This window comes from Jejuia sp. G7-7 (assembly GCF_055808955.1).
Genome location: NZ_JBVVSZ010000001.1, coordinates 1,153,430 through 1,268,772 on the forward strand (window position 1 = coordinate 1,153,430; position 115,343 = coordinate 1,268,772).

117 protein-coding genes, 2 tRNA genes and 10 pseudogenes (2 of these 129 running past the window's edge) are annotated in these 115,343 nt (G+C 32.5%); 95 read left to right on the forward strand and 34 right to left on the reverse strand.

Annotated features, from left to right (window positions below; all coding sequences use genetic code 11):
- Positions 1–1,934: the beginning of a translocation/assembly module TamB domain-containing protein gene (locus AC0L5U_RS05580; protein ID WP_473415124.1), read on the reverse strand. 2,557 nt of this gene lie to the left of the window's left edge; the window shows 1,934 of its 4,491 coding nt (coding positions 1–1,934); its start codon is at positions 1,932–1,934; its stop codon lies beyond the left edge, outside the window.
- Between the two features lie 110 nt (positions 1,935–2,044).
- Here AC0L5U_RS05580 and tsaD point away from each other — a divergent pair, with 110 nt between their 5' ends.
- The 9 genes from tsaD (at position 2,045) to AC0L5U_RS05625 (ending at position 8,655) form a co-directional block, all read left to right on the forward strand.
- The gene (tsaD, locus tag AC0L5U_RS05585; RefSeq protein ID WP_473415125.1) at positions 2,045–3,067 is read left to right on the forward strand and encodes a tRNA (adenosine(37)-N6)-threonylcarbamoyltransferase complex transferase subunit TsaD; all 1,023 of its coding nucleotides are present in this window, start codon (positions 2,045–2,047) and stop codon (positions 3,065–3,067) included.
- 223 nt (positions 3,068–3,290) lie between these two features.
- Positions 3,291–3,929 carry a peptidylprolyl isomerase gene (locus tag AC0L5U_RS05590; protein ID WP_473415126.1) on the forward strand — a complete coding sequence of 213 codons (639 nt, stop codon included), beginning with the start codon at positions 3,291–3,293 and terminating at the stop codon, positions 3,927–3,929.
- The gene (locus tag AC0L5U_RS05595; RefSeq protein ID WP_473415127.1) at positions 3,929–4,633 is read left to right on the forward strand and encodes a 16S rRNA (uracil(1498)-N(3))-methyltransferase; all 705 of its coding nucleotides are present in this window, start codon (positions 3,929–3,931) and stop codon (positions 4,631–4,633) included. The genes AC0L5U_RS05590 and AC0L5U_RS05595 overlap by 1 nt, the downstream gene beginning before the upstream one ends.
- Positions 4,634–5,278, forward strand: coding sequence for a DUF4159 domain-containing protein (locus AC0L5U_RS05600; RefSeq protein WP_473415128.1), 645 nt, complete (start codon positions 4,634–4,636; stop codon positions 5,276–5,278).
- Positions 5,279–5,500: 222 nt separating this feature from the next.
- A complete protein-coding gene (locus AC0L5U_RS05605) occupies positions 5,501–5,719 on the forward strand; it encodes a TrmH family RNA methyltransferase (protein WP_473415129.1) in 219 nt (72 codons plus the stop codon).
- A 17-nt stretch (positions 5,720–5,736) separates the two neighbouring features.
- Positions 5,737–6,000 (forward strand): TrmH family RNA methyltransferase, encoded by a 264-nt coding sequence (locus AC0L5U_RS05610; protein ID WP_473416175.1) that lies wholly within the window; start codon positions 5,737–5,739, stop codon positions 5,998–6,000.
- Positions 6,001–6,021: 21 nt separating this feature from the next.
- The gene (locus tag AC0L5U_RS05615; protein ID WP_473415131.1) at positions 6,022–7,110 is read left to right on the forward strand and encodes an AI-2E family transporter; all 1,089 of its coding nucleotides are present in this window, start codon (positions 6,022–6,024) and stop codon (positions 7,108–7,110) included.
- 595 nt (positions 7,111–7,705) lie between these two features.
- Positions 7,706–8,302, forward strand: a complete 597-nt coding sequence (locus AC0L5U_RS05620; RefSeq protein ID WP_473416176.1) for a THUMP-like domain-containing protein — start codon at positions 7,706–7,708, stop codon at positions 8,300–8,302.
- The gene (locus AC0L5U_RS05625) at positions 8,299–8,655 is read left to right on the forward strand and encodes a hypothetical protein (RefSeq protein ID WP_473415133.1); all 357 of its coding nucleotides are present in this window, start codon (positions 8,299–8,301) and stop codon (positions 8,653–8,655) included. Before AC0L5U_RS05620 ends, AC0L5U_RS05625 begins: the two co-directional genes overlap by 4 nt.
- On the opposite strand, the gene budA is transcribed toward AC0L5U_RS05625, so the two are convergent.
- Positions 8,656–9,477 carry an acetolactate decarboxylase gene (gene budA, locus AC0L5U_RS05630; protein ID WP_473415135.1) on the reverse strand — a complete coding sequence of 274 codons (822 nt, stop codon included), beginning with the start codon at positions 9,475–9,477 and terminating at the stop codon, positions 8,656–8,658. It lies immediately after the preceding gene.
- A 194-nt stretch (positions 9,478–9,671) separates the two neighbouring features.
- Here budA and AC0L5U_RS05635 point away from each other — a divergent pair, with 194 nt between their 5' ends.
- From AC0L5U_RS05635 to AC0L5U_RS05680, 10 genes are all read left to right on the forward strand, one after another.
- The gene (locus AC0L5U_RS05635) at positions 9,672–11,321 is read left to right on the forward strand and encodes a sulfatase-like hydrolase/transferase (RefSeq protein ID WP_473415137.1); all 1,650 of its coding nucleotides are present in this window, start codon (positions 9,672–9,674) and stop codon (positions 11,319–11,321) included.
- Positions 11,322–11,365: 44 nt separating this feature from the next.
- The gene (locus AC0L5U_RS05640) at positions 11,366–13,171 is read left to right on the forward strand and encodes a sulfatase-like hydrolase/transferase (RefSeq protein ID WP_473415138.1); all 1,806 of its coding nucleotides are present in this window, start codon (positions 11,366–11,368) and stop codon (positions 13,169–13,171) included.
- Positions 13,172–13,283: 112 nt separating this feature from the next.
- Positions 13,284–14,840, forward strand: coding sequence for an arylsulfatase (locus tag AC0L5U_RS05645; protein ID WP_473415140.1), 1,557 nt, complete (start codon positions 13,284–13,286; stop codon positions 14,838–14,840).
- Complete coding sequence (locus tag AC0L5U_RS05650; protein ID WP_473415142.1) at positions 14,786–15,079, forward strand: hypothetical protein; 294 nt, start codon at positions 14,786–14,788, stop codon at positions 15,077–15,079. Before AC0L5U_RS05645 ends, AC0L5U_RS05650 begins: the two co-directional genes overlap by 55 nt.
- 47 nt (positions 15,080–15,126) lie before the next feature.
- Positions 15,127–17,619 (forward strand): glycoside hydrolase family 2 TIM barrel-domain containing protein, encoded by a 2,493-nt coding sequence (locus AC0L5U_RS05655; protein ID WP_473415144.1) that lies wholly within the window; start codon positions 15,127–15,129, stop codon positions 17,617–17,619.
- Between the two features lie 7 nt (positions 17,620–17,626).
- Positions 17,627–18,895, forward strand: coding sequence for a glycoside hydrolase family 117 protein (locus AC0L5U_RS05660; RefSeq protein WP_473415147.1), 1,269 nt, complete (start codon positions 17,627–17,629; stop codon positions 18,893–18,895).
- A 4-nt stretch (positions 18,896–18,899) separates the two neighbouring features.
- Entirely contained in the window at positions 18,900–21,446 is a 2,547-nt protein-coding gene (locus AC0L5U_RS05665; protein ID WP_473415149.1) for a right-handed parallel beta-helix repeat-containing protein, read from the forward strand.
- Entirely contained in the window at positions 21,412–21,774 is a 363-nt protein-coding gene (locus AC0L5U_RS05670) for a T9SS type A sorting domain-containing protein (RefSeq protein ID WP_473415152.1), read from the forward strand. Before AC0L5U_RS05665 ends, AC0L5U_RS05670 begins: the two co-directional genes overlap by 35 nt.
- A gap of 4 nt (positions 21,775–21,778) precedes the next feature.
- The gene (locus AC0L5U_RS05675; RefSeq protein WP_473415153.1) at positions 21,779–22,264 is read left to right on the forward strand and encodes a hypothetical protein; all 486 of its coding nucleotides are present in this window, start codon (positions 21,779–21,781) and stop codon (positions 22,262–22,264) included.
- A 756-nt stretch (positions 22,265–23,020) separates the two neighbouring features.
- Positions 23,021–23,416, forward strand: a complete 396-nt coding sequence (locus AC0L5U_RS05680) for a M23 family metallopeptidase (protein ID WP_473416177.1) — start codon at positions 23,021–23,023, stop codon at positions 23,414–23,416.
- A 300-nt stretch (positions 23,417–23,716) separates the two neighbouring features.
- Here the strand turns inward: AC0L5U_RS05680 and AC0L5U_RS05685 are convergent.
- The 4 genes and pseudogenes from AC0L5U_RS05685 to AC0L5U_RS05700 form a co-directional block, all read right to left on the reverse strand.
- Positions 23,717–23,786 (reverse strand) — tRNA-Phe (locus tag AC0L5U_RS05685).
- Positions 23,785–24,045 carry a GIY-YIG nuclease family protein gene (locus AC0L5U_RS05690; RefSeq protein ID WP_473415154.1) on the reverse strand — a complete coding sequence of 87 codons (261 nt, stop codon included), beginning with the start codon at positions 24,043–24,045 and terminating at the stop codon, positions 23,785–23,787. The genes AC0L5U_RS05685 and AC0L5U_RS05690 overlap by 2 nt, the downstream gene beginning before the upstream one ends.
- Positions 24,046–24,066: 21 nt before the next feature.
- A tRNA-Arg gene (locus AC0L5U_RS05695) sits at positions 24,067–24,140 on the reverse strand.
- A gap of 101 nt (positions 24,141–24,241) precedes the next feature.
- A pseudogene (locus AC0L5U_RS05700) lies at positions 24,242–25,330 on the reverse strand (M42 family metallopeptidase).
- Positions 25,331–25,436: 106 nt separating this feature from the next.
- On the opposite strand from AC0L5U_RS05700, the pseudogene AC0L5U_RS05705 reads away from it, so the two are divergent.
- The 3 genes and pseudogenes from AC0L5U_RS05705 (at position 25,437) to AC0L5U_RS05715 (ending at position 27,236) form a co-directional block, all read left to right on the forward strand.
- A pseudogene (locus tag AC0L5U_RS05705) lies at positions 25,437–26,115 on the forward strand (DUF4294 domain-containing protein).
- A 3-nt stretch (positions 26,116–26,118) separates the two neighbouring features.
- Positions 26,119–26,745, forward strand: a complete 627-nt coding sequence (gene trhA / locus AC0L5U_RS05710) for a PAQR family membrane homeostasis protein TrhA (RefSeq protein ID WP_473415155.1) — start codon at positions 26,119–26,121, stop codon at positions 26,743–26,745.
- On the forward strand, positions 26,742–27,236 hold the full coding sequence (locus AC0L5U_RS05715; protein WP_473415156.1) for a GNAT family N-acetyltransferase: 495 nt from the start codon (positions 26,742–26,744) through the stop codon (positions 27,234–27,236). Before trhA ends, AC0L5U_RS05715 begins: the two co-directional genes overlap by 4 nt.
- Positions 27,237–27,327: 91 nt before the next feature.
- Here AC0L5U_RS05715 and AC0L5U_RS05720 read toward each other — a convergent pair whose 3' ends face one another.
- Positions 27,328–27,714 carry a group III truncated hemoglobin gene (locus AC0L5U_RS05720; RefSeq protein WP_473415159.1) on the reverse strand — a complete coding sequence of 129 codons (387 nt, stop codon included), beginning with the start codon at positions 27,712–27,714 and terminating at the stop codon, positions 27,328–27,330.
- Positions 27,715–27,772: 58 nt separating this feature from the next.
- Between AC0L5U_RS05720 and AC0L5U_RS05725 the strand changes: the two genes are divergently transcribed.
- From AC0L5U_RS05725 to AC0L5U_RS05765, 9 genes and pseudogenes are all read left to right on the forward strand, one after another.
- Entirely contained in the window at positions 27,773–28,531 is a 759-nt protein-coding gene (locus AC0L5U_RS05725; RefSeq protein ID WP_473416179.1) for a Rossmann-like and DUF2520 domain-containing protein, read from the forward strand.
- Positions 28,521–29,052 (forward strand): annotated as a pseudogene (locus AC0L5U_RS05730) (KdsC family phosphatase). The gene AC0L5U_RS05725 and the pseudogene AC0L5U_RS05730 overlap by 11 nt, the downstream one beginning before the upstream one ends.
- A complete protein-coding gene (locus AC0L5U_RS05735; protein WP_473415160.1) occupies positions 29,045–29,380 on the forward strand; it encodes a hypothetical protein in 336 nt (111 codons plus the stop codon). Before AC0L5U_RS05730 ends, AC0L5U_RS05735 begins: the two are co-directional and overlap by 8 nt.
- A 41-nt stretch (positions 29,381–29,421) precedes the next feature.
- Positions 29,422–29,910 carry a UbiA family prenyltransferase gene (locus AC0L5U_RS05740; protein WP_473415162.1) on the forward strand — a complete coding sequence of 163 codons (489 nt, stop codon included), beginning with the start codon at positions 29,422–29,424 and terminating at the stop codon, positions 29,908–29,910.
- Positions 29,911–30,290: 380 nt separating this feature from the next.
- Positions 30,291–30,886, forward strand: a pseudogene (locus AC0L5U_RS05745) (Maf-like protein).
- A 9-nt stretch (positions 30,887–30,895) separates the two neighbouring features.
- Positions 30,896–31,162: a hypothetical protein gene (locus tag AC0L5U_RS05750; protein ID WP_473415164.1), complete on the forward strand. Its 267-nt coding sequence runs from the start codon at positions 30,896–30,898 to the stop codon at positions 31,160–31,162.
- Positions 31,155–31,688, forward strand: coding sequence for an NHL repeat-containing protein (locus AC0L5U_RS05755; RefSeq protein WP_473415165.1), 534 nt, complete (start codon positions 31,155–31,157; stop codon positions 31,686–31,688). Before AC0L5U_RS05750 ends, AC0L5U_RS05755 begins: the two co-directional genes overlap by 8 nt.
- Entirely contained in the window at positions 31,657–31,938 is a 282-nt protein-coding gene (locus AC0L5U_RS05760; protein WP_473415166.1) for a hypothetical protein, read from the forward strand. Before AC0L5U_RS05755 ends, AC0L5U_RS05760 begins: the two co-directional genes overlap by 32 nt.
- Positions 31,939–32,004: 66 nt before the next feature.
- Positions 32,005–32,928: a septum formation inhibitor Maf gene (locus AC0L5U_RS05765; RefSeq protein ID WP_473415167.1), complete on the forward strand. Its 924-nt coding sequence runs from the start codon at positions 32,005–32,007 to the stop codon at positions 32,926–32,928.
- A gap of 131 nt (positions 32,929–33,059) precedes the next feature.
- Here the strand turns inward: AC0L5U_RS05765 and AC0L5U_RS05770 are convergent, their stop codons facing one another.
- The gene (locus AC0L5U_RS05770) at positions 33,060–33,368 is read right to left on the reverse strand and encodes a hypothetical protein (RefSeq protein WP_473416252.1); all 309 of its coding nucleotides are present in this window, start codon (positions 33,366–33,368) and stop codon (positions 33,060–33,062) included.
- Between AC0L5U_RS05770 and AC0L5U_RS05775 the strand changes: the two genes are divergently transcribed.
- From AC0L5U_RS05775 to AC0L5U_RS05820, 10 genes and pseudogenes are all read left to right on the forward strand, one after another.
- Entirely contained in the window at positions 33,295–33,495 is a 201-nt protein-coding gene (locus tag AC0L5U_RS05775; RefSeq protein ID WP_473416180.1) for a mechanosensitive ion channel domain-containing protein, read from the forward strand. The genes AC0L5U_RS05770 and AC0L5U_RS05775 overlap by 74 nt on opposite strands.
- Positions 33,446–33,580 (forward strand): hypothetical protein, encoded by a 135-nt coding sequence (locus AC0L5U_RS05780; protein ID WP_473416253.1) that lies wholly within the window; start codon positions 33,446–33,448, stop codon positions 33,578–33,580. Before AC0L5U_RS05775 ends, AC0L5U_RS05780 begins: the two co-directional genes overlap by 50 nt.
- Positions 33,581–33,664: 84 nt before the next feature.
- Positions 33,665–33,919, forward strand: coding sequence for a hypothetical protein (locus AC0L5U_RS05785; RefSeq protein WP_473415168.1), 255 nt, complete (start codon positions 33,665–33,667; stop codon positions 33,917–33,919).
- On the forward strand, positions 33,891–34,676 hold the full coding sequence (corA, locus tag AC0L5U_RS05790) for a magnesium/cobalt transporter CorA (protein ID WP_473415170.1): 786 nt from the start codon (positions 33,891–33,893) through the stop codon (positions 34,674–34,676). The genes AC0L5U_RS05785 and corA overlap by 29 nt, the downstream gene beginning before the upstream one ends.
- 487 nt (positions 34,677–35,163) lie before the next feature.
- Complete coding sequence (locus tag AC0L5U_RS05795) at positions 35,164–35,628, forward strand: hypothetical protein (RefSeq protein ID WP_473415173.1); 465 nt, start codon at positions 35,164–35,166, stop codon at positions 35,626–35,628.
- A gap of 89 nt (positions 35,629–35,717) precedes the next feature.
- Positions 35,718–36,014 (forward strand): putative quinol monooxygenase, encoded by a 297-nt coding sequence (locus AC0L5U_RS05800; protein WP_473415174.1) that lies wholly within the window; start codon positions 35,718–35,720, stop codon positions 36,012–36,014.
- 266 nt (positions 36,015–36,280) lie between these two features.
- Positions 36,281–38,802, forward strand: a pseudogene (locus tag AC0L5U_RS05805) (PIG-L family deacetylase).
- A 115-nt stretch (positions 38,803–38,917) separates the two neighbouring features.
- Positions 38,918–40,627, forward strand: a complete 1,710-nt coding sequence (locus AC0L5U_RS05810) for a sodium:solute symporter family protein (RefSeq protein WP_473415175.1) — start codon at positions 38,918–38,920, stop codon at positions 40,625–40,627.
- Entirely contained in the window at positions 40,605–41,063 is a 459-nt protein-coding gene (locus AC0L5U_RS05815; RefSeq protein ID WP_473415176.1) for a Gfo/Idh/MocA family protein, read from the forward strand. The genes AC0L5U_RS05810 and AC0L5U_RS05815 overlap by 23 nt, the downstream gene beginning before the upstream one ends.
- Positions 40,991–41,599, forward strand: coding sequence for a Gfo/Idh/MocA family protein (locus tag AC0L5U_RS05820; protein WP_473415178.1), 609 nt, complete (start codon positions 40,991–40,993; stop codon positions 41,597–41,599). Before AC0L5U_RS05815 ends, AC0L5U_RS05820 begins: the two co-directional genes overlap by 73 nt.
- 168 nt (positions 41,600–41,767) lie before the next feature.
- Here the strand turns inward: AC0L5U_RS05820 and AC0L5U_RS05825 are convergent, their stop codons facing one another.
- Positions 41,768–42,616, reverse strand: a complete 849-nt coding sequence (locus AC0L5U_RS05825) for a DUF2911 domain-containing protein (protein ID WP_473415179.1) — start codon at positions 42,614–42,616, stop codon at positions 41,768–41,770.
- A 233-nt stretch (positions 42,617–42,849) separates the two neighbouring features.
- Between AC0L5U_RS05825 and AC0L5U_RS05830 the strand changes: the two genes are divergently transcribed.
- The 30 genes and pseudogenes from AC0L5U_RS05830 to AC0L5U_RS05975 all read left to right on the forward strand — a co-directional run bounded on the left by AC0L5U_RS05830 (position 42,850) and on the right by AC0L5U_RS05975 (position 66,952).
- The gene (locus AC0L5U_RS05830) at positions 42,850–43,506 is read left to right on the forward strand and encodes an MIP/aquaporin family protein (RefSeq protein ID WP_473415180.1); all 657 of its coding nucleotides are present in this window, start codon (positions 42,850–42,852) and stop codon (positions 43,504–43,506) included.
- 98 nt (positions 43,507–43,604) lie between these two features.
- Positions 43,605–44,261, forward strand: a complete 657-nt coding sequence (locus AC0L5U_RS05835) for a TetR family transcriptional regulator C-terminal domain-containing protein (protein WP_473415182.1) — start codon at positions 43,605–43,607, stop codon at positions 44,259–44,261.
- Between the two features lie 5 nt (positions 44,262–44,266).
- The gene (locus AC0L5U_RS05840; RefSeq protein ID WP_473415184.1) at positions 44,267–45,580 is read left to right on the forward strand and encodes an ABC1 kinase family protein; all 1,314 of its coding nucleotides are present in this window, start codon (positions 44,267–44,269) and stop codon (positions 45,578–45,580) included.
- Position 45,581: 1 nt separating this feature from the next.
- A complete protein-coding gene (locus AC0L5U_RS05845) occupies positions 45,582–46,214 on the forward strand; it encodes a flavin reductase family protein (protein ID WP_473415186.1) in 633 nt (210 codons plus the stop codon).
- Complete coding sequence (locus AC0L5U_RS05850; RefSeq protein ID WP_473415187.1) at positions 46,211–47,680, forward strand: SDR family oxidoreductase; 1,470 nt, start codon at positions 46,211–46,213, stop codon at positions 47,678–47,680. Before AC0L5U_RS05845 ends, AC0L5U_RS05850 begins: the two co-directional genes overlap by 4 nt.
- The gene (locus AC0L5U_RS05855) at positions 47,631–47,777 is read left to right on the forward strand and encodes a DUF2256 domain-containing protein (RefSeq protein ID WP_473415189.1); all 147 of its coding nucleotides are present in this window, start codon (positions 47,631–47,633) and stop codon (positions 47,775–47,777) included. Before AC0L5U_RS05850 ends, AC0L5U_RS05855 begins: the two co-directional genes overlap by 50 nt.
- Positions 47,747–49,057 carry a DASH family cryptochrome gene (locus AC0L5U_RS05860; protein WP_473415191.1) on the forward strand — a complete coding sequence of 437 codons (1,311 nt, stop codon included), beginning with the start codon at positions 47,747–47,749 and terminating at the stop codon, positions 49,055–49,057. The genes AC0L5U_RS05855 and AC0L5U_RS05860 overlap by 31 nt, the downstream gene beginning before the upstream one ends.
- A complete protein-coding gene (locus tag AC0L5U_RS05865) occupies positions 49,058–50,590 on the forward strand; it encodes a cryptochrome/photolyase family protein (protein WP_473415192.1) in 1,533 nt (510 codons plus the stop codon).
- Positions 50,580–51,305, forward strand: coding sequence for a deoxyribodipyrimidine photo-lyase (locus AC0L5U_RS05870; RefSeq protein WP_473415193.1), 726 nt, complete (start codon positions 50,580–50,582; stop codon positions 51,303–51,305). Before AC0L5U_RS05865 ends, AC0L5U_RS05870 begins: the two co-directional genes overlap by 11 nt.
- Complete coding sequence (locus tag AC0L5U_RS05875; RefSeq protein ID WP_473415194.1) at positions 51,292–52,062, forward strand: FAD-binding domain-containing protein; 771 nt, start codon at positions 51,292–51,294, stop codon at positions 52,060–52,062. Before AC0L5U_RS05870 ends, AC0L5U_RS05875 begins: the two co-directional genes overlap by 14 nt.
- A 103-nt stretch (positions 52,063–52,165) precedes the next feature.
- Complete coding sequence (locus tag AC0L5U_RS05880) at positions 52,166–52,615, forward strand: hypothetical protein (RefSeq protein WP_473415195.1); 450 nt, start codon at positions 52,166–52,168, stop codon at positions 52,613–52,615.
- Complete coding sequence (locus tag AC0L5U_RS05885) at positions 52,612–52,884, forward strand: TIGR03643 family protein (protein ID WP_473415196.1); 273 nt, start codon at positions 52,612–52,614, stop codon at positions 52,882–52,884. Before AC0L5U_RS05880 ends, AC0L5U_RS05885 begins: the two co-directional genes overlap by 4 nt.
- Before the next feature lie 50 nt (positions 52,885–52,934).
- Positions 52,935–53,624, forward strand: a complete 690-nt coding sequence (folE, locus tag AC0L5U_RS05890; RefSeq protein ID WP_473415197.1) for a GTP cyclohydrolase I FolE — start codon at positions 52,935–52,937, stop codon at positions 53,622–53,624.
- A gap of 4 nt (positions 53,625–53,628) precedes the next feature.
- Complete coding sequence (locus AC0L5U_RS05895; protein WP_473415199.1) at positions 53,629–53,847, forward strand: hypothetical protein; 219 nt, start codon at positions 53,629–53,631, stop codon at positions 53,845–53,847.
- 155 nt (positions 53,848–54,002) lie between these two features.
- Positions 54,003–54,218, forward strand: a complete 216-nt coding sequence (locus AC0L5U_RS05900; protein ID WP_109353114.1) for a hypothetical protein — start codon at positions 54,003–54,005, stop codon at positions 54,216–54,218.
- A 21-nt stretch (positions 54,219–54,239) separates the two neighbouring features.
- Positions 54,240–54,923 carry an SDR family NAD(P)-dependent oxidoreductase gene (locus AC0L5U_RS05905; RefSeq protein ID WP_473415200.1) on the forward strand — a complete coding sequence of 228 codons (684 nt, stop codon included), beginning with the start codon at positions 54,240–54,242 and terminating at the stop codon, positions 54,921–54,923.
- A gap of 3 nt (positions 54,924–54,926) precedes the next feature.
- A complete protein-coding gene (locus AC0L5U_RS05910; RefSeq protein ID WP_473415202.1) occupies positions 54,927–55,466 on the forward strand; it encodes a glutathione peroxidase in 540 nt (179 codons plus the stop codon).
- Positions 55,467–55,470: 4 nt separating this feature from the next.
- Positions 55,471–55,647, forward strand: a complete 177-nt coding sequence (locus AC0L5U_RS05915; RefSeq protein ID WP_109353117.1) for a Lacal_2735 family protein — start codon at positions 55,471–55,473, stop codon at positions 55,645–55,647.
- A 58-nt stretch (positions 55,648–55,705) separates the two neighbouring features.
- Positions 55,706–56,094: pseudogene (locus tag AC0L5U_RS05920) on the forward strand (TspO/MBR family protein).
- Between the two features lie 2 nt (positions 56,095–56,096).
- Positions 56,097–56,567: an SRPBCC family protein gene (locus AC0L5U_RS05925; RefSeq protein ID WP_473415205.1), complete on the forward strand. Its 471-nt coding sequence runs from the start codon at positions 56,097–56,099 to the stop codon at positions 56,565–56,567.
- A 90-nt stretch (positions 56,568–56,657) separates the two neighbouring features.
- Positions 56,658–57,961 (forward strand): annotated as a pseudogene (locus tag AC0L5U_RS05930) (cryptochrome/photolyase family protein).
- Positions 57,962–58,194: 233 nt separating this feature from the next.
- Positions 58,195–58,989: a cation efflux transmembrane domain-containing protein gene (locus AC0L5U_RS05935; RefSeq protein WP_473415206.1), complete on the forward strand. Its 795-nt coding sequence runs from the start codon at positions 58,195–58,197 to the stop codon at positions 58,987–58,989.
- Positions 58,990–59,157: 168 nt separating this feature from the next.
- Positions 59,158–60,441: an alkaline phosphatase family protein gene (locus AC0L5U_RS05940; protein ID WP_473415207.1), complete on the forward strand. Its 1,284-nt coding sequence runs from the start codon at positions 59,158–59,160 to the stop codon at positions 60,439–60,441.
- A 191-nt stretch (positions 60,442–60,632) separates the two neighbouring features.
- Positions 60,633–61,196: a TetR/AcrR family transcriptional regulator gene (locus AC0L5U_RS05945; RefSeq protein ID WP_473415209.1), complete on the forward strand. Its 564-nt coding sequence runs from the start codon at positions 60,633–60,635 to the stop codon at positions 61,194–61,196.
- 60 nt (positions 61,197–61,256) lie between these two features.
- A complete protein-coding gene (locus tag AC0L5U_RS05950) occupies positions 61,257–62,003 on the forward strand; it encodes an SDR family NAD(P)-dependent oxidoreductase (protein ID WP_473415210.1) in 747 nt (248 codons plus the stop codon).
- A 208-nt stretch (positions 62,004–62,211) separates the two neighbouring features.
- Complete coding sequence (locus AC0L5U_RS05955; RefSeq protein WP_473415212.1) at positions 62,212–63,000, forward strand: hypothetical protein; 789 nt, start codon at positions 62,212–62,214, stop codon at positions 62,998–63,000.
- Positions 63,001–63,159: 159 nt separating this feature from the next.
- A pseudogene (locus AC0L5U_RS05960) lies at positions 63,160–63,535 on the forward strand (DUF2200 domain-containing protein).
- A gap of 677 nt (positions 63,536–64,212) precedes the next feature.
- Positions 64,213–65,880, forward strand: a complete 1,668-nt coding sequence (locus AC0L5U_RS05965) for a formate--tetrahydrofolate ligase (protein ID WP_473415214.1) — start codon at positions 64,213–64,215, stop codon at positions 65,878–65,880.
- Between the two features lie 182 nt (positions 65,881–66,062).
- Positions 66,063–66,425, forward strand: coding sequence for a SnoaL-like domain-containing protein (locus AC0L5U_RS05970; protein WP_473415215.1), 363 nt, complete (start codon positions 66,063–66,065; stop codon positions 66,423–66,425).
- A gap of 287 nt (positions 66,426–66,712) precedes the next feature.
- Positions 66,713–66,952: a hypothetical protein gene (locus AC0L5U_RS05975; RefSeq protein ID WP_473415217.1), complete on the forward strand. Its 240-nt coding sequence runs from the start codon at positions 66,713–66,715 to the stop codon at positions 66,950–66,952.
- A 40-nt stretch (positions 66,953–66,992) separates the two neighbouring features.
- On the opposite strand, the gene AC0L5U_RS05980 is transcribed toward AC0L5U_RS05975, so the two are convergent.
- The gene (locus AC0L5U_RS05980) at positions 66,993–67,940 is read right to left on the reverse strand and encodes an NAD(P)H-dependent flavin oxidoreductase (RefSeq protein ID WP_473415218.1); all 948 of its coding nucleotides are present in this window, start codon (positions 67,938–67,940) and stop codon (positions 66,993–66,995) included.
- A 176-nt stretch (positions 67,941–68,116) separates the two neighbouring features.
- On the opposite strand from AC0L5U_RS05980, the gene AC0L5U_RS05985 reads away from it, so the two are divergent.
- Positions 68,117–68,617 carry a nicotinate-nucleotide adenylyltransferase gene (locus AC0L5U_RS05985; RefSeq protein ID WP_473415221.1) on the forward strand — a complete coding sequence of 167 codons (501 nt, stop codon included), beginning with the start codon at positions 68,117–68,119 and terminating at the stop codon, positions 68,615–68,617.
- 43 nt (positions 68,618–68,660) lie between these two features.
- Here AC0L5U_RS05985 and AC0L5U_RS05990 read toward each other — a convergent pair whose 3' ends face one another.
- The gene (locus tag AC0L5U_RS05990) at positions 68,661–69,860 is read right to left on the reverse strand and encodes a class I SAM-dependent rRNA methyltransferase (protein ID WP_473415222.1); all 1,200 of its coding nucleotides are present in this window, start codon (positions 69,858–69,860) and stop codon (positions 68,661–68,663) included.
- 115 nt (positions 69,861–69,975) lie between these two features.
- Between AC0L5U_RS05990 and AC0L5U_RS05995 the strand changes: the two genes are divergently transcribed.
- Entirely contained in the window at positions 69,976–70,320 is a 345-nt protein-coding gene (locus tag AC0L5U_RS05995; RefSeq protein WP_473415223.1) for a DUF4377 domain-containing protein, read from the forward strand.
- A gap of 168 nt (positions 70,321–70,488) precedes the next feature.
- Here AC0L5U_RS05995 and dnaK read toward each other — a convergent pair whose 3' ends face one another.
- A complete protein-coding gene (gene dnaK / locus AC0L5U_RS06000) occupies positions 70,489–72,396 on the reverse strand; it encodes a molecular chaperone DnaK (RefSeq protein ID WP_473415226.1) in 1,908 nt (635 codons plus the stop codon).
- A 498-nt stretch (positions 72,397–72,894) separates the two neighbouring features.
- Here dnaK and AC0L5U_RS06005 point away from each other — a divergent pair, with 498 nt between their 5' ends.
- The 4 genes from AC0L5U_RS06005 to AC0L5U_RS06020 all read left to right on the forward strand — a co-directional run bounded on the left by AC0L5U_RS06005 (position 72,895) and on the right by AC0L5U_RS06020 (position 78,535).
- The gene (locus AC0L5U_RS06005; RefSeq protein ID WP_473415227.1) at positions 72,895–74,316 is read left to right on the forward strand and encodes an L-serine ammonia-lyase; all 1,422 of its coding nucleotides are present in this window, start codon (positions 72,895–72,897) and stop codon (positions 74,314–74,316) included.
- A 243-nt stretch (positions 74,317–74,559) separates the two neighbouring features.
- Entirely contained in the window at positions 74,560–76,368 is a 1,809-nt protein-coding gene (locus tag AC0L5U_RS06010) for a DUF1800 domain-containing protein (protein WP_473415229.1), read from the forward strand.
- A 110-nt stretch (positions 76,369–76,478) separates the two neighbouring features.
- A complete protein-coding gene (locus tag AC0L5U_RS06015) occupies positions 76,479–77,789 on the forward strand; it encodes a DUF1501 domain-containing protein (RefSeq protein ID WP_473415231.1) in 1,311 nt (436 codons plus the stop codon).
- Positions 77,786–78,535, forward strand: coding sequence for a T9SS type A sorting domain-containing protein (locus AC0L5U_RS06020; protein WP_473415233.1), 750 nt, complete (start codon positions 77,786–77,788; stop codon positions 78,533–78,535). The genes AC0L5U_RS06015 and AC0L5U_RS06020 overlap by 4 nt, the downstream gene beginning before the upstream one ends.
- Positions 78,536–78,844: 309 nt before the next feature.
- Here AC0L5U_RS06020 and AC0L5U_RS06025 read toward each other — a convergent pair whose 3' ends face one another.
- The 9 genes from AC0L5U_RS06025 to AC0L5U_RS06065 all read right to left on the reverse strand — a co-directional run bounded on the left by AC0L5U_RS06025 (position 78,845) and on the right by AC0L5U_RS06065 (position 86,282).
- Positions 78,845–79,234 (reverse strand): DoxX family protein, encoded by a 390-nt coding sequence (locus AC0L5U_RS06025; protein ID WP_473415234.1) that lies wholly within the window; start codon positions 79,232–79,234, stop codon positions 78,845–78,847.
- Positions 79,235–79,247: 13 nt separating this feature from the next.
- Positions 79,248–79,634: a hypothetical protein gene (locus AC0L5U_RS06030; RefSeq protein ID WP_473415236.1), complete on the reverse strand. Its 387-nt coding sequence runs from the start codon at positions 79,632–79,634 to the stop codon at positions 79,248–79,250.
- A 117-nt stretch (positions 79,635–79,751) separates the two neighbouring features.
- Complete coding sequence (locus tag AC0L5U_RS06035; protein WP_473415237.1) at positions 79,752–80,603, reverse strand: helix-turn-helix domain-containing protein; 852 nt, start codon at positions 80,601–80,603, stop codon at positions 79,752–79,754.
- Between the two features lie 328 nt (positions 80,604–80,931).
- Positions 80,932–81,819 carry an alpha/beta hydrolase fold domain-containing protein gene (locus AC0L5U_RS06040; protein WP_473415239.1) on the reverse strand — a complete coding sequence of 296 codons (888 nt, stop codon included), beginning with the start codon at positions 81,817–81,819 and terminating at the stop codon, positions 80,932–80,934.
- 22 nt (positions 81,820–81,841) lie between these two features.
- Positions 81,842–82,543, reverse strand: coding sequence for a hypothetical protein (locus tag AC0L5U_RS06045; RefSeq protein WP_473415241.1), 702 nt, complete (start codon positions 82,541–82,543; stop codon positions 81,842–81,844).
- A gap of 152 nt (positions 82,544–82,695) precedes the next feature.
- Positions 82,696–83,523: a mechanosensitive ion channel family protein gene (locus tag AC0L5U_RS06050; protein ID WP_473415243.1), complete on the reverse strand. Its 828-nt coding sequence runs from the start codon at positions 83,521–83,523 to the stop codon at positions 82,696–82,698.
- Positions 83,524–83,558: 35 nt separating this feature from the next.
- Positions 83,559–83,735: a hypothetical protein gene (locus AC0L5U_RS06055; RefSeq protein ID WP_473415244.1), complete on the reverse strand. Its 177-nt coding sequence runs from the start codon at positions 83,733–83,735 to the stop codon at positions 83,559–83,561.
- Positions 83,735–84,310, reverse strand: a complete 576-nt coding sequence (locus AC0L5U_RS06060; protein WP_473415246.1) for an RNA polymerase sigma factor — start codon at positions 84,308–84,310, stop codon at positions 83,735–83,737. Before AC0L5U_RS06060 ends, AC0L5U_RS06055 begins: the two co-directional genes overlap by 1 nt.
- Before the next feature lie 187 nt (positions 84,311–84,497).
- Complete coding sequence (locus AC0L5U_RS06065) at positions 84,498–86,282, reverse strand: tetratricopeptide repeat protein (RefSeq protein WP_473415249.1); 1,785 nt, start codon at positions 86,280–86,282, stop codon at positions 84,498–84,500.
- Positions 86,283–86,505: 223 nt separating this feature from the next.
- Here AC0L5U_RS06065 and AC0L5U_RS06070 point away from each other — a divergent pair, with 223 nt between their 5' ends.
- Positions 86,506–86,874, forward strand: coding sequence for a c-type cytochrome (locus tag AC0L5U_RS06070; RefSeq protein ID WP_473415251.1), 369 nt, complete (start codon positions 86,506–86,508; stop codon positions 86,872–86,874).
- A 40-nt stretch (positions 86,875–86,914) separates the two neighbouring features.
- Positions 86,915–88,234: an FG-GAP repeat domain-containing protein gene (locus tag AC0L5U_RS06075; protein ID WP_473415252.1), complete on the forward strand. Its 1,320-nt coding sequence runs from the start codon at positions 86,915–86,917 to the stop codon at positions 88,232–88,234.
- A gap of 25 nt (positions 88,235–88,259) precedes the next feature.
- Here the strand turns inward: AC0L5U_RS06075 and AC0L5U_RS06080 are convergent, their stop codons facing one another.
- The 6 genes from AC0L5U_RS06080 to AC0L5U_RS06105 all read right to left on the reverse strand — a co-directional run bounded on the left by AC0L5U_RS06080 (position 88,260) and on the right by AC0L5U_RS06105 (position 95,035).
- A complete protein-coding gene (locus AC0L5U_RS06080; protein ID WP_473415254.1) occupies positions 88,260–89,081 on the reverse strand; it encodes a DUF4249 domain-containing protein in 822 nt (273 codons plus the stop codon).
- 28 nt (positions 89,082–89,109) lie between these two features.
- Entirely contained in the window at positions 89,110–91,488 is a 2,379-nt protein-coding gene (locus tag AC0L5U_RS06085) for a TonB-dependent receptor (RefSeq protein ID WP_473415256.1), read from the reverse strand.
- Positions 91,489–91,677: 189 nt separating this feature from the next.
- On the reverse strand, positions 91,678–91,836 hold the full coding sequence (locus AC0L5U_RS06090) for a hypothetical protein (RefSeq protein ID WP_473415258.1): 159 nt from the start codon (positions 91,834–91,836) through the stop codon (positions 91,678–91,680).
- 124 nt (positions 91,837–91,960) lie between these two features.
- Positions 91,961–93,361, reverse strand: coding sequence for a dihydrolipoyl dehydrogenase (gene lpdA / locus AC0L5U_RS06095; RefSeq protein ID WP_473415260.1), 1,401 nt, complete (start codon positions 93,359–93,361; stop codon positions 91,961–91,963).
- A gap of 44 nt (positions 93,362–93,405) precedes the next feature.
- Positions 93,406–94,209, reverse strand: coding sequence for a S41 family peptidase (locus tag AC0L5U_RS06100; protein ID WP_473415262.1), 804 nt, complete (start codon positions 94,207–94,209; stop codon positions 93,406–93,408).
- A gap of 112 nt (positions 94,210–94,321) precedes the next feature.
- Entirely contained in the window at positions 94,322–95,035 is a 714-nt protein-coding gene (locus AC0L5U_RS06105) for a hypothetical protein (RefSeq protein ID WP_473415263.1), read from the reverse strand.
- A gap of 181 nt (positions 95,036–95,216) precedes the next feature.
- On the opposite strand from AC0L5U_RS06105, the gene smpB reads away from it, so the two are divergent.
- The 5 genes from smpB to AC0L5U_RS06130 all read left to right on the forward strand — a co-directional run bounded on the left by smpB (position 95,217) and on the right by AC0L5U_RS06130 (position 97,451).
- A complete protein-coding gene (gene smpB / locus AC0L5U_RS06110) occupies positions 95,217–95,675 on the forward strand; it encodes an SsrA-binding protein SmpB (protein WP_473415265.1) in 459 nt (152 codons plus the stop codon).
- A 164-nt stretch (positions 95,676–95,839) separates the two neighbouring features.
- Positions 95,840–96,298, forward strand: coding sequence for a hypothetical protein (locus tag AC0L5U_RS06115; protein WP_473415266.1), 459 nt, complete (start codon positions 95,840–95,842; stop codon positions 96,296–96,298).
- Positions 96,299–96,396: 98 nt separating this feature from the next.
- On the forward strand, positions 96,397–96,849 hold the full coding sequence (locus AC0L5U_RS06120; RefSeq protein WP_473416181.1) for a pyridoxamine 5'-phosphate oxidase family protein: 453 nt from the start codon (positions 96,397–96,399) through the stop codon (positions 96,847–96,849).
- The gene (locus AC0L5U_RS06125; protein WP_473415270.1) at positions 96,850–97,050 is read left to right on the forward strand and encodes a hypothetical protein; all 201 of its coding nucleotides are present in this window, start codon (positions 96,850–96,852) and stop codon (positions 97,048–97,050) included. It begins immediately after the preceding gene.
- A 65-nt stretch (positions 97,051–97,115) separates the two neighbouring features.
- Complete coding sequence (locus AC0L5U_RS06130) at positions 97,116–97,451, forward strand: class I SAM-dependent methyltransferase (protein WP_473416182.1); 336 nt, start codon at positions 97,116–97,118, stop codon at positions 97,449–97,451.
- 38 nt (positions 97,452–97,489) lie between these two features.
- Here the strand turns inward: AC0L5U_RS06130 and AC0L5U_RS06135 are convergent, their stop codons facing one another.
- Positions 97,490–98,134 (reverse strand): protein-L-isoaspartate(D-aspartate) O-methyltransferase, encoded by a 645-nt coding sequence (locus tag AC0L5U_RS06135; protein ID WP_473415272.1) that lies wholly within the window; start codon positions 98,132–98,134, stop codon positions 97,490–97,492.
- Between the two features lie 168 nt (positions 98,135–98,302).
- Between AC0L5U_RS06135 and AC0L5U_RS06140 the strand changes: the two genes are divergently transcribed.
- From AC0L5U_RS06140 to argE, 11 genes and pseudogenes are all read left to right on the forward strand, one after another.
- The gene (locus tag AC0L5U_RS06140; protein ID WP_473415274.1) at positions 98,303–99,262 is read left to right on the forward strand and encodes a Gfo/Idh/MocA family protein; all 960 of its coding nucleotides are present in this window, start codon (positions 98,303–98,305) and stop codon (positions 99,260–99,262) included.
- A gap of 75 nt (positions 99,263–99,337) precedes the next feature.
- Positions 99,338–100,228, forward strand: coding sequence for a 3-hydroxyacyl-CoA dehydrogenase family protein (locus AC0L5U_RS06145; RefSeq protein ID WP_473415275.1), 891 nt, complete (start codon positions 99,338–99,340; stop codon positions 100,226–100,228).
- A 34-nt stretch (positions 100,229–100,262) separates the two neighbouring features.
- Positions 100,263–100,859, forward strand: coding sequence for a M23 family metallopeptidase (locus AC0L5U_RS06150; RefSeq protein WP_473415276.1), 597 nt, complete (start codon positions 100,263–100,265; stop codon positions 100,857–100,859).
- An 82-nt stretch (positions 100,860–100,941) separates the two neighbouring features.
- Positions 100,942–101,613: a YggS family pyridoxal phosphate-dependent enzyme gene (locus tag AC0L5U_RS06155; protein WP_473415278.1), complete on the forward strand. Its 672-nt coding sequence runs from the start codon at positions 100,942–100,944 to the stop codon at positions 101,611–101,613.
- A 9-nt stretch (positions 101,614–101,622) separates the two neighbouring features.
- Positions 101,623–102,988: pseudogene (locus AC0L5U_RS06160) on the forward strand (exonuclease domain-containing protein).
- A complete protein-coding gene (locus AC0L5U_RS06165; protein WP_473415280.1) occupies positions 102,988–104,043 on the forward strand; it encodes a DUF3857 domain-containing protein in 1,056 nt (351 codons plus the stop codon). Before AC0L5U_RS06160 ends, AC0L5U_RS06165 begins: the two are co-directional and overlap by 1 nt.
- Positions 103,932–104,438, forward strand: a complete 507-nt coding sequence (locus AC0L5U_RS06170; RefSeq protein ID WP_473416183.1) for a hypothetical protein — start codon at positions 103,932–103,934, stop codon at positions 104,436–104,438. Before AC0L5U_RS06165 ends, AC0L5U_RS06170 begins: the two co-directional genes overlap by 112 nt.
- A gap of 47 nt (positions 104,439–104,485) precedes the next feature.
- Positions 104,486–104,944 (forward strand): hypothetical protein, encoded by a 459-nt coding sequence (locus AC0L5U_RS06175; RefSeq protein WP_473415281.1) that lies wholly within the window; start codon positions 104,486–104,488, stop codon positions 104,942–104,944.
- Positions 104,945–105,017: 73 nt separating this feature from the next.
- Positions 105,018–105,821: an ion transporter gene (locus AC0L5U_RS06180; protein WP_473416184.1), complete on the forward strand. Its 804-nt coding sequence runs from the start codon at positions 105,018–105,020 to the stop codon at positions 105,819–105,821.
- Between the two features lie 188 nt (positions 105,822–106,009).
- Positions 106,010–106,911, forward strand: a pseudogene (gene miaA, locus AC0L5U_RS06185) (tRNA (adenosine(37)-N6)-dimethylallyltransferase MiaA); the annotation flags it as partial.
- Positions 106,912–106,917: 6 nt separating this feature from the next.
- Positions 106,918–108,093, forward strand: a complete 1,176-nt coding sequence (gene argE, locus AC0L5U_RS06190) for an acetylornithine deacetylase (RefSeq protein ID WP_473416186.1) — start codon at positions 106,918–106,920, stop codon at positions 108,091–108,093.
- A 3-nt stretch (positions 108,094–108,096) separates the two neighbouring features.
- On the opposite strand, the gene AC0L5U_RS06195 is transcribed toward argE, so the two are convergent.
- The 6 genes from AC0L5U_RS06195 to AC0L5U_RS06220 form a co-directional block, all read right to left on the reverse strand.
- Complete coding sequence (locus AC0L5U_RS06195) at positions 108,097–108,828, reverse strand: endonuclease/exonuclease/phosphatase family protein (RefSeq protein WP_473415282.1); 732 nt, start codon at positions 108,826–108,828, stop codon at positions 108,097–108,099.
- Positions 108,829–109,085: 257 nt separating this feature from the next.
- Positions 109,086–111,755 (reverse strand): DNA gyrase/topoisomerase IV subunit A, encoded by a 2,670-nt coding sequence (locus AC0L5U_RS06200; RefSeq protein ID WP_473415284.1) that lies wholly within the window; start codon positions 111,753–111,755, stop codon positions 109,086–109,088.
- 157 nt (positions 111,756–111,912) lie between these two features.
- Positions 111,913–113,772: a DNA topoisomerase IV subunit B gene (locus tag AC0L5U_RS06205; protein WP_473415286.1), complete on the reverse strand. Its 1,860-nt coding sequence runs from the start codon at positions 113,770–113,772 to the stop codon at positions 111,913–111,915.
- A gap of 116 nt (positions 113,773–113,888) precedes the next feature.
- On the reverse strand, positions 113,889–114,134 hold the full coding sequence (locus tag AC0L5U_RS06210; protein WP_473415287.1) for an EamA family transporter: 246 nt from the start codon (positions 114,132–114,134) through the stop codon (positions 113,889–113,891).
- Positions 114,061–114,795, reverse strand: a complete 735-nt coding sequence (locus AC0L5U_RS06215; RefSeq protein ID WP_473415288.1) for a DMT family transporter — start codon at positions 114,793–114,795, stop codon at positions 114,061–114,063. Before AC0L5U_RS06215 ends, AC0L5U_RS06210 begins: the two co-directional genes overlap by 74 nt.
- Positions 114,796–114,905: 110 nt before the next feature.
- Positions 114,906–115,343, reverse strand: the 3' portion of a protein-coding gene (locus AC0L5U_RS06220) for an SRPBCC family protein (protein ID WP_473415290.1). 126 nt of this gene lie beyond the right edge of the window; the window shows 438 of its 564 coding nt (coding positions 127–564); its start codon lies off the right edge, out of view — the gene reads right to left on this strand; its stop codon occupies positions 114,906–114,908.

Sequence of the window (115,343 nt, forward strand, 5' to 3'; positions counted from 1 at the left end):
CCATCTGCAACTTCATAAGGAATGTAATTGGTATAAATATCTCCCAACGAATTTTCAACAAGCTTTATCAAATCATTAACTACAAACTCGCCACTAATACCACCTTCAATAATTTCAGGAGAATCAATTTCTATAAATCGTGTTTTACCTTCAAAACGAGATTCAACCTTAAATCGTTTAAAATTATAGGTGTCGTTTTCATTTTTATAGGATGTGTTTCTAAACGTTATTTTTCCATAAGCATCATCTAAACTACTGCTATTCATATTCATATTAACAGTACTTCTAAAAATTGAAATACTGTCTTTCTTCACAAAGTTTAATGCATTTAAATTGGCATAATCAACTTTAGCTTCAAAATCATACTTATTTATAGCACCTGAATAATCTAGTAAGCCATTAAAATTCAACCTTAAATTTCTATCGTTCACAACTAAAATACCATCAAAAATTCCATTCTTAATTTTTCCTGATACTTTTGTTTTTTGATAATTATAGTTGTTAAAAACCAATTGAAATACATCTCCTGTAACCTCTGTATCAATAGTTTCTGCAACAAAACCACGACCATTTACATCAATATTTGCAGTTACTGTGCCAACTTTAGGGTCTTCAAGAAAAGTTCCTAAATCAAATTCTTCAAGTATAATTTTACCTTCATATTTGGCATTATCGATATCATTTATTTTTGTGATGCCTAAATTAGAATCTATAAAACCTAAATCTGTATCGATAGTTATACCTGCTTTTACTTTAGAGGCAGTAACGTGAGAATTCCCTTTAATTTTGAATTGCCCTAATCTGTCAAAAGATGATGGAATTGAAGCTCCCAAAACATTTGGCAGTAAAGCTTTTAAATCTCGATAAGTAGATGTTAAGTTTCTAAACTCTCCATCCATAGAAAAATCATCAGTAGCTTTACTAAATAAGTTTTTAAAATCCAAATCGCCATAAACCTTTGTATTTCTACTAGTATTAAGTTCTAAATTTTCAGCATGTAAATCATTTAATGTTCCCGATACATTAACATTAAATTTGGCATATTGATTTCGTCCAAATTCGTTATAAAACGTGTTTAATTCATCCAAAAGCACATTAGAATCTTTGAATGAAGCCTCTACTTTAACTTTATCTACAAAATATTGCAAATCTTCTCTTTTGTAGAGAAACTTCAAATTTCCTTTTAAAACTGAATTCGTGGTATTGATTTGCAAGTTATCAAAAACCATGTTTGTTCTAGTGTACTTGAAATTTGTCATCATATTTTTTACAACAACACCACGGCTATCCACAAAAGCTAATTTGTTAATTCTAGCACTCACATCACTTCCACTAATTAAAAAGTTTGTAGCATTAATATTTAAATCATGAAAATTTAGAATTTTTGAAGTTTCCTTATTTTCATCTGACAACATGAATATGCCATCATAAATAGAAACATCGCTTGATGATAATAAAAAAGTACCGCTACCCTTGGTTGGATTATCGCCCTCTAGTTTTTCGACGAATATATCTAGGTTTGTGTCCTTATAACCTTTGTAGGTTTTAATATGAAATACCAAATCCATAATATCAATATCTCCAAAAACCAATTGTCCGTTAGCTAAATTTGGAAAACTTAATATTGAGGTGTTCAGTTCTTTGATACTAATAAGTGTGTCTTGCTTAAAATCTTCAATGTAAATATTTTTAAGCTCTACATCGCCGTTAAATTGTAAACCAACTTTTTCTATATTAATATTGGTTTTAAAATCTTCATTAAGACGTTTTGTAGCATATTTACCTAAACGAGTTTGTACAGCTGGAATAGATAGTGTTAGCACCAAAATAACAAACAGTAGCAAAATGATAGCCACAATTTTTAATAGTATTTTAAGTGCTTTTTTGATAGCGCGTTTGTATTGTAAAAAATGAATATTATAAACACAAACCATTCACAATTTAGAAACTAAATAATGCCTAGTTTTGTATTTACGAATTTTGTTAAGGAAACGGTTGTTTTCTTGTTTCCAAAATTAACAATTATTGTGCCTAATATTTAGTAATGAGAGAACAAAATATTTTTATCCTTGGAATTGAGTCGTCTTGTGATGACACCTCTGCTTCTTTAATACACAACGGCAAAGTTTTAAGCAATGTTGTAGCGAGTCAAAAAATACATGAGGAATATGGTGGTGTTGTGCCCGAATTAGCATCCAGAGCACACCAACAAAATATAGTTCCAGTAGTACATCAAGCTTTAGAAAAAGCAGGAATTAGCAAAAAACAATTGCACGCTGTGTCTTTTACCAGAGGTCCGGGTTTAATGGGGAGCTTGTTGGTAGGCACCTCTTTTGCGAAATCTTTGGCTTATGGTTTAAATATCCCGTTGATAGACGTGAACCATATGCAAGCCCATATTCTAGCACATTTCATTGAAGAAGAAGGGTTTAACAAACCACCCTTTCCCTTTTTGGCGATGACTATTTCTGGTGGACATACGCAAATTGTTAGGGTTGATAATTATTTTGAAATGAAAGTAATTGGCGAAACCATAGACGACGCCGTTGGAGAAGCCTTTGATAAAAGTGGAAAGATTTTAGGTTTAGGCTATCCCGCTGGCCCAGAAATTGATAAACGTGCAAATTTAGGGAACCCAAAAGCGTTTTCGTTTACAAAACCACGGGTTGATGGATTGAATTTCAGCTTTTCTGGTTTAAAAACAGCTATTCTTTATTTTATTCAAAAGGAAGTAAAAGCGAATCCTAATTTTATAGCTGAACATTTAAATGATATTTGTGCCTCTATTCAATACACCATTATTGGTATTTTAATAGATAAGTTGAAAAAAGCCGCAAAGGAAACTGGTATTAACCATATCGCTATTGGTGGTGGAGTTTCGGCAAATTCTGGAATTAGACAAGCATTAAAAGATGGCGAACAAAAATTTGGTTGGACAACCTACGTTCCAAAATTTGAATATACTACTGATAATGCTGCTATGATAGCTATTGTTGGATATTTAAAGTTTTTAGAAGGCGATTTTGCTGAGCAGGATGTGATGGCCTCGGCTAGATTGAAGATTTAAAATAAAGTCGTAGTTCACAGCCAAAATAAGTCGTAAACAAAATATTTATTTTTTTAACAAAACGACACACCCATTAATCCCCTCTTTCTAGAGGGGATTAAGGGAGATGTAAGGCAAAACTCAAAACAAAGTTGTAAACAACAAATTCTTAAAAACTTATTGCATTCTAAAATTTCTCAGTTGGTTAAAAAATTAAATTTGAAAAATCTTAATTTTAATCAACATGAAAAAACTCCTACTTATTTACATTTTATCATTATCTTCAATTGTATTAACCGCCCAAAACAATGCAGAAGACGTTTTAACTTCAATTGAAACCCAAGAACAAGCAAAACAATTTATTGAAGATAAATATGCGTTCAACAGCAAAATATTCACTTTTAATGAAGAAAAGCACAAAACGCAACTTGCTAAATCTTTATTTAAATTAGATAAAGGCAATGTAAAATCAGTTAAAACTGAATACGACAAAACACTCTACAAAATTTTAGAAAAGCATAGTAAATCGTATTACAGAGTCTCTTATATTTATTTAGACGGCTCTAAATACACCACAGAAAGCATTAATGAATTGCGAGATAATTTAACAAAAAAGTATAACAATGGTACACCTTTTAATGTTTTAGCAAATCAATACTCAATGGATAAAAACGCCAATAAAGGAGGGGATACAGGTTGGTTTGAAGCTGGAAATATGCAACCAGATTTTGAAAATGCAATCATTGATGCACAACATGCCATTGACGATATTTACACTATTGATATCCCTTCAAAAAATAGTTATTATTTAGTACTGCAAACTTTTGAGCCTAAAGAAATTTCAGAAATAAAAGTTTTAAAAATTGTTGAACCTATAGAGTAATGCAACTTTTTTACAGTCCAGATATTACCGAAACTTCAAATGATTTTTCTTTTTCAAGAGAAGAAAGCAAACATATTGTAAAAGTTTTACGTAAATCTATTGGAGACGCATTGTATATTACTAATGGTAAAGGCTGGTTATTTACTGCCGAAATTTCAGTCGCTGGAATCAACAAATGTGTTGCAAACATCATTTCAAAAAAATTACAACCAAAGCGAAACTATAACTTACATCTAGCAGTTGCTCCTACCAAAATGAACGACCGCTACGAATGGTTTTTAGAAAAAGCTACCGAAATAGGTGTTGACAGCATCACTCCTATTATTTGCGATCATAGCGAACGTAAAGTGATTAAACCCGAGCGTTTTGAGCGTATCTTACAGTCTGCCATGAAACAATCTTTATCATGCCATTTACCAAAATTAAATGAAGCTATTCGGTTTAAAGATTTTATAAATCAAGATATTAATGGCGATATATTTATCGCGCATTGCGAAGAGACTAATAGAACATCATTAAAAAATGTAATACAACCAAAAAACGATATAACAGTTTTAATTGGTCCTGAAGGCGATTTTAGTTTAAATGAAATTGAAATGGCTCTGGAAAATAAATTTATTCCCGTAACTTTGGGAAACACAAGATTACGCACCGAAACTGCGGCCATTGTTGCATGCCATTCGGTAGCGTTTACAAATGAATAGATGAAAAAAATAATTTCGTTTTTGATTTTTGCTGGTATTATTATCAACCTAAGTGCGCAAGAATTAGCCGTTTTAAAATACAAAGGCGGTGGCGATTGGTATGGCAACCCAACAGCTTTACCCAACTTGATAGAGTTTTGTAATAAAAATATCAAAACAAAAATAACACCCAAACCCCAAACTGTTGAAACAGGAAGTCTTGAACTATTTCAGTTTCCTTTTGTGCATATGACAGGACACGGCAATGTTTTTTTTAGTGAAGGAGATGCTGAAAACTTGAAAAACTATTTAATTTCTGGTGGTTTTTTACATATTGACGATAATTACGGAATGGCACCTTATTTGAAAAAGGAATTAAAAAAAGTATTTCCAAATAAAGAACTAACTGAGATACCAACAAGTCATGCTATTTTTAATATTGCCTATAAATTCCCAAATGGCCTACCAAAAATCCATGAACATGATGGAAAGCGTCCGCAAGCTTTTGGTATTTTCCACGAAAGTAGATTGGTTTTACTATTTACTTTTGAAAGCGATTTAGGTGATGGTTGGGAAGACCCAGAAGTGCATAATGACCCCGAAGATGTTAGAGAAAAAGCTCTTAAAATGGGTGCTAATATTGTGAAATATGCTTTTGAGAATTAATTTAAAAACTTAAAATTAACGTGAAAAAATTCTCAATAAAATTCAAAATTCTAGCATTAATTTTAACACTAGCATTTGTTTTTCAAACTATGACTGAAATCAATAATCATTCTTATACAACTGGAATTGATAGTTATCATTATACATGTGGTTGTTTAGGTTGTTGGCCAAATCATCTAGCTGTTAAATGTAATTCTAATAATTCAAAATGGCATCTATAAATTGCAACTTACCCACTACACAACAAACTTCAAAAAGCAAAAATTTCCAATCATATTAGTTTGTGACAATGTTACAAATGCGCCAAACATTGGTAGTTTATTTAGAATTGCAGATGCGTTTGGTATAGAAAAACTAATACTTTGTGGAAACAACATTACTATTGGTAGAAAGGTTGCCAAAACCTCTAGAGCAACTGAAAAAAAGTTGATTTTCAGATAGAACCTTCTGCTTTAGAAATTGTAAATCAATTTAAAACCAAAAACTACCAAATCATTTCATTGGAAATAACTGAGAATAGCCAACCTATTCATAAATTCAAATTTTCAAAAGAAAAACCAATAGTGTTAGTAATGGGCGATGAGAATTTTGGAGTATCGGAAGACATCTTAAAGCTATCAGATACTGTTATTCATATTGATATGTTTGGGCAAAATAGCAGTATGAATGTTGTACAAGCTACCAATATTGCACTTTACGAAATTACAAAGCAATTGTTGTAAAGTGTTTTATATATTTACAACATGAATTCCAACACAATCTCTAACGGTATTTTAAAAGCAGTCGGTATTATTTGCGGCGTTGCGCTTTTATTATACTTTTTATACCAAATACAATCTGTTATAGGTTACGTTGCTATTGCAGCAGTTATATCTTTAATAGGAAGACCAATTGTTTTATTTTTAGAACGCAAACTAAAATTCAAAAATACAATTGCTGTAGTTGTTACAATTGTAATTCTATTAGGCGTCTTTGCTGGATTAGTAGGCTTATTCATTCCCTTGATAATTAAACAAGGACAGAATCTATCACTTTTAAATATTGAAGAATTACAAGGGAATATTGAAAACTTGTATGCTGAAATCGTCACATATTTCGATTTACATCAAATAGATGTTGAGCAATCTTTAAAAGAATCTAATTTATTATCTAAAGTAGATTTTTCACTTATACCCGATTTCTTAAACTCTGTAGTTAGTGGATTAGGTAGTTTTAGTATTGGTTTATTTTCGGTGTTATTCATTTCTTTTTTCTTTTTAAAAGACAGTAAACTATTCGAAAATGGTATTCTAACTTTTATTCCAGACCAAAAAGAATCTAATTGGAAAACATCTTCTACAAAAATAAAAGACTTGTTATCGCGCTATTTTGTGGGCTTAATTTTTCAAATACTAATACTATTCATCATATATACCATAGGACTTTTAATTATTGGCGTTGAAAACCCAATTGTAATTGCTTTTCTGTGTGCGCTATTAAATTTAATCCCTTATGTTGGTCCTTTAATTGGTGCTGGATTAATGTTGATATTAACCATGACAAGTAATCTAGGCGAGAGTTTTAGTGACGTTATTTTACCAAAAACGCTTTGGGTGTTACTAGTTTTTGTTATCGGCCAATTGGTTGATAATTTTGGAAGTCAGCCTATTATTTTCTCAAAAAGCGTAAAGTCTCATCCGCTGGAAATATTCTTAGTAATATTAATTACAGGAATTTTATTTGGTGTGATAGGTCTAATAATTGCTGTGCCAGCTTACACAGCAATTAAGGTAATTTCTAAAGCCTTTTTATCCGAAAACAAGATTGTTAAAAAGCTGACTAAAGACTTATAGTTTTCATTTGAATAATTATATTTTAAATACTGAAATACAAGAATTTATAAATAATAATTTAAATTCAGATATTAATTCTATTATTCTGAAAGGAACTTCTTTTTCTAATGTTAAAACTTCTGAAATAATTGAACAGATTGAAGCTAAAAACAGGTGTAAAAAAAATTACCGACTTGGTTTCATTCTGAAAATATTTACTATCCAAATAAGCTAAATATTGAACAAACTTCTTCGGAGATTACAGCAAAATACAAAGCTGAACTAATTAGTGGAAAACGCATTATCGACCTTACTGGCGGTTTTGGAGTAGACTGTTTTTACTTTTCAAAACGATTTGATTCTGTAATTCATACTGAAATAAATGATACACTTTCTGAAATAGTAAATCATAATTTTAATCAACTCCAAATTTCTAATATTAAAACCGTAACTACTGATGGTATTGAGCATTTAAAAGGAAGGGGAGGCCTATGATTGGATTTATGTTGATCCTTCCAGACGCCATGACACTAAAGGTAAAGTGTTTTTTCTAAAAGATTGCTTACCCAATGTTCCCGAAAATATAGGTGTATTATTCAAGTACTCCAAAAATGTGATGCTAAAAACATCGCCTTTATTGGATATTTCCTCAGGTATTAATGAATTAAAAAACGTTAAAGCCATTCATGTAGTTGCCGTAAACAATGAAGTTAAAGAATTATTATGGATTCTAGAAAACGGTTGTAATGATTCCATTTCTATTAAAACAGTTAATTTAAAATCTACTGAAAATGAAAATTTCAACTTCTATTTAAATGATGAAAAAGATACTTTAGTCAATTATAGCGTACCACTCACCTATTTATACGAACCAAATGCTGCAATATTAAAATCTGGAGCTTTTAATACAATTTCAAAACAATTAAATGTTTCCAAACTACACCAACATTCGCATTTATATACTTCGGAAACGTTAGTAGATTTCCCTGGAAGAACTTTCAAAATTGTAAATACCATTAATTATAATAAAAAGGAAATCAATAGATTAAGAATTAAAAAAGCTAATATAACAACTAGAAATTTCCCAGAATCTGTTCAAAACATTCGTAAGAAATTCAAAATTAAAGATGGTGGAGACATCTATCTCTTTTTTACCACAGGTGTAAACCATCAAAAAATAGTGTTGATCACTAACAAAATCATAAAACCATGACGGTTAAAGAACTCACAGGACAATATTCTGTTATTGGAAGTAATCAAGATGAACTGTCAAATACATACAAGGGCACACTTCATTTAACTTTGGATGAAAATAATAGAATAAACGCAAAGTGGTTAATTAATAATACTCAAAATCAATTTGGCTCTGGTTTTTTTAAAGACAATATTTTAGTTATCAACTTTAATTACAAAGATGAAAACACAACGTTTAAAGGCGTTGTAGTTTACAAATGTATTTCTAAAGATATTCTAGAAGGTTTTTGGTCAGAAAAACATGGAAACCCCAAATATCTTGGAGAAGAACGTTGCTTTAGAAATGACAAATTAAAAGAGATTATCAACTAATTACTTCTTCTTATACTGAAATTCCTTTTCAAAATTACCTTTTAAGTAAGCATCGGTCTTTGGTAATGCAAAAGTATATTCGTAAATATAATCTACTTCAACTTTTAAATCGGTAGCTTCAAACTCCATAACATGTCCCGCAAATTGTTTGTCATCAGATACAAAGTGCAAATGATAAGCTGCTACATTAATATTACCAATGTATTCAGGGCAGAAAAAACCAACCATGGTTCCAGAAAAGTTCTCACGTTCAAAAACAGGACGATTAGGAATTAAAACATCCAATCCTGTTTCAAATGGCGACTCTTGTTTGTGCAATCCTCCACATTTCATTGTCTTGAAGTTACCATGAATTTTAAAAGCGTAAAAAATATTTTTGGTAGGCATATGCTGGTTAATGCTATCTCGAAGTGTCTTGTAATTTGGGATATTTTTTAACCCAAAAGTATCTTCAGCATCAAAAAAAGTAGTGTTTGCGTAAGCTATTTTTATGTTATCATCTGGTGTTTGCACCTTACCATCTTCCGTTGCTTGATATAAAACCCCATCTAACATAATCAACTCACCGTCCAAAGCATTATAAGATCCTAAACCAATATCGCCTTTAGTTTTTAGAGTTTTAGCTGTTATATCTCCTTCAAAAACTCTGTTTACAAAAGCATACCAAATGGAATAATGGTAAAATCCATCAGATTTAATTTCAGATTGTTTGTTTTGGTCTTTTAGCTTTTCAGAAGAAATATCAGTATGAGTTTCTGTTTCTTTAGTTTTACAGGAAAAAACTAATACCGCTGCAACGATTAGTATGTTGATTTTTTTCATTTTAAAGTTAATCTCTAGTTAATTTTAGACATCAATATAAATAGAAAATACTAATTAATTTAATATGTGAACATTTGTTGTTAATTACTAAACATGTGATTGTCAAAAAAACAAAAATATCCATTTAATTTGTTTAGATTAGTAATACCCTAGACTCTAACACATAGTTTGTGTATAATTCTGAAAGGTTAAAAATGATAAGACTTACCATAATTTTACTCTTAATATTAATTCAAAGTTGCAATTCTTCTGCTAAACTTTCTAAAGAAGTTAAAACTCAAGAAAAAACAAAAAAACCAAATATCATTTTACTCTACGCTGATGATATTAGCGCTCGGGAGTTACCCATTTACGGTTCTACTGTATGGAGTTTACCAAAAGGCGGTGGTTTGGAAGGTGGAGATACTTCAGATGATAAATATAGAGCAAAAACTCCTGTTTTAAATAAATTAGCAGAAGAAGGATGCTACATTAAAACTGCTTGGGCTGCTACCGTTTGTGGACCTAGCAGAGCTATGATGATGACAGGCAGGTATGCACATTTACATAAGTGGTGGCATAATAAAGATAAGGGTAAAGCCCCAAACGGAAAGAGTACTTGGGATTTATACGATAGCTCCCCGCATACAATTGCCCATATTGCTAAAGCAGGTGGATATGCCACATATTGGGCAGGTAAAACTCAAATGAATATTAGTGGATTTAATTTTGATGAAGGTTGTTTTACACCCGGAGAAGGCTCATATAACAAAGCTATCCACACTACTGATTTTAGACTGGAATCAAGAAAAATGAATGGCAAAAAGAAAATATATAATGCAGATACAAACAAAGCATTAACACAGAAAAGCTATGTGCAATCTGGCTGGTATTGGAAACCTCATGTACAATTGTTAAATCATCCAAACGCAAAAAATAATTTAGAATGGTGGCCTAATACTGAGGAATCAAAAAAGGAATTTGGCTTAAATACTTTTGGTCCAGACGTAGAATTGAATTTTGTTTTTGAATTCATGGAAAGAAAACAAAAAAACGATGAACCCTTTTTTATATATCACACCAGTCATCTAGGGCATGATGCTTTTGATTTTTTACATCCTGAATCTGGAAACAAGTGGCCAGGGACTCCAAAGATTAATTGGAATGGTTCAAAATACTCAAAAGTAAAACCAAACATAACAGGAGACAACGGTGTTTACAATACAAATAAAACCATTACAGAAGATGGTATTCATTATCATGTTAATTATTTGGATTACCAAGTTTGGCAATACATGAACAAATTAAAAGAACTCGGTATTGAAAATAACTCCATTTTTATTTTTTGTGCAGACAATGGTACTAGTGGTTATGGAAAATCTAGTCCTGTATCACAAAAAGGAACTCATATACCCTTAATCATTTATGCACCAGGAATGAATATGACAAAAAAAGGATTGCAAGATGTATTGGTAAATATGTCTGATATGCTTCCTACAATAGCAGATATAGCTGATGTGAAAATTCCAGATAGTTATGAAGTGAATGGAGAAAGTTTAATTCCGTTTTTAAAAACAAAGAAGGAAACGCACAGATCTTGGATATATGCTTATCACAAAGACACCCAAATTGTAAGGGGTAATATGGTTTTAAAAGATGGAAATAATGTTTGGTATGATGTTAGCAAAACACCTTCGGACTTAATAAGTTTTCCTAAAATAAAAGATTGGAGTTTGGTTTCTGAGGCACACAGAAAAGAAAGAGACGAGCTAAAAAGAACAATTATAAAGTATGATTTACATACTAAAGAACACGATGCGCCCAAAACAATAATAAGCAAAGTAGCTCCCCTAGAAAAATACTAATATTATATACATAAGAATATGAAAAATAAACCAATATTTTTTTAGTGCTATTAGTTTTTTTCGGGTGTAAATTTATAGTCGCTCAAAACTCAAAACAACCAAATATTTTATTTATACTAACGGATGATCAAAGGTACGATTCGGTAAAAACCTTTAATAAAGAAATTGATGGTCAAGAAATGAGTAAGTTGGGGTATATAGAATCTCCCGAAGTTGATAAACTTGCAGAACAAGGTACTACGTTTATAAACACCTATTGCCAAGCAACGGGTTGTGCTCCATCACGGGCGGTAATGCATCAAGGGCGTTACACCTTCAGGTCTGGTATTTATGAATTTGAGTGGCATAACAATAAAGCGGAACACATGAAACCTTCTCTTCCAGAACAGTTAGTTCCATTAGGATATCAAACCTTTCATGTTGGTAAATTAGGTTATAGACTTAAAGGATTAGATGATAAGGGAAATTCAAAAAAACATAATGTATATCAAATTGATATGGATTTTAGAAGTTTAGGATTTGAGGGATTAGCAGATCACACCTATGGAAGCATCAAGGAAATAGACGGAAAATTATTGGACAAACCAGTAAACAGGGCTGAATTATTTATTAATGCAGAAGGAGATTTTGAATACGTGTGTGACGAATTAATAAAGCAAGATGAAAAGTATAGAGTTGTAGCGGAAAAAGTTACAAAAAAGTATGACCTAATACGACATTACAAAAAAGGTGAAAAAGAATCTATATCAAAAGGCATGATTATTTCTGGAGTAAGTCCGCAACCAGCAGGAAAAACTCGGGATGGTTATTACGCACATTTTCTTAATGAATACTTAGTTAATGAAAACAAGCTGTTTAATGCTGGAAAGTTAAAATTTAAAGGGGTTGATCCATCAAAACCTCTGTTTGCTCATATAGGTTTCGATTTTCCACATACTCCTGTTTTACCTCCAGCCGATTATCGCGAGCGTTTCCAAAAGCATACCTACAAAATTCCTAAAGTAACAGAAAAGGAATTAGAAGCAATCGCCACACAGATGAAAAAGTTGCTTAAAAACAAGTATACAGATCATATGTCTAAAGAAGAATTACAGAAAATGATTCAGGATTACTATGCATTCTGTGCTTATGGAGATAGACTTGTTGGTAAAGCAGCAAAAGACTTTGTGGCTTATAGCGAAAAACATAATCAGCCTTGGATGATTATTTATGTTTGTGGCGATCATGGATGGAAATTAAATGAGCATGGTGCTACTTCAAAATTTACACCTTGGGAATGGGATAGCCATAACCCTATGATTGTTGTTTCTTCAGATAAAGAAAAATTTCCAGCTGGAAAAGTAGTTAGAAAATTTACAGAGTTCGTAGATATTGCTCCTACGGCTTTAAGTGCTGCAGGAGCTGATATAAAATCAAAAAAATACAACTATTTAGATGGTTTAGACTTAGCAAAAATAGTAACTAAAGAAGCACCAGTAAGAGATTATATTATTGGTGAAACACATGCTGTTATTGGTCCAAGAGCTTATATTAGAACCAAAGATTATGTGCTTTCAATAAAAACAAGACCTACTAGAAAAGAAGGCGAAAATTTGCTTTGGGCATTATCGGCCTCTTGGGAAGATCTAGATCCTGCATTATATGATACAAAGAAAGACCCTAAAGAAATCAATAATATTGCTTTCGATAAAACATACAAAACGATAGCAAAAAAGATGAAAGATAAATTATTAAACATTGTTTTGGGCGACAACCGTGTTGAAATTAATTGGGAAAGACAAGGTACTGGAACCAAAATATTTCGCAGCAATTTTGCTCCTGGAGCGCATGATTATAAATTAAAATTATAATTAATTTAATGTTTAAATGAAATACGTCTTCAAAATATCCTTAATTGTACTTTTAGTTCAATTTAGTTACGCTCAAAAAAAGACAAATATTAAATATTTAGAAGAATAACTGATGTATATCAAAAAACTTTTTATTTGGCTTGCAATTGTTTTTTTTAGCGTTAGTTGTAACGGTAAAAAAATAGAAACAAAGCAACCAAATGTTATACTAGTTTTAACTGATGACCAAGGTATTGGCGATTTAGGTTGCCATGGTAACCCTTGGTTAAAAACACCAAATATTGATTCATTTTACAACGAATCTGTTCGATTTACAGACTATCATGTTAGTCCTGTTTGCACACCTACACGAGGAGCTATAATCACAGGGAGATATCCAATTAATAATGGTGCTTGGGCAACATATAAAGGTAGAGATGCATTAACTGAAGGCACAAATTCAATCGCAAAATTATTTCAACAAAATGGTTACAAAACAGGTATGTTTGGAAAATGGCATTTAGGAGATAATTATCCTGTGCGTCCTACAGATTGTGGTTTTGATGTAGCTACTCACCATCTTGCTGGAGGAGTTGGTGAATTGTCAGACTATTGGGGAAATAATTATTTTAATGATACGTATTACGTCAACAATGAACCTAAACCTTTTAAAGGATACTGTACTGATGTGTGGTTTAAAGAAGCCATAAAATTTATGGATAATGCTAAAGATGGCAAGAAACCTTTTTTCATTTATCTACCTACAAATGCTCCTCACAGCCCACATTATATAGACGACAAATATGTTGAACCTTATAAAGCATTAGAAAACAAAGCATACCCAAATGCTAAATTCTTTGGTATGATTGCTAATATTGATGAAAACTTCGGGAAGCTTGAAAATTACCTAAAACAAAATAAAATTGCTAATAATACTATTCTAATTTTCATGACAGACAATGGAGCAACAGGTGGCATTAGTCGAGATGAAACCATGGGATACAATATGGGACTTAGAGGAAGAAAAACTCAAAGAGTTGAAGGCGGACATCGTGTACCTTTTTTCATCCGTTGGAAAGACGGAAATATTCAAGGCGGATGGGATATTAATGAGACAACTACCCATGTAGACATATTACCTACATTGGCAAGTTTATGCAATATTTCTATTCCAAAAGACACTAAATTAGATGGTTTAGACTTAACACCTCTTCTACATAAGAAAAAAGATAAGCTAGAGGAGAGAACAATATTTGTACACAACCGTCAAGATTGGAAAAAACCTTTAGATGTTGATAACACTTGTATTGTAAAAGATAATTGGAGACTAATAAACGGTAAACAACTTTTTGATATTGAAAAAGACCGTAAACAAAGAAACAATGTTGCCAATCAATACCCAAAGATAGTAGAACAAATGCTTCAGGATAATGAAACATTCTTAAAAGAAACTAAATTAAACAAAGAATATAACGAGTTTCCTACTTCAATTATTGGAAACAAATCTCAAAACGAAATAAAACTTACTATCCAGCACGCTATAGGTGATGATAAACCTATATGGAAAAGTGAACAGGTTGCAGAGGGCTTAAAAAATAAAAATGACACGCATGCACTAAAAATTGAAAAAAAGGAATGTATAGAATATCTTGTAGAAGATGGCCAAAAGAATGTCAGGGACCAATTTTAGGAATTCCAAACAAAAATCCAAAAAACTGGTTTACTTATAAAACTATTACTCCTAAAAAAGTTCAAATCAATATTGCAAATCAAATTCTTGAAAAAAACATCAATAAAGATGATATAGAAATTATTTTTGATGTTAAACTTGAAAAAGGAAAAACATTTTTAACCACAGATTTTATCGAAGGAGATGAAACTTATGGTGTATATTACACCTATATCAAATATTTACAAACAAACGACTAGACACACTAATGAGACTACTATTTATTGCATTGCTAAACATTTTGCTTTTGTCATCATGTACGCAAAATCAAACTAAAAATACTGGATTAGAACGCGAAACAGATTTCAATTTCGATTGGAAATTTACTTTAGTAGAAGATAAAGAATTACCAACTACTATTCCTCTAGATGATAACTCATGGAGAGATATTCGCTTGCCACATGATTGGAGTGTAGAACAATCTTTTAGCGAAGAATGGGAAGGTGCAACTGGTTATTTACCTGGTGGCGTAGGTATTTATCAAAAGCATTTTAAAACACCTGCTTCTCCTACTGAAAAAAGTACGTTTATCAATTTCGATGGGGTTTACAATAACGCTACGTTTTGGCTAAACGGTACTAAGTTAGGGTTTAACCCTTATGGCTATTCCCCTATCAATTACGATTTAACCGATTTATTAAAAACCGATGGGTCGGACAATATTTTAGCAGTGCATGTAGACCGTTCGAGATATGCCGACTGCCGATGGTACACGGGTAGTGGAATTTATAGAAATGTAAAACTGGTGGTTTTGGACAAGTTGCATATTCCTATTTGGGGTACTTTTATCAGCACACCTCAAATTGATGACAATTCTGCAAAAGTTCAAATTAAAATTGATGTTGAAAACCAATATGCGGATGCTGCTTTTTTCAATTTAGAAACTAAAATTTTAGACCCTTCGGGTGGTATGATTGCTCAAAGTTCCAATGCGCTTTCATTGAATTCAAAAACAAAAGAAACATTCACTCAAAATTTAGAAGTGAGCAATCCTCAACTTTGGGATATAACATCTCCAAATTTATACAAAGCAGTAACTACAGTTTTAAAGAATGGAGTAACAGTTGATGAATACACCACTAGATTTGGTATTCGTAGCCTAGAGTTTAGTAAAGATTTCGGATTTAAACTAAACGGAAAACTTACAAATATTAAAGGTGTTTGTCTTCATCATGCGGCAGGCCTAGTTGGTTCAGCAGTTCCAAAAGGGGTTTGGAAAAGACGTTTAGAAGCATTGAAAGCCTGTGGCGTTAATGCCATTCGTACAGCACACAACCCTTATTCAAAAGAGTTTTTAGAACTCTGTGACGAAATGGGTATTCTTATTCAAGACGAATTTTTTGACGAATGGGACTATGCTAAAGACAAAAGAACAAACTATCACGACCGTAGCTTCGACTATATCACGCGTGGTTATGTGGAGCATTTCCAAGAATGGGCAAAAACAGACTTAACCCGCACCATGTTGCGTGACAGAAATCACCCCTCTGTCTTTCAATGGAGTATAGGTAATGAAATTGAGTGGACTTATTTACACTATAGATATGATACTGGCTTTTGGAAAGATCCTAATGATCCTCAGAAATCAGGAAAATATTGGGGCAGCGGCCCTATTTTAACACCCGAAGAGATTAAAGCTAACTATGACGCGGCTGAAAAAGGCGAGTATATTTTGGCCGAAACAGCTCATAAACTAGCCAAATGGACCAGAGAATTAGACCCGACTAGAGTGGTTACTGCCAATATGGTAGTACCTCAAACAAGTATGGTTAGTGGATATGCAGATGCAGTAGATATTTCGGGATTTAGCTACAGAAACCTTGATATTCCTTGGGCTATTAAGCATTGGCCTAATAGACATATTACCATTAACGAAAACCCAGGCACATGGGACGATTGGAAACAAGTTGAAGACCATCCAGGGGTTTTTAGCATTTTTATGTGGACCGGCATTGATTACATGGGCGAACGTCATGGCGATTGGCCTAACAAAAGTGGTTGGGGAGATTTATTGGATTTAGCAGGATTTAAATACCAAGGTTGGAACTACTTCAAAAGTATTTGGGTAGATGAACCCCATATTTCTATAGGAACGCTACCTGTCTCTAAATCAGGGTTCAAGCAAACTAGTATTTCTGGGCAACAATTACCAGAAAATAGTAATGCTTTTAAATGGAGAGATTCTAATATGCATTGGAATTACAAAGACGGAGAACCTGTTGTTGTTGAAGTTTGCACAAACTATACTGCTGTGGAATTATTTCTTAATGGACGTTCTTTAGGAAGCAGAGAAATGAGCCCAGATAAATTATTCAGATGGACAATTCCTTATGAAGCTGGAACACTTACTGCTAAAGCAAGTTTAGATGGTAAAGAAATAGTGACAGAACTAAACACCACATCAAAACCAGTAGCTATAAAATTTACAGCAGACAAAAAAGTGTTGGAAGCAGATGGTTATGATATAGCACATTTGGAAGTACAACTTATAGATAAAAACGGACATGACGTTAAAACCGAAAATGCTGATATTGAGTTTATTATTGAAGGAAACTCTCGCTGGTTAGGTGTTGATAATGGAGCAAGAAGTAATATTCAGGATTTTAAATCTAAAAAAATTACAACTGCTAAAGGTAGAAGTTTGGCAATTATTCAATCTACTAGAAAACAAGGAACAGTAAAAATCAATGCTAAAGTAAAAGGTTTTGAAACTCAAACAGTAACTATAACTATTCAATAAACAAACTATGAAAAAATCGCTATTTATATTAAGCATTTTAAGCTTGCTACTTTCTTGTAATCAAGAAGTATCTGAAGAACAAGAACCAATTCTAGAGCATGGTACCTTTCCTCAAAAACTACCAAATGAAAAACCAAATTTTAAATTAAGCGCGGCTTTAAATCGTTTATATGATAATTATAGTGCTCCAAAACCACAGGATAACGAACTCTTTTCGCAGTTTAAATATACAGACATTAAGGGCTTTGATTATAATAATCATGATGGCACAATATCTCGCAGAGACCCTTCAAAAGTATTGTTTCATGATGGTAAATATTACGTTTGGTATACGTATAGAAATACACCAACTCCTCCACAAGGTGCAGCAAAGTCTAGCGATATTATCCCTTCAGCAGATTGGGATTTAGCCGAAATCTGGTACGCTACAAGTACTGACGGTTTCAATTGGGAAGAACAAGGGGTTGCTATTAAAAGACCTAAAAAACCAATTGTAGGTTGGAGAGCTGTTACTACAACAGATATACTACAATGGAAAGGTAAATACTATTTATACTATCAAGGTTTTATGGAGGCCAGCGGTAAACGTGGAGACGATTGTCCAGTAGCTGTTTCATATGCAGATTCACCAGATGGTCCTTGGACGCCTTATAATAAAATTGTAATTCCAAATGGTGGCGAAGGCGCTTGGGATCAATATTCTATTCACGACCCTTACCCTTTAGTTCATAACGGAAAAATATATTTATATTATAAATCAGATTTTGGTAAAAAAGGTGATTGGATTAGAATGCAAGGTTTAGCAACTGCCGATAATCCCTTAGGGCCTTTCACAAAACACCCATTAAATCCAATAATTTCTTCAGGTCATGAAACGTCACTTTTCCCTTTTGAAGACGGTATTGCTGCTTTAGTTTACAAAGATGGAAATGAACACAATACAGTACAATTTGCTAAAGATGGTGTAAACTTCGAAATCGCTTCTATAACAGAAATGATGCCTTACGCCGCTGCTCCTTTTGTTCCAGATGCTTTTACAGACACCAAAGATGGACGTGGCATTACTTGGGGAATGGCACATTTTATTAATCTTGGCGGAAAAGATAAATTTCATTCTATTCTTACGCGCTTTGATTGTGATTTAAGTAAAGATTTACACGACCCTGAAATGAAAGAACCAAGAATTAATTACAAACCTGAAGATTATTTTAAACGTAGTTTGAGTGAAAAACAAAAAAAGCGTATTGCTGAAGAAAATAACAAACTTTCAGAATAAAAAAATGAATCCAAAAAAAAGATTGTTTATCACTATTGCTTTAACTTCAGTATTAAGCTTAATAAGCTTTTCTGAAATTGTTGCACAGAATGAAGTACATGTATACTCTACCGAAATTCCTTGGGAGGAAACTATAGTAACTCAAGACCCTAGCAAAATTTATTCTATAACCGAAGCGATAAATCAAGCATCAAGTGGAGACATTATTATAGTCCATGAAGGAATTTACAGGGAACGCATTTTAATAACCAAAAACAACCTTACTCTTAAAAACTTTAATGATGAATATGTATTGGTAACTGGAGCAGATTTAGTAACAGGAACTTGGACAGATGCAACTGGTATGGCAGCAGGAGTAAAAGTTACTGATATCTCTGGTTTAAATATTGAAACAGATTATAGCCAATTGTTTTCAAATGGAAAAATTCGAAATTTAGGCAGACACCCAAACAGAACTATAGATCAAATGATGGAAGTAATTTCTCATAATAATGAAGGTGGATATGCGCCTTTAATTAATGGGACAAAACCTTCTGGAGCAAATGCAACGGGACAAATTACTTTCGATGACACTACTATACCTAATGTAGATTTAACAGGAGGTGTTATTAGAGCTATGACTGGTAAAATGAGAAGGTATGTATATGGTAATATAGTTTCAAATTCAGGAAACACAGTATCTTTTAAAGCCATTAATAACAATACAGATTGGAAATCTGATGGCGCTATAGCATCAACAAGATTTAAATTTAGTTGGGGTTTTGTGCTTCATAAAAACTTGGTAGATACTCCTGGTGAGTGGTTTATCGATAACAATAAGTTGTATTATTACCCAAAAGCAAGTGAAAACATAAATAAAAATCGTTTAGAACTTCAAACCCGAGAAAGAGTACTTGTTTTAAATAATAGGAGTAATATATCTATTTCGGGAATAAACTTTGTTGCAGGTAATGTAGATGCGCAATCCACAAATAATGTTACAATAGATAATAGTACTTTTAGATATTTATATCCTTTTTGGACACCTACTGGATATGGACAAAATGATACTGACAATAAAGGTATTTACCTAAGTAACAGTTCAAATAACACATTCAAAAACACTTATATAGGACATAGTTGGGGGAATATGGTAGCTCTGCGCTCTGGTCAAAATAACACTTTTGAAAATTGTATTATAGAAGATTTTGGGTGGATTGGTGTTTTTACTTCAGGTATACATATCAACAAATCTGATAATACAAGTATTAGTAAATGTACTTTTGGTGAAGCTGGCAGATTTCAAATTAGAATTGATGGAGGCGACGCTAAAGTGGATATTTTAGATTCAGATTTTTATGGATCTATGAAAATGGGTGAAGATGCAGGTCCATTGGAAGCAACAAGCACAGGGCGAATTGGGTCTTTGGACTTAAAAGGCGCCACAATTGCCTATAATAAAGTTCATGATGTTACCGGTTTACCTGTGTCTGATGGAGGTTACAACAAACAAAAAATTGTAGCTTTCTATATGGAGGATACAGAAAATTATACAGCTCACCATAACCTTATCTATAATTTTAAAGCAGATAATTATACAGGATCTATTGAAATAGAACGCGTTGGTGAATTTTTATATTTAGGGCCTCGTTACAACAGAATGCAAGAACCTGTAAATTATTATAATAATACTATTTGGAACTATGATGAGTTTTGTAGCATTTGGAATATAGAAATTGATAACTGGCAACAACTTGGAATTCCAGAAGAAGATGCTTCTGGAAGTATGGAAGATGGACATTTTGCAAATAATGTTTTTATGAATGGATCTAATTATAGGCTTAGTTATGTTCGTCAAAAACTAAGTGCAACAGGGGCAAATCAAGGTTGGGTTAACTTAAATCCAAGCCCAAGTTTAAATACTACAGATTTTAATGCTTATACAGCTCATTGTTCTAATTATGGTTATCAATTTAATCCTGAGAACAACGTATTGTTAGATTTCGCAAGCCAAGGTAGTAACTTTGCAGATGCCACCAATGGAGACTTCACTTTACTTAACGCTTCTGCTGCAAAAAATGCTGGTGTCGAATTAACAGGTATTACAAATGGAGCAACACCAGATTGTGGTGCATTAGAAGGAAGTGATAGAGTTTTAAACGCTGGCTCTACATTAGTAACACCAGAATTTTTAGAAACCCGGATTTTACTATCCAAAATACAGTTTACTATAGCTGTTAATTCTGAAACCTGCCCAGACAAAAACAATGGCATTCTAACTATTACAGCTAGTGAGCAGGGAGATTATGAAGTGACTTTTGAAGGGAAAGTATATGACTTTACTAATGAAAAAACATTTGAAAATATAGATCCTAATGATTATGAAATTTGTATTAATATAAAAGGAGACACTCAAAATCAATGCTATATTGTTAAAGTAGAAGCTGCTGAAGAAATAACACTAAAATCAAACTTAAACAATAAACAACTAGAGGTGAATGTTACAAAAGGAACAGCACCTTATAAAATATTTGTTAATGATGCTGAAGTGCTTAACACACATGTCTTCTAAATTTTCTCTTGAAGTTAATCATGGAGATACAGTAAAAATAAAAACAGATAAAGAATGTGAAGGAGAGTTAATACAATCCATTGATTTTTACTCTAACATCCAACCCTTTCCAAACCCTACATCGGGTAATTTTAAAATCACGTTGCCAATAACTGAGGGTAGAATTCCAATAGAAATTTATGATATCAGAGGACAACTAATATCTTCTAAGGTTTACACTATCAATTCAAGAGAAGTAGTACTAAATTTAAATGGTAAAACTTCAGGAATGTACTTTGTAAAATTAGTATTAGAGCAACCAGTAAACTTTAAAATTGTTAAAAAATAAGATTATGAATAAAATATTTTTTTTACATACCCTAGTTACGTCTATATTTATAAGTTGTTCGGGAGGAAGTAATGATGACGCTCCTACCCCAGAAGAAAACAAAGCCCCAGAAGTTGTGGCAAATTTATTGTTTCCTACAAATAATATGTTATGCATTTCCAATACGCTTGAATTTTCATGGAGCTCTGCTACAGACCCCAATGGCGACCAAGTGACTTATATCCTTGAAATTTCAAAAGACTCGCAATTTAGTGTTATAGATCAAACAGTAAATTCATCAAGTATTACTAAGTCTGTTACCGTAGAAAAAGGTGTCATATACTATTGGCGTGTTAAAGCTAAAGATAATAAAGGCTTAGAAAGTGGATACTCTTCAGTTTATCAATTTTATACTGAAGGTGATGCAACAATAAATCATTTGCCTTTTCCTGCTCAAGCTGTAAACCCATCTAAAGGAGCATCTTTAAATACCACATCAACCACAGCTTGAATGGGATACTAGCGATGTAGATAATGATCCGCTTACCTACGATATTTACTTTGATACTGCAAACCCTCCCTCACTAAAGTTGGTGATGCTATTAGTGAAAAAACATTAAGTGTTAATTTAAACGCAGGCACTACATATTATTGGAAAGTAGTTGCCAAAGACGATAAAGGAGGACAATCTATTGGTCAAATTTGGTCTTTTAGTACTGAATAAAAACTTACTTATAATAACAAAGAATAGATTTTAATAAATATGGATAAAACATATTTACTTAATCATATTCAAAAACAAAAAAATCAACTTTACGATACTAAATTATGAAAGCAAAAATTTTATTTATTCTTTTATTTTGCTCATTATACTCAAAAGCTCAAAACAAAAAAATGGATAGAATCTTATACTACAAAATGGGAGAAATTTGAAGGTGGAACTAAAGCTATAGTAGATAATTATAATTTTGCACCAATTACTTTTATACTTGATTACAACCCAATAAATCTTACACCTGATAAACCTAATGGAACATATGTAGTTGTCCCTGCTAGAACTCAAGGTTTTACAGTTGTAACTTTCAAAACCATAGATAAAAAGAAAGGATGGAAGTTTCAAAAAGGAAATACAAAAGTCTACTTCGGCAACTTAACAGATACAGAATACGACGAAGATTTCGTTTATGATTTACCATTTGAAAAAGGAAAATCAGAAAAAGTTGGGCAAGGATATAATGGCGCAACATCACATCAAGAAAAAAAGGCAATTGATTTTTCTATGAAAATAAATAGTAAAATTTTTGCGTGTAGAGATGGTGTAGTTATAGATTTGATAAGAACTAATTCTAAAAACTGTGCAGAACCAAGTTGTGCTAAATTCAATAATTTTATAAAAATCCTCCATTCAGATGGCACTATAATGCAGTACGTACATTTAAAAAAATTTGGAGTTAGAGTTAAATTAGGTCAAAAAATAAAAAAAGGACAGCTTATTGGTTTTAGTGGCAATACAGGATGGAGTACTGGACCACATTTGCATATTGATTTATATTTAATAAATAAGCACAATAAATATCAAACTCTTAATATGAAGTTTAGAATTAACTCTGGAGAAGTAATTAATGAATTAAAAGAAAAAGTTATTTACACCAAGAATTATTAAATAGAATTCTCTGCACAAATTTTGTTTGATAAAATACTTGTAAAAAAATAAAAAGCTTCAATAAAAGCAGTAAAGATTTCCTTTTTTAACTTTCAAGACGATTTTTATTTTCTATAATAGCCCGTAACTTATCTTTTCTAGTTATTTTCTCTTTACGAAGCTTATTCTTCTTTTGCTCCATTAATTTAGAGTGCTTCGCTTTATTCTTAGTATTCTTTGGGCTTCCTTTTTTGCCATAATATGAAATTTAAAACAAGTATAAAACAAAAAAACCTCACTAAAAAATAGTGAAGCTTTTTGTGAGCCCTGAAGGATTCGAACCTTCGACTGTTCCGCTTTTGGCGGAATGCTCTATCCAGCTGAGCTAATCAATCTTTCAATATAAACCCTAGACTTCTTAGATTTAATTTCACGCTCTCGTGCATAAGCTTCCTTTTTTGAATTGTAAGTTTCAAAATAAACAACTCCCAATCATTTACTTTACCAGTATACCCTTTATGATCCGTGTTATGCTTTCGCAATCTCTCCTCTAAAGTATCACCTGTAAAATCCACATAATAACGGTTTATTTCTTGTGAATAAAGTATGTAAGTAAAATGTGCTATATCAATACAACAAAAAAGCTCCACTAAAAATAGTGAAGCTTTAAGTGAGCCCTGAAGGATTCGAACCTTCGACCGCCTCCTTAGAAGGGAGGTGCTCTATCCAGCTGAGCTAAGAGCCCTCAACCAAAAACAAAAAAATAATTTTTGTTTTACGGTGTGCAAATATAAAACATATAACTAATTAAACAAGATAAATGTTTTAAATTTAGACTTAATTTTTTTAATCAAAATAGCTAAAAGTATCGCCATCTTTTATGTTTAGTAGCGACTCATAAATGAGTTTAATAACGTTTTCAACATCGGCTCTATGCACCATTTCTACGGTAGTATGCATGTAACGCAAAGGCAACGAAATTAAAGCCGAAGCCACACCTCCATTACTATAAGCAAAAGCATCAGTATCCGTTCCTGTAGCTCTAGACAATGCCGAACGCTGAAACGGGATCTTTTTAGCCTCCGCAGTATCCGTAATTAAATCACGTAGTTTTTGTTGCACCGCAGGCGCATAAGCCACAACAGGCCCCTTACCTATTTCTAAATGCCCCGCCTTTTTCTTTTCAATCATTGGCGTAGTCGTATCATGCGTCACATCCGTAACAATTGCAACATTTGGTTTAATAGTTTCGGTAATCATTTCCGCACCACGTAAACCAATTTCTTCCTGTACCGCATTAGTAATGTACAATCCAAAGGCAATTTCTTTTTGTTCTCTTTCAGTAAACGTGCTACTTCTGCAATCATAAAACCACCCATACGGTTATCAATCGCACGACACACAAATTTATCATCATTCAAAATATGAAACTCATCCGGATACGTAATCACACAACCCACATGAACTCCTAAAGCCTCAACCTCGTCTTTAGTAGCGCAACCACAATCAATGAAAATATTATCAGGTTTAGGCGGCTCCTCCTTAGCCTTATTTCTGAGATATGTATCGCAGGCCATCCAAAAACGCCCTTAACAATCCCGTTTTTCGTATGAATATTAACCACCTTACTTGGCGCAATTTGATGGTCGCTCCCTCCGTTTCTAATCACGTAAATCAGTCCATTATCACTAATATAATTCACGTGCCACGAAATTTCATCAGCATGTCCCTCAATGACTACTTTATATTTCGCATCTGGGTTAATTACCCCAACAGCAGATCCGTAAGTATCCGTAATAAACTCATCAACATAAGGTTTTAGGTAATCCATCCATAGCTTTTGCCCTTCCCACTCATAACCCGTAGGCGCTGCATTATTTAAATATTTTTCTAAAAATCTAGCGACTTTTTGTTAAGTATGCTCTTCTTTGCCATTTATAAAAAGTTTTGCACTAAAATAATAATATAAATGTTAAATGAATGTTTATGACATTGTAAATTATTAATTTTGGAACTGTTATTGCTCCAATGGATTTTTATAATGAATTATTTAAAATACATAATTACCTTTTTCCCTTTCCTTTTGTTTGCGCAAATAAGCGATATAGAACAGGATTCTACAAATGTGAAGTACCTCATTATCAAAGGAGATTCCATTCCAAAAAACTACTATAGATTTGGATGAAGTCATGCTACTTCATAAGTTAAAATTCGATAGTAAAAAGACAGAATCCGCTATTTGATTTTACGCCGAAAAACCATAAAAGTATATCCTTATGCTAAAATGGCTGCCAGAACGTTTAGATTCACTCTCCACTCATTTAAAAACATTGACCAAAAAGCGACACAAGAAACGTTACACCAAAAAAATTCAAAAATATATTGAAGGCGAGTTTTCAGATGAATTAAAAAAATTGACCCGTACCGAAGGTCAGATTTTAGTAAAACTAATCCACAGACAAACAGGAAGAACCACCTTCGATTTAGTTAAAGAACTGCGCAACGGCTGGCGTGCCTTTTGGTACAATACAACCGCAAGTATGTTTGATATCTCATTAAAACGCGAATACGACCCTTGGAACGAAAAAGAAGATTTTCTTATTGAAGATATTTTACAACGTAACTTTCAAAGCGGACGCTTAGAACGTCAAAAATCTAAGTTAAACATCGACTTTTACGACTTGACCGATAAGTGGATTTACAACAAAATCGAAGAGTAATACATGCGCATTCAAACGCCATTTGAAGAAAAACTCAATGCCATAAGCCACGGTATTGGGGCTTTATTTGGCATTGCAGCTTTGGTACTCCTCATTGTTTTTGAAACCAAAAAAGCGGACTATAGTTTAACTAGCGTCATTATTTACGGTATTTCAATTATTGTGTTGTTTACGGCTTCAACCGTATACCATTCAACCAAAAGCGACACTAAAAAACACTATTTTAGAATCGTAGACCATATTAGTATTTACCTACTAATCGCTGGAACTTACACTCCCGTTTTATTAATTACTTTGGAACAAAGTTTAGGTTGGACGCTGTTTTTCATAGTCTGGAGCATTGCCCTTTTTGGAGTAATTTTAAAATTGTTTTTTACGGGTAAGTTTGAAACATTTTCAACTTTATTGTACTTGGCAATGGGTTGGCTAATTGTATTCGATTTTGGAAACTTATCAGATTTGATGAATTATAATGGTATTTTACTCCTCTTTGCTGGAGGTTTGGCATATACCGTTGGCATTGTGTTTTATGCCATTGAAAAGATTCCCTATAATCATGTAATTTGGCACTTATTTGTGTTAGCTGGTGCAATTTTTCATTTCTTTATGATATTTTTATATGTGATATGATGACGATTACAAAAGCATCTCAACCCGAAGATTTCATTGCAATTGAAAAATTAGCTGATATAATTTGGCGCGAACATTACACCACCATCATAGGAAAGCCACAGGTAGATTACATGCTAAAAAAGTTTCAGTCTGCCAATGTCATGAAACAGCAAATTAGTGAAGGTTTTATGTATTTCTTAATCTATTCTGATACTTCTGAAATTGGTTATATCTCAATTAAAAAGGAAATGAATCGTTTGTTTTTAAGCAAATTATACATTTTAAAAAGTTATCGCGGTAAAGGCTTTGGAAAAAAAGCACTAGAATTTGTTGCCAAAAAGGCTAAAGAGCTACAATGTAAATCCATTGCATTAACAGTAAACAAAAACAACATTAATTCCATAAAAGCCTATGAAAAACTGGGGTTTAGAAATCAAGGAACAATCGTTATTGATATTGGAAATAGTTTTGTAATGGATGATTTTAGAATGGAAAAAGATTTAAATTGAAATTCTTTTTTTCATTATGAAAGAGGAACGACTGAAGAATCTATAAAATATAAGTTCATGATGAGATTCTTCGCTACGCTTTGAATGACAACTAACCTCTCGCCTCAAAAATCTTCAAATGAATAAACGTTCCCATTTTTCTAGCACGACGCTTTGCGTTTTCAGCATAATCGCCTTCAAATAGCTCGTTGATGGTTTCAAACCATAAATTCAACCAAATCCCAAAATGGAGTTCAGAAATTGAATGATTAAATGCCTTATCTACTTTTATATGGGCCTCTAAAGGATCTCCCGTATAGCGTGTTTTTAAAAACAAGCTAGCTTCCCAAAATGTGGTAAGATGTTCTAAATGCGTTTCCCAGTCTTTTATGGTTTCATTAAAAAACGGTCCTAAAACAGCATCTCTTCTAACCTTTTCGTAAAAAGAGGATACAAGCAAAAACACATCTTCCCGGGTTTTTATATCAGCTTTATTCATATTTCAAAGATACGCTATTGTACTTTTAAAAATGATATTACTTGCGTATTTTAGCCGTATGATTTCAGTAACTCTTCTTGGTGCTGGCAACGTTGCCACCCATTTATTTAAAGCTTTTAGCACCTCAAATCAAATAACTATAAAACAATGGTTTAACAGAAGTATAGATGCTCTAAAACCATTTAAAAACAAAGTTGCTATTACTAACGATTTAAGTTCGTTACAAAATGCTGACGTTTATATTATTGCAATTAGCGATGATGCTATTGCAGACTTATCATCACAATTGCTTTTTAAAAACAAATTGGTGGTACATACTTCTGGAAGTGTAAACGTTCATGATTTGGATGCAAAAAACAGACGTGGTGTATTTTACCCGTTACAAACCTTTAGCAAAACTGCTGAAATGGATTTTGCCAATGTCCCAATTTGCATTGAAACGCTTGTAAAAACAGATTACCCAATGTTAAAAGCTTTAGCAGTTGCGATTGGAAGTCCCGTAAAAAAGGTAAGTAGCGAGCAACGGCGTACCTTACATTTAGGAGCTGTATTTGTGAATAATTTCACAAATCAGTTATATAGAGTTGCACACGAAATTACAGAATCTGAGGGCGCGGAATTCGATTTTTTAAAACCGTTAATTTTGGAAACGGCTAAAAAAGTTCAAGATATGTCGCCTTATATGGCGCAAACAGGACCTGCAAAACGCAACGATAAAAAAACGATAAAAAAGCATTTGGCGCTTTTAAAAAACGACCAACATAAAGACATATATAAGTTACTAACCCAATCTATAAAAGATACTCATGGAAGATAAAAGTTATAAAGAATACCTAAACCACATTACTACGTTTATTTTTGACGTTGATGGCGTGTTAACTGATGGCACCGTACATGTTACTGCAACTGGCGACATGCTGAGAACCATGAATATTAAAGATGGTTACGCTCTTAAAACCGCAGTTGATAGAGGTTTTAACGTCTGTATTATTTCTGGTGGAAGTAACGAAGGTGTACGTTTGCGTTTAAAAGGTTTAGGTATTACCGATATTTATTTAGGGGCTCACAATAAAATTGAGCAACTTGACGATTACTTTAAGAAAAAAGGCATAAAGTCTGAAAACGCTTTGTATATGGGCGATGATATTCCAGATTTTCCTGTAATGAAAGGTATTGGTTTACCCATGTTGTCCACAAGATGCAGTTCCAGAAATTAAGGCCATTTCTAAATATGTGTCTCATAAAAAAGGCGGTAAAGGTGCTGCTCGTGATGTTATTGAACAAGTGTTGAAAGTTCAAGGCAAATGGAGTGGTAATTTTGATGCGAAGTATGATTAAATGTGAAAGAAAAAGTAGACGTATTAGTATTGGTTTTGGATATATTGGCTTTGGCAATAAGCAAAGTAATTTTAATCAGAAAAATGAAAATCCATTTAAAACTTCAAAAGAGCGTTTACAAAAAGAATCACAGTCTCATTTCCAACTAGATTTTTTAAATAAAAAACTATCAAAAGCTGATAAAGAATTAATTAAACACAAAATTCGGAAAGCCGAAAATCGCAAATATATTATAGCAATATCTCTAACTATAATACTTATAATTTTAATAGTATTAGTGACCAAAGAATATATACTACCCGCTTTTAAAAACAATACAAATTTTTAATCTTGAACCTCCTAAACCTAATCCGTTGGAAAAACTTACTAATGATTGCCATAGTGCAATTATTGATAAAATATGCACTCCTTGAACCTTTTGGAGTAAACACAGCTTTAGACGGTTTAGACATCACATTATTAATTCTAGCCACTATTGCTATTGCAGCTGCTGGAAACATCATCAACGATATTTACGATGTTGAAACAGATAGTATCAACAAACCTGAAAAAGTAATCATTGGTAAATCTATTTCTGAAAAAATGGCCTATAATTTATTCATCATTTGTAATGCTATTGGTGTTGGTTTAGGTTTTACTTTATCGAATACTGTTGGTAAAAGTGCCTATTTTTCAATTTTTGTGGTTATTTCTGCATTACTCTACATCTATTCATCATATCTAAAACAAATACTTATTATTGGAAATGTAGTCGTTTCTATTTTAGTTGCAGCAAGTATTCTAATTCGTTGCGAATTAACACCAAACCTCACTCCTGCCAATAGAGACCTACAATTAATGTTTTTAAAATTCTTCTAGATTATGCCCTATTCGCATTTAGTATCAACCTGCTTCGTGAAATTGCGAAAGACATTGAAGATATTGATGGTGATTACAAAGTTGGAATGAATACACTTCCAATTGCAATAGGAAGAGAACGAGCTAAAAACCATTCTTGCTATTTTCCATTTCATCCCACTTGTAAGTATTATTTTTTATATCGTTGCAGATCTATATAAATACCCAGTAATGGTTATTTATTTTTTAGTATGCATCGTTGGACCATTATTATTTACAGGAATTAAAATTTTTAACGCAAGAACTAAGGAAAAGGTAAAATTAGTTAGCTATATGTATAAATTGGTTATGTTTTTTGGAATGCTCTCATTACTTTTATACAAGTTTATTGTTCTCAATTAATGCGTCTCAAAAATCTTAAAAATCACAACATCATTTTAGCATCTGGTTCTCCTAAGAAGGCAAGCTTTTTTCAATGATTTAGGATTAGATTTCGAAATTCGATTAAAACCAATCAAAGAAGAATACCCGCCGCGATTAACGCATTTTGAAATCACAAATTACACTCGCCCAACTAAAAGCGTTACCATTTAAAGATGAATTACAGCAGCAAGATATTTTGGTAACAAGCGATACTATTGTTTGGCATAACAATACAGCTCTAGGGAAACCTAGAGATGCCAACGAAGCATTTTCAATTTTAAAAAGTTTAAGCGATGCTACGCATGAAGTGATTACATCTGTTTGCTTTACTACAACAGATTACGAAAAAACACTTCATAACATCACAAAAGTAACTTTTAAGGCATTATCAGATGAAGAAATAAACTTCTACATAAAAACCTACAAACCTTTCGATAAAGCTGGTGCTTATGGTATTCAAGACTGGATTGGTCAAATAGGCGTTACAAAAATTGAAGGCTCCTATTTTAACGTCATGGGATTACCTGTTCATCTCGTTTATAAAACCTTAAATGAAATTTGTTCTAAAAACTAAAATTTAAAAATGAATAAACGCATTAAATTATCTGCACTTTTAATATTAGTGCTAAACATGTCAACATTTGCACAACAACAAAACTTACAACCTGCAAAATTATTTGTAGAATTACCAAAATACTGTCCTACTCCAGATGCTTTTGATATTGCACCTGATGGCTCATTAGTGCTTTCTTGTCCAAATTTTGCTGATAAAAGCCTACCTGGAGTTCTTGTTAAAATAGATAAAGATAAAAACATTACAAAGCTTTATAGAAATAGATGGTGTGTCTAACGACAGAAGCTCAAACCCTATGGGAATAGCCTTTGCGCCCGATGGAAGTTTGTTTGTATGCAACAACCAAGGTAGAAATCAAGGGCAAGTTTTAAGAATCGAATTCTTAGAAAATGGAAAACACAATACAGAAGTAGTTGCAGAAGGCATGGGACAACCAAACGGAATTCGTTATCATGATGGTGCTATTTATGTAACTCAGCCTAATATGCCTAAACTAAAAACCAGCAATCATGTAAGTGGATTGTATCGCTTTAAAACATCGGACAGAAATATTAAAGTGAATAATGACAAAACCGATGCTAACTTAATTTTCACAACCGAAACCCTAAACACTAATAGAACAGTAGGTTTAGATGGTTTGGTATTTAATAAAGCGGGCGATTTATTTGTTGGAGATTTTGGAGATGGAGAAATCATTAAACTAACACTAGATAGCAAAGGTGCTGTAATTATAGAAGCACCCTTTGCAACTGTACCTAAAAGCATCTGGAATGGACGGGATAAATGTAGATGCAGAAGATAATATTTATGTGGCAGGGTTCTGTAAAAATCAAATCTTTAAAGTTGATACCAAAGGAACAACAACACTTATTGCAGATTATCCTGATAATGATGGTTCAGATGGGCAAATAGATCAGCCAGCAGATTTAATAGTCTACAATAACAAAATTATTATTTCAAACTTCGATTTAATGACCATAAAAGGCATGGAAAACACCAAACATAGTAAGCCTTACACTTTATCTGAAATTGATTTAACAGCCATCGATTAGGCTTAAAAATGTTAAAAGCTATTGCCAACATGAAGTAAGTTTGTAATTTTATAAAAAGAATTTACCATGAAATCAATATTAAAAACTGCTTCATTATACCTTTCATTAATTGGAGCTTTATCAATTTTAGCATCTTGTAAAAACGATGCAAAATCAGATAAAAAACTAGCCATAAGCACTTCAAACGAAACTAAAAAACCTGCCGAACCTTTAACACAAGAATTCAAAGACTATTGGTACGCTGGAAAAGCTGAAATATCTTCCTATAAATTAGAACAAGCGCGCTATGGCGAAATGCGAGAAGGCAACGCCGTGTTAATTTACGTTACTGAAGATTTTCTTCCTGAAATTCAAGTAAAGGCAGATAATCAAAACAAAAAAAATATCCCTGTTTTAAAATTAAACGCTACTAAAAATTTCAATACAGGTATTTACCCATATTCTATTATGCAGAGTACCTTCTACCCTGTTGCCAATAACCAACATGCTTTAAAAGTATCAAGTTCTATGCAAGAATGGTGCGGACATATGTATGCGCAATTAAACAACAAAGCAGAGTTTCAAATCATGTCTCACTCCTATTTTGAAGGAGAAGCCGATGAACATTTTAACATTAAAAAAGCAATTCTTGAAAACGAAATTTGGACGCAATTACGCATCAATCCAAAATCATTACCAACTGGAGATATCAAAGTTATTCCTGCTTTAGAATTTACAAGAATGAAGCATAAAACAATAAAAGCACACAAAGCAGACGCCACATTAACTAAGGATTCATACATATTATCTTATTTGGATATAGACCGAACATTGGTTATAAAATTCAATCCAAACTTCCCGCATGATATTTTAAGTTGGGAAGAAACTTTTACAAGTGGCTCCAAAATTCTAACCACAAAAGCCACGAAACTAAAAACCATAAAATCTCCTTACTGGCAAAAAAATCATAATAAAGATGTAATTTTAAGAGATTCACTTCAATTAAAATAACATGTTTTTCATTTTTGAATGTATCTTTGTATTGAATTTTAATTCAATTACAATGTTTTTCAAACTTACCAAACTGAACTTATAATATCAGGATTTGTTCTTCTTTCATTACTTGTAATTAGGTTTATTAGTCATTTTACCATTACTAAAGTAGCCCGAAAAAATGAAATCAATGAGGCTAGAATTAGGTTAATTCGTAGGTACATAACAGTTTTGCTTTTCATTATAGCAATAATCATAGAAGCGTTTGTTTTTGGAGCTGAGTTTAAAGATTTAGCGGTGGTTTTTTCTTCTGTATTTGCAATTATAGGTATTGCTCTTTTTGCAATATGGTCTATTTTAAGCAACGTTACTTCAGGAATCATCATGTTTTTCAACTTCCCATATAAAGTGGGCGATAAAATTGAAATCCACGATAAAGATTTCCCAATAAGAGCCATTATTGAAGATATTAGAGCCTTCCAACTACATTTAAGATTAGAAAACGGAGATTTGGTAACCTACCCCAACAACCTTCATGCTCCAAAAAGCAGTAACACTTGTAGAAAAAGATGCTATCGATTATGAAGGCAATAGCGACGATGGTGCCGCTGCTGTTTTAAATACTATCAACAAGAATTTTACTCGCGATTTAATAGTTTCTTTAGTATAATCCATATATTTAAGTTCTATTTTTAATATATGCCTAGAAAAAGGAGTTTACCGTTCAAAAAAATTAGGTCAAGTACCTGGTAGTATGATCTATACAGGCGAGCGTTCTAAAGAAAAACTCTTTATAGATGCTTTTGATTATAGTAAAGACTTCTGTACCGAAAAAGAATTACAAACCGTACAAGAAAGCTTTGAGTATAGAGACACCAATTCCGTAACTTGGATAAATTTAAACGGTTTAAATCACGTCAACCAAATTGAATCTCTGGGTAAACATTATGAGTTGCACCCCTTTGGTTTTAGAAGACATAGTGAACATAGCCCAACGCCCAAAAATTGACGAGTACGAAGGTTACCTCTTCGTTGTTTTAAAAATGCTATATTATGATGAAGACCAAAACATCGTCTCAGAGCAAGTCAGTTTTGTATTGGGCAAAAACTACGTGCTCACGTTTCAAGAATCTGAAGGCGATGTTTTTGATGAAGTAAGAGAGCGCTTAAGGCAAGCCAAGGGGCGAGTGCGAAACATGCAAGCCGATTATTTGTTGTATACACTTATAGATGCTATTGTAGACCATTATTTCAGCGTTATAGAAATACTAGGCGATAAAATAGAAGATTTTGAAACCGCCATTTTCGCAGGCAATGTCGAAGACGATATCAGCCAAAACATCCAAGACCTAAAACGAGAAATTTTAAGAGTACGCCGAGCCATTTTTCCCTTACGCGAAGTTATAAATCGTATTGAAAAAAACGAAAATTCACTTATTCAAAAAAGAACAATTACCTACTACAGAGATATTTACGACCATTTAATTCAGGTATCAGAAAACATCGATATCTACCGCGAAATGATATGGAGTTTAATGGATATGTACATGACCACCATTAGTAATAAAATGAACGAAGTCATGAAAGTATTGACTATAATGGCGTCCATTTTCATCCCGCTAACTTTCATTGCGGGTATCTACGGTATGAATTTCGAATACATCCCAGAACTGCAATACAAATACTCCTACTTCATCCTTTGGGGTGTTATGATTGTGTTGTTTTTAGGCATGCTCTATTACTTTAGAAAGAAAAAGTGGCTCTAAACCATTTTAATTTTTTGGACGTTACCACAAGGGTCGGGCTTTCTGCTACAATCTTTTTAAAGCGTTATGGCGCGGAGCGAGCAACTTGCAATCTGCCGAAACCTATCTCCAAACCTAATTAACAGCTCATCAAGCTTAAAAAGGATTTCCACTACAATCCCTAACGCGAATCAGAACACTATTTTAACTTCAGAACTTCGTTTTAAAATGTAGGAACTAAAAACTTGACTTTGTAGAAAAAATCAACTAACTTCGTTTAACGTCGGATATAAGTCATTAAAACGACGCATATCCGTAAAAACATTAAACGAACCTTCAAAAAAAAACACTTAACGCTAGTCTGTGACTTGTGGCGTTACAACTACATCCGTCTGGCAAAAAACAATTTTCTGTCAATCTGACATTTAAAAAACCCTCAACAATCCCACAACCCATTTGGTACATTTTTTGAAAAATACACTACTGTATAATTCAAAAATATATCAACATGAAAGCACTAAAATTAATGCCTTTGTTTTGTCTTTTATTTTTAAATTGTTCAGGGAAAGACAAACAAAAAACAGCAGAAAACACGATTAAACCAGACGAGAATATTCAAGTCAATAAAGAATATGACAAATTTGGAAACCTGATTAAATACGATTCCATTTACTCGTATAGTAATTCCTCAAATGATAGTTTAAGTGATAAAATAAAAATGCAATTCCAAAAGCATTTTAATAACCACTCCTTTTTCAACGATTCATTTTATGACGATTTTTTTGAGAGAGATTCCATAACAGGCGGCTTTAATTCCAGAGACTTCTTCCATGATGGTTTTATGAATCAAAACGAACAGATTAAAAACATGATGAAACGTATGGATTCCATACAACAATTGTTTTTCAATCAACGTTCCCGTCCGTTAATCCCAGCAGAACCAGAAAAAGCAAATCCAAAAACTGAAAAATAAGTTTCAAACACGTATAACTATTTGTAATTTCGACGAAGTGATAAGTAGAAATCCCAGACAATAAATTAAATAGTACTAACACAGAAAATATGAGCAATCAAAAATTAACAATTGTAGCAAAAATTTTAGCTAAACCTGAAAAAAGAGAATTAGTTAAAAATGAATTAATAAAACTCATAGCTATCACAAAAGCTGAAAAGGGCTGTATTAACTATGATTTACACCAAGACAATGAAAATGAAAACCTATTTTTATTTTACGAAAATTGGGAAAACAGAGATTTATGGCAAACGCATATGAACAATACGCATTTGGCTGAATATGCAAAAGCAACAGACGGTGCTATAGAAGATTTTTCGTTACATGAAATGACACATATTGCTTAAAAATGTATTACAAATTCATCTTGATAATCAAAAACTGAATAACAAAACAAGTGTAAAATAAACATAGCCCATTTGTCATTTCGACAGAGCGAGGCAGGAGCGATGAGAAATCTCATAATCCAACTCGTAAAATGAGATTCCTCCTCCTATAGCGTTCGGAATGACAAGTAGTATTTTAACATCTAATTCCAAAGCGTTAAATAAAATCTAAAACCAGCATAATCGCTGGTTTCTTTTTTATATTTGATTTTAGCTAAAATAAAACCATGCAAAAACACTTACTTTACTTATTTATAGGGCTTTTTTCAATAGCCATTTCACAAGCTCAAAAACCGAAAACACCAGCATCTTCAGAGATTTACGAATCTATTCAGAAACTAAATTTTTAGGTTCGGTGTTATACGTAGCGGCACATCCCGATGATGAAAACACACGCTTAATTGCATACATGTCTAACCATGTAAAAGCAAGAACAGCCTATTTATCATTAACCCGTGGCGATGGCGGACAAAACCTAATTGGTCCAGAAATAAGAGAACTTTTAGGAGTGATTAGAACCCAAGAATTACTAGCTGCAAGACGTGTGGATGGTGGCGAACAATTATTTACCAGAGCCAACGATTTTGGCTATTCCAAACACCCAGATGAAACTTTAGAAATTTGGAATAAAGACCAAGTATTAAGCGATGTGGTTTTAGCCATCAGACAATTTAAACCTGATGTTATCATCAACAGATTTGATCATAGACGAGCAGGACGTACACACGGACACCATACCGCATCTGCTACGCTAAGCATGGAAGCTTTTGAACTTGCCAATGATACATCTGCATATCCTGATCAACTAAAACAAACTAGCCTTTGGGCACCTAAACGCTTGTTTTATAATACAAGTTGGTGGCGCTATGGTAAAGAAGCATTCGAAAAATTAGATAAAAGTAACATGCTAAGTTTCGATATTGGTACGTACTACCCACTAAAAGGCATGTCTAATAACGAATTAGCCTCTTTAGCCAGTAGTCAACATTTATGTCAAGGTTTTGGGCGTCTAGCTACAAGAGGTACACAAACCGAATATATTGAGTTTTTAAAAGGCGAACCACTTATTGATGATAAAAATATCTTTTCGGGTATTGATACGTCTTGGAACCGTATAAAAGGCGGAAAAGCCATTGGGGATATTCTATATAACGTTGAAAACAACTTCAATTTTCAAAATCCATCAACACATGTTTCGCAATTAGTCAAAGCCTACAAACTACTTCAAAACATAGAAAACACGCATTGGAAAACTCAGAAATCAAAAGCTTTAAAACACATTATTCAAATGTGTGCTGGTTTATACCTGGAAGCATCGGCTGCAACTAATTGGGCAACCGCAGGAGCATCTGTTAAGTTAAATTTAGAAATACTAAACAGAAGTGAATTACCAATTACACTATTAAGTATTACCAATGCCAGAGATATGAATATCTCGAAAAACATGACGTTGGAAAACAATGTAAAATACGATTTTAAAGAAGTTTTAAAAGTAGGTACTGATGCCAAAGTAACCACACCATATTGGCTCAACGAAAAAGGTACACTAGGCATGTACAAGGTTAACAACCAAAGTGTAATTGGCAAACCTGAAACTCCAAGAACGCACAACATCGATTTTAATGTTTTGATAAATAATGTACCTTTTACATTCACAAAACCAGTAATACAACGCTTTTCAAAACCAGATAAAGGCGAATTATACCGTCCGTTTGAAATTATTCCTGAAGCTTCAGCTAGAATCACAGAAAAAGTAATTATTCTAGATAATAGCCAGCAACGTGATATATCAGTTGTGGTAAAAGCTGGAAGAGACAATCTTGAAGGCGATGTGGAGGTATGTCATCCAAACGATTGGAGCGTTTTTCCTAAAAAACAAAAAGTAAATATTACTCATAAGGGCGAAGAACAAACATTAGTATTTACTGTTATTCCGCCTAAAAATCAAAGTGAAGGATTCATTGGTCCAATAGTTCATATTGGAGATAAGGACTATACCAAAGAATTGATTGAAATAGACTACGAACACATTCCGTTTCAAACGGTATTACTACCAAGCGAAAGTAAAATTGTGCGTCTAGACATAAAAAAACGAGGCGAAAATATAGCTTACATACAAGGAGCTGGCGATGTAGTTCCTGAAAGTTTAGAGCAGATTGGCTACAATGTTAGCATCTTAACACCAGACGAAATAAACTCAGAAACTCTAAGTAAATTTGATGCTGTGGTTGTTGGTATTCGTGCTTACAACACGGTTGAGGATTTAAATTTCAAACAACAACAATTATTTGATTTTGTTGCTAATGGCGGAAATATGATTGTGCAGTACAACACATCACATCGTATTAAAGTAGACCATATAGCACCTTTCGATTTAAAATTATCTAGAGACCGTGTTACTGATGAAACTGCCGAAGTACGTTTTTTAAATCCAGACCATGACGTCTTGAACTTCCCAAATAAAATCACACAAACAGATTTTGAAGGTTGGACCCAAGAACGTGGCTTATATTTTCCAAATACATGGGGCAATGAGTTTACTCCTATCCTATCCATGAATGATAAAGGCGAAACTCCAAAAGAAGGCAGTTTATTGATTGCTAAACATGGTAAAGGGTATTTTATCTATACAGGTTTAAGCTTTTTTAGAGAATTCCCTGCTGGTGTTTCCGGTGCTTACCGTTTATTCGCCAATATGCTCTCTTTAGGAAAAGATGACGTAAGAGAAGCACTTAAACTAACCGATTAATTATGAAAGAAGAACAACCACAAAAACAACCCTGGCTCAACTTATACTCAGTTGTTTTAGTAGCTAACATACTATATTTTGTTGCATTTTACATCATCACAAAATCATTTCAATAATGCAAACTCTAAGTTGGATTGATTGGTCTGTACTTTGCGCTACGCTCATAGCTATTGTTAGTTATGGTACATGGCAAACCCGAGGCAGTAAAAACGTAAAAGATTATTTGAGAGGTGGTAATAGTTCAAAATGGTGGACTATAGGACTTTCAGTAATGGCAACCCAAGCAAGTGCTATTACCTTTTTATCAACACCAGGACAAGCCTTTAATGATGGGATGGGATTCGTACAATTCTATTTTGGATTGCCTATTGCCATGATTGTAATTTGTATGGTTTTTATTCCGCTATACCACCGTCTTAAAGTTTACACAGCTTATGAATTTTTAGAAAATAGATTTGATTTAAAAACGAGAACGCTAGCTGCTATTTTATTTTTGATTCAACGTGGTTTAGCTGCAGGTATTACCATATTTGCGCCTGCTATTATCTTATCGGTTGTACTTGGTTGGGATTTACTAACGCTAAATATTGCAATTGGTTTATTAGTTATTATTTATACGGTTTCTGGAGGTACGCGTGCAGTTAACGTAACTCAAAAACACCAAATGGTGGTTATATTTATTGGGATGCTGGTCGCTTTCTTTTTAATAGTTGATAAATTACCACAAGATATTACATTTTCTAAAGCACTTGATATTGCAGGTGCTAGCGGCAAAATGGAAGTCCTAGATTTTTCATTCGATTTAAATAACAGATACACTTTTTGGAGTGGTATTATTGGCGGAACGTTTTTAATGTTGTCTTATTTTGGAACAGACCAAAGCCAAGTACAACGCTATCTTTCTGGGAAATCGGTTAAAGAAATGCAGTTGGGTTTGATATTCAACGGGCTTCTAAAAATACCAATGCAATTCTTTATTCTTTTAGTAGGGATTATGGTTTTTGTGTTTTATCAATTTAACGAAGCACCCGTAAATTTCAACCCTACAGCAACTGAAGTTGTTTTAAATTCTGAATATGCTGAGGATTATAAATTATTACAAAAAGAACAACAACAGATTTTTAGAGACAAGCAAAAAATAATCACTTCTTTTTCCAATTCTGATGATAAAAATATTGGTAAATATGTAGCAGCTGCAAATTTAGCAAATGATGAATTACGGCAAGAAGCAAGAGCTTTAATTGATAAAGCTTCTGAAAGTCAAGATGTAAAAGTAGAAAGCAACGATAAAGATTATGTATTCATTCACTTTATTATAAACAACCTCCCTAGAGGTTTAATTGGTTTATTATTGGCTGTTATTTTAAGTGCCGCCATGTCTAGTACTGCAAGCGAATTGAATGCTTTAGGTTCAACTACAACCATAGATTTGTACAAACGAAACACCAGCGAAAAAACAGAAGCCGACATGGTAAAAGCATCTAGATGGTTTACATTTTTATGGGGAATTATTGCCATAGGTGTAGCCTGTGTTGCAAACCTTGCCGAAAATTTAATTCAGCTAGTAAATATTATAGGTTCCATATTTTATGGTAATGTATTAGGTATATTCCTATTAGCTTTTTTCTTCAAATTTGTAAAAGGGAATGCTGTTTTTATTGGTGCTTTAATAACACAAGTTTTGGTTATTGCTTTATTTTTATTAGATGAATATGAAATCATTAATTTACCATTCCTTTGGTTAAATTTTATAGGCTGCGTAATTGTAATTGCAATAGCATGCCTACTTCAATCTATATCACATGACAAAACAAGCAACGCATAAAATCATAAACTGGGGCATTATTGGCCTTGGAAATATTGCTGATAAATTCGCTACCGATTTATTAACCGTTGAAGGTGCAAAGCTTTACGCCGTAGCTTCAAGAAATCAAGAAAAGGCAGATACTTTTTCATTAAAATACAATGCAACAAAAGCCTATGATAGTTATGAAGCATTAGCAAATGATAAAAATATTGATGCCGTTTACATTGCTACACCACATGCACTACACAAAGAAAACACGTTACTGTGTTTAGAACAAGGTATTGCGGTTTTATGTGAAAAACCATTCGCGATGAATAGTAATGAAGTTGCTGAAATGATTGCTAAAGCAAAAGCTAAAAATGTGCTTTTAATGGAAGCGTTGTGGACGTATTTTTTACCACATTACAAATACGTTTTAAATCTATTAGAAGAAAAAAGCTCGGCAGTATTTTAAAACTAGAAGCTGATTTTGGTTTTTACAGGGCTTTTGATAATTCAGCTAGATTATTTAATAAAGAACTTGGTGGTGGAAGCTTATTGGATATTGGCATCTACCCAATTTTTGCAGCACTTTCTACACTTGGAATTCCGAAAACTATTGAAGCTAAAGCGATGTATTTTAAAAATGGAGCTGACTCCTCATGTGATATGGTTTTTGAATATGAAAATAATGTTGAAGCGCATTTAAAAAGTACACTTGTTGAAGACACAAAAACGGAAGCTATTTTTTATTGCGAACAGGGAACTATTAAAATAAATAGTATGTTCCATATGCCAACAACGGTTACTTTAATTCCAAATAAAGGCGATACAGAAACCTTAGATTTTAACTACAAAACGATTGGTTATAATTATGAGGCTATTCATTTTAACGAGCTACTAAGACTAGGAAAAACAGAAAGTAACATTATGACTTTTGAGTTTAGCAAGCAGCTTATCAAGACTCTTGATGACGTTAGAAAGCAAATAAACCTAAACTATGGTGCATAGAACACCTTAGCAAGCAAGCGCGTTAGGGATAGTAGAGAAAAGCCCACAGCCCGACGCAGGAGGTGCGAGGACTTGTAACGGATAGCCCGACCCCTTGTGGGTAACGCCCAAATAAAAAAAGCGCAACCGTAAATGATTGCGCTTTTCTAATAGTTTAAGAAATCTATTTTACATAGCTCCCCATTCTTTTAAAGAATCTTTATTCATTTTTACGTAACCTGCATTACCAGCTTTTTCAGCATGCTTTAATGACGCTTTAGCTGCGGCAATAGCACTTTTGGTATCACCAGCTTTTGCATGAATAAGAGATTGTTGTCTTAACATCCAGAAACGAGGCTTATCTTTAGTCATTGCAATAGCTTTATCTATCCATTCTTTTGCTTTACCAATATCTTTATTTTCTTGTAAATAATAAACAGCAGAATTAAAATAATCATTGGCTCCAGGACCACTCATAACTTTATTAATGCTCGCTAAAACCGCATTATCTGTTGGTACCTTAAAATCTAGACCAACCCAAGTTTTCTCCCAAATAAATTCAAGTCTGCCTCCATCATTTGATAAATTGTTTATATCTATCGTAAACGATTCTACGTTAAATGGAATTGGATGCGCCTTTACATTAGTTTTAGCTGCTACTTTACTTTCATCCCAATTTTGAGGTGTACCCCAATTTTCTGTATCAGAATAAAAGAAAACTTCCCAAGATTCGGCGCTAGGTTTAGTAAAAATAGCATAAGATCCCGCTTTAAGAGTTTGTCCATCTATTGTAGCATCAGTACTAAACTTAATGATTGTATTTTTGTTTGCACCTGTACGCCAAAGTTTTCCAAATGGCACTAAGTTTCCAAATACAGAACGCCCCTTTACTCCTGGTCTAGAGTATTCAATAGTAACATCTGTTAAACCAACCTTTTGCTCAACTTTTGAAGCAGGGCTAGGCTGTGGTGTTGTTATTTGTGCTTGTACAGAATAAACTGTGGCACAAGTCATAAAAAGTAATAGTAATTTTTTCATTTTCAATTGTTTTAATAATTAGGTTTTTAATGCATTAAAATTAACCATTCTAAAATCGAGAATTGTTAACAAAAGCTTAAAATAAGAGGTTGTATCTTTACAGCAAATAATTTGGGCGTTACCTACATCCTGAATTTGGTTCAGGATATAGGTCGGGCTTTCTGCTATATCTTTTTTGCTTTTAATGCAAAAAAGGATGCCGCTTCAATCCCTAACGCAAAAGACGAACTATAATGAAACAATACATCTCCGAAACAATAGGCACATTTGCAATGGTATTCTGCGGTTGTGGCGCTATGACTATTAACGAAATAACAGGCGGAAGTATCTCACACGTAGGTGTTGCAGCCACTTGGGGTTTAATTGTAATGGTTATGATTTACGCATTTGGAGAAATCTCTGGAGCACATTTTAACCCAGCTGTAACCATAGGTTTTGCCTTTGCTAAAAAATTTGCTTGGAACAAAGTACCTAAATACATTTTAGCACAAGCTATAGGAGCTATTTTTGCAGCATTTTTATTATGGTTTCTATTTCCCGAAAGTCAGTTTTTAGGAGAAACAACTCCAGCAGAGAATTTTCCTGCATACAAAGCCGCCATTCTAGAGTTTATACTTACCTTTTTTTTAATGGTTGTAATCATAAATGTCTCGACAGGCAGTAAAGAAATTGGCACCATGGCGGCTATAGCTGTTGGTGGTGTTATTTTATTGGAAGCCATGTTTGCTGGCCCAATGACTAAAGCATCCATGAATCCTATTCGTTCTATAGCTCCTGCCATTTTTACTGGAAATTTTCAATATCTATGGTTGTATATTACTGCACCAATTATAGGAGCTATTGCCGCCGTATCTAGTTGTAAATTGGTTAAGGATGAGCAATGTTGTTAACCTTCTATAACAAAAACCTATAGTCGTATTTATTATTTTGTTTAACTTATTTTAATATTTGTTAAACATTTTATATCTTTACCATAAATATAATCATTATGGCAAAGAAAAAAACAGTTTCAAAAAACGATATAATCACTTGGTATATGGATTATGTTTTAGAACATAACCAGAATCCTAAAACAGTATTCGCTTTTGCTAAAATGAATAATTTTGAAGAAGCCAAATTCTACGAGCATTTCGCGTCTTTTGAAACCATAGAAAAAGATATTTTTGAAGCCTTCTTTACTAACTCTGTAAATGCTTTAAACAAAAGCGAGGACTACAACATATTTGATGCAAGAAACAAACTATTAAGCTTTTACTACACGTTTTTCGAAAACCTAACAGCTAATAGAAGTTACGTAAAGCACGTATTAGATAAGTATAAAAACGACTTAAAAGGTTTAAAAATGCTATCTAATTTAAAAACACACTTTACCTCATATGTGAGTGAGTTAGAGATTCAGATGTTAGACGTAAAGCAAGAACAACTTGAAAAAATTCAAGATAAAGCATTAAAAGAATCAGCATGGTTACAATTATTATTAACCATGAAGTTTTGGCTAGATGACACCTCTGCTTCTTTCGAAAAGACAGATGTTTTTATCGAGAAATCAGTAAACACCACTTTTGATGTGTTAGATATTGCGCCCCTAAAAAGTGTTTTGGATTTAGGAAAATTTCTATTCAAAGAAAAATTTCAAATGAACTAGCCCCTATGAAAACTATAGATAAAATACCAACCTCAAAAATACAACGTGCAACCAAATTGGTTTCTACGGGTGCAAAAGTTGGTGTGAATTATTTAAAATATTACGGCGATAAAATTGTAAATACTGAAGATGAGGCCAAAGCACGCCTTAATAAAAATAACGCTTCAGATATTTATGACGGCTTAAAACAATTAAAAGGTAGTGCGCTTAAAGTAGCACAAATGTTAAGTATGGAAAAAAGCATATTGCCACAGGCTTATGTTGAAAAATTCTCTTTAGCACAATTTTCAGTACCGCCATTATCTGCCCCACTAGTTATAAAAACTTTTAAAAAATATTTTGGAAAACATCCAAATGACATATTCGATACTTTTAACGCAACTTCTGTAAACGCTGCTAGCATCGGTCAGGTGCATATAGCAACTAAGAATGGGGAAAAACTTGCTGTGAAAATCCAATATCCAGGAGTTGCGGAGAGTATTGCTTCAGATTTAGCTATGGTTAAACCTGTAGCCATGAGTATGTTTAACATTAAAGGAAAAGATTCTGATAAATACTTTAAAGAAGTAGAAAATAAGCTGGTTGAGGAAACAAACTATGTGTTGGAAATGAAGCAAAGCAAAGAAATTGCTTTAGCTTGCTCTCACATTTCCAACCTAGAGTTTCCAAAGTATTATGAGGAATTTTCATCTGAACGTATCATCACTATGGATTATATGGATGGTGAACATCTTTCTGAATTTACAGCACACAATACAAATCAAGATATTGCAAACAAATTAGGGCAAGCCCTCTGGGACTTCTATATGTACCAAATTCATAATTTGAAAAAAGTGCATGCAGATCCTCACCCAGGAAATTTTTTAGTAAATGAAAAAGGAAAATTAATAGCGTTAGATTTCGGGTGTATGAAAACCATTCCTATGGCATTTTATACACCCTATTTCGAATTAGCCAAACCAGAAAACATCAACAATCAAGACTATTTTGTTAAAAAACTCTATGAGTTAGAAATATTACGTGAAGATGACTCTGAAGAAGAATTAGCCTTTTTTACTGCCATGTTTCATGAGATGTTGAGCCTATTTACACAACCATTTCATCAAGATACTTTCGATTTTTCTGATGCTGAATTCTTTGGAAAAATTGCAGAGTTAGGAGAACGTTACTCAAAAAGCACAGATTTAAAGAAGATGAATGGTAACCGTGGTTCCAAACATTTCATTTACATCAACAGAACCTTTTTCGGGTTATATAATTTAATGTTCGATTTAAAAGCAGAAAACATCAAAATCAACAATTATTTAAAATTGTCATAAGATGAAACACTTTAGCGAGGCAGATATTAAGAATTTAGACCACATCTATAAAATCAATTTGATTAATAGTTGTTCAGGCTACAAGTCTGCAAATTTAATTGGTACTGTTTCAGAAGATGGCATCGAGAATGTTGCTGTGTTTAGTTCTGTTACTCACATTGGTTCAAGTCCTGCTATGTTGGGTTTCTTTTTAAGACCAACCACCGTTATTAGAAACACCTATGATAATATAAAAGCTTCCGGGTTTTATACCATAAATCATATTCACAAAAACATCATAAGTGATGCACATCACACCTCTGCAAAATATAAAAGTGAGATTTCAGAATTTGATGTTACTAATCTAAACCCAGAATACAAACCAAAATTTCAAGCACCTTTTGTAAAAAATGCCCCCGTTCAATTGGCAATGCAATATGTTGAAGAATACGATATTAAAGCAAATAACACCATTTTAGTGGTTGGTAAAATAGTGGGGTTGTATGTAAACGATAACCTTATTGAAGATGATGGCTTTATCAACCTGTCAAAAGCTGAAGTCGCAGCGATTAATGGATTAGATGGTTATGCGGTAGCAGAAACTAAAACACGCTTTGGTTACCAAAGACCAAAGGAACTAATACAACAATTATGAATATACTCGTAACAGGCGCAACAGGCTACATAGGTAAACGCATTATACCCTTTCTTTTAAATGAAGGTCATACCGTTGTTTGCGTTGTTCGAGATAGATTACGAGCTGATAAAAGTTATTTTGAAGACGAAAATGTTTTTGTTATTGAAGCTGATTTTTTAAAACCTGAAACGCTAGAAAATATTCCAAAGAAAATTGATGTAGCTTATTATTTGATTCACTCCATGTCTAATTCTTCAAAAGATTTTGAATCCCTTGAAGAACGTTGTGCCATAAATTTCAAAAACTATATAGAAACTACCGATGCAAAACAAGTTATTTACTTAAGCGGTATCACTAATGAAGATAAGCTCTCTAAGCATTTACAATCCCGAAAAAATGTTGAAGACAAACTTGCATCAGATAAATATGCCCTTACCATTTTTAAAGCTGGTATTATTGTAGGCTCTGGTAGTTCTTCTTTTGAAATTATAAGAGATTTAGTAGAAAAATTACCATTTATGATTACTCCAAAATGGCTGAATACAAAAACGCAACCATTGGCAGTTAGAGACGTTTTAGGGTTCTTATCAAAAGCAGCAGGTAATGAAGCGGTGTATAATAAAACCTATGATGTTTTTGGACCAGAAGTGATTACCTATAAAGATATGTTACTTCAATTTGCTGAAGTTAGGGGCTTAAAACGGTACATTTTAACAGTTCCTGTGATGACCCCTAAATTGTCTTCCTACTGGTTGTATTTTGTAACATCCACCTCATATAAATTAGCATCGTCTTTAGTAGATAGTATGGGGATTCAAATTATAGGGAAAGAAAGTGATACTAATGCATTATTAGAGGTAAATCCAATAACCTATAAAGAAGCTGTTGCATTAGCTTTTGAAAAAATTGAGCAGAATAGTATTGTTTCCAGTTGGAAAGACTCTATGGTAAGTAGCGGCAGACTTAGAAATAATTTACATAAATATGTGAATGTCCCTAAGTTTGGTTGTTTTAAAGATTATAAAGAACGCTATGTGATTGATACCGAGGAAACCATTGAAAAAATATGGAGTATTGGCGGTACTAATGGCTGGTATTACGGTACTATCTTGTGGCGTATTAGAGGCTATATCGATAAACTTTTTGGAGGTATTGGTTTAAGACGCGGACGTACAAACCCAACTGAGTTGAAAGCAGGAGATGCTTTAGATTTTTGGCGTGTTATTTTTGCCGATAAATCCCAACAAAAACTACTGCTTTATGCAGAAATGCGCTTACCTGGAGAAGCTTGGTTAGAGTTTAAAATAGAAGATAACAAATTAAAACAAACAGCAACTTTTAGACCTCGCGGACTTTGGGGTAGATTATACTGGTACGCTGTACTTCCCTTCCATGGATTTATTTTTTCTGGAATGATTAATAAACTTGTTAAAGTTGAGTCACAAAAAGCAACATTTACCACAGAAAACGTGTCTAATTTGTAAACGCCCTTTCGCATGGAGAAAGAAATGGGAGAACAATTGGGTATATGTAAAATATTGTAGTGAACGATGCAGGAGAAACAAAACAATATCGGCTTAGTATGGTTTAGAAACGATTTAAGAGTTGAAGATAATACCGTTTTAAACCAAGCCATTAAAAACCATAAACACATTATTGCTGTTTACTGTTTTGACCCAAGGCATTTTGAAATAGATAAGTTTGGTTTCAAAAAAACGGAACAATTTAGAGCTAAGTTTTTAATTGAAACTATTCACAATTTAAAAAAGAATTTAAAGGCTTTAAACATTGAATTGCTCGTTTATATTGAAAAACCAGAAATAGCTATTAAAGCTATCATTGAAACTTTCAATATTAATAGTGTTTACCTTCAAAAGGAATGGACAAGCGAAGAATCATCAGTACTTCAAAATGTAAAATCCGCTTTATCACAGACTGTTTCATTTAATATATATTTTGATCAATTTCTATTTCATCCAAAAGATATTGATATGTCTTTTTCTGAAATCCCGAAAGTGTTTACTAATTTCAGAAAGCATGTTGAGAAACAGAGTAAAGTAAGATTCTCTTTTGAAAATAAACAAATTGAAAATAATATCTCAATTGAAAACAATACACAAATACCTACGCTTAAAGATTTAGGTTTTGAAGATTTTGAAGCGCATACTAATACTGCTTTTCCATTTAAAGGCGGTGAAACAAAAGCTCTAGATAGGTTACAGTACTATTTTTTTGAAACTAAAAAACTGGGGTTTTATAAAAAAACTAGAAATGGTTTAATTGGAAAAGACTATAGTTCTAAATTTTCACCTTGGTTGGCAAATGGTAGTATTTCAGCTAGAACCATCTATTGGCAAGTGAAACAATTTGAAAAAGAACATTATAAAAACCAATCCACATATTGGCTTATTTTCGAACTGATCTGGCGCGATTATTTTAAATATATCTCATTAAAACATGGAAATTGCATGTTCAAAATTGGCGGCATTCTTCAAAAAGATTACGAGTGGAAGAATGATAACACTTTAATTCAAAAATGGATTAATGGCGAAACAAAATCGGCTTTTGTAAATGCCAATATGATTGAACTAAAAAAAACAGGCTGGATGAGTAATAGAGGCAGACAAAACGTAGCCTCTTATTTTGCAAAAGACCTTAAACTAGATTGGAGAATTGGTGCCGCTTATTTTGAGTCCATGCTTATTGACTATGATGTACATAGCAATTACGGTAATTGGTTGTATGTATCTGGTGTTGGTAACGACCCCAGAGATAGAAAGTTTAATGTGAATTTACAGGCTGAACGTTATGATTCGTCAGGTAAATTCCAAAATTTATGGTTACAAGAAACCTTATTTTAAATGAAAATACTTAGGCTCATATTAGGCGATCAACTAAACATCAAACACTCGTGGTTTAAGGAAACAAATGATGATGTTATGTATTGCATGTTTGAAATGCGTCAAGAAACAGACTATGTAGCCCATCATATTCAAAAGGTTATTGGTTTTTTTGCTGCAATGCGTGAGTTTTCAAAAGACCTGAAGAGAAAAGACCACAAGGTTATTTATTTAAAAATTAATGATGAAGATAACACCCAAAGTCTTACCGAAAATCTTTCATTTTTGATAAAGAAGCATCAGATTGAAACTTTTGAATACATCTATCCTGATGAGTATCGATTAGATGAACAATTACATGCATTCTGTAAATCATTATCCATAAACTCAAAAGTAGTTTCAGCAGAACATTTTTATACAAAACGTGAAGATTTAGGCAATTTCTTCAAAGGCAAAAAGCAATATCTCATGGAGAATTTCTATCGAGATATGCGTAAAAAGTACAATATTTTGATGATTGCCAATCAACCTGAAGGTGGTAAATGGAACTACGATAAAAGCAATAGAAATAAATGGAAAGGCGATGTTGAAATCCCAAATTACAAACTATTTAAAAATGATATTTCAGAGGTAGTCGATGATATCGAAAAAGCTAAAATTAAAACCATAGGCAAGTTTGAAACAAAAACATTCTCCTACCCTATCTCTCGATCTCAAGCCTTAGAACAGCTCAAATATTTTTGCGAACATCTATTAATTCATTTTGGCGATTATCAAGATGCTATGCATACTGATGAAGACTATTTATTTCATTCACGATTATCTTTTGCAATGAATTTAAAACTCATTGCTCCAAAAGACATTGTAACTACAGTAATGAATTATTATCGGAAACATGGAGAACACATCAACATCTCTCAAGTAGAAGGTTTTATTAGGCAAATAATTGGCTGGCGGGAATATATGCGCGGGATGTATTGGGCATTTATGCCAGAATACAAAACTAAAAACGAACTCGAAAATTATAATAAACTACCCGACTTTTTCTGGACAGGTAATACAAAAATGAATTGTTTAAAAAACGCCATTACTAATTCTCTAGACAATGGTTATGCACACCACATTCAACGCTTAATGATTACTGGAAACTACGCTCTTTTAACACAAACTAATCCGGACGAAGTAGACGCTTGGTATTTGGGTATTTATGTAGATGCAATAGAGTGGGTTCAACTTACCAATACTAGAGGTATGAGTCAATTTGCTGATGGTGGTAAAATAGCAACTAAACCTTATGTGTCTTCAGGGTCATACATCAATAAAATGAGTAATTATTGTTCGGGTTGCCATTACAACAAAAGCAAGAAATTAGAAGATGATGCATGTCCGTTTAACAGCTTATACTGGAATTTTTTAGATGAAAAGCGTGAGTATTTAGGAAATAACTTCAGAATGGGGATGATGTATAATTTACTTGATAAGATGGATAAAACCGAACTACAAAATATAAAAGAAAAAGCGCAACATATCATAGCAAATCAGGATGACTACTAAACCACAAATACATATAGTTTGGTTGAAGCGTGATTTACGTCTTCAGGATAATGAAGCCATTTTTAACGCAATAAAATCTGGAAAATCCGTACTTCTATTATATTGTTTTGAACCCTTACTTATCAATGATCCTCATTATAGCAAACGCCATTGGAATTTTATAAAAGAATCCATTCTAGATTTAAATAAAACACTAGAAACCTACAACTCTAAAATACTTGCTATTCAGTCTGATATTATCGCCGCAATTAATCAATTACAAAATCATTTTAGTATTTCAGACATCTATTCTCATCAAGAAACAGGTATTTTAACAACTTTTGAACGTGATAAAAATTTTAAGCGATATTGTAAAAACAATCTAATTAATTGGCACGAAAACATAAACAATGGTGTTCAAAGAGGGTTAAAAAACAGAGATAGTTGGAATAAAATGGTAGATACTTTTTATGCCGTAGAACCATTATCATTTAATCCTAGTGAAAATCAATTACTATCTATTCAAGATATTACTATTTTAGAACAAAACTTCAATCTTCCAGAGTTAAAAACACCTGAGCAAACACCGTTTCAAAAAGGTGGACGCACTATGGGGCTTCGGTATTTAAAATCGTTTTTTGAAGGTCGTTATCAAAATTACATGTTCAATATTTCTAAACCTGAGCAAGCAAGAACAAGTTGTAGTAGAATTTCGCCATACATTGCTTTGGGGTAATTTATCGGTAAGAGAAGTGTATCATGAGGCCTACCATTTAAAAAAAACATCAAAACACAAAAAAGCTTTAGAAGCCTTTATGTCTCGTTTACGTTGGCAAACACATTTTATTCAAAAGTTTGAAATGGAACACACCATGGAAGAAGCTAGCGTAAATAAGGGGTTTCATAAATTAAAAAAAGCCATTTCTAAACAATACCAAATAGCTTGGAAAACAGGACAAACAGGCTACCCACTAGTTGATGCCTGTATGCGGTGTTTGAATGAAACAGGATATTTGAATTTTAGAATGCGTGCTTTAGTGGTTTCTTTTTTCACACATAATCTTTGGCAACCATGGCAAGAAGCCACCACCCACTTATCACAAATGTTTTTAGATTTTGAACCAGGGATTCATTTTCCGCAATTACAAATGCAAGCAGGCGAAACGGGTATTAATATGCTACGCATTTACAATCCTGTAAAAAACAGTCTAGAGTACGATCCTGAAGCGACTTTTATTAAAAAATGGGTACCAGAACTTGAAACTTTAGACACACCTTTTGCGCATCAACCCTACCTAATGACTGATATGGAGCAACAATTCTACAATTTCAAATTGGGTAAAGACTATCCATATCCTATTGTTGATATAGATGCAACTAGAAAGAAAGCAGGCGACACACTTTGGAAACTTCGAAAAGACAAAACTGTTATTGAAGAAAGTAAAAGAATACTAAGAACACACACCCTAAAAAGACGATTCAAAAGTACATAATCGACTATTTTACAATAACATATAACGAATCATAAATTTTATCAATAGTATGATTTTTCTTTTTGTTTAACTTTTTAGTATTAAAGTTAAACATTTTGTATATTTGAAGTATCAAGGAACAATTATGATACTCAATACTACACATCACGATAAAAATCACAAACACATTTTAAATGATTTAGTAGGGAGATCATTCACCTTGTTAGAATCTTTAAAAATGAAAGGCATGGGCTCTAAACGCATGATAATTGAAGATGTTAGCCCAAACTTACAATCTTACATGAATACCGTGTCAGACGCTAACTATGCAAATATAGAATTACGTGCAAAAGGCATTTTAATTTTCATAAATAAAGGATTACAAAATTTTACTTGGGCAATCCCTTACTATCAATTAGTTATTTACAAAACAAACGGAGCTAGTATTCATGCGCAAGGAAAATTTATTCACTTTAAAAACAATAAAACATTTAAAGAGAATAAGCGGTTTTTTGAGAAAATGCTAGATGAAAAAATAAAATATGATGAACAGTATAACTTTCAGAACATATGATGTTATCTGTTGAAGATATTGATAGAATTATCGAAATGGCTTGGGAAGACCGAACCACTTTTGAATCTATACATTTTCAATTTGGTTTAAAAGAGCAGGAAGTTATTGAATTAATGCGAAGAGAAATGAAACCTAGTAGTTTCAGAATGTGGCGCAAAAGGGTTCAAGGGCGTTCCACAAAACATGAAAAATTAAGAGTATTTGAAAAAGGACGCTTTAAATGTAGCAGACAGAAACAAATAACTCACAATAAAATTTCAAAACGATAACGTGCTTTGATTAATCAAATACGATTAAGACAGCACATAAAAAAGAGATTATGCAATTAGAAAAACTAAGAACAAACGGACACAAGTTAAACGGATTCTCTTTAGATGATATTGGAGATGATCATCTCTATACAGGTCTAGAAACACCAATAAAACCTGATGCTTTCAAATTATCTGACGAAGAAAAAAAAGAATGTATTGCCATTTTATTTGAAGAAATAATGGATGTTATGGGCTTAGATTTAACTGATGATTCGTTACAAGGTACTCCTAAACGTGTTGCAAAAATGTACATAGATGAAATATTTTCAGGTTTAAACCCTGCTAATAAACCAAAAGTAGCCTTGTTTGATAATAAGTATCAATACAATCAAATGTTGGTTGAGAAAAACATCACGTTCTATTCAAATTGTGAGCATCATTTTGTACCTATTATTGGTAAAGCACATGTGGCTTACATTTCATCTGGAAAAGTAATTGGCCTTTCAAAATTAAACAGAATAGTACAATATTATGCGAAACGGCCGCAAGTTCAAGAGCGTTTAACAAACCAAATAGCTAACGAGTTAAAATCAATTTTAGACACAGAAGATGTAGCAGTAATAATAGATGCTAAACATTTATGTGTGTCTTCTAGAGGTATTAAAGATGATACTTCTTCGACGGTTACTGCATATTATGGTGGACAATTTAATACTTCAGAAAAAATTACAGAATTACAAAATTATTTAAACAGTTAATATCATGGATTTAATAAACAGAGCCTTAGAATTTGAGCAAAGAAAAATGAGATCATTGTCTACTAGCGATCGTGTAAAAATCTCGAGAGAAGCAAAAGCTTTAATCTTAGATTTAAATCAAATCTATAAACAGCAAAAAGATGATAAAATAATGGATATCATGAAACGCTTAACCGTTATAAAAAGAAAAGTAGAAAAGCGATTAAAAGGACGCCTGTTGTAATAGCAAAACTATCAAAAACAAGGGGTTAATTCCTTGAAATATTAAATTTTATCTAATATTTCGGCATAAAAATAGGTAATCTTCTATAATTTGTTATATTGCGAAAATGTGCATCTAGTAGTGCACTTCACACAAAATATAGTAAGATTAGAATTATGGAGATTATTGACAAAGCTTTAGAGTTCGAGCAACGTAGACACACGTTTAAAACTACGAGTGAGCGTATCGAATCATCTAGAGAAGTAAAAAGTTTAATATTAGGTTTAAACGACATCTACAAAGTAGAAAAAGATCCTGAGATTATGGATTTAATGAAGCGTTTAACAGTCATTAAACAAAAAATAGAAAAGCGGCTAAAGGGCAGGCCATAAAAACTAAATGCCCTGAAACCCATGAAAACAATAATAGTAGTTGGTGGAAGTAAGGGCATTGGAAAAGCTTTAGTTGAAAAACTATTAGCCAATTGCAATGTTATAAACATTAGCAGAAGTACTCCAGAAACATCGCACAACAACCTAACTCACCATCAATGCGATGTTACACAAGACGAATTACCAGAAATTGATAATGCGGACGGACTTGTTTATTGTCCTGGGAGCATTAACTTAAAACCTATTGGGCGTTTAAGTATTAACGATTTTAAAAATGATTTTGAAATCAATGTACTAGGTGCCGTAAAAGTGATTCAAAAATACCTTCCAATCTTAAAGAATGGAAGCAAACCTTCTATTGTTTTATTTAGTACCGTAGCTGCAAAACTGGGTATGCCCTATCACGCTAGTATTGCAGTTGCAAAATCGGGTATTGAAGGCTTAGTAAAATCATTAGGTGCAGAACTAGCGCCCACGCTCCGTATAAACGCCATTGCGCCAACGGTAACAGATACAGATCTAGCTTCAAAGTTATTACGTAATGAAAAGATGATTGAAAACATCACAGAACGTCATCCTTTAAAAAAATTCTTATCACCAGAAGAAGTTGCAGATATGGCAGCGTTTTTATTATCTGAAAATTCATCTTCTGTTTCGGGACAAATATTTGAGATGGATTGTGGTATTGTAAGTTTTAAAATTTAAATTATGAATCCACTAAAAGCATTTGCAGCCACATTAGGCTCTAAAACGCCTAATCAAAAATTAGAAATTGATACGTTATATGATATTGCAATTAATGCATTAAACGGTAAACCTATTAATCTATCTAACTTTAAGGGGAACTATATTCTTTTTGTAAATGTAGCCTCTAAATGTGGTTTTACACCTCAATACGAAGACTTACAGAAGCTTCATGAAACCTATGGAGACAAAATACAAGTTATAGGCGTACCCTGTAATCAATTTGGAGGACAGGAACCTGGAGATGCTGACGATATAGAATCCTTTTGTCAAGTAAATTACGGTGTTACATTTCAAATTACAGAAAAAATTGATGTTAAAGGAAAGCACCAACACCCTTTATATACTTGGTTAACACAAAAAGTGAATAATGGCGTAAAAGATTCCTCTGTAAAATGGAATTTTCAAAAATATTTAATTGATCCAGATGGTAATTTGATAGATTATTTCTTTTCATCTACAAATCCATTAAGTTCAAAAATCACAACACATTTAAAAAATTAAAGCTATGTTCGGATTATTTAAAAAGAAATCAAAATTAGAGAAACTAGAAGACAAGTTTAAAAAACTGATGAAAGAATGGCATGAGTTATCTACCATAAACCGGTCTGCAAGTGATGAAAAATATGCAGAAGCTCAAATTATTGCAGAACAAATTAATGCATTAAGAAATGAAGCTGCTTAAATACATCTTTGTCTTTTTAATCATAAATTTTGGTGCATTAGCTATTGGCAGTTGGCTTATGGATAATGGCCCACAAACAGCATGGTATACCAGTTTAAATCAAGCCCCTTGGACACCACCAGGATGGGTTTTTGGTGTTGCTTGGACTACTATAATGATTTGTTTTTCAATCTATATGGCGTATTTGTATAAACTGAAACCAAATGCAAGAGTCATCTTTTTATTTGTTGTTCAATTTATTTTTAATGTTATTTGGAACTATATTTTTTCAATCAGCATTTGGTTGGTTTTGGGTTTACAACCATTTTATTACTCACTTTTATTATTGGCATTTTCACTTTTTCCTTTAAAAAGGACATGGGTACAAAAACACTTCTTATTCTCCCCTATTTAATTTGGCTATGTATTGCTACATCTTTAAATGGATACATTTTACTGAATAACTAACTATGAAAATATACAGACTTCATAAAAAACAGAATTTACCAATTACTATAGATCAAGCTTGGAATTTTCTATCAGACCCTAAGAACTTGAAAACTATTACGCCTGATTATATGGGGTTTCATATTTTATCTGGAGCAGACAGACCTATGTTTGCAGGACAAATTATTCAATACATCGTAACTCCTGTATTAGGTATTAAAACCAAATGGGTTACAGAGATTACACATAGTGTTGATAAGCATTATTTTGTAGACGAGCAACGCTTTGGCCCCTATGCACTATGGCATCACAAGCATTTTATTAAAGAAATTAAAGGCGGTGTAGAAATGGAAGACATTATTGATTACAAAGTGCCTTTTGGTTTGCTTGGGCAACTTGTACACCCTATTTTAGTGAAACCAAAATTAGAAGAAATTTTTAGTTATAGAACTGAAAAGTTGGAAGCACTTTTTGGGGTTTATAAACAAAAATAATTTCTATTAATCTGTCATACTGAACTTATTTCAGTATCACATCAAATTTCAATAGATTCTGAAATAAATTCAGAATGACAACATATTTTAATGCGTAAAAAAGTAAATATATTTTGGTTTCGTCGTGATCTAAGACTAGATGACAACGTTGGTTTTTATGAAGCTTTAAAAGGCGACTTTCCTGTTTTACCCCTTTTTATTTTTGATTCTGAAATTTTAGAAAAACTCCCAGAAGATGATTCACGTGTAACGTTTATCCATGAAACGCTTCAAGATATGCGTAACACATTGCAAGACGAACACGGTAGTAGCATTGCTATATATCATGGAAAACCAATAGATGTTTACAAAGCTTTAGTCGAATCATATGATATCCAAAATGTTTACACCAATCGTGATTATGAACCGTATGCAAAGGAACGTGATGAGAGTATAAAAACGCTTTTAGAAACATATAACATCACATTTAAAACCTATAAAGACCAGGTTATTTTTGAAGAGGATGAAATTATTAAGAAAGATGGTAATCCTTATGTGGTGTATACGCCATACATGAAACTTTGGAAAGCAACTTTTAAATCTCACAATTTAGAGATTGTTGATACTAATTCGCTTTTTGATAATTTAATTGAACATAATCAACTCCCTAATTTAAACTTATCAGATATTGGTTTTAAAAAGTCAAGTCAAAAAATTGTCCCGTATACGGTAACACCAGCTTTGATTCAAGACTATGAAGCTACTCGTAATTTTCCAGCCCAAGATGCCACATCAAAATTAGGGCCACATTTGCGTTTTGGAACAGTAAGCGTGCGCAAAATGGTAAAAAAGCCATTGCTGAAGCCAATGAAATATTTTGGCAAGAACTGATTTGGCGAGAGTTCTTTATGCAAATTCTTTGGCATTTTCCACATACAAAGGATGCCAGTTTTAAATCGAAATACGACAGAATCGAATGGCGCAATAATGAAACCGAATTTAAAGCATGGTGTGAAGGTAAAACGGGTTACCCGTTAGTTGATGCTGGTATGCGCCAACTAAATCAAACAGGCTTTATGCATAACCGTGTGCGTATGTTGGTTGGTAGTTTTTTATGTAAACACTTACTTATAGATTGGCGCTGGGGCGAAGCCTATTTTGCCGAAAAACTACATGACTATGATATGGCAAGTAACGTTGGTAACTGGCAATGGGTTGCTGGAAGCGGTGTTGATGCTGCGCCGTACTTCAGAATTTTTAACCCTACCACACAAATACAAAAGTTTGATAAAGACTTAAACTACATAAAACAATGGGTTCCAGATTTTCAAGAACTCACCTATCCACAACCCATTGTAGATCATAAATTAGCTAGAGAACGTTGTTTGGAGACTTATAAAAGTGCTTTGAATTAATGTTTTTAGTTTAAATGTTTCTTGGGTTTGCAATGTTTAAATTCATATTGCTATTCATTTTGTATATCAAATTATTTAACTCATTATTTTTGATATACAAAACACCTAAGATCTTATGTAGCTGTGATTACAGATATATCAAAGGGTGTAATTTAATTCCGCTATTTTTTTTACATTAGCTTTTGTAACACATATTTATGTGTTGTAAGTAATGCGGAAAACCCAGAAACCGAGTGAATAAAACAATATTTGAAATTACCAAAATGGATTGTCCTTCAGAGGAAAATCTAATCCGAATGAAATTGGACGGAATTTCGAGCATTGTGAATTTGGACTTTGATATTCCGAATCGAAAATTAACCGTTTTTCACAGCGGAGAAATTGACCAAATTGAAAAGTCGGTTATCGAACTGAATTTGGGCGGAAAGAAAATCTCGACTGAACAAACCGACCAAACGGAATTTAATGAAAACAAAAACCAAAAAAAGCTACTTTGGTCTGTGCTTACCATAAATTTTGCCTTTTTCATTATCGAAATGATAACAGGGATTATCTCAAAATCTATGGGACTTGTTGCCGACAGTTTGGATATGCTTGCTGACAGTTTTGTTTACGCAATTAGCTTGTTTGCAGTTGGCGGCACGTTGATTAAGAAAAAACGAATTGCTAAGCTTGCTGGATATTTTCAAATAACACTTGCGATTATTGGGTTTGTAGAAGTTTTGAGAAGATTTTTTGGAGACGAGAAACTTCCCGATTTTTCAACAATGATTATAGTTTCGATTTTTGCCCTTATAGCAAATGGGATATGTCTTTACATTTTGCAAAAGTCAAAGAGCAAAGAAGAGGCACATATGAAAGCGAGTATGATTTTCACTTCGAATGATGTGATTATTAATTTGGGAGTAATAATTGCGGGACTTTTGGTAAATTGGTTGAGTTCGAGTAAACCTGATTTGATGATCGGAACAATCGTTTTTGTGCTGGTAATTCAAGGCGCATTTCGCATACTGAAATTGAGCAAGTGAGCGGAAAGCACTACTTACAACAATGCGTATAATTAATTGCTTCTGAATTTCCTCAACGGAAATTCCTCCGAATTAATTAACTTAGTCCTTCATCGGAAAAACAGTACTGATTTTCCGCAACTAATCATACACAAACACGTCACCTGCAACCACTAAAAATCAACCGAAATGATAAAACGAAAAATAGTACTTACATCAATTTTTATTATAGGGTTGATATTATTAGGCTCTTGTAATAAAAAAATATTAAGTCCATCTAGTTCAATTACGAAGACAAATTCAAGTGTTGCCCAAAAAAAACCTTATTTAATATTAATCTCACTTGATGGTTTTAGATGGGATTATGTGGAAAAATACAATCCACCAAATTTGAGTTCATTTATCAAAACTGGTGTTAAGGCAGAATCTTTAATACCTTCTTTCCCAACTAAAACTTTTCCAAACCATTATACCATTGCGACAGGACTTTATCCTGACAAACATGGAATAATAGGGAATATATTTTATGACTATGAAAAAGATGTACTATTTAATAAAAGGAGTCCAGGAATGGCAGAAGATGGAAGTTTTTATGGAGGTTCACCGATTTGGGTAGAGGCAAATAAGGCAAATATAATAACGGCGAGTTATTTCTTTGTTGGCACAGAAGCAGATATTCAAGGCATAAGACCTACGTACTATTATACATTTGATAGTAGCGTTAAAAAGGATGAGAAAGTTAATCAAGCACTAAAATGGTTGAACTTGAAAGATAAACGCAGACCACATTTTATTACTCTATATTTTGATGATTTAGATGGAGCTGGACATCGCTTTGGAATCAATGACAAGGAATTAAAAAAGGCGTTATTTGAATTGGATAAACATTTAGGTAATTTGTTTAAAGGAATATCGGAAACTGGGCTTCCTGCAAATATTATGATAGTGTCTGATCATGGCATGGGAAATCAGTCTACTAACAAGATAATACCAGTAGATTCTATCAAAAATGATGACTTATTCATGACAATTGATAATGGTACAATAGTATCTATACATCCAAAAAAAGATGTTGAAATAGATTCAGTACTGCAGTATTTAAGGCAAAAGGAAAATAATTTCAAAGCTTACAAAACTGAAAATACACCAGGTTTTGAGTATAGCCCAAAAAATAAAAATTGGGGAGAAATACAATTAATACCAGATTATGGCTATGGTTTTTGGAATCAAAAAAGCAAAATGAAACTTATCAAAAACGGTGTCACAACAATTGGTATTCACGGTTATGATAGCAAATACAAAGAAATGCATGGCATATTTTATGCAAATGGTCCAGCCTTTAAGAATGACTACCAAATATCTTCAATTAAAAACATACACATATTTCCATTAATGTGTAAGATATTGGGATTAGAAATTCCAAAATCAATCGATGGAGATATAAATCAAATCGAAAGCGTTTTAAAAGGTTAAAAAGCAAACAAGAAATATAAAATTAATAACAGACTATAGCCTACTTACGAAAATTATCCCCGGTTTTCTATTCGGTTTGTATTTGATAATTCAGTTGCTAAAATACGCAACGAACCATACACAAAACCGATGCTATGTAATTAAAAAGACCACTCTGTCTGTTTTTATAATTTTTGTACTATCTTTGCTAAGTGAAACATTCAGAAATAAGACAACATATCATTGAAACTGCCTCTACTTTATTTTATGGCAATGGTTATAATTCTACAGGAATCAATGAAATAATTGCGAAAGCTGGAATTGCCAAAGCAACGCTTTACAGTCATTTCAAATCTAAAGAAGATGTTTGCGTCGCCTACCTTAAATTTAAAAACTCAACCTTTTTAGAGGATATTGCTACATTCTGCAATTCACAACCTAAAGGGAAACAACAAATACTTGCCATTTTTGATTTTTTAAAGTCATTCTATTTAAGTTCTGACTTTAACGGCTGTTGGTGTATTAATACGGTTTCAGAAATACCAAAAGAAAACAAAAAAATAAGAGTTGAGATACAAGACCAAAAAGAAAAGTTCGTTCAATTAATTTCTAAGTTGGTTAGTAACAATCTACCCAAACTATCAAAAGATAAGTCTATTTCATTATCAAGACAAATATATCTATTATATGAAAGTGCAGTTTCAGAAAGCCATTTACATAAAGCAGATTGGCCAATAAAAGAAACAAGAAAACTATGTTCGCAAATCATAGCATAAAAAAATTTGCAAATCTAAAGACAGACTTGTCTGTTCATTATTAATTTTTAATTTTTACAAATGAAAAAGTTTGAAAACAAAGTAGCCATCATCGTTGGTGGAACAAGCGGAATTGGAAAAGCCACCGCAAATCATTTACTGAATGAAGGAGCAACTGTTCATATCATTGGGAGAAGTACTGATAAGGTTGAGAACCTTCCAAATCTAGTTAAACACAAATCAGATATAACCGATAGTGTTCAGCTTGAAAAATTGATTGGTGAAATTAATGAAATAAAAAACATTGATTATTTGGTTAATGCTTCTGGGATTTTTGGTCCAAAACCTTTTTTAGAACATACAAATGAAGATTACAATTCATATCTTGATTTAAACAGAGGATTTTTCTTTTTAACACAAGCAATCGCAAAAAAAATGAAGAATACAAATGGAGGTTCAATTGTTAATGTTGGTTCAATGTGGGCGAAACAAGCAGTAAAAGCAACACCTTCATCTGCCTATTCAATGCAAAAGGCAGGACTTCATTCATTGACACAGCATTTAGCTATGGAATTAGCTGATTATAACATTAGAGTAAATGCTGTATCGCCAGCAGTAGTTAATACACCTGTTTATCATGGAGTTTTTGGTGGTAAAGATGAAGCAGAAAAAGCTTTGGATGGTTTCAATGGTTTTCATCCAATTGGTCGCATTGGTAAACCACAAGACATTTCAAATAGTATCGTATTCTTATTATCCGATGATGCATCTTGGATAACAGGTGCAATTTGGGATACGGACGGTGGAATAATGGCTGGAAGAAACTAAATGCAAACAACAAAGTATAAAAAAAAATAAGGAGATTTTGGCTTGATACAAAAGTAGTTTTGTATTATCAAAGTCTCCCTATTTTTAAATTTAGTATTTTTAAAACGAAAAAGTTAAAAATTAGGACTTGTTGCTTACCAAAAGGAAACATCCTATTTTCTACTCTACTGTTCTTATACAAGACCTTTAGCTCAAATTAAACACCTATATGAACAAATATTTGACAATTCTATTCGCACTTATAGTTTCTTCATTTGCTACCGGACAAAACCAAATCGAAATTCAAAAAGGTGAAACTTTTTCAAAAAATCAATTCGGAACAAATATCTTTTATTTTGTTCATCATACTTTTGCTGATGCTTTTTACATGACTGATTTATATAAGCAACTTAGTAATGATGAAATGCATAACATTTTAGATAAAGCATATTTCAGTATCACAGAAAAAGATAAAGTTTTAGTTATTATTAAACAAGATGGTAAACCAGATGCCAGATTAGCATTTAGTATCATCATGGATAGTAAAATTGGTGATTTAATGGTTTTAGCGACTAATTTCAATAATAAAACTAGAGTATTTGAAGAAAAAATTGATAAACATAACTCAGTTTACAGATGGTATACCATGAAAAAAGAGAAACTAGTTTACAGGAAAGATTTATATTCAAAAGAACTTGAAAATGAAAAGAAAAATGAAAGTATTTATTCATTAATCGACTTTTACCTTTTTGATGATAATTTTAAGAATGATAAAAAAGTGAAAACACTCTTAGATGAATTGTTGAATTCTGATTCAGCAAGTGATGTTGATAAACTATATGGCTATCTGTATCAAGGAGAATATTGGCTACTTAATGGTAAGTTAGCAAAAGCAGAAGATTCACTAAAAGAAATGGAACGACATTTCAAATCAAGTAAGTCAATTCCCAAAGGCTATTCTTTAATATTGAGCATGGCAAATACTGAATTTGAAATGATGAAACGGTTTTATAACTAGAGTTAACAACATGTGTAATTAATCGCGGTAGAAATTACTCTCAGAAATTCGATCTTATTTATTATCTTTAGACTTAGAGGGAAAATGATTCGCTTTATCTTCCCAAACTGGCCATAACACCTACACCTTTAGCACCAATTAATTCAAAATCATATAAAGATGAAAGTTACTACCGAAAAAATGAAAAAGTCGCTAATATGATATTTGCATCCATTTATCCACTTTATTTGAATAGATTAGAGAAGAATGGCAGAACAAAAGAAGAACTCAACCAAGTAATAGAATGGCTTACCGGTTTTGATAAAGATGATTTACATGCACTTATTGAAGAGAAAGTAACTTTTAGAACTTTTTTCAAAAAGCTAAAATACATCCCAATGCACACTTGATTAAAGGAGTTGTTTGTGGTTATCGAATTGAAGAAATAAAAGATGAATTTGAAGTCTATAAACAATGTAGACGTATGGAAAAGCTCATTGATGAATTAGCAAGAGGTCGTAAAATGCAGAAAATTTTACGGGAAGAAAAGAAATAAATCTGGTGCTAAAAACATGTATAGTTAATTAAAATGGTAGAGCAATTGAAAGCTAATAGCAAAAACCTATTGTATATTGAAGCTAGAATCGAGTGGCGTTTTTTCATGCATAATTGAAATAGTATTATCTTGGTATTGTAGAATTTGATTGAAGAAAGGAACTGAAATATTTATACCATATAAAGACTTTGTACAACACTAGTTTGATGTAACTACTTTGTAAATTACCTACTTGAAAACTCCAATCGAAAAAGATGGATTGTGTTACTTGGATTACTTATGTATTATTTATTCCAGCTTTAGGATTATTTATATAAATATTAATTGATAGAAAGCGGAAACTGAATTAATTTGAGTAGAAAGAACGTGAATAGCAAACAGAACAAAATGACACACAAGATCTTTAAACAAACCTCTATAAAACAGAATAAACTACTTATAAAAAACCAAACTAACAAACTCACCTGCCTTAGGGATTGAAGTGGATAACGCAAAGCCTGACGAAGGAAGTGCGAGGACTTGGAACGGAAAGCACTCCCCTTGTGTAACACCCAAATATTTTTTAGAAGATATTTATTTTTACAGCATTTGGTTATATGACAAAAATCAAGGTTTCTGAAAGCTAAATTTCATACTTTTAAATTCGTTAATTTTTTGATAACATAAATGCAAACTTTATGACTGATATACAAATTGCTAAAACTATTGCGATTGAACCGATTACTAGAATTGCTGAAGCGTTTGGAATTGATGCCGATAGCATTGAGATGTATGGAAAGTATAAAGCTAAAATTCCGTTACGTTTTATTGATAAACTAAAAGTAGAACAGAGTAACCTTATTCTGGTTTCGGCCATTTCGCCAACTCCTGCAGGGGAAGGAAAAACAACGATGTCTATTGGTTTGTCTGAAGGTTTAAACCGACTTAAAAAACAAACTACGGTGGTTTTAAGAGAACCATCTTTAGGGCCTGTTTTTGGAATTAAAGGTGGGGCTACTGGAGGTGGATATTCGCAAGTACTACCAATGGAGGATATTAATTTGCATTTTACTGGTGATTTTTCAGCTATTGAAAAAGCTCATAATTTGCTTGCCGCCATTATAGATAATAACATACAAAGTAAAACGAATTCTTTACACATAGACCCTAGAACCATTAGCTGGAAACGTGTTGTTGATTTAAATGATAGAGCGCTTAGACGAGTTATTGTTGGTTTAGGCGGTACAACATCTGGAGTACCTAGAGAAACTGGTTTTGATATTACTGCAGCATCTGAGATTATGGCTATTTTGTGTTTAGCTGAAAATTTATTGGATTTAAAGGAACGTTTAGGTAATATTTTTATTGGTTATACTTTTAATAAAAAACCAGTTTACGCAAGAGATTTGAAAGCTCAAGGTGCTATGACAGCCCTTTTAAAAGATGCTATAAAACCTAATTTAGTGCAAACCATAGAAGGAAACCCTGCTATTATTCATGGTGGACCTTTTGCTAATATTGCTCAAGGAACAAATTCGGTTATTGCTACCTTAATGGGTATGTCGCATTCTGATTACACGGTTACTGAGGCTGGTTTTGGTTTTGATTTAGGTGCAGAAAAATTCTTTGATATTAAATGCCAAAGTGCAGGATTACAACCTAAGGCTGTAGTTTTAACCACAACCATTCGTGCTTTAAAATATCACGGTGGTGCGGATTTAAAATTGCTTACTGAGCCAAATTTAGAAGCCTTAGAAAAAGGATTACCCAATTTAGAAAAACACCTAGAGAATATTGCTAAATTTAACGTAGCACCCATTATTGCTATTAATAAATTTACAACAGATACGGAAGCAGAAATTGATTTGATAAAGCAATTTGCTGCTGCCAATGATATTAGGGTTGCTCTAGCTGATGTTTGGGCTAAAGGTGGAGCAGGCGCTATTGAATTGGCGCAACAGGTAATTGAAGTGGTGGAGTCTAATGTTTCGGATTTTAAACCTTTATACAAATGGGAATCTGCTATTAAGGATAAAATAAATACTATATCAACTGAAATTTATGGTGCTGAACATGTGGACTATAACTCTAAAGCTAAAGCGCAATTGAAGAAAATAGCTAACTTAGGTTTAGAACACCTTCCTGTTTGTATTGCTAAAACTCAAAAATCTTTATCTGATAACCCGAAGCTACTTGGTAGACCTAAGGACTTTATTATTACCGTGAGAGAAATAGAAATTGCTGCCGGTGCAGGCTTTTTAATACCAATAACGGGAGATATTATGCGTATGCCTGGGCTTCCTGCGCATCCAGCATCTGAACATATTGACATTGATAAAGATGGAGAGATTACTGGATTATTCTAGTATATTTCGGCTTAAGTTTATTCTTAAACTGAAAATTTAAGAATTGATGTACATCACTTAAAGCCTCCCCCCGTTTTTGAGGTAACACTCAAATAATTAATTTTTGAAATCATAACATTTTATTAAGATTAGCGTGTTTAAAATTTTAATACTTTTATGATTCATCAAAACAAATTAAAATTATGAATACGCAAGAGGTTGCAAATAAGTGGGCGCAAATGTGCCGTGAGGGAAAAAATTTAGAGTGCATACAGGAGCTTTATGGCGAGAATGTAACGAGTAAAGAAATGCCTGGAGTACCTTATGGCGAAGTGGTTACAGGTAAACAAAATGTTTGGGATAAGAGTAAACAATGGCTGGATAATGTGGTGGAGTTTCATGGTGGTGAGATTTCGGACCCAATGGTTGCTGATAATCATTTTACAACTAAAATGAGTTTTGACGTGACGTTTAAAGACCGCGGAAGACAGCAAATGGAAGAGGTTTGTGTGTTTGAGGTTAATGATGGTAAAATTGTGAATGAGCAGTTTTTTTATACAATGTAACTTATAATATTTAAAACTTAAGAAGCTTCAATACCTAAATTGAAGCTTTTTTTATACATAAAACACATATTTCACTAGATATTCTTAAATATTTATAAGAAAAATCGTTATATTTGGTAATACCAACCAAATCCTATAATCTTATGAGAATGCTAGTTTTTTTGCTATTTTCATTTTTCTCCCTATCAACTTTTAGCCAAAATAAAGCTTGTAATAAATTCAAAACTGGCAATTTTGTTTACGCAGATACTTCATATGTTGACTGGAAAGTGAGCAGAAAAGATGATATGCAGATAGAAACGAATATAAAAAGTGGGCTTGTAATTAATAATTCTATAACATGGATTTCGGATTGTAAATTTAAACTGACTTGTACCAAAGTATCAATACCTAAATTACAACATGTTGTTGGAAAAGTGTTTGAAGTTGAAATCGTTAAAACTGACGGCAACTCCTATTTTTGTATTTCTAAAAAGAATGATATTCAGAAAAAAGATTTGATGTTGGAATTGGTTAAAGTGGAATAACTCTGTTTTTATTACTTAAAATTGTATTTGATTTTAGAAATTATTTTACAAGTCTTTCTATAATTCTTTTAGTTGGTAAAATTGCATTGCTGTGCTCTATACTTGGCCCTGCTACCCAAACCGTTTTGTAAGTTGCTTTAGTGGCAGCATTTTTTGTGGCATTCATCCCTATTGAAAAGCGAATCATCTTCACCCACTTTTTTAGTTTTTTATTTTTATTTAAAACGGATTCTAACCAGGTTTGCTTTGTGCCAATTTTTTGAACGTAAGGTGTATTGATGACCGTACATGGAGTTCCTGAAATACGTTCTGTCATAACTATGTCTTCTGCTCCATAATCTACACAGGCTTGTTTATACTCCTCAGTAACTCCAGCTTCTATTGATGCTATAAACGGACTTCCAACCGAAACACCTTCTGCACCGTAACTTAACATTTCATCAATATCAGCTTTACACCCAACCCCTCCTGCTGAAATAATAGGAATGTTACAGTTTGCACTCAATTCTTTAATCAATGCTTCTGGAGATTGATTTCCTCGGTGTCCTCCTGCTTGATTATTTACTGCTATAATTGCATCTGCTCCTAAACCTTCAACTTTTTTTGCAAATTTTAAATCGGTAACATCACAGAATACTTTAATACCAACTTTATGCGCTTGGTTTATAGTTTCCTCTGGACTTCCTAATGAAGTAATGATAAAATCGCAACCTTCTTCACAAATCACTTCTAATTGTCCTTTATATTTTACGTTGGATTTGTTTACTATTAAGTTGAAACCAAACGATCCTTCTTCTGGCTTTTTAGCTTTTAATTCTCGTAGAGCTACTCTTAACTCATCCAAAGTTCTATAATTTAAAGCTGGAATACAACCTGCTATTCCCCCATACATTGCTTCTTTAACCATATCAACATTTGACACCAAAAACATGGGAGCTTGAATAATTGGATACTTTATATTGAGAAGTTTTGTGAGTTTAGTAACCATAAAATATTTTTTTCAAATATAGCAAATTATTATGCATGCATAGTAATTGGTTATCAATTAGTTATAAAACCGTACTAGAAAAAATCATATAAATATCTGACTTTCATGACTTTTATCATTTTTTTATTATGCACGCATAGTTAATTTTGATTTGAAAATTAAATAATATACTAGTCATGAAAAAAATAATATTGAGTCTATTTCTATTTGTACTCACCACTCAAGTTAATTCACAAACAGTAGAATTACCAGAAACAGTTATATCAGTAAATTACAAATATTTAGATGCTGTAGATAAAAATGATGCTCCTGAACACGTTAAAAAATTAGAAAAAGAAGTTCTGAATTATAAAAATATAGAACAGTCTAAACTTTACGATGATGTACATGACACTTATAGTGTTCATTTTTATATCCCTAAAGGAAAGATAGTTGCTGCTTATGATATCAATGGTAAAATTGTAAGAACAATTGAAAAATACAATAATGTAAGATTGCCTTTAGTTGTTATGCAAGCAGTTTCAAAACGTTTTCCTAACTGGGGAATAGTTGAAGATGTGTATTACATTAAATACCATGTTGATAAAGATTCCTTAAAGCAGGAGTATAAAATGAAAATTAAAAATAAGGATAAGATTCTCACAGTAAGAACAAATGAAAAAGGAGATTTTATTTAGGCCAACACAACAGCTTAATCACTAAAACGGTAATACCCACATTTTAAATAAGCCCTTCAGGAAACCCAACGGGATGATCAATATCGTGTTGGGTTTTCAATATTAATTCAAACACTCTATGTATTGAAGAGAACATTTTACGATTTATTTCAAAAAAATCTTCAGCTAAAACTCTTGAAGAGCAAGATGCTAGAACTAGTAATCCGTTTTTAGAGGTTAACTGTTCTCCTAACTCTGCTAACTGAGCATATTTCTTTTTAGCTAAGTCAATTTCTGAAGCTTGTTTTGCAAAACTTGGAGGATCAATTACTACAACATCAAACGTCACTCTATTTTTAATGAGATTCTTTAACTCTGCGAAAGCGTCACCTGCTATTATTTTATGTTTTCCAGAATAGTTGTTCAGCTTCCCATTTTCAATGGCTATTTCTAAAGCTTGTTTACTAATATCTAAACTCGTTACTTCTTTAGCACCATTTGCTAAAGCATGCACCGAAAAACCACCAGCATAACTAAATACATCCAATACCGTTTTTCCTTTACTCCAATCGCCTACTTGCTTTCTATTTGCTCGATGGTCTAGGAAATAGCCTGTTTTATGACCTTTGATAACGTTTGCTGAAAAATTAACGCCATGTTCTATAAATTCTATAACTTCATTATTTAAAGTTCCGTATACAACTTCTCCATTTTCAATTTTATGAAGCTTTGATTTTTCTAAACCTCTGCTTAATCTAATAACAACCGTTTCAACCCCTGAAATTTCTTGTAAACTAGGAATAATAGTTTCTAAATACGGCAACCATATTTCAGAATATATTTTTACAACTAAAACAGATGCATAAACATCTGCTATTAGTCCAGGAAATCCATCGTTCTCACCAAACAACAAGCGGTAACTGTTAGTATTTGTTTTTAATAACGATTGCCTTTTAAAATAAGCTTCTTTAATTTTAAGTTGAAAAAAAGCAGCATTAATTTCTACTTTTTTAGGGCTGCTATGCAGCATTTTAATACGAATTGGCGAATTTGCATCATACAAACCCAAGCCAATAACTCTATTTTTATTTTTACTAAATATGATTGCTAAATCTCCAGATTTGGCATCATCATTTATTTTAGTAATATTATTTGAAAAAACCCAAGGATGTTCTTTTACAACAAATTGCTCTCCTTTAGCATTTAGTTTTACGGCTAAACGTTTTGGTTTATAATTTGATTTTATTTTATATGAAAAAGGCATGAGTCATTTTAAAGTCACTCAAAAGTATGAGTTTTATATTTATTAAAAATCAATAAACTTTAATATTATTTGCGCAACCTTTTTTAGCATTTTACATCTAAGTTAAAAAACACTTATGAAAAATTGCCAATACATAGTTTTATTACTTTTAATTATTTTTAACCTTTCCTGTTCTAATGATGACTCCTTAAAAACAGAATCAATTTGGGTTGACTCTGAACGTGTTGATTGTACAGGTGTAGCAGAACAAATGTGTTATAAAATTCAAGAAAATGAAATAATTAATGAGAATTCATGGGAATTATTTTATGATAGTATTGAAGGGTTTGACGACTTATATGAAGAAGGATATATTTATAAAATTAGTGTAACTAAAATAAATATTGATAATCCCCCAGCTGATGCGAGTTCCATTAAATATTCGCTTAAAAAAATTATCAGTAAAGAACCTGAAGAATAAAAAAACGCAACCAAAAATGGTTGCGTTTTTACTATTCAAAACTGCCACTCTACCAAACTGAGCTAATCCTCCTGAAAAAAAATCTTAGTGGAAAATATAGGATTCTAACCTATAACGCACAGAGTATTTTTGCTGAGATTCCTGCCTTCGTAGAAATGACAACTAATTTTACTTTACTTCCTCAAAGTCAACGTCTTCAACATCATTACCTTCAGCTTGAGCTTGCTCACCTGCACCAGCGTCTGGTCCTGGTTGCGCGCCACCTTGAGCTTCAGCTTGTGCTTTATACATTTCTTCAGATGCTACTTTCCAAGCTTCGTTTATTTTATCTAAAGCAGGTGTAATAACCTCTAAATCTTTAGATTCGTAAGCTGTTTTCAATTCTGCTAAAGCATCAACGATTGGTTGTTTCTTATCTTCCGATAATTTATCACCAAACTCTTCTAATTGTTTTTCAGTTTGGAAAATCATAGAATCCGCTTCATTTAATTTCTGAGCATTTTCTGCTGCAGCTTTATCTGCTTCAGCATTTGCTTCAGCATCCGCTTTCATTTTCTCGATTTCCTCTTCGCTTAAACCTGAAGATGCTTCAATTCTAATATCTTGTTTCTTACCAGTTGCTTTATCTTCAGCCGATACTTTAATGATACCATTAGCATCAATATCAAACGTTACTTCAATTTGTGGTGTTCCACGTCTAGCTGGTGGAATATCACTTAAATGGAAACGTCCAATAGTTTTGTTATCTGCTGCCATAGCTCTTTCACCTTGTAATACGTGAATCTCAACAGAAGGCTGATTATCTGCTGCTGTCGAGAATACTTGAGATTTCTTAGTAGGAATCGTAGTATTCGCGTCAATAAGCTTCGTAAACACATTGCCCATAGTTTCAATACCAAGAGATAAAGGCGTTACATCTAAAAGTAATACATCTTTAACATCTCCAGTTAAAACACCACCTTGGATACCAGCACCTAAAGAAACAACTTCATCAGGATTCACACCTTTACTTGGTGCTTTTCCAAAGAATTTTTCAACCGCTGCTTGTACCGCAGGAATACGTGTAGAACCACCTACTAAAATTACTTCGTCAATATCACTTTTACTTAAACCAGCCGCTTTTAAAGCAGACTCACATGGCTCGATAGTACGTTTTACTAAATCGTCAATTAATTGTTCGAATTTAGAACGTGTTAATGTGCGCACTAAGTGTTTTGGTCCACTTGCAGTAGCTGTAATATAAGGTAAGTTAATTTCTGTTTGCGCAGAAGATGATAATTCAATCTTAGCTTTTTCAGCTGCTTCCTTTAAACGTTGTAAAGACATTGGGTCTTTACGTAAATCCATATTTTCTTCAGCTTGAAACTCATCAGCTAACCAGTTAATGATTTTTTCATCAACATCATCACCACCTAAGTGTGTATCACCATCCGTAGAAAGCACTTCAAATACACCATCACCTAATTCAAGGATAGATACATCATGTGTTCCTCCACCAAAGTCAAAAACCACTATTTTTTGGTCCGTACCTTTTTTATCCATACCGTATGCTAAAGCAGCAGCAGTAGGCTCATTAATAATACGCTCTACTTTTAAACCAGCAATCTCACCAGCTTCTTTAGTCGCTTGACGCTGAGAATCATTAAAGTAAGCAGGTACAGTAATAACTGCTCTTGAAACATCAGTTCCTAAATAATCCTCAGCCGTTTTCTTCATTTTTTGAAGAATCATAGCACTTAATTCTTGAGGCGTATATAAGCGTCCTTCAATATCAACTCTAGGCGTGTCATTATCGCCTTTCACAACTTTATAAGGTACACGTTCTGCTTCTTTTTTAGACTCAGAATATTTATTCCCCATAAAACGTTTAATAGAATAAACCGTTTTTGTTGGGTTTGTTACCGCTTGTCTTTTCGCCGGATCACCAACCTTAATCTCTCCACCTTCTACAAATGCAATCACCGATGGCGTAGTACGTTTACCTTCCGCGTTTGGGATTACAACAGGCTCATTACCTTCCATCACAGAAACGCAAGAGTTGGTTGTTCCTAAATCGATTCCAATAATTTTACTCATAATATATTTTAATTTTGAATGTTCATTTTTAATTTCAGGGTGTATAAGTCAATCATTATGCCAACCAAAAAATTATGACATAGTGTCATATTTTAAGTTAGTAGTTGTAGTCACAGTTTTCTGAATATTATCCTGTCATTTTTTGGATGCAACACTAAAAGGGTCAGGCATTACATTACTCATTAGTTTCTATTTTTAAATTCATAAATACAATTTTTTTACTATTCAATTCCTTGCTCGGGTTAGCCCTGTCAACAATAGAGCATAAAAGGATAGTTATTACATATCCATATAAATTCATTTTAATTTTAAGTCTCAATCTAAGGCTTCAGACTTCCCCATACGTGTTCAACTATGCGTCTTAGAGGCTTTACGCGACAAAAAATATCAGCAAATCTTAACAAAATACTCACAAGAATAATCCACCCCTTAAATACAAGTCAAAAAAATAAAACAAAAAAACAATCTATATTTGCCCAACTATAACGTTTTCGTAATATGGAATGTATATCAATATTCGACATGCTAAAAATAGGTATTGGTCCTTCAAGTTCTCACACACTCGGACCATGGCGAGCAGCCGAACGTTGGATTAAAGAATTGAAAACCACAAACAAATTTTATAGCGTAGAAAAAGTAACCGTCAACCTATACGGGTCCTTATCTCTAACAGGAAAAGGACACGCCACAGATTATGCTGTCATGCTGGGCTTATATGGCGCCAACCCTGAAACCATTCCTACAGAAAATATTAGCACCATCATTACACAAATAAAAAACACCAACACTTTAGGATTTAATAATGAAATAGTCTTAGCCTTCAATCCTAAAACAGACATTCTTTTTAATAGAAAATTTTTACCATTTCATGCTAATGGTCTAAAATTCTCAGCAATCTGTAATGGAAAAAAGACCCCCTCAACATTCTACTCTATAGGTGGCGGATTTGTCGTTAAAGAAGAACGAAAAAACTCAAAAAGAAATTTCGAAATAAAATGTTCATTTCCTTATCCTATTGAAAAAGGAACAGAGTTACTTCAGTTTTGTAAAACTTTAAACCAACCCATATCCCAAGTTGTTTTAGAAAACGAAAAATCCATTCGCACAGAAACGGAAATCGATTCAGAATTAAAACGCATTTGGGATACCATGCTGGATTCCATGTACTCGGGTTGCCATACTGAAGGTAAACTGCCAGGTGGCTTAAACGTAACACGCCGTGCATACGGAATGCATAAAAATTTAAAAGGTATAACACCTTATAATAACGCTGTGGAATGGATTTACAGTATCCGAGATACAGAAGTTAAATTCCGTCAAATACTAAAATGGGTAAGCTGTTTTGCTTTAGCAGTAAACGAAGTTAATGCAGCATTAGGACGAGTAGTAACAGCACCAACCAACGGAAGTGCTGGTGTAATTCCAGCAGTTTTAATGTATTATTTGGTTATTGAAAACCACGATGGTGATTTTGATGATATTAAAAAATTCTTACTAGTAGCTGGAGAAATAGGAAGCATCTTTAAAAAAGGCGCAACAATTAGTGCCGCTATGGGTGGTTGTCAAGCAGAAATCGGTGTATCATCAGCTATGGCTGCTGGAGCATTAACAGAATTGTTAGGCGGAACACCAGAACAGGTTTTAATAGCCGCAGAAATAGCCATGGAACATCATTTAGGTTTAACCTGCGACCCTATTGGCGGTTTAGTTCAAATACCCTGTATAGAACGTAATGCCATGGGAGCCATAAAAGCTATAAACGCCGCAGAATTAGCCTTAGATACAAACCCTAAAAATGTAAAAGTTCCATTAGACAAAGTAGTAAATACCATGTGGGAAACCGCTAAGGATATGCACTCAAAATATAAAGAAACATCTGAAGGAGGTTTGGCTGTCGGCGTTTATTTAACAGATTGCTAAAATTCTACAATATACTCCTATCATTATATATTTTCATTGTAATTAATTGACATTTATTGCGTTGTAATAATTATATCATCTCTCTAATTAATACAAATACTTTTCATTTCCAATCGATGAAATAAAACTCAAATATGTAATTCATCGAAAAAATAACACTTTAATCTATTAATTATCTATATTTGAATTGATTAAGAAGTAAAAAACTTACATAACTATATTTGAGTTAACTTAATAACCGCTATGAAAAGAACATTATTACTACTATTACTTTGTTTGCCACTCTATTTCTTTTCTCAAGATTATAGAGATTATTTAGGCGCAGGACATAGCAAAGGTATTACGGTAACTTCAAGCAGTCAACAAGCTAAAACAGATTGGAGAGAACAAGCAAAAGCTGAAAATACTATAAACGGAACAGGTTTAGATGCTCGCTTGTTAGAAACATCACGTTTTTTAGCGCAAGCCACATTCGGAACTAATTTAGATTATATAAAATCAGTTGCTGAACAACCTTTTGAAGATTGGATTGATAATCAATTTTCAATTAATTCTTCAGAGTTCAACCAATTAACACAAAACGTATTTAGTGAAGCACGTTCAATATATCTTGCAAATGGTGGCAACCCAGAAGATAGAACATCAGCTAATTGGGAACATTTTATGTATGCTTGGTGGCAAGCAAATATTAAAAATGAAGATTTACTATTACAAAGAGTAACGCTAGCATTAAGTGAAATTTTAGTGATTTCTAGAAATTCAAATCTTGGAGGCTATGGTATTGGTTTCGGAGATTATTATGATGTTTTAAAAGACAATGCTTTTGGAAACTTCAAAAACCTACTAAAAGATGTTACTCTTCATCCAATGATGGGGATTTATTTAAGTCATTATAACAACCCAAAAAGTATTCCAGATAGAAACATTCATCCTGATGAAAATTTTGCACGCGAAATCATGCAATTATTTACCATAGGTTTATATGAATTAAATCAGGATGGCTCTTATGTTCTCGATGGAGAAGGCAATAGAATACCAACCTATGATAATGACGATATAAAAGAATTTGCTAAAATATTTACAGGTCTTGGTCCTTCTGGAGTAGAAGATAAATTCCCAGATAGAGATCCTTCATTTGGTCAAGGTCATTACTTTGCCCGAAAAGATATGCCCATGATTATGTATGATGATTGGCATCAAACAGGAGAAAAAAAGTTATTAAATGGATATACAGTTCCTAGTGGACAATCAGGTATGCAGGATATTGATGATGCTATTGACCATTTATTCAACCACCAAAATACTGGGCCTTTTATCGCTTTACGTTTAATTCAACAATTGGTAAAATCTAACCCCTCTCCAGCTTATGTATCAAGAGTAAGTGGGGCTTTTAATAATACAAAAGGTGTTAGAGGTGACATGAAAGCTGTAATAAAAGCTATTTTATTAGATGATGAAGCTAGAAGTTGTAGTTGGATTGAAAACCCAAAAAGTGGCAAATTAATTGAACCTATGATGCGTTATTTTAATGTAGTTCGCCAAATTGATTTAGATAATGAAGATGGTAGATATTGGAATATAGCTTACGATTTTTACAAAGCAACGGGGCAAGCACCACTTTCCGCACCAAGTGTATTTAATTTCTTTTTACCTGAATATGTCCCAAATAGCGAATTTACAGATGCCAAATTGGTAGCACCAGAATTCGAAATTCATAATTCAGCAACAAGTATTAACTATTTAAATCAAGTAGATGCTTGGACAAATACACGATGGTATAAGGTTTTAAGAACTTGGGGGTTAGAATTAGAAGGTACAGCCTTAGATTTCGAAGCTTTAAAGTATTTTGCAAAAGACAGCGAAGTACTAGTCAATCAATTAGACAAATTATTTACTCACGGCCAATTATCAGATGAGACAAAACAAATTATCATAAAAGCCGTAGACCCAATTGTAAATGGTTGGGGCAACGAAGTACAATATACAGATTTAAGAGTTAAAATGGCGCTTTACCTCATACTAGTAAGTCCTGATTATACAATACTCAAATAACCCATGACAAAACATAAAAAAATACAATATCTAGAAGAAAATTTATAGGCAATTCCTGTGCTGCACTTGGATACACTACTCTATTTTCATCCTTGATAAACTTAAAAGCCATGGCAGCCTCGGCTATGGATAACTCATCCATAATTACACTTGGTGGTGATTATAAAGCACTTGTTTGTTTAATGATGAGTGGTGGAAACGATTCATTTAATATGCTAATTCCAAAAGGAAATAATGAGTATAATGAATATGCCACAACACGATCTAATTTAGCTATTCCACAAAATGACGTACTACAAATAAACCCGAATACTTCGGATGGAAGAACATTTGGCCTACATCCTTCATTTAGTGATATGCGACAAATTTTTGAAACTGGAAACCTAGCTTTTCTTTCTAATGTTGGCACTTTAATTGAGCCTTCAAATAAAACAGAAATTAGAAATAAAACTGTTAAAACGCCACTTGGCTTATTTTCACATTCAGATCAAGTACAACAATGGCAAACTGGAAAACCAGACGAACGTACCAATATTGGTTGGGGCGGTAAAATTGCAGATTTAGTACAATCTATGAATTCTAATGATGAAATATCAATGAATATTTCACTTCGTGGTAGTAATATTTTTCAAAGAGGTAATGAAATCATTCCTTATGCCATAAAAAACGAAGGTAGTGTGGGCATTAGAGGTTATGGCGGCGATGGACTTTTTAATGAATTAAAAACTGAAGCCTTAAACTCAATGCTTGAAAGAGATTATCAAGATATTTTTAAAAATACTTATAAAAATACTGTAAAATCATCTAATGATTCTAATTTAAAATTTCAAGCAGCAGTCGATACTATCCCTGAATTTATTGCAACATTACCAGAAGACAACGATTTAGCAGAACAACTCAGGATGGTAGCAAAAACAATAGCTGCAAGAGATACTTTAGGTTTTTCAAGACAAATATTCTTTGTTGAAATTGGCGGATGGGATCATCATGATGAATTACTCATCAATCAAGCAGATAAGTTAAAGCAAGTAAACGATGCCTTAAATTATTTTAATAGTTTAATGTTTGAATTAAATACTAATGATTGTGTAACCACATTCAGCGTTTCAGATTTTTCAAGAACACTAACCTCTAACGGAAATGGTACAGATCATGCATGGGGCGGAAACGCATTTATGATGGGAGGCGCAGTAAACGGAAAAGAAATTTATGGAGACTACCCTACTCTTGCTCTAGATAGTGATGTTGATTTAAGAAGCGGCGTTATGATACCAACAACTGCAGCAGATTTATATATGGCGGAACTAGCACTATGGTTTGGAGTAGCAGCTTCAGATTTAAACACCATCCTACCAAACTTATCCAATTTTTACGATACCGCTAGCGGTACACCACCACTAGGATTTATGAACATGATATGATGAAAAATTTATATGTAATTTTAGTATTCACTTTGAGTATACAACTCGTTCAAGCACAATGTTATCCAGACAGGCATAGTACCAATTGGTACGATGGTTGGGTATCTTGCGAAACATCTCCAAACCCAATTTCATCCTATGGAGAAACCCATTGGATCATGTACGATTTAGGATATGATTATGTTCTTAACGAAACCAAATTTTGGAATGTCAACGAATCAAAACATCTAGATTACGGTATTAACGAATATAATATAGACTATTCTTTAGACGGTATTACTTGGGAAAACCTTGGCAAATTCAACATGGAACAAGCCACAGGAAAATCAACATATCAAGGGGTAGAAGGTCCAAATTTTAATGAAACTCAAGCCAGATATGTTTTAATCACACCCAATTCCAATTTTGGCGGCGACTGTTTCGGGATGAGCGAATTAAAAATATCAATCACAGACCCTTTTATTGTTGTCAATGAAGAGGATGGCTTTAACGCATCCGTATATCCAAATCCTTTTATAGAAAGCATTTCTTTAAGAATTGTGTCTCTAGACGAAAACGCTCTCGTAAATTTCTCATTGTATGATCTCCAGGGACGAACTATCACAAGTAGCAATATCACAATTTCAGAAGATTCTCAAAACTACCAACTCCCAATTAATGGCCACGCTTTATCAGTTGGCATATACATTCTAAAAATAAATCAAAACGGAAAAGAAAAAACTTTTAAAATTATAAAAAGGAAGTAGATTTTTTTGGGCGTTACCCCGAAAAGGGGTCGGGCTATCCGCTATATCTTTTGTTTTTTGTCGTTCCTGCGTAGGCAGGAATCCATATCATAAATAGTAACTTATCCTCAAAATCAGTATTTCTTTCTAAGTAAAACAAAAGGATGCCGCTTCTATCCCTAACGCAACTACCCGCCAAATTCAGTTCTTAATTCAGTATTTTTGTCATTCCTGCACAGGCAGGAATCCACCAAGAGGAAACCACGAACAAAAAAACAACCTCAACAGAGGTTCTTTTTACAATATTCAAAAACTAATTAATCAATCTCTTTATTCAGCATTTACAACACGTTTCTGCTCGTACTTCCCAAACACCTTTCTATCATAAACCCAAGATACGGTTATAAAAATTAGTGCTAAAATTGCTGTCATATGTGCGCCATCACTAACATCAAGATGTGCTACCAATGCTAAAATAGCATCAAATAAAAAGCCTGCATAAGCCAACTCTTTTAAAAATGTTGATTTTTTAGTTAACACAGCCAATACCCCCAATATTTTAAGTATTGCCAACGGATAAATTAACCATGTTGGAAACCCAAGGTTCACGAAAAACCCTTCTACACGCTCATAGTTTGTTAAATACATAAATGCGCTAAATAAAAATATTGCACACATTAATCCTGTTGCAATCCAATATATTAATTTGTTTGTTTTCATTCTAAATCTGTTTTTAATTTTTAATAGGTTGCGAGAAAATCACTTCTCTTGTTACTTGCCAACGGTTATTTTCGTTAACTAAATCTATACTTAAAACCAATTGTTTTTCTACATCGTTTAATTTCACTTTTCTGGTTACTAACACATGACCTTTATTGGCATCTGCTTGAATATGATTAAACTGAGCCCATGTGTTTAAAGAAGGCTCGTTATTATGAAGTTTCATTTGGAATAAGTTTTTAAATGCCTCTTTATTGGCTTCCATAAGCTCTCCATTTTCATCAATACTTATAACTTGAAGTCTATCATGGTATATTAATTCTAAAGCACCAATATCGAAAGTTGTTCCAGCTTTAATCAAGCTTTCAATGGTTTGCTTTACTTCTTTAGTGTAGTCCATCGTTTTTAGTTCATATTATACGATACAAAATTACATCAGACATTTAGCTTTTAGATAATCTATGTTATTAAAAAAATAGTCAATCTCTAACTATGTCAAAAAAAACGAAATACCCTTTTAAAACTTAGTTGGTGTAGTTCCTGTGAATTTTTTAAAGAATCTAATAAAATTTGAATGCTCATTAAAGCCCATTTTAAAGGCTATTTCTTGGGAAGTGTATTTGTTTTCAGAAATGTTTCGTTTTGCCTCAAGTAGCAACCAACTGTCTAGAAAAGCTTTGGCTGTATTTTGGGTAATTTGTTTGCAGATGTCGTTTAAATATTTGTAAGATACTGATAGTTTGTTGGCATAATCTTTGGCATTATGGCTTTCATGATAATGTTCTGTAATTAACTGTTTAAACTTTATAAAATCTTTAAAACGTTTACTCTCAAAAGTTTTATGCTGATAAATAGAAAGTCGTTTTATTTGAAATAACAAGCCCATTAAAACGGAGTTTACAATTTCAGATTTCATGATTGTATTTGAATCTTTATGCAAATCTATAAGCAATTTTAATATAGGGTTTAAGGTTTCCAGATTTTCTTTTCCAATAAGAATACTTGGTGTGTGGAAGATGTGCAAAAAATGAAATAAGTTCTTTTCGCTTATATTTTGAGTAATAAAACGTTCTTCAAAAGAAATGATATAACCTTTAACCGTAAGGTTTTTATTAAATGCATGCACTTGGTCTTTTGTTAATGGTAATATCACACCAGGAGATAAAACCTCTTCTTTAAAATCTATAACATGAAACCCTTCGCCCTCTGTAACAATCATTAAGGCATGAAATTTTATTCTGTGTGGATTCGATACATCAAAATTACTTTCACTACAGCGTTTGTAAAGTTCCTTAATGGTAATTAGCTCAAAAGGAATCTCTTGGTCTACAAAACGTGAAAAAATAACATTTTCTACATTTTCGTTCATGAAATAAATTTACCACTTTTTGGTTGTCAAAATATAACTATAAGCAAAGTTATAAATTATTCGAAGAATATAAATATGCAGATATGTACAAATATTGGCTAAATAAAAACCTTTTGCAAATATACTCGCATTAGAGATTGAAGCGGCATACTTTATAAAACAAATGTACTTTTAACTTTGAATTGAACTTAAGTTTTAAAGATTACCTCGTCTCGCTCCCCTCGAAATGATACTTTAAAAAAATATAACGAAACATTTATGTTCATGAAGCTAAAACCTATAAATAAAGACCGACCGCCCACAGCGCTGGAATGCCCAAATAATAATACTATATCTTAAGTTCGTTAAGTTGTTCGTTAAAAAATAGAGCGGCTCTTTTTACGGAAAATTCAAACCACTTTTTCTTACCCCAGAAATTGTGCCCTATTTTTGGCAATGACACCAATTCGCAATAGACATCGTTTTCTATGAGTTTTTTTATGCTTGCCGTGGACTGCTCTATAGGCACAACGGGATCGTCGGCGCCATGAATGAAAAGTATGGGCGCGGAATTTTTGCTAATGTGCGAAATGGGCGATGCGAGTTGCCATTTTTGAGGGTTATCCTGGTAGGTGCAGCCCAACCAATCAATTAAATTTTTATCATCAGTAGCTGCGGCGAAATCTGCATCGGCTTCTAAAACCACAGCAGCTTGTACCTTATACATTTCAGGATTACTGGTAGGGTTTAGCTGGGTAACATGACTGCTAACCGCCAACATCATTGATAAATGTGCACCTGCTGAGGCTCCTAAAACTCCGATTTTTGCGGGGTCTAAATTGTAAGTTTTTGCATTATCTTTAATCCATTTTACTGCAGACTTTGTGTCTAGAATAGGCGCAGGAAATAACTTCTCGCTTGAAACTCTATACTCTATACATATGGCTGCAAAACCTTGTTTTGCTAATGCTGCAGACATGGAAGCGAAACCGTTTTTATCCCCTACTCTGAATCCACCACCTCTTATTACAACTATAGAGGCGAGGTTTCCGGTGTATTTTATTGGGCGGTATAAATCGAGAAGCAAGGTTCTATCATCGTATTTTACGTATTCTAAATTTGGTGTAACACTTACATATTTTGGTACAAACTCTGAAACTTCTGGTCGTTTTTGAGCATTTATGACGTTTGTAAAAAGAAAGACAGATAAAACTATTAAAACTATATTATGTTTCATGATGTTTAGCGATTTGTGTTGACTATTTGAAAAAGCCTTTTTTGGTTTCAATAACGTTATTTGACCAAATTTTGATGTTATCAAATTTACCTGTATCATCAAAAGAGCCGATACCTATATGACCTTCAGTAAAATGCACATCAGTAGCTTCCATTATTGGTGTTTTACTGTCACCGAAATATATTTTAATGCTTCCTGAGGCTACTTCTCTCTCTATTCTTACTTTATGCCATGAGTCATTTTTTCCCCAATCTGTACCTTCAGTTGATTTTGTGCCTATTGATGTTCTAGGCTCATCATTTACTATAAAAATGTTATTAGCATGCTCATCAGCTTTACTTGCTATATGTACATAATAAAAATTTGTGGGGCTATTCATGCCAAAAAACAAGCATAAATCTCGATGGCCATATTCCTTTCCTGTTTGATTAAGCTCAGCTTCAAACACAAAATCTCCCACCACAATATCTTTTATTAAAGCAATATTAAATGGAGAACGTACTCTAGATTTATATTCACTTTTCCCGAAGAGTTCTAAGGCGTTTCCTGTTTTGCCTTTGGATATTTTCCACGCATTGTCATCTGTCATTTCAAAATCTTTAATAGCTTGTGGCGATTCGAAATCTTGGGAGTAAACGAGGTTTCTTGTTTCAAGTGTACTCCTTTTTTTGGTGGATTTACAGTTAAACGTTAAGAGTAAAAATAAAAAGCACAATATTCTCATGTTGGATAGTTAAATTTTATGAACTTCTAAGTTATTGCTTTTCTTTTAAACATAAAAACCCCCTTTCAAATGAATGAAAAGGGATTGTAACATGTAGAGAGTTTTTCGTTACACAGAAAAGTAACCAACCAAATTTTAACCCTAACTTAAAGTTAATCCTGTATACTTACTTTGCTCTCTACAATATCTTTAATAGGCACTATAATTTTACCTGTTTTTGTTTTTATAGTTACCGATATACCGTTAATAGATTCCACTTCGCCGCGTATATCATTAAATTCTATTGTTTGTCCTACTTCATATGTTTTTCTGGCATAAAACGTTTTTAACAATTCACCAACTACTTTTTGCGCTCCAAAACCAAATGCTAAAGCAAAGGCTAATAGAAAGGCTGCTAAAATCATGGTAATATTACTTGTAATGATTTCAGTATCAACACCAGCTTGGTTTAACGCAGTTATTGAAACAAACGTGAGTATGATAAAGAATACCACCTGACTTATAATTTTTGCGCCCGATAAATCCATGGATTCGAAAAAGGATTTCAAACCTTTCTTTATCAAGTTTGCTAAAATTAATCCGACAGTAAAAATTACAAGTGCTGTAAACAACTGAGGCAAATAACCCAACAATTCACTTATTCTTTCAGAAATCATAGTAAGGTTCATGATATCTAATGCCATAATTAGTAACATGATGTACATAACATACTTCACAAATTTTGATACAATTTTTATGGTATCGAAATTCAGCTTTTTACCTTCTACAATTTCTATTTCATTTATTTTATCGTCAAGCTTATTTGCATTAGCTAATTTCAAAGCTTTCTTAATTAATTTTACGACTAGCTTTGTTAGTAACCAGCCAACAACTAATACTATTAGTGTTCCTATAATATTAGGAAATATTGCCGAAATTTCAAGCCACATTGCTGTTAAAGACTCTGTGGCAATATCTTTCCATTCTGATGCTTTATCCATGATTAGTTAAATATTTAGTTAGGGTTATATTCTTTTTAATCTTGTTTTCTTTGTTTCATTACAGACTCTATAATATCTCCAATATTATAAGAGAATAAAGCAGCTAACTCCATGATGAGTTTAGCCATAGCTATATCGCTCATAACTTTCGACTTCAGTTCTGGTGGAACTTCTTTAAGCGGTCTATTTATTTGGTTAAATGGATTCTCCATTAGTTTTGGTTGTTAGCGTAGACTTCGGTTAATTTGTCTTTCGCTCTTTTTATTCTCATTTTCACGGCACTCTCTCCTATTCCTAAAACTGAAACTATTTCTTTTATGGTTAAATAGTCTTGGTATTTTAATAATAGTATCATTTTCTCATCAGGCGAAATTAATTCCATAGCTTTTTTAAGCTTATCAACTCGCATATTGAGAAATTCTTTATCCTCTATCTCATCTTCAGATATATTTTCTATATCTGCATAATCTACAGATTGTTTTTCAAATTTCTTTGCTGTATTTCTTGTTACATAATTTACACAATGGTTATAAGTGAAAGCATATAACCATGTTGAAAATTTAGACTTTCCTTTAAAACTCGCCAATTTAACAAAGAGTTTTAAAAACACATCCTGTGTTAAATCTTTAGCTTCATCTCCATCCTTTGCAAAACCATAACACTTGTTATAAACCAAACCAGCATACCTATCGTAAAGTACCTCGAAAAGCAATGTGTCATTGTTTTCAACAATTGCTTTTACCAGATCTTCATCCGAAGTACTGTTAATATTTTCTAGGGTTTTCAAGGGTAGCTTAACGCTTAATTGGTTTTACTTATTATTTAAGACACACGTAACTCTAATTAGTCACATAGTTTCGCAAAAAAAGTAAAAAAAATTTATCTATACAATAAAAGGCTTATTAATGCATACGCACTTAGTACTCAAAAAATTTTTATGATTGTTTAAACAATTATAAAAATTTAATCACGATTTATTTTTTAAACTCTTGTGCCATCATTTGAAGACTAGCTATCTGTTCTCTAGACGAACGTTCTATCTGTGCTATCTTTATGGCTTGAGTGATATAAAAAAGCGCTTTATTATTATTACCTAATTGAGAATATGCTCGTGACAAAGATTTTCCTGCAGAAATTCTAGTTTGTGGATTAAACACGTAATTAATAAATGCTCTTTCACTATACTCCTTAGCTAATTCTATATTTCTTAATTTTTTATCTGGACAATTTAACAATAAACTACCGTAAGCTTCTTGTATACTAGAATCATTAGGTTTAGCTTCCAAAGCTTTTACATATAAGTTGATTAGCTTGTGCCATTTTTTTTGCTCTTTATAATAATCTGACAAGCGATTTAAAACATAATTATTGTCTGGATTTTGAGAAAATGCTTTTTCCAAATGCAAAATAGATTTGACCTTAGCTCCAGCAATTTCAGCTAGAATACCCTCAAAAACATGAATGTTTTTGTTCAAAGGATAAATTTGTATTAATCGTGATAAATACTTTCTGGCGTTATCTATGCTTTCTGTTTGAATATATAAAAAAATAGCATCCCTTAAAATATTTTCGTTATTTGGATTTTGTTTTAAAAGTGAATCGGTAAGTTTAAGTGCTTTATCTTTCAAGCCTAATTTTTCATATAGCAAGCCTGCAAGTTTAGATTTAGTATCTATATTTTGTCCTTGTATTTTTTCAGCTGCTTCAAAATATCTTTTGGCTTCAGAACTAAAACCAAACCTTACTAAACCAGAACCCACTTCAATTAATTCTTGATAATTATCACTAAACGCATTAAGATGCTTATCCAAAAAAGGAAATGCGCTTCTAGCACTATTCATATCCATAAATTGTTTAATACCTTTAGATAATAAATATTTATTATCAGGCATATTTTTTAAGCCCAATGTTACCAATTCTAAAGCCCAACGCTTATTACTACTTCTATTGGCATCTTCAACTTGTTTTAACAAAAAACTCTCATTTCTAGAATATAAACTCATTTTATCAAGCAATGTATCCACAGGGCTGGTATAAATATGCAAGTCATTCGACCTTTCTGAATAGTAACGACTTAATGCTTTGTCTCCTCTTTGAGCATATAGAAAACTCATTTGTTTATATGCTGGTCCAAAAGTTATTTGTTCCTTAATTAGCTTTTTCAAACGTGTTTCAGCCAAATCAACTTTGTTCTCATTTAAATACAATTTTGCTAATTGTAGATTAGCGTAAGTGGGTAAAGGAAAATATGAAGTTCGTTTGGTGTTTTTATAAAAAAATGCTTTTTTGTCCAAAGTAGAGAGTTTTTTAAAAATCTCCTTCGCATTACTTACTTGATTAGTTTGCTGATAAGCTTCTCCTAGATAATAGGAAGCCAAATAAACTTTAGCATTGGTCTTTAAAACATTTTTAAATTGTGTTATCGCATTTTCTGAATCTCCAAGCTCTTTATTTAAACACCCTAAATAATAACTCCATCTCCAATCTTTAGGATCTTTTTCTGTTGCTAGATTGTAACACTTTTTGGCTGAATCTATATAATTATTAGATTGATATATAATACCTAAAGCTCCAATATTTACTGCAGAAGGATTATTTATAGCTCTTTCGTAAGATTGATCAATATAAGTTTTGAAAGATGTAGTTGTATCTGTTAAATCAGGAATTTCAGGAAATTTTTCAGCATTGTAATTATTTTTACACGCTAAAATTAAGCAGAAAACAAGAATAGTTAAGGGAATAAAAAGTTTCTTTTTCAAATTCATTTAAATGGTATTTCATCACTAATTAAAGATTTCACTAAAATAGAAAACTTAAATTACCTTTTGATAGAAATAAGGAAATTAGCATGATAAATCTTTGTGAAAAATTCAAAATTAATAAGGTGGATTTTCAGTTTTACGTACTTTAGTAGCATAATTTCTAAATTAGAATTCAATCTTGATCCCTGAACAATTAAATCTTCCAAAAAACGTCTGCTTATTGCTTCTGATTTTATTTTATTTTACAGCTTCATGTATAGATTATAAAAATGAACTTAAAGTTGAAAACATAAAAAAAGGAGAAGCATTGTTTACTTCGGTTGGATGCGCAGTTTGTCATTCTTTATCAGGAAAAAGCAAGCTTTATGGACCGTCTTTAAATTTTGATTTGGAGACAACAATTACAGTTGTTAGAGGTAGTAAAGAACATACTTTAGAAGTAAATAGAGACTATATAAAACGTTCTATTATTAATCCCGATTATGAAAAACAAATACCATTTAAGAGCAATAAAATGCCAATACCAACACTTACTAATTCTGAAATTGATTGTTTAGTCGATTACCTGATAGCTATAAATTCAAAATAACACAATATTGTTTATTCAAAAAAACATATCATATTCTCAAATGAATCAACTAGCTAAAGAGATAATATTACCTAAAATATTTATTATTTGTTTGGGGTTAAGTGCTTCAGCCTTTTTAATTAATTGTAAATCTAAAGAAGAAAAAAACAACACTAAAGAAATACATCAGAAATCAGAAACCCAAATTGATTCAAAGACAGATTCTTTAAAATTATTCACACCAATCGCTATTGGAAGTTCATTTCAGGAACCTCCACAAGTTTCTCATCTTGCTGCTCATGATATAGATAAAGATGGTTTACTAGAAGTTGTTGTTTGTGATATTAAAAACAATTTAGTGTCACTTATTGAACAAGATCCAAAAGGTTTATTTAACGAAAAGATTATTGCAGATAACATTAAAGCGCCTGCCCATACTCAAGTTTTTGATTTTGATAATGATGGAGATAATGATATAATTGTTGCCGTACTAGGTATGCTGTTTCCTAATAATGATAGAATTGGCTCTGTAGTGGTTTTAGAAAATGATGGGGAAAGTAATTTTAAAAAACGAATTGTTGCTGAAAACATTGCTCGTGTAGCCGATGTAAGAGCTGGAGATTTGGATGGTGACGGTGATATAGATTTAGCTGCAGCACAATTTGGATATGATGATGGAGAAACCTGCTGGATTGAAAACTTAGGCGGGTGGAAATTTAAAAACCATAACCTACAAAGCATTTCCGGACCAATAAATGTGGAATTGATTGATATAGATTTTGATAACGATTTAGATATTATTTCTCTAGTTACCCAAGAATGGGAAAAAATATATTGTTTTATAAATGATGGAAAAGGTAACTTTAAATCGAAACAATTATGGGGCTCTAGTAATGATGATTTTGGTTCTAGCGGTATTTCAATTTCAGATGTGAATAGAGATGGTAAACCAGATATTCTATACACTAATGGAGACGCTTTTGATTATTTGCCACCTTTACCTAGATCATGGCACGGGATTCAATGGTTAGAAAATTTAGGAGATTTAAACTTTAAATATCATCGTATATGTAGTTTTCCGGGTGCTTTTAGTGCTAGAGCAATAGATATAGATTTTGATAATGATACAGATATTTTTGCAGTAAGCGGGTTTAATTATTGGGAGAAATCGAACGTTGAAAGCCTTGTTTTATTAGAAAACACAGATAATAACACATTTAAAAAGCACACTTTAGCCAAATCGCCTACACATTTAATAACTTTAGAACTCGGCGATTTTAATAATGATGGTAAAATAGATTTGGTTACAGGAGGCATGTATGTCTATCCGCCTTTTAACGATTTAAAACGTGTTACACTTTGGATAAACACTAGTAAATAAACGTTTCTACTCAAAAAAACACTAGTTATTGAAAAACATAAGTAACATTAACAACTTGTGTTAATCTAAAATAACCAAAAGGATTGTGTTCTGGATTTGTAGCATTGATACAGTTTCCTTTTAATGACGCTGGTATTGTTCCAAAAGGGTTTTCGGCATTTTCATACTGATCTATAAGTAAATCTATATAATTGAAATATTGCTTAGAAATTCCGTAGAATTTAATGAATGCTATATCTCCAGATTCAAATTCTTCTTGACCAATGTCTTCATCCTCTTCTTTTTCAAAAAAGACTTTCATTCTGTTACCATCTGTAAATTCATCAGGAATAGCCAGCAATTCTGGTAGAATATCTCCATCTTCTTCAAATCGAAATAAATAAAAATTTTCTTCATTTGGTGGATCATTAAAATAAATATCAACTTCCAGGGCTTCATCATTAAAACCACCTATTCTGGCTTGACTTAATTCATCAATATCTACAACAGGAGTTAAGGTTTCTTCTGCAAAATATGTTTGCCCGTCGTAATTAATTTCTAAAGTATAAGATTGATTTAAAATAGGTTCAAAACTAGATGTTGAATAAATTCCATTGCCATTATCATTAAATACATACTCAAAATTTGTAGAATTATTAGTAATTTTTACTGAGGCACCAACCACATCTGTATTAGATAAATTTTCAAAATACGGAGTAGACATACTTAGTTTAATAGTCTGCTCGTTACCTTGAGTACCTTTTTCCCAATCTATTGAAGCTTCAATTACCAATCTAGGTGCTGCCTCAGGCACATCAACATCAACCACATCGGTGCAAGATGTAAAAACAACTAAAAATGCAAACAAGTAAGTTATATCTAAAATGTTTCATGTCTTAAAATTTAAAATTATATGAAACCGAGGGTACCATGCCAAAAATAGCGGTTCTGGTTGCTTCGTTTGCTCCTGTTTCTCTGTTTTGCCCAAATGAAATAGACGCTGCATTTCTTCGATTGTAAATATTATAGATTCCGAAAACCCATTCGCCTTTCCAACGCTTTTCTGGTTTTCTGTTAGGAATATATGTTGCCGAAATATCAATACGATGATAATCTGTTAATCGACTAGAGTTTCTATCTGAAAAATTTGCAATATTTAAATCCTCATAGGTATACTGACCATCTGGGTATGTAACTGGTCTCCCAGTTTGGTAAATTGCATTAGCACCAAAAGTCCATTTGTCATTGAGTTTATAAGCTCCCGTTAGTGATACATCATGAGTTCTGTCTTGAGCTGCATAATACCAATTGCCGTTATTAATTCCTGGTCCGCTTGCCACACCACCAGGAGTGCGTTGTTCTGCCTTAGAAATGGTGTATGCCAACCAACCTGTAAAATCTCCTTTAGTTTTTCGTAATAAAAATTCTAATCCGTAGGCTCTTAATTCTCCATTTAAAATTTCAGTTTCGATGGTATTTTGACCTATTAAATCAGAGCCATCTACATAATCAATTCTATTCGCTACTGTTTTATAGTAGGCTTCCACTTCTAAAGAGTATACTTTATTTTTGAAATTTCTAAAATAACCTAAGGCATATTGATCAGACAATTGTGGTTTTATAAATTTTCCACTTGGCGTCCAAACATCTAATGGTGTTACCGATAACGTATTTGACAATAAATGAATGTATTGTGCCGTATGACTGTAGCCAGCTTTAATTGAAGAATTACCATTTAACTGATAAGCTAAGGCTAAACGTGGTTCTAAATTACCATAAGTTTTAATGGTCTCATCTTTTTCATAATTTGTTTCTCCAATGGCATTACCCTCCTCGTAAATTCCCAAAGCTTCATTATAAACAATTGGTAAACCGTTTTCGTAATCCGTAAGTGCTTGGCCCCCTCTTCTCATAAAATAGCTATACCTCAAACCAATTGTAGCTGTTAATTTATCAGAAACCTTGTATTCTGCACTAGCATACAACCCGTTTTCAAAAGCACGTTTTTGATCTAATAGTAACGGATTTATTGAAGAATTTTCAGAAGTTGGGTTTATTTCTCCAGGATTAAATTGATAATAAATAGCATTTAAACCAAAATCTAATTGTAGTTTATTACTTTGATAATAAGTCAAATCGTATTTGATGTTATAATTTGTGATTTCTGAAATCCAATCGAAGTCAAAAGACTTAAAATCTAGGATATAATCGTAATCACTATAGATAAAAGATAAGTTTGAAAATACACGATCATTGAAAATATGGTTCCATCTTAAATTTCCTGATGCATTTCCGTAGCCACTATTAAAATTTGCACCAAAATTGAATTCATCCCTACCAAAATATCCCGATAAATACAATTTGTTATTTTTATCGATATTATAATTAGTTTTTAAATTTAAATCATAGAAATAAGCACTATTTTCTCCTCCAGTTGCCTGTAAAAACAAGTGTGCATATGAACCACGACCAGCTACTAAGAATGAGCCTTTATCTTTGAACATTGGCCCTTCAGCTGAAAGCCTGCTTGATATAATACCAATACCCCCATTCAATTCAAAATTCTTGCTATTACCATCTTTTTGTCTTACATCTAAAACAGAAGATACTCTACCACCAAAACGTGCAGGAATACCTCCTTTATATAATTTAACATCTTTGATAGCATCGGCATTAAATACAGAGAAAAAGCCAAATAAATGTGACGTGTTATAAATAATGGCTTCATCCAAAAGTACTAAGTTTTGATCTGCAGCCCCACCTCTTACGTTAAAGCCTGCCGAGCCTTCTGCACCACTTGTAACACCTGGTAATAGCTGAATGGATTTTATAATATCAGTCTCTCCTAATACTACAGGCATATTCTTGATAGTCTCTAATTTTAATTTAGAAACACTCATTTGCGGACTTCTGATATTAACGCGTTCAGATTCTTCAGCGACTACAATAACTTCATCCAACTCTGTGGAAGCAGCACTTATTTCAAAATTAATTTGTTGATTATCTGATAAATCAATTTGTTGAGAAGTCGTGGCATATCCAATGTAAGACACTACTAATTTATATTTGCCTTCTGTGGCCGTTATGGAATAGAAACCATATTCATTTGTAATTGCTCCAATAGTTGTACCTTCTAAAAACACCGAAGCGCCAAAAACAGTTTCGCCATTAGCAACATCAGTTACAGTACCACTTATTGTAAACTTATCTTGTGCTGAAACACCTATTGAAAATAAAAGGAATACATAAAAATACGCCAGTTTTGGGTTAATCATAGCAACTAGTTATAGTTTGCTAAATTACACAATTTGAATTATTTTGTTTAAAAAAAACGTTAAAATATTAAACAACATATACATTCATACAATAAATATTTAATAATCAATAACTTATTGTTATTTATCATTACCCTATCATAGATTTATAACTTCAAAAAGCACCCTTCCTTTGAAGAAATTTGGTCGTTATTTCAAACCAATCATTTTTTTATTCGGGTTTTTAGAATCTTTTTTAATCAAATTTAAAACTGACTCATTCCTAGAGCTATAAATTGAAGTATTCCAACCAAATCCAAAAAATGGATTAACTTTTTTAGAAATAGTATTTGTGATTTGTGATTTCATGATTATTTCATTTTGATTGATACTATTATAGACACATCAGAAAACAAAAGGTTGCATGAAATACATGTTATAAATAAAAAAGCAACCTTAAAAGATTGCTTTTTTTATAAATTTCAAATATTTTTTAAATATGTAACGGCCTATCATCAGTAGCTGCCAAAGCCGCTTCTTTAATAGCCTCTGTAAATGTTGGGTGTGCATGAGACATACGAGATACATCTTCTGCACTTGCTCTGTATTCCATGGCAACAACTGCCTCTGCAATCATATCTGCAGCACGAGCACCAATCATGTGTACGCCTAAAATTTCATCAGTAGTTTTATCAGCAAGAATTTTCACAAAACCATCTAAATCCATACTTGCTCTACTTCTACCTAAAGCACGCATTGGGAATGATCCAGTTTTATAAGCTATTCCAGCTTCTTTTAATTCTTCTTCGGTTTTACCAACTGCCGCAACTTCTGGCCATGTGTAAACTACTCCAGGAATTAAATTATAATCTATATGTGGTTTTTGACCTGCAATAGTTTCGGCAACAAAAACACCTTCTTCTTCAGCTTTATGTGCTAACATTGCGCCTTTTACAACATCTCCAATAGCATATATATTTGAAGTACTTGTTTGTAAATGTTCGTTTACTTCAACACGACCTCTATCATCTAGTTTTACACCAGCAGCGTCGGTATTTAAGCCGTCTGTATAAGGTTTACGACCAACAGACACCAGACAATAATCGCCTTTAAACTCTACTTCTTCTCCTTTCTTATTATCTGCTTTTACAATAACTTCATCACCTTTTCGCTCTACAGATTTCACTTTGTGAGATACTTGCATTTTGAATTTAGCCTTCTTAAATACTTTATTTAATTCTTTAGACAAACCAGCATCCATAGTAGGGATAATGCGATCCATGTACTCAACAACTGTTACTTCTGCACCAAGACGTCTGTAAACTTGTCCTAATTCTAAACCTATAACACCACCACCAATAACAATCATATGCTTTGGAATTTCTTTAAGCTTTAATGCTTCTGTTGATGTTATAATACGTTCTTTATCAAGTTCTATAAATGGCAAATTAGAAGGTTTACTACCTGTAGCAATAATTGTGTTTTTAGCTTCAATTTCAGTTGTTTCTTCTCCTGTAATAGTAATATGAGTTGCATCCTTAAAGCTTCCTAAGCCTTGATATACATCAATCTTATTCTTCTTCATTAAAAAATCAATACCACCAGTAGTTTGGTCAACAACTGCTTGCTTGCGCGCAATCATCTTTTCCAAATTCACTTTAATATCGCCAGGAATTTCAATACCATGCTCTTCAAAATGTTTAACAGCATCTTCGTAATGATGAGAAGAATCTAAAAGCGCCTTACTTGGAATACAGCCTACATTAAGACAAGTGCCTCCAAGGGTTGCATATTTTTCAACAATTGCAGTTTTCATACCTAATTGTGCACAACGTATTGCTGTTACATATCCTCCAGGTCCTGAACCGATAACGGCTACATCATATGATTTCATAGTATTTTCTTAATTTTTGAATAAAAAATATGCTTCGCATACAATTAAAGTACCAAAGCAAAAACGAATATCAAAAATACAAATTTTGATGCAAGGTCATTAACAGTTTTAGAGTTTTTTAGCAACTTATTTTTTTGCTGGTCTATGTCATTCAAAACCCAATCTAATTCAGCATCTTTTTTAAGGTTTCTGTCTTCAATTGTAGGCGAAATTTGAACATCTGGCTTGATGCCGTAACCATCAGGGACTTGTTTATAAGGGGCTTCAACCTGCATTAAACCAATCCGTACAACTAATTTAGATTCTGGTAATTGGTACAATTTATAAAGTCCTGCAACACAGCCATTATAGGCTCCTCCAGTTTCTTCGCCTACAAAAGTAGCACGTTTTGTGGCTTTTAAATGTGTGGAAATTATTGAGGATGCTGAAAACGAATTTCCGTTAATCAACACATACATTTTACCTTTATAATTTAACGGATTTGGCTTTTCGGGTTTAGCTTGACTAAATTTATAATACAACTTACCATCCTTCTTTTTTGTTCTTAGCAAATTCTGAACGATGACAATAGGCGATAAAACGCCAGCTAGTACTTTTACGCCTGTTGGTGTTGTATTGCTCATAACCGATTTTAAAACGGGAAGCCTACTATTTACTTCGCTTTCAGTAATAAATTGAAATTCTTTATCAGTAAAGTAGGAATATAATTTTTCAATTTCGGCAATTCGTCCACCTCCATTATCTCTTAAATCTAAAATAAAATGTTTGGTGTTGGCAGAATCTATTTTAGCAAAACTTTCCTCATAAAATTTTTTGTATTTCCCGTTTGAAAATCCTCTAATTTTCATGTAAGCCACAGCACTATCTTTTCCTATAAAATCAAGATTTCTTGTATATTCTTTACTTCTAGGAATAAAACCATGTTTTTTTCTATACTTCCTTTTTTTCTTGGCTACTATTTTATTTGCTTTCTTTTTCGGATTTGGTTAGCTTCTTAGGTTTTACTTTTAAAGTATCCTGTTTTTTTAATGCGGAAGTATCTACTGCTTTCTTTTTATCTTCTTTTGAAACTCTTCTAAATATTTTAGAAAACACAGAATCTTTTGATTTAAAAGTTACTCTTAAACTGTCTAAAAACCCTTTGTCTCTAAAATAAAACTGTTTAAAACCTATACCTACAAATCTGTTATGAAGTGTGGTATTAAATCCATCGGAAGCAAAACGTGTTTTGTAAGTATTCACTAATTTTGATACTGATTCTTCATCTAAACTTAGCACCTCGCTGCCTACTAAAACAGAATCTTTTCCAAATGAGCGTTTTACCCATAATTTATCATCTAAATATTCAAAATCTAAATCATAAAATTCGAATTTTTTCTTTTTAAGTGCTTTTAATTCTTTCCGTTCAAAACGCTTACCCATAGGTTTTATAGAAACATGTCCTTGCCTCACATTAGTAAGAACAGGTGCTAATTTTTTATAAAAATCACGAGATTTTAATGGTGTAGTTATGGTTTGTTTTAAACTATCAAATTTAAATTCTAAAACATCTTTTGGAGTGTATTGGTATAATTTAGGGTGGTGCTTTTTTAACTGACTGTAGGCTTTATCAACATCACTATGGAGCGCTTCAACGGCATGTAATTTAGTTATTTGAGTATTATGCCTTTGCACGCTAACACATGAGTTTAACAAAAATATAACTAATACTGCAGACAATAGTTTTTTCATAAATAGCTAAAAAATTCAATGCTAAAATAACTGTATTTACTTTACTTAAAAACCGATTAGAATTTATTTAACGTTTTATACCATATATAAAGTAGAAACCATAAAATTATGTAGTTTTGTGGTTATGCAAAAAACAGTTAACATACAGAACAAAAAAGCACGTTTTCAATATGAAATATTGGATAAATATACGGCTGGAATTGTGCTAACTGGTACCGAAATAAAATCCATAAGAAGCAGCAAAGCATCTATTGCCGAAAGTTTTTGCGAGTTTAGTGAAAATGGAGAACTTTTTGTTATAAACATGACCATTCAAGAATATGCGTTTGGCAACTATTACAACCACAAACCCAAAGCGGTTAGAAAACTGTTACTCAATAAAAAAGAACTTAAAAAACTGAATAAAGAAGTTCAAAATTCAGGCTTAACTATTATTCCTTTGCGTTTATTTATCAATGAAAAAGGATTTGCCAAACTAGATATTGCGCTTGCTAAAGGGAAAAAACTCTTCGATAAACGCGAAACTATTAAGGATAGAGACAACAAGCGTAATCTGGATAGAATAAAGAAAATCTATAAATAATTTATGATGATTTTAACCGTTTTAAGATTTCAAAATGATTAATTTTCCATAAAATTTTTTAAAATGAAAAGGATTCTTCTCATAATTTTAATAAGTGTTATTTCACTTTCTGTAAACGCTCAAAAAAATCAGACAAAAAGAATACTTCCGAAAAAAAGGAATTTGTGGTTGACAGTACGCAAGTATTAACTTTAGATAAAACGATAAAAGCGCTTTATAAAGTTATTTCTGCTGAAAAAGAAGAAGAACGCAATTGGAAGCAATTTAAATATTTATTCTATCCCGGTGCAAAAATGATTGCCTCTGGGATGAATCCTGATGATGAATACAAAGCAAAATATTTAACACCAAATGATTATATTAAAAACTCAGGTAAGTGGTTGAAATTAAATGGCTTTATTGAAAAAGAAATTCATAGAAAAGTAAATACTTTTGGAAATATAGCTCATGTTTTTAGCACCTATAAATGTTTTCATAGTAAAGATGATGAAAAACCTTTTATGAGAGGTATTAATAGCATTCAGTTACTAAATGATGGCGAACGTTGGTGGATTATCAATATTTTTTGGTCTCAAGAAACTGAGGAAAACCCAATACCAAAAGCATACTTACCAAGAACATAAATCATGGCAAAATTTTTCACAGAACTAACTCCAGAGTTACAAACGTTTATTGAAAATCAAAAGATATTTTTGTAGCTACTGCTGTAGATGAAGGACGCATAAATTTATCACCAAAAGGCTTAGCAGATACATTTAGAATTATAGACAAGAATAAAATATTGTGGTTAAACCTAACGGGAAGTGGCAATGAAACGGCGGCGCATTTATTAATAAATGACCGTATGACCATTATGTTCTGCTCTTTTGATGGCAAACCTTTAATCTTAAGATTGTATGGTAATGCCAAAATTTATCATGAAAGAGATGCTGAATTTAAACAGCAAATAGAGTTATTTCCTAAAATTCCTGGTACACGTCAAATTGTTGAAATGACTATTGATTCTATCCAAACCTCATGTGGTTACGCAGTACCCTTTATGGATTTTAAAGAAGAACGTCAACAACTTAATTCTTGGGCAGAAAAACAGGGCAAGGAGCGTATTGAAAAGTATTGGAAAGATAAAAATACTAAGAGTATTGATGGTTTGGAAACTGAGATATTTGAAAATTAAATGTCTAATACAGAAAACTACTGGGCTAAACGCTACTCAGAAGCGAATACAGGTTGGGATATTGGTTTCCCTTCAACTCCACTAAAAGATTATATCGATCAATTAGAAAACAAAGACTTAAAAATTCTAATTCCGGGAGCTGGCAATTCCTATGAAGCAGAATACTTATTTAACAAACATTTTAAAATGTTTTTGTTTTAGACATAGCAAAAGAACCTTTAACAGCCTTTAAAAACAGAGTTCCTAATTTTCCTTCGAAACATATTATTCAAGGTGATTTCTTTAAACATCAAAATAAATATGACCTCATTTTAGAACAAACATTTTTTTGTTCTTTTCCTCCATTACCAGAAACTCGAAAAGCATATGCTTTAAAAATACATGATTTATTAAACGAAAAAGGAAAGTTAGTAGGTTTATGGTTTGATATTCCATTAACTGTCGATATGGAAAAACGCCCTTTTGGTGGCTCTAAAGAAGAATACCTAAGTTACTTTGAATCACTTTTTACTATTAAAATTTTTGAAAATTGCAATAATTCTATTGCTCCTAGGATGGGGAATGAATTGTTTGGGGTTTTTGAAAAAAAAACAATAATTTAAACTCCTTCATATTATTATCTATCTTTCAACAAAAACTCCTAATTCTTATCCTCCAAAAGCGGCACAAAACGAAATTCCCCAAACTCATGCTGTTCAAACTCTTTTGGGCCTTTTCTAACAAAAAGCGTCATTACTTGAACATCATCGCCCACGGGAATTACAAGTCTTCCTCCATCTTCTTTTAGTTGACTCAATAAAGGTTTAGGCACAAAAGGAGCACCTGCAGTTACAATAATACTATCAAAAGGTGCTTCATCAGGCAAGCCTTTATAACCATCTCCAAAAATCAACTTTTTAGCTCTGTAACCCAACTTTGGCAGAAATTTACTCGTTTTTTTGAAAAGTTCTTGTTGGCGTTCAATACTATACACCGAAACCCCTAATTCGCATAAAACTGCTGTTTGATAACCACTCCCTGTACCTATTTCTAGAACTTTATGCCCCCGTGATAATTCTAGCAATTCACTTTGAAAGGCCACAGTATAAGGTTGAGAAATAGTTTGATCTGCAGCAATGGGGAACGCTTTATCTTGATAGGCATGGTCTAAAAAACCAGAATCCATAAACAAATGTCTAGGTATTTTACCTATGGCTTTTAAAACCTTTTCATCTTGTATGCCTTTGTCTTTTAAAACGTTAACTAATTGTTGACGCAATCCTTGATGTTTAAATGTATCTTTCAATTTTGGCAAGTTAATTGTGCTAAAATTAATCAAAGATTTTTAAGCAGAAAACAATTTTCGCAGAATTTAATTTTAGTATCTTTAATGAAGATATTTACATATAGCAAAAGCCGAAATTTTGGCTTTTTTTATGCTAATTATAGTATTTTTGTTTAAAACATAAAAATTATGCTAAAAGCTGGTGTTCTTGGTGCTGGTCATCTTGGAAAAATTCATTTAAGACTTCTAAAACAATCTGAAAAATACGATTTGGTTGGCTTTTATGATGCAGATACTTCAAACGCTAAAAAAGTTGCAGAAGAGTTTGGATATCATTTATTTGATTCCATTAATGACTTAATTGATGCTGTAGATGTTGTGGATATTGTAACACCTACTCTTTCTCATCATGAATGTGCAATAAACGCTATCACAAAGGGAAAACATATTTTTATTGAAAAGCCTATTACAAATACTGTTGCCGAAGCGGAAGAAATTAGAGCTTTGGTTGCTTTACACAAAGTAAAAGGACAAGTAGGACATGTTGAGCGTTTTAATCCTGCTTTTATAGCGGTTAAGGATGATATTAAATCTCCAATGTTTATTGAAACACACCGTTTGGCTGAATTTAACCCAAGAGGTACTGATGTGCCTGTGGTTTTAGATTTAATGATTCATGATATTGATATTATTTTGAGTATCGTAAAATCTGAAGTGAAACATATTTCAGCAAGTGGAGTTGCCGTAATTAGTGATACGCCAGATATTGCAAATGCACGTATTGAATTCAAAAACGGTTGTGTTGCCAACTTAACAGCAAGTAGAATTTCATTGAAGAAAATGCGTAAAGGCCGATTTTTCCAGAAAGACGCTTATATCTCAGTAGATTTCTTAACCAAAAAATGTGAAGTTGTAAAAATGAAAGATGCACCAGAAAATCCTGGTGATTTTGATATGATTTTACAAAATGCCGAAGGTGTTAAAAAGCAAATCTATTTTGATAACCCTGACATTCCAGATGTAAATTCTATTTTAATGGAATTAGAAACCTTTGCTGATGCCATAAATAATGACACAACTCCAGTAGTTACTTTACATGATGGTACTGAAGCATTACGTGTTGCGAATATGATTATCAATCAGTTCTAAATGCCTTCCTTATCTAATTTAACTTGAGGCGTTATAGGGTTACCCAAAAGATTATGCATCAATAAATTTATAAACATGAAAAACATAGCAGTTATAGGCGCTGGCACCATGGGAAATGGCATTGCGCACACCTTTGCTCAAAACAGGTTTAAAGTCCAACTTATTGATGTAAATAAAGATGCCCTTGAAAGAGGATTGCAAACCATTACTAGAAATTTAGACAGAATGGTCGCAAAGGAAAAAATTACACCAGAGGAAAAACAAAACACACTAAATAATATTTCTACATTTTCTAATCTTAAAGAAGGAGTAAAAAATGTTGATTTAGTAGTTGAAGCTGCTACCGAAAATTTTGATTTAAAACTTAAAATTTTCAAAGAATTAGATGAAGCTTGTTCCGATACTGCAATTCTAGCAACAAACACCTCCTCTATTTCAATTACGCAAATAGCAGCAGCTACTTCAAAACCAGAGCGTGTTATTGGAATGCATTTTATGAATCCTGTCCCTATTATGCAATTGGTTGAAATTATTAATGGTTTTAACACCAGTAAAGAAGTGACTAAAACCATCATGAATTTATCCAAAACTTTAGGTAAAGTTCCTGTTGAAGTTAACGATTACCCTGGTTTTGTTGCCAACCGAATTTTAATGCCAATGCTTAACGAATCCATTGAAACACTTTACAACGGTGTAGCTGGTGTTGAAGAAATTGATACCGTTATGAAACTAGGTATGGCCCATCCCATGGGGCCATTACAACTAGCAGATTTTATCGGGTTAGATGTTTGCCTATCTATTTTAAATGTGATGTATAATGGGTTTAAAAATCCTAAATATGCACCTTGTCCATTATTGGTTAACATGGTAAATGCTGGAAAACTTGGTGTGAAATCCAGAGAAGGATTTTATGATTATTCTGAAAGCAGAAAGGCAGAAAAAGTTGCTAAACAGTTTTTGAAATAAGTAAAAATCATGTTTCGTTTAACTTTTTATAGTCTTGTTCTTTTTTTGCTTTTTTTCATGTAGAGATAATGAAAAGAAAGTTGATGTTTTTGAACAAGTCGTAATTGTCAAAAATGACACTACCCCTCAAAATAAAATCACAGAACTATTTAAACATAATAAACAATACATTTCTGATGGATTTGATTTTCCTGTTGGCAAACCAGATGCCAAGGGATACTATAATGCTCAAAAATTTCAAGAGAATGATCATTTAGGGGATGATTGGAATGGTATTGGTGGTGGGAATTCAGATTTAGGAGATGCTATTTACGCTATTGCAAATGGCTATATTAGAGAAGTTAAAGATTATGAAGGAGGTTGGGGAAAAGTTATTAGAATTGTTCATTTACATAAAGGCAAGTTTTATGAATCTGTTTATGCGCATTGTGATACTATTCTAAAGACTCAAGGAATATTAATACATAAAGGAGACAAGATTGCTACTATTGGCAATTGTAATGGAGTATACCTAGCGCATCTTCATCTGGAAATAAGAGATTCATTAAATATGGATATTGGCCCTGGATATTCTAAATCTATTAACGGATATATCAACCCCAGTAATTTCATTTTAAATAATCGTAATTAATAAAATTCATTCTTAACCCTCTAGTACAAATTCAACAAGTCGTAACTTGCAACAAGACACTAACAATCCTATTTTTTTATTTATGAGCATAAAAAACAATCTTCAAAACATAAAAAACACCTTGCCACAACATGTCACGCTAGTTGCAGTCTCTAAAACCAAACCAGTATCTGACTTAATGGAAGCCTATAATACAGGCCAGCGTATTTTTGGAGAAAACAAAGTGCAAGAAATGGTTGATAAGCACGCCCAAATGCCAAAAGATATTGAGTGGCATATGATAGGGCATTTACAACGCAATAAAGTAAAATATATGGCAAGTTTTGTGAGTCTCATTCACGGTGTAGATAATTTTAAACTCCTTAAAGAAATAAACAAGCAAGCCAAAAAACACGATAGAATAATTGACTGTTTATTACAAATTAAAATAGCCGATGAAGATTCTAAATTCGGGATGTCTCCCAATCAAGCGCAAGAAATAATTCAATCTAAAGATTTTTCAGAATTGCAACATATTAAAATAAAGGGTGTTATGGGGATGGCGACTTTTACAAACAACCTCACTCAGATTGAAAGGGAATTTAAACTGTTAAAACAAAAATTTGACAGCTTAAAACCACTAGAAAACTCTAAATTTAAACCAGAAACCATTAGCATGGGAATGAGTGGCGATTACAAACTCGCAATTGATTGTGGAAGCACAATGATTCGTGTTGGAAGTAGTATATTTGGTTCAAGAAATTATTCAAATTAAGATAAGGATATTTACGCAATATTAGACATAGAAACTACCGGAGGAAAGTATAATGAAGAAGGCATAACCGAAATTGCTATCTATAAATTTGATGGCCATAAAGTAGTCGATCAATTTATCAGTTTGGTAAATCCTGAAAGAGATATTCAACCATTTGTTGTAAACCTAACTGGTATAAACAGCAATATGTTGCGAAATGCACCAAAATTCTATGAGGTTGCAAAACGTATAGTAGAAATTACCGAGGGTTGTATTATTGTGGCTCATAATGCGCAATTTGATTATAGAATTTTAGGTACAGAATTTAGACGCTTAGGTTTTGAATACGAACGAGAATCGCTTTGTACTGTAGAACTTTCAAAATATTTAATTCCAGACCAATCGTCATATAGTCTCGGAAAACTGGTGCGTTCATCGGCATTCCTGTAACAGATAGACATCGTGCCTCTGGAGATGCTCAAGCCACAGTAAAACTTTTTAAAATGTTGTTAGATAAAGATACTTCTAAAAACATTATTAAAGATGCTGTGCGCTTAAATCCCAAACGTCAATTAGAACCTAGACATTTAGATATTATTGCAAATTTACCATCAATTACTGGTGTTTATTATATTCATAAAGCTGATGGAGAAATTATTTATATTGGAAAAAGCAATAACATAAAAAAGCGTATCAATCAACATTTTACAAGTACAAATCCTAAATCAAAAAAAATTCAAGCTTTGGTTCATATGGTAACTTATGAAGCAACCGGAAGTGAATTGGTAGCTCTATTAAAAGAAAGTGAAGAAATAAAACGTAACAAGCCAATATTTAATCGTGCTTTAAGACGTACCATTTTTACACACGCACTTTACAGTTTTAAAGATGAAAACAATTATATAAATCTTAAAATTGATGTTGCCGATGGCAGAAAAAATCAATAACAACATTTAGTAATAGACAAAGTGGAAAAAGTTTCATAACTAAAGTTGTTGAAGATTATAAACTATGTCAAAAATTAACAGGGCTATATAAAACAAAAACAAGTTGTTTTAATTATGAAATAAAACAATGTGATGGTGCTTGTATTCAGGAAGAGACTACAGAATCTTATAATAAGCGGGTTCTTGATCTTATAGATAAAAATAGCTATGCTAACAAAAACATGGTTATTGTTGATAAAGGTCGAGCTATTGATGAACGTAGTGCAATTCTCATTAAAAATGGTGTTTTTACAGGTCTTGGATTTTTCAATTTAAATTATCAAATAAATAATCTTGAAATATTAGAATCTATTATAACTCCTATGCAAAATAATAGAGATGCCCAACATATCATTCAAAATTATTTAAGACGAAACAAGCGCGTAAAACAATTAATTATAAACAGTTAATGAAACAATTTTTATCTCTTCTTACCTTCAGTATTTGTATAAATCTATTTTCACAATCTACTTTTAATTCAGAATCATATCGTGTTGTACTTGCAGATATTGAAACCAATACTTTTGAAAAAGATACCACAGCAAATGCCTTGGTAATTTACGAACAGGGAAACAGTTATGTAGATAGGAACGACTATGATTTAAGAACCGAAGTAAAACATAAAATAAAAATACTAAACAGGGAAGGCTATGAAAAAGCAAACGTCATAATTCCGCTTTACAATAATAAAAACCATTCTGAAAAAGTTGAAAAAATCGTCGCCACTACTTACAATAAAACAAACGGAAAAGTCACAAAAACACAACTTAATAAAAATGATATTTTTAGAGAAAAATATGATGACAATGTTACTTTAGTAAAATTTACTTTACCAAATATTCAACCTGGCTCGGTGATAACCTATAGTTACAAACTCAAGTCCCCATTTATGTTTAAATATAAAGGCTGGGAGTTTCAAGATGATATTCCCAAATTATATAGTGAATACAAAACTAGTATCCCAGGGAATTGGCACTATCATATAAAACTAGTTGGTTATAAAAAATTAGATGTAGAAACATCTGATATAAAAAAAACCTGTCTAGAACACGCAAGAGGAGCAAGTGCAGATTGCGCTATAAGCACATATGCCATGAAAGATGTACCTGCTTTTATTGAGGAAAATTATATGACTACCAAAAACAATTATTTGGCTAGAATAGAATATGAATTACAAACTTTTAATGGCTTTGATGGTACAATAAATAACTACACTAAAAAATGGAAAGATGTAGATAATGAATTACGTAGTGAAATAAGTATTGGTAAGCAAATATCAAAAAAGCTAAAACCAGAAGATTTTCTAAATTCAGGAACAATAAACGAACCAAATATTCTAAAAAAGTTCAAGCAATTGTTAATTATGTTCAAGAAAATTATACTTGGAATGAGGAATATAGTATCTTTAAAAAACACACCATTAAAGACCTTATTAATAATAAATCAGGAAACGTTTCAACAATAAACATTTTGTTGCATAACTTACTGAAATCGTGTGATATTGAGGTGCATCCTGTGTTAATCTCAACAAGAAAAAACGGGTTTCCTACTAAAATTTTTCCTGTAATTTCAGATTTCAACTACCTTATAGTTCAAGCAAAAATTGATGGAAAAACTTATTTGCTAGACGCCACAAATCCTTATTTAAGTTTCGGACAAATTCCTTTTAAATGTTTAAATCAATACGGACGTTTACTAGATTTTAAAAACGGAAGTTCTTGGATTAATATAGGAATAACTAAACCAACAATGTCTTTCATACAAACAGAATTAAATATAAATATTGCAGGTAAAATAACTGGTAAAACAAAAACTAGAGCTTCAGGTTATCATGGATTAAGTGAGAAAAAGCTTGCTTAGGAAACCCAGATGCCTATGTAGAAAAAATTCAGAATAAATTCCTGAATTTGAATATTAAAAATTTTGAGACAAGTACAATTGAAAAAACAAGCAAAACCTTTAACTCTTCTTTCGATTTCACTTTAGATGAAGCCTTGGTAGGAGATAATTTATACATTAACCCTATTCTTTTCCCATTCTTCAAAGAAAATCCATTTAAGCTTCAAGAACGCACATACCCAGTAGATTTTGGATACAAAGACGGTTACTTTTACAATCTAAATTTCACTATAGATGAAGCTTTTGAAATTATAGAAATACCAAAAAGTACTATTTTAAAACTGGCAAATAATGGTGGAGATTTAAACTTTACGTGTAATAAAAAAGGCAATAAGGTTAATTTAATTTTTAAACTAGATTTTAGGAAAGAATTATACACAGCAGAAATATACCCCTATTTAAAAGAGTTTATGAATAAAGTTGTAGATATTCAAACCAATTCTTTAATTGTTCTAAAAAAGAAATAACTTATCTTTAGTATTTTAGCACAAAAATGAACGACACTAAAAAAAACGATACTGGCGTACAAAACTTCATGATATCATTTATGAAGCCGATACACCCGCAGGAAAGTTTTTTGATGTTGTTCTCTTCATTGCCATTATAGCAAGTATCATTTTAGTAATGCTAGAAAGTATTCAAAGTTTTGATGAAAAATATCATAACTTTTTAAATATTTCAGAATGGGTTATTACCATTTTGTTTAGCATAGAATATGTAGCCCGTATCATAACAGTAAAAAAACCCATAAAATATATTTTCAGTTTTTATGGCATTATCGATTTTTTATCCACAATTCCAAAATACATCTCGCTATTATTTGGAGGCATTCACGCACTAGCAGCCCTACGAGCACTTCGTTTGCTACGTATTTTTAGAATTCTAAAACTGGCGCGTTACCTAGGAGCATCAAATATGCTTGTATCTGCGCTTAAAGCAAGTAGAGCAAAAATCTTAGTATTCCTATTTGCTGTACTCATTTTATGCATCATATCTGGAACCCTTATGTATTTAATCGAAGGTGAAGAAAACGGTTTTTCAAGCATCCCCGTAAGTGTCTATTGGTGCATCGTAACACTTACCACCGTTGGCTTTGGAGACATTGCTCCGGTAACACCATTAGGTCAATTTCTAGCAGCATTAATCATGATAATGGGTTACGGAATCATTGCTGTACCAACAGGTATTGTTTCTGCTGAGTACACGGCTCAAGGCAAAAAAAGTACGCCAAACCCGAATTATAATGTTTCCTTAAACTCCCAATCCTGCGAAAATTGTCTAGCAGAGGGTCATAGTGACAAAGCAGACTATTGTTATAATTGCGGTGAAAAATTGCATATTTAAGTTTTTGGCGTTACCCCTCCTTTAGTCGGGGGTCAGGCTTTCCGTTCCAAGTCCTCGCTCGTGCCTCGCTGTGTGCTTTCCTATGTAATCCTTAACACACCTATCCGACAAAGTCAATTTCTAAAACATACTTTGGTCTCCCCTATTTTTCATAGTATATTTACACTTCCAATTTCAATAAAAAACTCATAGAAACTCAAAGCAAATACCTTATTTCAATAGTTGGTCCAACTGCTATAGGTAAAACCGCCTTAAGTATTAAATTGGCACAACATTTTAATACAGAAATAATTTCAGCCGATTCCAGACAGTTTTTTAAAGAAATGCAAATTGGTACAGCTGCACCTACTCAACAAGAATTATCAAAAGCTAAACATCATTTCATCCATCATAAATCCATTCAAGAAAATTACAATGTTGGTGCTTTTGAGAGAGACGCCATTGCTCTTTTAAATACCCTGCACAAAAAACATAATGTTATAATTATGGTTGGAGGTTCTGGCTTATATGTTGATGCCGTTATAAACGGATTAGATAATTTCCCAAATGTAGACCCTACAATAAGAACTCAATTAAATTCAGATTTAAAAGAAAAAGGATTAGAACATCTACAAGTAAAACTAAAAGAATTAGACCCTGAGAGCTACAAAACTATTGCAATAGATAATCCACATCGTGTTATTAGAGCCTTAGAAATTTGTATCGGTACAGGAAAACCCTATACTTCTTTTTTAAATAAAGAAAAAGGAAAACGGCTATTTGAAACCATACACATAGGCTTAACAGCCGAAAGAGAAACCATCTACTCACGAATCAATCAACGCGTAGATATCATGATAAAAGAAGGTCTTTTAGAAGAAGTAGAACAATTAGTACCACATAAAGAGTTAAACGCCTTAAATACAGTTGGCTATAAAGAGTTATTTAATTACTTAAATAATAAATGGACTTTGGAATTCGCTACTTCAGAAATTAAAAAGAACACCCGACGTTTTGCAAAACGCCAGCTCACATGGTTCAAAAAAAAGATACACTTTGGTTTGATTATTTAACTGATGTAAATGATATTATTGTCCAAATAGAAACAAAAAATCAAATGACAGTTGAAACCATCTTATCAAAACTTGTTTCATTTCCAGTTTTAGGAGGAGAAAGTAACTTATCGATAATCCATTGGATAAAAGAATATATAAAATCATTTGGTATTGAATGTACTTTAGTTCCAAATATATCAGGAAACAAAGCATCTTTACATTGTCGCATTGGCCCTGCAATTGATGGTGGAATTATATTATCAGGACATACAGATGTAGTTCCTGTTAAAGGACAAGATTGGGAAACAGCCCCATTTACTTTAACCGATAAAGGAGATGGAAATCTCTACGGTCGCGGTGCTTGCGATATGAAAGGGTTTTTAGCGTGTTGCTTAAATATACTACCTCAACTAGTAAAAGTCGATTTACAAAAACCTATCTATTTCGCATTTTCTTATGATGAAGAAATTGGATGTCTTTCTGCTCCAGAACTCATTCAACATTTATTACAACATTATCCTGAAACTCCAAAATATGCAATCATAGGTGAACCCTCATTGGGGCAACCAATAATTGGACACAAAGGTATTTGCTTATACACCACAAAAGTAAACGGATCTGCTGGACATAGTAGTGGAATCCTTAAAGAAGTAAGCGCAGTTCATGAATCTGCACGACTTATTTTATGGCTTGAAGACAAAATGAAAACCATAGCATCTTCTGGAAATAAAAACCTCAGTTTTCGTCCTCCGCATACATCATTACATACAGGAATAGTTCATGGCGGTATAGCTCCAAATGTTATTGCCGATAAAACTTACTTTGAATGGGACGCTAGAGTAATTCCAAATGATAATCTATCTGAAATAATTAGAGATTTTAAAACACATTGTGAAAATAGAATGCAAGATCTTCAGCCTATATTTCCAGATTTTAAAATTGAAACTATAGAAATTCATCCTCCAGTTACACCATTTGAAACTAAAACAAACGCATCTATTGTAAAGCTTTTAAAGGAAATTAACTCCAATAACAATATTGATACAGTTGCATATGCTTCAGAAGCTGGACAATACAATGAAGCAGGCTTAGAAAGTATTATTTGTGGTCCAGGCTCTATAGAACAGGCGCACAGAGCCAATGAGTTTGTGAGTAAATATGAATTAAAAAACTACTGTAAAATACTTGAGAATTTAGTTGAGTTATATTCTTCTGAAAAAATTAATAACGAATTCTAATTGTTATTTTTTAAATTTAGCAAAAACAGGCTCATGATCAGATAAGTTGGTATTGAAATTTCTATGTGTAATTACTTCAAACTCGTCATCAACTAAAATATGATCTACTTTAAATGGGTAATTAAACAATTTAAAAGTAGCTCCAAAACCGCTTCCTTTTTCAACAAAAGTATCTTTTCGAGAGTCTTTCAACATTCTGTAAACTGGAGAATATTGAGTACTGTTAAAGTCCCCAACAATTATTACTTCTCCATTAAAGTCTTTAATATGCTGTTGAACCAATTCAGCTTGAATCACCCTATTTTTATCAGCTTTTAATATTATATTATAGCCATTAGAGTTATTAAATTGGGTGTTTCTATCTACTTTGTAAGACTCCAAATGTAAATTATAAAGCCTAATAACACTACCTTTTATATCAATATCAACATACATTGCATTATTGTTGCTATTAGGAAATTCTATATACCCTTTATTCACTATAGGTAACTTAGAAAATATTGCTAAAACTGACTTATAAGGTGTATCTATATTACTTTTTATCCAATAAGGGTAAGCATCTATATATTTAATAAATTCTATTGCAGAAAATTCTTGAAAACAAACTATATCAGCATTAACATGTTGCACAAAATCTGCAATTCCGTTATTGGCATTAATAGAATTAATAAAGCCTTCTGTATTATAAGTTAAAATAGAGATAATATTTTCTTCTTTTTCCCGACTAGAGTTCAATTGATAAAACGAATCAAAGCAGAAAAAAACAATAATAATACTCCTAAATTAAATATAGCTTTTTTATTACGCTTCAATAAAAGCACTATAAATTGAAGAAAATTTAGCACTACAAATATTGGTAAAACAATAGAAAAAACAAACGAAGTATTACTTTCCCCTAAAAGTATTGATACAATACCAAATACTAATAAAAAAGGAAATACAAAAGAGATAATAGGTTTGATGGTTCTTTTGAGAAATCCTGATGTTTGCATCTAAAACAATGTAATTTGACCTTCATCATCTATTTCTAAATCATTTTCATCATCAGAATCAGGTTTAGGTAATACAGAGGTGTCATTTTCTATTTCTGAAGATTGGTTAGAAACTTCTTTTTCATCAATAACCTCTAAATCATCAGCGTGCACCTCCTCAGGAGCTTCATGTGGTAAAGGTTCTAATAAATTTATTTGATTTACTTTATCTTTAGTAAGTTGATTTCCTTGAGCTGAAACACCTTTAATATCTATAAATTCTTCAAGATTAACTTCAAGGTTTTCTTTACGATCTTTACCTCGTTCTTTCGCAAAAACAACCTCAGCCATAGGTTTCCAATCGGTAGAAACAATTTCTAATTGTGAATTTGTATGATCTGATATAAAAGATTCCTCTCTACCCTCCTGCTCTATTAAAAAACGTTTTACATAATACAGTTCCTTTTCGCCATTAAAATAAATAGCCGAAATAGGCTTTTTAGGAATCCATTTTTCCATAACAATCATATCATCATCAAAATGCATAGTTACCTCTGGCGTAACCGTTTTAAGTATTCCAGATTGATTAATTATCAACAACTTATCTTCTCCTCTAAATTCACCAATAAGTTCCCCTCTGCCATCAACATTTAAACGCTGAACAGTATCATCAAACCAAATTTTTCGTGGTTTTAATGTGGAAACACCTTTTTCTTTAAGCTCAACACGCTTAACAGGATATTTAGTTACTAAATTACCTTTTGACGCTCGTCCTTTAATAAGGATATCAGCAAAATCAATATCCCATTTTAGTTTTTTAATACTTCCTGCTTGCCTTAAATTAATCGAAACAACTTCTGCTTCTCCATTAGGATTTGCAGAGAAATATAAACTTACAGAGCCTTTATTTCCGTTAGTTAAATCGTATTCCCTATCTCTTGTCATACTAGTGACAGCAAAACGCTTAATGTATGAAGGACCTTTTTTACCGTCACGATAAATTAAATTATAGATTGTACGCTTATCTTTCTTTTTAAAGACAGCTACATGAATAATATCTTTCCCGATAAACGTTTTAGAATCGACTTTAGTAACCATCATTTTACCTTCTTTGGTAAATACAATAATATCATCAATATCACTACAATCACACACATATTCATTTCTTCGTAAAGATGTCCCGATAAAACCTTCTTCACGGTTTACGTATAACTTAGTATTTCTAATTACCACTTTTGTTGCATCTACATCATCAAAAGTTCTAATTTCAGTTTTACGCTCTCTACCTTCTCCGTATTCTTTTTTAAGCCTTTGGAAGTAAGCAATAGCATAATCAATAAGGTTTGCTAAATGATGTTTCACTTCTGCTATTTGATCTTCTAGTGCATCAATTTTTTGTTGCGCTTTATCTATATCAAATTTAGAAATACGTTTGATTCGTATTTCTGTTAAACGTGTAATATCTTCAGTAGTTATCGCTCGTTTTAAATGTTTTATATGAGGTTTTAAACCTTTATCGATTGCAGAAATAACACCTTCCCAAGTTTCTTCTTCTTCAATATCTCGGTAAATTCTATTTTCAATAAAAATACGCTCCAGAGAAGCAAAATGCCATTGTTCTTCTAGTTCGCCGAGTTTAATTTCTAACTCTTGTTTTAATAACTGAACTGTATTATCTGTGGAACGACGTAACATTTCTGATACACCTATAAATAAGGGCTTATTATCTTCAATAACACATCCTAAAGGAGAAATTGAGGATTCACAACTTGTAAAAGCGTATAATGCGTCAATCGTTTTATCTGGAGATAATCCAGAAGGTAAATGCACTAAAATTTCAACTTCAGCAGCTGTATTATCTTCAATTTTCTTGACTTTAATTTTACCTTTATCATTCGCCTTTAAAATAGAATCAATTAACGAAGATGTTGTTGTTCCAAAAGGTAATTCAGTAATAACTAAAGTATTCTTATCTAATTGAGAAATCTTAGCACGAACTCGTACTTTACCCCCTCTATTGCCATCATTATAATTAGAAAAATCTGCTATTCCAGCAGTTGGGAAATCTGGTAAAATAGTAAAACGTTTTCCTTGAAGGTGTTTTATTGAAGCATCAATCAATTCAATAAAATTATGAGGCAAAATTTTAGTTGACAATCCTACTGCAATACCTTCACCTCCTTGTGCTAAAAGCAAAGGGAACATTACTGGAAGGTTTACAGGCTCTTTCCTCCTACCATCATAACTGGCTTGCCACTCTGTAATTTTAGGATTGTAAACGACATCTAGCCCAAACTTAGAAATTCGCGCTTCAATATAACGAGACGCTGCTGCTCTATCTCCTGTTAGGATATTACCCCAGTTTCCTTGGGTATCAATTAATAAATCTTTTTGACCAATTTGTACCATTGCATCTGCAATACTCGCATCACCGTGCGGGTGGTACTGCATGGTATGACCAACAATGTTTGCAACTTTGTTATAGCGCCCATCATCAAGATCTTTCATGGAATGCATAATACGACGCTGCACAGGTTTAAAACCGTCTTCTATAGCTGGTACAGCACGCTCTAAAATAACATACGATGCATAATCTAAAAACCAATCTTTATACATACCAGTAACTCTGGTAATGGTTTCTTGAGGCTCATTTTGTTCGTTTGCTAGATCGTCGTTTTGGTCTTCAGTCATTAAAGATTCTTAATTTTTGGTTTACCATTAAGATATGTTCTCCCTTTTTTTCTACGCTTTTTTGCATTACCAGTTACATCATGTTTATGCAAATAGTCATAAGACCTTTGCTTTAGCTTTTTGTTTTTGGTGTATAACATAATAATCTAGTTTAGTTTTACTTGTCTTCTTCTATTAAATCCAACTCAACCTTCAAGTTATCAATTATAAATTCTTGACGTGTTGGTGTGTTTTTCCCCATGTAGAACGATAATAATTCTTCAATAGACATGTTATCATCCAACATAATGGGATCTAACCTAATATCATCTCCAATAAAATGTTTGAATTCATCTGGAGAAATTTCACCTAATCCCTTAAATCGGGTTATTTCTGGTTTTGGTTTTAGCTTTTCTATGGCATCTCTCCTTTCTTGCTCAGAATAACAATAAATAGTTTCTTTTTTATTTCTAACCCTAAACAATGGGGTTTGCAATATATATAAATGCCCTTCTTTTATAACTTCAGGAAAAAACTGCAAAAAGAATGTGATTAACAGTAGACGAATATGCATTCCATCAACATCAGCATCTGTTGCAATAACCACATTGTTATATCTTAAATCTTCTAAAGATTCTTCAATATTTAAAGCAGCCTGTAATAAATTAAACTCTTCGTTTTCATAAACAATTTTTTTAGTTAATCCGTAACAATTTAAAGGTTTTCCTTTTAAACTGAATACTGCTTGTGTATTAACATCACGAGATTTTGTAATACTACCAGAAGCCGAATCTCCTTCTGTTATAAATAAGGTAGTTTCTAGGTTTCTTTCGTTTTTAGTATCTCCAAAATGCACACGACAGTCACGCAATTTTTTGTTATGAAGACTTGCTTTTTTAGCTCTATCTTTTGCTAATTTTCTAATTCCAGAGAGTTCTTTACGTTCTCGCTCTGCTTGTAGAATTTTACGCTGAATTTTCTCGGCAGTATCTGTGTTTTTATGTAGATAGTTATCTAGTTTCGTTTTTAGGAAGTCATTAATATACGTTCTAACAGTTGGCAACTCGCCTCCCATATCTGTAGAACCTAACTTAGTTTTAGTTTGACTTTCAAAAACAGGTTCCATAACTTTTATAGCAATAGCACTTACAACAGATTTTCTAATATCCGAAGCGTCGTAATTTTTACCATAAAACTCTCGAATGGTTCTAACTAGCGATTCTCTAAAAGCATTTAAATGCGTACCTCCCTGCGTGGTGTTTTGTCCATTTACAAAACTATTATACTCTTCGCTGTATTGCGTTTTACTGTGAGTTAACGCGACTTCAATATCATCACCACGTAGATGAATAATTGGGTATAACAAATCTGTTTCAACTATTTTTTCTGCTAATAAATCTTTTAATCCGTTTTCGCTATAATATTTCTCGCCATTGAAAACTATGGTTAAACCTGGATTTAAATACACATAGTTTTTGAGCATTTTTACAACATACTCACTTCTGTATTTATAATTTTTGAAAATAGTTTCGTCTGGAATGAATGATACTTTTGTCCCCTTTCTTCGGGTAGTATCATCAAGCATTTCCTGATTGATAAGTTCTCCTTGTTCAAATTCTGCAGAAGCAGATTTTCCATCTCTATTAGACTCTACTCTAAAATAATTAGAGAGCGCATTAACGGCCTTAGTACCAACACCATTTAAACCCACCGATTTTTTGAAGGCTTTAGAATCGTATTTCCCTCCAGTATTCATTTTAGAAACAACATCTACAACTTTTCCAAGAGGAATACCACGTCCATAATCTCTAACAATAACTTTTGTGCCTTGTATGGAAATTTCAATGGTTTTTCCAGCTCCCATCACAAACTCATCAATGGAGTTATCTAAAACCTCTTTGAGAAGAATATAAATACCATCATCTGGCGAAGACCCATCACCGAGTTTACCAATATACATTCCTGGACGCATACGAATATGTTCTTTCCAATCTAATGAACGTATATTATCTTCGGTATATTTGGTTTGTTCTGCCATAAAAGGTTGTGAGTTTACAAGATAGCACGCTAATATAGTACAACCAAATAAAAAATAAAATAGCTATACTACAAAGTAATTAACAAAGGAAAACTATTATTGTTGAGAACCTTATACTAAGTGTATTTTGGTTTTTTTAAAGATACAACCAGAATCCCAAATATAACTACCATAGCACCAAATAGTTGCAACAAAGTAAGTCTTTCTTCTAGAAAAATAGCTGCTAAAATGATGGTAGAAATTGGACCTACCCCAGCAACAATAGCAAAGTTAGAAGAACTTATCATTTTAATAGAAGTAGAAACCAAAAAAGAAGGAATTACAGTTGCAAAAACTGCAATTAGAAAACCTAAGCCATACACTTCCCAAAGAAAAGCTAAACAAATCAATATGATTAATTATACTATAGTGAATAAACACGCATAAACATGATACAAGCATAGCATTGGCAGTAAACTTTATTACTCCAAATTTTGGAATTAACCAACCGCTACCTACTAAGTAAGAAGCATAAGTTAATGCACTTAAAAGAATAAAAATACCACCAGTAATCGTTTCTTTTCCAGATATATTTACTTCATCCCAAAAGGCTATTACAATTCCTAAATATGTTAAGACAATAGCTGCTGCTTGAATTTTTGTGATTTTTCGTTTTAAAAAAATCTTATTCATCAACAGTACTAGTGTTGGATATAGAAATAATATGATACGTTCTAAACTTGCCTTAATATATGTAAGCCCGACAAAATCAAAATAACTTGCCAAATAATAGCCTACAAAACCAAAAAACACCACCAATAAATAGTCTTTAAGATTTAGTTGTATTGCTTTGTTTTGATTTCGATATACATATGCTATTATTACATAAAAAGGGAAAGAAAACAACATTCTCAATAATAGAATACTAATTGCATCAACATTATAGTTATATGCCAATTTTACCATAACCGCTTTTGAAGAAAACATAACAATTCCCAAAACACCAATACCTACTCCATACCAAAACTGTTTATTTGTTTGCATAAAACGAAGGTATAAAGCTGATTTTAGCAACTCTTAAAAAAAGTTATTGAATTACGATGTCCAATACTATTATTATCCTACTTAAAGGTAAAAAACATAAATAACTACTGTTAAAAGTGAATTATTTCTTGAGAAAGAGATACTTTAGACTTGAGTTTACTTTCACAAATTTTTTCAGCTTCTTTTTTCAACAACTCGTTTCTTGTCTTTAAGAGTTTTTTCATGTAACGTTTTAAAAACAAAACATTGGCTGTTTGACCAAGAATTCCAAGAGGAGATTCAAAATAAAACTTATCAATCATTAATGTTTTATCATTATCAATCTTATGAAAAATATGCTCGTGTCTAAATGATTTAAAAGCCCCTAGAACCATTTCGTCTACAAAATAATTAGGACTTTCAAATTCTGTGATTTTTGAAGTTAAATGCTGAACAAAACCAAAATGCTTAGCCTCCCAACTTACCCATTCTCCAAGTTCTATTAAACCTGTAGTTTTTCCTGCAATTGGTATTTCTCCAGTATGTTTTAATGATTCTTTGTGAATATC

What these genes read in the sequence shown, in the direction of transcription:
- AC0L5U_RS06215 (WP_473415288.1), bottom strand. Translation starts at nt 114,795, where the DNA reads ATGCAAACAAATAAACAGTTTTGGTATGGAGTAGGTATTGGTGTTTTG.
- AC0L5U_RS05975 (WP_473415217.1), top strand. Translation starts at nt 66,713, where the DNA reads ATGCAGATAGAAACGAATATAAAAAGTGGGCTTGTAATTAATAATTCT.
- AC0L5U_RS05950 (WP_473415210.1), top strand. Translation starts at nt 61,257, where the DNA reads ATGAAAAAGTTTGAAAACAAAGTAGCCATCATCGTTGGTGGAACAAGC.
- AC0L5U_RS05810 (WP_473415175.1), top strand. Translation starts at nt 38,918, where the DNA reads ATGCAAACTCTAAGTTGGATTGATTGGTCTGTACTTTGCGCTACGCTC.
- AC0L5U_RS06165 (WP_473415280.1), top strand. Translation starts at nt 102,988, where the DNA reads ATGAAACAATTTTTATCTCTTCTTACCTTCAGTATTTGTATAAATCTA.
- AC0L5U_RS05770 (WP_473416252.1), bottom strand. Translation starts at nt 33,368, where the DNA reads ATGGCTCTTATTGGGAAATCTTTATCGTGGATTTCAATTTTATCGCCC.
- AC0L5U_RS05965 (WP_473415214.1), top strand. Translation starts at nt 64,213, where the DNA reads ATGACTGATATACAAATTGCTAAAACTATTGCGATTGAACCGATTACT.
- dnaK (WP_473415226.1), bottom strand. Translation starts at nt 72,396, where the DNA reads ATGAGTAAAATTATTGGAATCGATTTAGGAACAACCAACTCTTGCGTT.
- AC0L5U_RS05905 (WP_473415200.1), top strand. Translation starts at nt 54,240, where the DNA reads ATGAAAACAATAATAGTAGTTGGTGGAAGTAAGGGCATTGGAAAAGCT.
- AC0L5U_RS06055 (WP_473415244.1), bottom strand. Translation starts at nt 83,735, where the DNA reads ATGGAGAATCCATTTAACCAAATAAATAGACCGCTTAAAGAAGTTCCA.
- AC0L5U_RS05765 (WP_473415167.1), top strand. Translation starts at nt 32,005, where the DNA reads ATGAAATCAATATTAAAAACTGCTTCATTATACCTTTCATTAATTGGA.
- AC0L5U_RS05625 (WP_473415133.1), top strand. Translation starts at nt 8,299, where the DNA reads ATGACGGTTAAAGAACTCACAGGACAATATTCTGTTATTGGAAGTAAT.
- AC0L5U_RS05750 (WP_473415164.1), top strand. Translation starts at nt 30,896, where the DNA reads ATGAATAAACGCATTAAATTATCTGCACTTTTAATATTAGTGCTAAAC.
- AC0L5U_RS05590 (WP_473415126.1), top strand. Translation starts at nt 3,291, where the DNA reads ATGAAAAAACTCCTACTTATTTACATTTTATCATTATCTTCAATTGTA.
- AC0L5U_RS06045 (WP_473415241.1), bottom strand. Translation starts at nt 82,543, where the DNA reads ATGAGAATATTGTGCTTTTTATTTTTACTCTTAACGTTTAACTGTAAA.
- AC0L5U_RS05775 (WP_473416180.1), top strand. Translation starts at nt 33,295, where the DNA reads ATGTTTTTCAACTTCCCATATAAAGTGGGCGATAAAATTGAAATCCAC.
- AC0L5U_RS05620 (WP_473416176.1), top strand. Translation starts at nt 7,706, where the DNA reads ATGCTAAAAACATCGCCTTTATTGGATATTTCCTCAGGTATTAATGAA.
- AC0L5U_RS05675 (WP_473415153.1), top strand. Translation starts at nt 21,779, where the DNA reads ATGAATAAAATATTTTTTTTACATACCCTAGTTACGTCTATATTTATA.
- AC0L5U_RS06040 (WP_473415239.1), bottom strand. Translation starts at nt 81,819, where the DNA reads ATGAAACATAATATAGTTTTAATAGTTTTATCTGTCTTTCTTTTTACA.
- AC0L5U_RS06030 (WP_473415236.1), bottom strand. Translation starts at nt 79,634, where the DNA reads ATGGACTACACTAAAGAAGTAAAGCAAACCATTGAAAGCTTGATTAAA.
- AC0L5U_RS06155 (WP_473415278.1), top strand. Translation starts at nt 100,942, where the DNA reads ATGAGCATAAAAAACAATCTTCAAAACATAAAAAACACCTTGCCACAA.
- AC0L5U_RS05900 (WP_109353114.1), top strand. Translation starts at nt 54,003, where the DNA reads ATGGAGATTATTGACAAAGCTTTAGAGTTCGAGCAACGTAGACACACG.
- AC0L5U_RS06140 (WP_473415274.1), top strand. Translation starts at nt 98,303, where the DNA reads ATGCTAAAAGCTGGTGTTCTTGGTGCTGGTCATCTTGGAAAAATTCAT.
- AC0L5U_RS05795 (WP_473415173.1), top strand. Translation starts at nt 35,164, where the DNA reads ATGAAAGCACTAAAATTAATGCCTTTGTTTTGTCTTTTATTTTTAAAT.
- lpdA (WP_473415260.1), bottom strand. Translation starts at nt 93,361, where the DNA reads ATGAAATCATATGATGTAGCCGTTATCGGTTCAGGACCTGGAGGATAT.
- AC0L5U_RS05870 (WP_473415193.1), top strand. Translation starts at nt 50,580, where the DNA reads ATGACTACTAAACCACAAATACATATAGTTTGGTTGAAGCGTGATTTA.
- AC0L5U_RS06085 (WP_473415256.1), bottom strand. Translation starts at nt 91,488, where the DNA reads ATGATTAACCCAAAACTGGCGTATTTTTATGTATTCCTTTTATTTTCA.
- smpB (WP_473415265.1), top strand. Translation starts at nt 95,217, where the DNA reads ATGCAAAAAACAGTTAACATACAGAACAAAAAAGCACGTTTTCAATAT.
- tsaD (WP_473415125.1), top strand. Translation starts at nt 2,045, where the DNA reads ATGAGAGAACAAAATATTTTTATCCTTGGAATTGAGTCGTCTTGTGAT.
- AC0L5U_RS05910 (WP_473415202.1), top strand. Translation starts at nt 54,927, where the DNA reads ATGAATCCACTAAAAGCATTTGCAGCCACATTAGGCTCTAAAACGCCT.
- AC0L5U_RS06025 (WP_473415234.1), bottom strand. Translation starts at nt 79,234, where the DNA reads ATGAAAACAAACAAATTAATATATTGGATTGCAACAGGATTAATGTGT.
- AC0L5U_RS06145 (WP_473415275.1), top strand. Translation starts at nt 99,338, where the DNA reads ATGAAAAACATAGCAGTTATAGGCGCTGGCACCATGGGAAATGGCATT.
- AC0L5U_RS05645 (WP_473415140.1), top strand. Translation starts at nt 13,284, where the DNA reads ATGTATATCAAAAAACTTTTTATTTGGCTTGCAATTGTTTTTTTTAGC.
- AC0L5U_RS05915 (WP_109353117.1), top strand. Translation starts at nt 55,471, where the DNA reads ATGTTCGGATTATTTAAAAAGAAATCAAAATTAGAGAAACTAGAAGAC.
- AC0L5U_RS05815 (WP_473415176.1), top strand. Translation starts at nt 40,605, where the DNA reads ATGACAAAACAAGCAACGCATAAAATCATAAACTGGGGCATTATTGGC.
- AC0L5U_RS05735 (WP_473415160.1), top strand. Translation starts at nt 29,045, where the DNA reads ATGATTAAATGTGAAAGAAAAAGTAGACGTATTAGTATTGGTTTTGGA.
- argE (WP_473416186.1), top strand. Translation starts at nt 106,918, where the DNA reads ATGACAGTTGAAACCATCTTATCAAAACTTGTTTCATTTCCAGTTTTA.
- AC0L5U_RS05840 (WP_473415184.1), top strand. Translation starts at nt 44,267, where the DNA reads ATGAAAACTATAGATAAAATACCAACCTCAAAAATACAACGTGCAACC.
- budA (WP_473415135.1), bottom strand. Translation starts at nt 9,477, where the DNA reads ATGAAAAAAATCAACATACTAATCGTTGCAGCGGTATTAGTTTTTTCC.
- AC0L5U_RS05925 (WP_473415205.1), top strand. Translation starts at nt 56,097, where the DNA reads ATGAAAATATACAGACTTCATAAAAAACAGAATTTACCAATTACTATA.
- AC0L5U_RS05825 (WP_473415179.1), bottom strand. Translation starts at nt 42,616, where the DNA reads ATGAAAAAATTACTATTACTTTTTATGACTTGTGCCACAGTTTATTCT.
- AC0L5U_RS05885 (WP_473415196.1), top strand. Translation starts at nt 52,612, where the DNA reads ATGATGTTATCTGTTGAAGATATTGATAGAATTATCGAAATGGCTTGG.
- AC0L5U_RS05595 (WP_473415127.1), top strand. Translation starts at nt 3,929, where the DNA reads ATGCAACTTTTTTACAGTCCAGATATTACCGAAACTTCAAATGATTTT.
- trhA (WP_473415155.1), top strand. Translation starts at nt 26,119, where the DNA reads ATGCGCATTCAAACGCCATTTGAAGAAAAACTCAATGCCATAAGCCAC.
- AC0L5U_RS05785 (WP_473415168.1), top strand. Translation starts at nt 33,665, where the DNA reads ATGATCTATACAGGCGAGCGTTCTAAAGAAAAACTCTTTATAGATGCT.
- AC0L5U_RS06015 (WP_473415231.1), top strand. Translation starts at nt 76,479, where the DNA reads ATGGCAGCCTCGGCTATGGATAACTCATCCATAATTACACTTGGTGGT.
- AC0L5U_RS05985 (WP_473415221.1), top strand. Translation starts at nt 68,117, where the DNA reads ATGAAAAAAATAATATTGAGTCTATTTCTATTTGTACTCACCACTCAA.
- AC0L5U_RS06035 (WP_473415237.1), bottom strand. Translation starts at nt 80,603, where the DNA reads ATGAACGAAAATGTAGAAAATGTTATTTTTTCACGTTTTGTAGACCAA.
- AC0L5U_RS05990 (WP_473415222.1), bottom strand. Translation starts at nt 69,860, where the DNA reads ATGCCTTTTTCATATAAAATAAAATCAAATTATAAACCAAAACGTTTA.
- AC0L5U_RS05830 (WP_473415180.1), top strand. Translation starts at nt 42,850, where the DNA reads ATGAAACAATACATCTCCGAAACAATAGGCACATTTGCAATGGTATTC.
- AC0L5U_RS05865 (WP_473415192.1), top strand. Translation starts at nt 49,058, where the DNA reads ATGAAAATACTTAGGCTCATATTAGGCGATCAACTAAACATCAAACAC.
- AC0L5U_RS06010 (WP_473415229.1), top strand. Translation starts at nt 74,560, where the DNA reads ATGAAAAGAACATTATTACTACTATTACTTTGTTTGCCACTCTATTTC.
- AC0L5U_RS05715 (WP_473415156.1), top strand. Translation starts at nt 26,742, where the DNA reads ATGATGACGATTACAAAAGCATCTCAACCCGAAGATTTCATTGCAATT.
- AC0L5U_RS05835 (WP_473415182.1), top strand. Translation starts at nt 43,605, where the DNA reads ATGGCAAAGAAAAAAACAGTTTCAAAAAACGATATAATCACTTGGTAT.
- AC0L5U_RS05995 (WP_473415223.1), top strand. Translation starts at nt 69,976, where the DNA reads ATGAAAAATTGCCAATACATAGTTTTATTACTTTTAATTATTTTTAAC.
- AC0L5U_RS06075 (WP_473415252.1), top strand. Translation starts at nt 86,915, where the DNA reads ATGAATCAACTAGCTAAAGAGATAATATTACCTAAAATATTTATTATT.
- AC0L5U_RS05780 (WP_473416253.1), top strand. Translation starts at nt 33,446, where the DNA reads ATGCTCCAAAAAGCAGTAACACTTGTAGAAAAAGATGCTATCGATTAT.
- AC0L5U_RS06125 (WP_473415270.1), top strand. Translation starts at nt 96,850, where the DNA reads ATGTCTAATACAGAAAACTACTGGGCTAAACGCTACTCAGAAGCGAAT.
- AC0L5U_RS05940 (WP_473415207.1), top strand. Translation starts at nt 59,158, where the DNA reads ATGATAAAACGAAAAATAGTACTTACATCAATTTTTATTATAGGGTTG.
- AC0L5U_RS06090 (WP_473415258.1), bottom strand. Translation starts at nt 91,836, where the DNA reads ATGAAATCACAAATCACAAATACTATTTCTAAAAAAGTTAATCCATTT.
- AC0L5U_RS06050 (WP_473415243.1), bottom strand. Translation starts at nt 83,523, where the DNA reads ATGGATAAAGCATCAGAATGGAAAGATATTGCCACAGAGTCTTTAACA.
- AC0L5U_RS06100 (WP_473415262.1), bottom strand. Translation starts at nt 94,209, where the DNA reads ATGAAAATTAGAGGATTTTCAAACGGGAAATACAAAAAATTTTATGAG.
- AC0L5U_RS05635 (WP_473415137.1), top strand. Translation starts at nt 9,672, where the DNA reads ATGATAAGACTTACCATAATTTTACTCTTAATATTAATTCAAAGTTGC.
- AC0L5U_RS06020 (WP_473415233.1), top strand. Translation starts at nt 77,786, where the DNA reads ATGATGAAAAATTTATATGTAATTTTAGTATTCACTTTGAGTATACAA.
- AC0L5U_RS05725 (WP_473416179.1), top strand. Translation starts at nt 27,773, where the DNA reads ATGATTTCAGTAACTCTTCTTGGTGCTGGCAACGTTGCCACCCATTTA.
- folE (WP_473415197.1), top strand. Translation starts at nt 52,935, where the DNA reads ATGCAATTAGAAAAACTAAGAACAAACGGACACAAGTTAAACGGATTC.
- AC0L5U_RS05895 (WP_473415199.1), top strand. Translation starts at nt 53,629, where the DNA reads ATGGATTTAATAAACAGAGCCTTAGAATTTGAGCAAAGAAAAATGAGA.
- AC0L5U_RS05650 (WP_473415142.1), top strand. Translation starts at nt 14,786, where the DNA reads ATGTATAGAATATCTTGTAGAAGATGGCCAAAAGAATGTCAGGGACCA.
- AC0L5U_RS05760 (WP_473415166.1), top strand. Translation starts at nt 31,657, where the DNA reads ATGGACGGGATAAATGTAGATGCAGAAGATAATATTTATGTGGCAGGG.
- AC0L5U_RS05845 (WP_473415186.1), top strand. Translation starts at nt 45,582, where the DNA reads ATGAAACACTTTAGCGAGGCAGATATTAAGAATTTAGACCACATCTAT.
- AC0L5U_RS05670 (WP_473415152.1), top strand. Translation starts at nt 21,412, where the DNA reads ATGATGCTGAAGTGCTTAACACACATGTCTTCTAAATTTTCTCTTGAA.
- AC0L5U_RS05955 (WP_473415212.1), top strand. Translation starts at nt 62,212, where the DNA reads ATGAACAAATATTTGACAATTCTATTCGCACTTATAGTTTCTTCATTT.
- AC0L5U_RS05970 (WP_473415215.1), top strand. Translation starts at nt 66,063, where the DNA reads ATGAATACGCAAGAGGTTGCAAATAAGTGGGCGCAAATGTGCCGTGAG.
- AC0L5U_RS05740 (WP_473415162.1), top strand. Translation starts at nt 29,422, where the DNA reads ATGATTGCCATAGTGCAATTATTGATAAAATATGCACTCCTTGAACCT.
- AC0L5U_RS06200 (WP_473415284.1), bottom strand. Translation starts at nt 111,755, where the DNA reads ATGACTGAAGACCAAAACGACGATCTAGCAAACGAACAAAATGAGCCT.
- AC0L5U_RS06005 (WP_473415227.1), top strand. Translation starts at nt 72,895, where the DNA reads ATGGAATGTATATCAATATTCGACATGCTAAAAATAGGTATTGGTCCT.
- AC0L5U_RS05600 (WP_473415128.1), top strand. Translation starts at nt 4,634, where the DNA reads ATGAAAAAAATAATTTCGTTTTTGATTTTTGCTGGTATTATTATCAAC.
- AC0L5U_RS05660 (WP_473415147.1), top strand. Translation starts at nt 17,627, where the DNA reads ATGAAAAAATCGCTATTTATATTAAGCATTTTAAGCTTGCTACTTTCT.
- AC0L5U_RS05850 (WP_473415187.1), top strand. Translation starts at nt 46,211, where the DNA reads ATGAATATACTCGTAACAGGCGCAACAGGCTACATAGGTAAACGCATT.
- AC0L5U_RS05800 (WP_473415174.1), top strand. Translation starts at nt 35,718, where the DNA reads ATGAGCAATCAAAAATTAACAATTGTAGCAAAAATTTTAGCTAAACCT.
- AC0L5U_RS06205 (WP_473415286.1), bottom strand. Translation starts at nt 113,772, where the DNA reads ATGGCAGAACAAACCAAATATACCGAAGATAATATACGTTCATTAGAT.
- AC0L5U_RS05860 (WP_473415191.1), top strand. Translation starts at nt 47,747, where the DNA reads ATGCAGGAGAAACAAAACAATATCGGCTTAGTATGGTTTAGAAACGAT.
- AC0L5U_RS05720 (WP_473415159.1), bottom strand. Translation starts at nt 27,714, where the DNA reads ATGAATAAAGCTGATATAAAAACCCGGGAAGATGTGTTTTTGCTTGTA.
- AC0L5U_RS05665 (WP_473415149.1), top strand. Translation starts at nt 18,900, where the DNA reads ATGAATCCAAAAAAAAGATTGTTTATCACTATTGCTTTAACTTCAGTA.
- AC0L5U_RS05615 (WP_473415131.1), top strand. Translation starts at nt 6,022, where the DNA reads ATGAATTCCAACACAATCTCTAACGGTATTTTAAAAGCAGTCGGTATT.
- AC0L5U_RS05980 (WP_473415218.1), bottom strand. Translation starts at nt 67,940, where the DNA reads ATGGTTACTAAACTCACAAAACTTCTCAATATAAAGTATCCAATTATT.